The organism is Paenibacillus sp. 276b, from assembly GCF_900107875.1.
GTDB classification, from domain to species: domain Bacteria; phylum Bacillota; class Bacilli; order Paenibacillales; family Paenibacillaceae; genus Paenibacillus; species Paenibacillus marchantiae.
The window spans coordinates 1,326,445-1,441,787 of sequence record NZ_FNRR01000001.1; the positions used below are offsets into that span (position 1 = coordinate 1,326,445).

Here is a 115,343-nt window from a genome sequence, read left to right on the forward strand (position 1 = left end):
TCTCGTCAAGGAGGTACTCGGAGCCTGCGGATTGTCATCTTATCATATTGATCGTTTTCCCCATGAGTTCTCTGGTGGTCAGCGACAACGGATTGGGATTGCGCGAGCTTTGATCTTAAATCCGAAACTGATTATCGCAGATGAACCGGTATCAGCACTGGACGTGTCTATTCAGGCTCAGATTATCAACCTGTTCAGACGACTTCAGCAAGAGCGTGGCCTTGCTTACTTGTTTATTTCGCATGATCTGAGTGTGGTGGAACATCTGTGTGACCGCATTGGAGTGATGTATCTGGGCTCCATGGTCGAGACGGCCTCCAGAGATGAGTTATTCGGCAATCCACTGCATCCGTATACGAAAGCGCTGCTATCAGCTGTACCTGTGCCGATTCCCAAATTGAAACGGGAACGAATTGTGCTTAAAGGGGATATCCCCAGTCCGGTGAATCCGCCAACTGGATGCAAGTTCCATACACGTTGTCCATGGGCAGAAGATATCTGCAAGCAGCAAATTCCAGCGTATCGGAACTTTGGAGCGGATCATTTTGTAGCCTGTCATTTGGTCTGAGGCATGTGAGAATAATTTCATATCAACGTTATCTTATGGATACGGAATGGAATTATTTAGGTTTCATCCATTCAGTATGTATTTACCCGATGATGCATCAGAGAACCAAAAGACGCTGCCGACATGTAAGTCGGAGCGTCTTTTATTTTTTTGAAACCTTCTAACCACTACATCCGTTTAATACTTACACAAAATCAAATTTGGAAAATGAAGGGTGGATACATATGCGGAAAATAAGAATAACGTCCATGTTGAAAGTCATGATTGTTGCAGCACTATCGGCACCCATAATTCTTGCTATACCAACCGCCGGGGTAGCTGTCGCCAGTCCAAGTATCCAGCCTCACGCGCTTACTCCACCACCACCGCCCTTGGAACCAAGTGTTAATATGTTGTCTTCCCCAAATTATATTTATCAGGCAGAGGGGACGGTTACACCTGGAGGGGGGCTGACTGCGGTTGTAAATACAACAACAACGACCTTCTCGGAAATGAAATCGCTGCAAGTCGATTATCGACTTGAGCGCTGGACGGGATCGGCCTGGATACTCTATCAATCCGGTTCCAAGAAGAAATCGCAAACGCAGACCCTGAATGCCCAATCGAACTGGACCGTTATAACCGGATATTACTATCGGGTTGTCAGTCTTCATACGGCCAACGATGGGGTCAAACCTGAGACGACAACACATATTTCAAACAACGTATTATTTTAATTTATTTTTGAGTACTACCTGGAAATTTTTGTTCCTGCAGGTCATTGGCAATGGCAATCATCTCTTCTTCCGAGACGGTTCCGAATAAGCTCATGTTGACAGAACCCATCATCCATTGAAAGGTATTATAGGGGGGACCGAGGTACATAAATGCATCGCTGCCATCAGCCAATTTGACGATACTTGTTTCGCGAAGCATGGGCCCCTCAATGACCTGACCAGGCGAAACATAGGCATAATCAAACTGAATGACTTCTTCTTCACCATTTTTGCCTTCGCCGCTATAACGAACCCTCATTCGTTGAGATTCGTAATAATCTTCCGGATTGACGGGATTAAGGGTATCCAGCATGAGCTCAAATTTGATCTTTGTAAACCGCTCGGGAATCGCTTTTGATAACAAAAAATCACCCATAAATCCCGAGCGTGCTATTTCCTTGGTTACAACAACAGCTTCAAGTAAATGTGATGTCTCATAGAAGGGGAGAACAATATCTTCATCCTCTTCTGGATCGTCTCCAGAATAGAATTTGGGAGCTTCATTAACTCCTCGTTCAGGAGGTGGAGGCGTCTTGGCAGTCGACGGATCGGCGCCTAGTTGGGTGGTACGATCCTCAATAACAATGGATTTCATCCCATTGCCCCAGTCCTTGATTGATTGTACAAAAGGGGAGACGGCTTGCGTCCCGGTTGGCATACTGAAGATGACGGCGCCGATGGTCACGGACGCAGCAACAATGACGGACAAACGTATGGTGCGCATTCTTTTCTTGCGTACGCCAACCCGGTCAATCTCCTTTTGAACTTGGAGCCAGGATTGGCGCATGGATTCGGTGTTGGAAGCAGGGGTGGCAGATACAGCCTGATGGAAGGCTTCGTCAAAAGCCATATCAAACGCGGCATCGAAAAAATCGTCTTCCAGCTCTGAATCGAATGAATCAATATGCTTATCGGACTTGCCTTTGCTCAATGCTTCCACCCCATTCCTTATGTAATTTCTTCTTGATACTTCCGCGGGCTCTGAACAAACGTTGCTTCACAATTTCTTCGGATGTATCAAGCAGATCGGCCATTTCCCGATAGGAAAGACCCTCTTTCCAGCGCAGCTCCACGAGTACACGGTATTCCGGCTTAAGCTGTTCCAGATAGAACTCGATGGATTCCTGCATCATTTGAGTCTCCACCGTGCTCTCCACGGAAGCTGCCGTCTGATTAATTGTCTCCATATCTATAAAAACACTATCCGTATCCAGTTGGTTACGGTTATTTTTATTTTTTCTCAGATAATTAATGGCGGTATTCCGTGTGACAACCTTCAGCCAGGCTTTCAGCTTGACTTCGTTGTCAAAGAGAGGTTTGTTTTTAATGATTTTGATAAAAGCTTCCTGAATGATATCTTCTGCTGCAGCACGTTCTTTGATGATGTAAACGATGAGACCATGTACCATATTATAGTATTCGTAGTACACTTCTTCTTGAAGCTGAGGGCCCAAATTATGGAAATCTGAGGCTAAGAGTAATTGGAGCCGATTGGCCATGATGTTCTCCTTTCTGGTGAACAATCCACAAACATTGGTATCATTTCATTTTACAACATTATATGGAAGCGATACAATGGGAGGTTAGTCCGACAGAAGCAGAAAAAGTATAGCCGAAATAGAGAGAGGCCACCTCACTAACCAGTAAATTATGGTCAGTAGGGCAGCCTCTATGTGATATTTAATAATCGTAGAATAACAGATACAAATGACTTAGAAAGCCCAATCGCCGTTCAGGAAGATGGCTTCACGCTCGCCATTCGCTGTAACACCGTAAATGTTCGTTTCCGGCGATCCCATCATGAAGTCCACATGTGTAATACTGGAGTTCATGCCGCGAGCTGCAAGCTCTTCGGTTGACATGGTTTTGCCACCATCGATATTGAAAGCATATGAACTGCCGATAGCGAGGTGACATGATGCATTCTCATCATATAGCGTTGTGTAATAGAGAATACCACTTTCCGAGATTGGAGAATGGAAGGGCACCAAAGCGACTTCACCGAGATAATGCGAACCTTCATCCATTTTAATGAGTCTTTCAAGGGTATCTTGACCTTCTTCGGCGTGGAAATCAATGATGCGTCCGTTCTCAAATGTAAGGGAGAAGCGATCAATGATACTTCCGCCATAACTGAGTGGTTTGGTACTGGACACTTTGCCGTTTACCCCATATTTAGCCGGCGCGGTGAATACTTCCTCTGTCGGAATGTTGGCGACAAAACGTGTACCTTGTTCGTTAATGCTGCCAGCCTGCGCCCAAATGTGCCCTTCAGGAAGATCAACGGTAAGGTCGGTTCCCTGAGAAACAAAATGCAGAGTTTTATATTTTTTGCTGTTCAGGGCAACTGCTTTGTGCTCCAAACGCTCAATATGCTGCTCCCAAGCCGCTACAGGATCTTCGAGATCAGCTCTTACAGCAGCAAAAATGGCTTCCCAGAGCTGTTTCATCTGCTCGGCAGGGGGAAGGTCAGGGAAGACTTTGGCGGCCCAATCCGGCGAAGGACAGGCTACTCCTGTCCAGCTCATTTTGTCCGCCTGCTGATACTGACGGTATTTGGACATCGCCTGTCCGTATGTACGCTGATGGGTGGAAATGCGTTCTGGATCGATGCCTTTTAGCAGGTCTGGGCTGGATGACAATATGGTCAAGAACGCAGCATTGTTCGCTGCCAGCTCCTCAAGTTCAGCGGCATGCCATTTCGGTGCATCTTGGAAAGAGTCCTCAGGCGCCATTTCAAAGCGCAGCCGATTGACAGTTTCGTCTCCATATTTGACGATGACTTTCTTTGCTCCGGCCTCGTAGCCTTTACGCACCAACAAACGCACGAATTCAGCTGTATCAATCATCGCGCTGATAACGAAGATTTGTCCGGGCTGAACGTTGGCTCCAACTTTTACAGCCAGTTCAGCATAACGATCCAGTTTTTGTTCAAAACTCAACATATCAAGTTCCTCCATATCATGAATGCCCCGCATACGCAGGAAAAGAGAGGAGTGACCCTCTCTCTCATTTACATCGTCTAAATTAGAAAGCCCAGTTGCCTTGCAGGAAGATTGGCTCTTCGCTGCCTTCGGAAGTGACACCGTGAATGTTCATTTCTCCTGATCCAATCATGAAATCCACATGAGTGAGACTGGAGTTCATGCCATGGCTGATCAATTCATCCTTGGACATCGTTTTGCCGCCTTCCAGACAGAAGGCATAGGCGTTACCGATAGCCAGATGGTTGGATGCATTTTCATCAAAGAGGGTGTTGTAGAACAAAATATTCGTATCCGAAATTGGTGATTGATGTGGAACGAGAGCTACCTCGCCCAGATAATGTGCGCCTTCATCCATTTCAATCAAGCTTTTCAATGAATCAAGTCCTTGTTCAGCAGTATAATCGACAATTCGACCATTTTCGAAAGTGATGGAGAAGCCGTCGATCAGATTGCCACCATAACTCAGTGGCTTAGTGCTGCGAACTGTACCGTTAACTCCGGTTTTCAGTGGAGCGGTGAACACTTCCTCTGTAGGCATATTGGCAACGAAGACGTGTCCCTGCTCATTAATGCTTCCACCGGATACCCACAGATGACCTTCAGGAAGCTCGATCGTCAAGTCTGTGCCAGGGGCAGTATAGTGAAGTTTTTTGTATTTCTTCTCGTTAAGCAGATCAGCACGGGAGTCGAGATTCAGCAAATGTGTTTTCCATTCAGCGACAGCATCCTGCTCACCAATGCGAACGGTTTTGAAGATGACATCCCACAACTTATCAATTTGCTGCTCAGCCGGAAGATCAGGGAATACTTTGGCTGCCCACTCAGGGGAAGGAACTGCCACAATGGACCAGCTGAATTTGTCTGCCATCTGATAGGAACGATATTTCTCCATCGCTTTACCGCGAACTTTCTGACTAGTCACGATGCGTTCTTGAGGAACACCGGCAAGCAGGTCCGGATTTTCTGCAATAACATGCAGAATGGCGGCACCTTCTTCTACGAGTTCAGTCATTTCCCCTGCAAACCATTTTGGTTCAATGGAGAAGGATTCCTCTGGTGCGAGATCATAGTGAAGACGTGTAATTACCTCATCACTCCAGTTTACTTTGACCAACTTGGCACCTGTGCCATAAGCGGCTTTGACGATCAGGCGCACAAAATGTGCTGCGGAAATGGGTGCGTTTACGACGAGCGTCTGCCCAGGATGGACATTGACACCCACTTTGACTGCCAGTTCGGCATATTGTTGTAAATTCGTTTCAAAATTGTTCATGCTATTTGTTCCTCCTGTTTGGTATAATGTCGTAGCTGTTTGTTATTATAGTCCTCATTACAGGTATGTAAGGAGTCAGTAAGTTTCCCTCATTGAATAAGGTATACGTTGCTACGATATATATTGTACAATTAACCAATAATAATTACCAAACTAGGTTTACCATAAATTGTGGAGACCTGCAACTGAAGAGAGATTAAAGGAGAGAACGATTGTGAATATTGAGATTATTCGTGCAGAGATGCGTCGTGAAGATGAGAAGAATTATGTAGGAAATACGGTTTTTCGTGCAGAAGGCGAAAAGTCAGTTTATGAGATTACGTTTATGAGCAAGAACGGCAAGGATTGGGACTATAGTCTGCATTTCACTGAACAATCCGGTGATGAAGATGAATTGCTGCGTATGGACGAGCTGCTTGAAAACGATGATGATATGTACAATCAACTGCTTGATGCGGCACTGGATGCTTACCCGGCATAATAGGACCGAGAGGTTCTTGTTCTAATATGGAATGTAGCTGATTATACTAGACGGTGTATGCCTGAAACAGGGCGTCCACCGTCTATTTTATTGGGAATAAGGAATAGTTACTCCAGAAAAGGGAAGTCTATGACAGATGAATGGAACCAGAGAGACAATCCGCCTGAATGGGAGGTAACCGTGAATGGCATCTGACAATCTGATTACATCAGGAATGACGGGACTTGAAGAAGTCGCGCACGATATCCTCAGTCTGCGTACACTGTTCGTTAATGTTGTGTTCATCGGGGAGCCTGGAAGCAGGAACTGGGTGCTCGTGGACACTGGAATGGCCAGTTTCACTGATCAGATTCTTCATGTTGCAACTGAACGCTTTCCTGGTCCACCGTCTGCGATTATTTTGACACATGGTCATTTTGATCATGTAGGGACCGTCATCGAACTCGAACAATTCTGGGGTGTCCCGGTGTATGCACACCCACTGGAACTGCCTTATTTGACAGGTGTGAAAGATTACCCTCCGGCGGACCCTACTGTAGGTGGCGGTTTGATGGCACGGCTGTCATTTGCTTATCCTAATGAAGCTATTAATCTCGATGATCGGATATTCAGTCTGCCGGATGATCATTCAATCCCAGGTGTTTCTGGATGGGAATGGCAGCATACTCCCGGTCACACACCGGGCCATGTATCGCTATTTCGAAAAGAAGACCGTATCCTGATTGCGGGAGACGCGATCGTCACTGTAAAACAGGAATCGCTCTGGAGTGTGCTGCTTCAGGACAAACAGTTGCACGGTCCACCTGCCTATTTCACGACGGATTGGCAAGCGGCTCATCGATCAGTTCAGCTTATTCGACGACTGGAGCCCATAGTTGCTGTTACCGGGCATGGTCATTCCTTAACCGGAGAAATGCTGAGAGATTCGCTGGAGCGACTCGATCTTGATTTTGAACAGACCGCCGTTCCGGATCACGGCAAATATGTGGATTAATAGAGCCGATGCCATACATGGGTATTCCATTGAAATCAGGAATGATTTCAGTACGGCAACATAAGGGGATGGAGACAGCCACGGAGCATCGTAGCTGTCTTTTTTGTCGTTCTATCATGAATTTGTTCTCTATCATAGATTGGTATTTTGTGCGCGGTCATGATATAGTCGAGCCGTATAATATAACCTTAGTATGCAGGAGGTACATATAACGATGACACAGCAAAATGCAGCTTTCGAAGAACAATTTGGAGGTATACCAGCCGTCTGGCTTCGTTTTAATCAATTCGAAGCAGCTGTTATTCCGAGCGTGGGTGCCAACCTTGTTGCTTTCCGTGATACAGAGCAGGGATTCCGTTATTTGCGTGAGCCAGACCAGGAACATATGGACGAGTTTATGGCTGCACCTGCCGTTTACGGTATACCGATTCTTTCTCCACCAAATCGCTATGAGGATGGTCGATTCCCTTGGAACGGCGAAGTCTATCAACTACCTATAAACGAACCAGCTACAGGCAACCATCTGCATGGATTTCTGCATGATGCCGAGTGGAAGGTTGAGGGCTACGGATCTAACGAGCTAGAGAGTTATGTTTTGCTTAGTCAGGAAGTGAAAGAAGGACATGTGTTCTACAAATACCTGCCATTCACCTTTACAGTGACACTCCGTTATTCGCTGAGTAGTCTGGGACTTCAGCAGCAATTGAATGTCCGCAATAACGGGAAGGAACGTATGCCGAATTTGTTCGCATTCCATACAGCCATTAGCGTACCTTTTGCACCTGAAAGCCATGCATCCGATTACACGGCCAAAATAACGATTGGTCAGCGTCGTGAATTAAATGAACGTTCTTTGCCTACGGGACAATTTCAACCGCTTACACCAGAGGAAGAGCAATTAAAGGGTGAGGGTGTTAGTCCGTTTTTTGCAGCCATGGACAACCATTACACTGCAGAACCGCAGAATGGGCGAAACTATATGGTGCTTACCGATCATCGTACCGGTGACAAGTTGCTATACGATGTAGGCACGTCATACAAGCACTGGATGATCTGGAATAACAATATGACTGGCGGATTCTTCTGTCCTGAGCCACAGATGAACCTGGTTAATGCCCCGAATGTACAAGGCATTCCTGCTGAAGAGATCGGTCTGATTGGTCTTGAGCCGGGCGAATTATTTGAGCAAACCAGCCGTCTTTATCCGATTAAACCGCAAAAATAAATACTCGGACATTTTGCGTCACGCTTACATTTTTGTCGAAAAGGTGAAAACCGGTCAGGCAATCATGTATAATATGACAAGATACACAAGCTTTGCTCATAAAAGCATTTTGCATAAAGCCCAAAGTTAATTTTGGAATCAACAGATGCAAGATGCTGTGAAGAAAAGAATGTATACGTATTTTTGTAGAGACCCAAACCATCTTTTTGGAGGAGGAAAAGCAAGTGGAATACCGCATTGAGAGAGATACGTTAGGTGAAATGAAAGTACCAGCCGACAGGCTGTGGGGAGCTCAAACGCAGCGCAGCAAGGAGAACTTTCCGATTGGTCGCGAGCATATGCCGATGGAAGTTGTACGTGCTCTTGCCATATTGAAAAAAAGCGCTGCTGCCAGTAACCATAAATTAGGTAAATTGTCCGCTGCCAAATCGGATGCAATCGCTTATGCCGCTGATGAAATTATTGCAGGCCGAATTGATGATCATTTCCCGCTCGTGGTATGGCAGACGGGTAGCGGAACACAGTCCAACATGAACGTAAACGAGGTCATTGCCAATCTGGGTAACCAGCTGCTGGAACAAAAGGGCAAGGAAGAACGTCTGCATCCGAATGATGATGTGAACATGTCCCAGAGCTCCAATGATACATTCCCAACGGCTCTGCATGTTGCAGGTGTACTTGCTGTTGAAGATCAGCTCTTGCCGGCAATCGCGGTGCTGAAAGCCACTTTTGCAGACAAATCGGAAAAATTCAAAGATATTATCAAAATTGGACGTACTCATCTTCAGGATGCAACGCCAATTACACTCGGTCAGGAGATCAGCGGCTGGGAAGCGATGCTCGATAAGAGTGAACGCATGATCCGGGATAGTGTTAATTATATGAAAGAACTCGCAATTGGTGGTACAGCTGTGGGAACCGGAATTAATGCACATCCTGACTTTGGTGATTATACAGCCAAGGAAATTGGCAAGCATACCGGCAAGGATTTTGTATCCGCGCCAAACAAATTCCACGCGCTTACAAGTCATGATGAAGTGGTCTACGCTCACGGTGCAGTTAAAGCGCTTGCAGCTGACCTGATGAAAATTGCCAATGATGTTCGCTGGCTGGCTAGTGGCCCACGAAGTGGTCTGGGAGAGATTCGTATTCCAGAGAACGAACCGGGCAGTTCCATTATGCCGGGTAAAGTGAATCCAACCCAGAGCGAAGCGATGACTATGGTGGTTACGCAAGTGATGGGGAACGATGCGGCGATTGGCTTCGCGGCAAGTCAGGGTAACTTCGAGTTGAATGTGTTCAAACCGGTTATTATCTATAACTTCCTGCAATCTGTTCAGCTTCTTGCTGATTCCATCGTTGCATTCAATGATAAATGTGCGGTGGGTATTGAGCCTAACCTCAGTCAGATTGAACATAATCTGAATAACTCGCTTATGCTGGTTACCGCTCTAAATCCGTACATCGGTTATGAGAATGCAGCCAAAATTGCCAAGCTTGCACATAAGGAAGGACTGTCTCTGAAAGAAGCAACATTGCAGACAGGTCTACTTACAGAAGAGCAATTCGATCAGTATGTTGATCCAGCGAAAATGATTGCTCCGAAAGCCTAATCAATCATTATCATGCGAACTTCATTCTAATAAACAAGCGACCTGCATCCGCAGGTCGTTTTTTAGCTCATGAGGTTTCGTGAACTAATACTTGTCAGTCTATACGTATACATATAAACTACATATGCGACTGTTTTTTTAATCGATCGGAATTGTTTATTTCATTGGAGGTTTCTGCGTTGTCGAAAAAGAGAAGATTCACGATACGCTCCAAAATTCTATTGGGCTATCTAGTGGTTGTGTTGTTATTTGGTGCTGTGTTGCTGGTGTTATCTGCCCAAATTGATGCATCGCAGAAGGAAATCGATTTTATCAGCCACCACGACCTGGAAGTGCATAACCTGACCAACGCAATTGAGAAAAATGTTCTGAATATGGAAACAGGACAGCGGGGATTCATGATTACTGGGGAAGAAAGTTATTTGGAGCCATACACCCAAGCGATGACCCAATGGAACTCCAATTATGCCCAACTGTATGAGCTGGTTAGCGATAACCCATCCCAGCAGAAGAGCCTGGAGAACATCAAATCACATATTGTCCGCTGGATTGATGTTGCCGGAACAGCCTCGGTAGCCCTAAAAAGACAAGGGGATCAGGAGAAAGTTATTGATTTTTTCCATTCCGATCCGGGTAAAAGCGAAATTGATCTGTTACGGTCCCAGTTTGAAACCTTCCGCAACACAGAGATGGGCCTCACGGAGAGTCGGGTGACCGAGCTCGCCGAACGAAGCTCCACACTGCTTACAATTATGTACACCTTATGGGCTGTCGTTGCTGGACTATCTGTTGCCGCAGCGCTTGTCATTTCGGGTAATATCGTCAAAACCCTGCGTGAAGTCAAACAAACCATCACCGACATATCCCAAGGCGGCAATCTTACACAGCGTATTGTTGTCCGAACACATGATGAAGTCGGTGATTTGGGCCAAGAGACCAATATATTGCTGGACACGGTACAGGAACAGAATCGACTTAAGGATCAGGTTGCCAACATCGCCACGCTCCTGCAGAACCCTACGAGCCTGGAGGGACTGTCACGCTTGTTCTTAAACCAGGTCGCTATCCTGTTGGAAGCCCCTTATGGCGTGTTATATGCGATGAAAGAGAATCGTCTCATTCGTGTAGCTGCGTATGCAGCAGATGGCGAGAAAGAGCGTTCCCTCGGTAAAGTATCCGTTGCACCGGGTGAGGGATTAGTTGGTCAGAGTGCGATTGAGAAGCGGGTTCTGCAAATGAACGACTTGCCTCAAAATTATATTCGCATCTCATCGGGACTTGGTGATGCGTCAGCTGCATCACTCACGGTAGCCCCTGTGGTATTTGAAGGTAAAACGATAGCTGTAATCGAACTGGCTTCCATGAAGCCAATCGAACCTAAGGAAACAAAGCTGCTAACCGAACTGATCGAAATCTTCGGGGTGTCGCTTCATTCCACCGTCACACGCATGGAATTACAGCATTTGTATGATGAATCCCAGGTACTGAATGAAGAATTGCAGACACAATCAGAGAAATTGCAGGCACAGACCGAAGAGATGGTGTCTCAGACGGAAGAGTTACATATGCAGACAGAAGAACTGCACATGTTGAACGAGCGTCTGGAACTGCAGAAAAATGCGGCTGAGACCTCTGCCAGTGAACTTGCAGAAGTAGCGGATCAGTTACGGACAAGCTCTGGTTACAAATCTGAGTTCCTGGCGAATATGTCGCATGAACTGCGTACTCCGCTGAACAGTATGCTGATTCTGTCCGAGATTTTGGCTGAGAACAAGCATCAGCACTTAAACAGTGAAGAACAGAAATATGCTTCGGTGATCCATGCATCAGGCAAGGACCTGTTGAATCTGATTAACGATATTCTCGATCTTTCCAAAGTGGAGGCCGGGGAGATGGAAGTGGACTTGGATGATGTCTATCTTGGAAGCCTGCCCGAAGCGATGAATCAATATTTCCTGAAAACGGCTGAGCAAAAAGGAATTGATTTCCGTATTCAGCTTCAAAGCCCTCTGCCGGAAACGATTTTTTCCGACGAGATGCGGTTACATCAGATTCTGAGAAATTTGCTTTCCAACGCATTCAAATTCACCAATGAAGGAGAAGTGGCCTTAACTATTTCCAGAGTGAGTCTGTCCAATCCTGAAGGGAACGGAGCAGAGACGGATGTTATAGCTTTCTCGGTTAGTGATACCGGAATTGGTATTTCGGAGAACAAACTGCTGCAGATCTTTGATGCGTTCAAACAGGCCGATGGAGCCACAGCTCGAAAATACGGTGGAACCGGACTGGGACTGTCGATCTCTCAATCCCTTGCCAATCTGTTGGGAGGATCAATCTCGGCAACGAGCCGCGAAGGACAAGGAAGTGTCTTTACCCTATTCCTTCCGCTTAGAAGGGAAGAGCCTGAGGTTATGCAGAACTCCAGATTGTTCTTGAATGAGGTTGCTGTGACTGCTCCTGAAATAAACAGTGCTTCAGGAATGAATTCAACCAAAATCGAGATGTTGCTGACTCCACTTGAAGAATCATTATTGAATGGTCGTCAGGTTCTCGTTGTCGATGATGATATTCGAAATGTTTATGCCTTGGCAAATGCCCTTGAGCAGTATGACATGAAAGTGATAACAGCTCAGAATGGTTACGAGTGTCTGGAGATGTTAGAGAGCGGAGAAGCGAATCCGGATATTATCTTGATGGATATCATGATGCCAGAGTTGGATGGGTATGAGACCACTCGCCAGATCCGTGATAGATTGAATCTCAAGAAGCTCCCTATTATTGCTTTGACTGCCAAAGCCATGAAAGAAGATCGTGATAAATGTATCGCGGCAGGAGCTTCGGATTATATTAGCAAACCGCTCAATATGAAAGAGGTACTCTCCCGCATGAAATTATGGCTGAGTCATGAAACATTGGGAATCTGATCTTTTCCGTTTGAAATTCAACAGTATTAACTCAAAAATAAAACCTATGCCAGTTGCGCAACGATTGCTGCAATTGTGTCATGGGTTTTATTTTTTTCTCATGTAAGCTATTAAAATAAAAATGATGTTATAATACTTAACAACAATAAAGGTCTATTTCAATAAAATGGTTAAAACCAAGTGCTCAATCTTTGTTCAATTCCAAATCAAGGATATATACGGCTTCATGCGTTATATATATGGGAGGTAATGTCCATGCAGCTCACGGTTAAAGAGGCTTTACAGGTATACCCGTTGTCTGAGGCCAGACTGGTTGCAGGTGGGGAAGGGACTTCGCGGATGATGAAATCCGTTAACGTCATGGACGCTCCAGATATAGCGGATTGGATCAAATCCGGAGAACTGCTGTTCACAACCGCGTTTATTATGAAAGACAATGAGACGGATGCACTTCGTTTGATGCGCCGCCTGAACGAACGTGGTTGTGCTGGGCTTGGCATTAAATTGGGCCGCTTCTGGCAGGCCATTCCGCAAGGAATTATCGAGGAAGCAGATCGACTGCGGTTACCGCTACTGGAACTGCCGTTTCAGTTTACATTTTCAGACCAGATGAATGCGTTATTCAAGGCTGAACATGAACGCAGCAATCGTTTACTGCACGAGGTGGTGCAAAAACAGAAAAAATTGATGCAGTTTGCATTGCAGCAGCAACAGCATCGGAATGTATTTGCCGAACTAGCTACCGTGTTGAATTATCCACTTGCGGTTATTGGCTCCCGCGGACATGTGCTCTATGGTAGCGAAGGTATTGCGGGAGATGCTGTAGTACAAGGTTGGCCTTGGAAATCCGTCATGCACCGAGTGAAATGGAATCAGGGAAGCTGCCACCGGGTACCCATCAAGCAGAATGATGAAGAATACGGATTTTTGCTTGTCTTCACAGACTCGGCGCTGTCACTTAGAGCGGAGGAAGAATTGTTTCAGCAGGCTGCGGATGTCTTGGCATTCTATATGGATATGACCTATCGAGAACACATTAACCCCACCGTTCAGGATGAGATGCGTACGCTGTTAACCCAATATCTAGATAACAAAATGACGGTAGATGAACTCACCAAGCTCAGCGAGAATAAAGGCGTTCATCTGTTCCAGGCGACCTACCAATGCGTGTTGATTACGCTGGAACCGTCTGTTTTTGCAGAAGGAAAACTGCTGAAGCAGATCCACCGCGAGTTGCAGTACAATCCGCTTATGCAATTCACGGCCTCACAGCATTTTCAGATCGAAGATGGCATATTATCCATCTATACCTGTCCAACGGGGCGGGATTATGGAGAGGAATTATCAGCATTCCTGCTTAATCGATTCGGGGATGTTCTTGCAGCACAGGAAGCCAAGGGAGCATCTTCACCGCGTTTCTGGATCAGCAAAATGAAGCATGAGCCGAAGTCGCTACGCGAAGCCTATCAGGAATGTCTGGATACTCGCCAACTGGCTCGCCGATTCGGTATGAAGGATCGGGCTCTCCAGTTTGAGATGCTGGAATTCGCCTATGTGTTCCAACATGTTCCAGATAACATCATGGAGAATTACTGCAATAAAGTACTTGAGCCTTTACTGGCCAGGGACGGCGATCCCAATCAGGTACTGATGAATACGTTGGAATCTTTTATCGAGAATGACGGACTCATTAACGAAGCTGCGAAGCAACTATTTGTGCATCGGAATACCGTTACCTATCGGATGGAGAAAGTCGGAAGTTTGCTGCAAATGGACTTTAAGAAGACTAATGATTTGCTGAAATTAAAGCTCGTGTTCACCTTCCGTAAGTTTGTGCGGGACAAAACTACGGCTAGGCCGTATTCGCAGCATTATTAACTGAAGAGTGGACCTACTTAATACGTAAATACTTTTATGATCATAATCATTATCCAGAACAAGTGTTGTGCAGCATGACAATGAAACAGGCATGTCAGATAAAACCGTATTTCCCTTGAGGAAGTGCGGTTTTTTAGCTTTTCATTACATTTGAACAACCAAATCCCGTGCATTGCTAACAAATCACATAACTGATGTTATGTTATATTACAAAATTAAGTAAATATTGTTGTCGCAGTATCGAGAGACACTTAAAATGAAAAACAACAATCCACAGAAGACCGGAGGTTCTAACATGGGCGACTTCATTAAACTCGTTAACAACTGGTCTATCACACAGTTCGTGCATACGTTTGGCGGACTATTCGAAGAATCGCCTTGGGTGGCGGAGCGTTCCTGGCCTTCACGGCCATTTGACTCTTTTGAACACATGATGAATGTCATGAAGAACACAGTTCAGACATCCGATGAGAAGGTCAAGTTGCAGTTGCTTTGCAATCACCCGGATCTCGGTGCGCGGATCAGCATGAGCAGCAATTCTGTTCAAGAACAGGCTGGTGCAGGGCTTAATTCACTTTCGCCGGAGCAATATCACGAACTTAGTAAACTAAACAAAGAATATACAAGCCAATTCGGCTTTCCTTTTATATTGGCCGTGAAAGGTCACACAGCTCAGTCCATCCTGGAGTCCATGCGGAAGCGCAATCGGAGAGGAAGAGAGGAGGAATTCCAGACCGCCCTGAAGGAAGTGTTCAAGATTGCTTCCATTCGATTGGAACAGTGGCTGGTGCAGATTGGTCATGAACATGAGTTTGAATTTAAGCCATCCGAAGTAAAGCAACGGACCATGTATTACGGCAAAGGAGATGTATGGATATACCGCTCATACGCCAAACCGTTGACGGGTATTCAGCCCATCCCGGAATCTCCATTCACCGGACGGAATAATATCCTGTTCGGATTAAACATTAAAGTAGCCGTGCAAGGCGACGAATTTCTGCCTTCTTTTATCGAAGGAGATAACTCTCGCGTCGTTGCAACGGATTCAATGAAGAATTTCATCCTGAAACATGCTGCGGATTACTACGGAGCTACGGTGGAGGGTTTTCTCGCTTACGTTAGCCGACGTTTTCTGGAGACATATCCGCAGATGACCAAAGTGCAAATGACGGCAGATCAGATTCCTTTTGAAGATGTGCCTGTTCGCAGAGAAGGAAGCCTTCGTGCAAGCGAGCTGGTATTCCGTTATTCCCAGAATGATCGCGCGACGGCTGCAATTGAAGCGCAGCGAAAAGGAAATCAGGTTGAACTGAGCAATCATTTCAGTGGTGTCGCAGATATCAGGCTGATTAAGGTCAAAGGCAGTGAATTTGCCGGTTTCGTCAAGGATGAGCACACCACCTTACCCGAGACATGGGACCGTCCACTGTTCATTTTCCTGAATATCAATTGGCGTTACGAAGACCCGAGAGATGGCATGGACGATCAGCGCGGACGTTATGTAGCGGCGGAGCAGGTAATAGATGTAGCTGCAGCCGTGTTCCATGCGTGTCGTTCGGCATCCATTCAGCATCTAATTTATCAGATTGGACTAAGGCTATTGCGACGATTTGGACAGCTCAGTGAGGTTTCATTTGAATCCAACAATCGGACATGGGAAACGGTGCTGGAGGAAGTAAAAGAAGGAGAAGGCAGAGTATTCACCGAGGCCAGGCCTCCTTATGGGTTTCAGGGTTTCTCAATGACAAGGGATGATCTAGAGGCTGACCAGAGGGGCTCGAAGAGAGAAGGTGAGGCATGATGTCGGTAGCTGGAGGACGGATTACTACGCATGTGCTGGATACTTCCAAGGGCGTTCCGGCCGCAGGCGTGCGGGTTGAACTTTTTGTATTACACAGGAATGGCGAGAAGGAAAGCAAAATGAAAGTTGCTGAATCGTTGACCAATGCCGATGGGCGTCTGGATGCACCTTTGCTTGAAGGCGGGAAGCTTGAGCAAGCGGTCTACGAGCTTCATTTCAACGTTGAGGGATATTACGCACAGCGATCTCTTGAAGAATTAGGGCAGGTATTATGGACGGTTGTGCCGATCCGGTTTGCCGTATCCGATGCTTCAAGTCACTACCACATTCCTCTGTTGATTGCGCCTGGAGGTTACAGTACATACCGGGGAAGCTGAAATATACGAATCCGGTTCTGATCAGAGGAGGGTCATCCATATGACAAGATTAGATACGATCATCCGGGGGGCCCGGGTTGTGTTGAGAGATAGCGTGGAAGAACTGGATATTGGGATTACTGGTGAACAAATATCAGCTTTGTCCTCACACCTGGTGGGTGATGAAGATACTGAAATAATAGAAGCAATTGGCCTCACAGTGATGCCGGGGGCTGTGGACATCCATGTTCACTTTAATGAACCTGGACTCGCGAGCTGGGAGGGTTTCAAATCGGGATCCGCATCACTGGCTGCTGGTGGAATTACGACGTATGTCGATATGCCGCTTAATGGTGTCCCTCCAACGATTAGACCGGAGGCTTGGGAGTCGAAAATGAAAGCAGCCGACGGTCAATCCTATGTTGATTATGCGTTCTGGGGAGGACTTGTTCCCGGCAATCGGGCCGAGCTTGCACCTTTGGCCGATATGGGTGCGGCCGGATTCAAGGCATTTATGTCCGAACCTGGCGGAGAAGGGGAAGACATCTTCGCCAGAGCGGATGACGATACACTTTTGAATGGCATGTACGAGATTGCAAAGCTAAACCATGTACTGGCGCTTCATGCGGAAGACGAAGCGATGGTTGCTGAACTTGGGGCAAGGAGTATTGCAGATGGACGAATCGGCCCGATGGATTACGTGCAATCTCGCCCAGCAGAAGCAGAGGTTCGGGCGGTGTCACGAGCGCTGCAATATGGGGAGCAAACCGGATGTGCACTTCATTTTGTTCATATCAGTACACGGGAAGCGCTTGATCTGATTACAGAGGCAAAACAGCGCGGGCTGGATGTAACTTCTGAAACATGTCCACATTACCTGACTCTGACAGATGAGGATGTTGTCCGGTTGGGAGCTGTAGCGAAGTGTGCGCCGCCATTGCGGAGTCAGGTTGAGCAAGATCAGTTATGGGATGCGCTGGCAGCAGGTCTGATTGATGTTATTGCATCCGACCACTCACCCTGTCCGCCATCGATGAAACAATCTGATAATTTCTTTGAAATCTGGGGTGGCATCTCGGGTGCGCAAAGTACGCTGCTGCTCATGTTGGAGGAAGGACATCTTCAGCGAAATGTAGCCCTTCCTTTGCTGGGAAGAGTCCTGGCCCTGCAACCTGCCAGAAGGCTTGGATTGGAGAACAAAGGTGAGATCGCCATCGGCAAGGACGCGGATCTGGTACTGATTGATTGGGAGAAGAGTACCACCTTAAATACGGATGATCTGCACTACACACATAAACAGAGTCCTTATGTGGGACGCACGTTTTTCTCCAGCATTGTAGATGTGTTCTGCCGGGGCACACGAGTATACAGTTCAAAAACAGGATTATCGGATGAACCTTTAGGACGGTTTATCCGTGCTAACTCATCTGTTCCGGTTGGTGTTGAAGGAACGGAGGGGTATCATGACGGACTTTGAAGTACACACGTCTTCCGGTACGGAACGTCCCACCCAGGCTTTGCCGCAATTGGAGCAGGTGCAGCTGCAAGGCATGCTTGACTGGTTGTCTACATATGGCGCTGATCCCCAGGGAGGTGTGACACGTCTTTTGTACGACCAAGCATGGTGTAAGGCACAGCATGCGCTAGCGGCAAAAATGCAGGAGAAAGGGTTGGCTCCTGAATTTGATCAATCGGGCAACCTGTATGGAACTCTGCACGGTACGGGTTCAGGAACAGGAATGGAAGAGGCGCCGATTGTTACGGGTTCCCATATCGATACCGTGGTACATGGTGGGAAGTATGACGGTGCATATGGCGTAGTTGCAGGAGTGCTCGCGCTAGAGTATCTGCAGAAAAATTTTGGGGCACCCAAAAGAACGCTTCAAGTCGTATCCTTATGCGAGGAAGAAGGTAGTCGATTCCCCTTCGCTTATTGGGGATCACGAAGTATAACGGGGGTAAGCGTGCTGGAAGAAGTTCAGCATTTGAAGGATCAAGAAGGCATTACCTTTGCACAGGCAATACATGATGCAGGCTTTGGACCAGATAGTAGCTATAGAATGGCTTCACACACATACGGTGCATTTATCGAACTTCATATCGAGCAAGGTCAGGTCCTTGATCGATTGGGCCATTCGATTGGTATTGTATCGGATATTGTAGGCCAGAAACGCTTTAACATTACAGTAAGTGGCGAAGCCAATCATGCCGGAACTACACCGATGGCCTGGCGCAAGGATGCACTTGCAGGTGCAGCCGAGATGATCACAGCCGTAAGACGCATTGCGCTTGAAGCGGGAGAACCACTTGTAGCCACTGTGGGTCGAATAACAGCTGATCCGGGTGTGGGTAACGTCGTTGCATCCCGGGCCGTATTCTCGCTCGATATCCGGCATATCAGGCAAGAGAGCATTGATCTATGCTGGCACAATATGCTACAGGAATTTAGCAGAATCGCAGCCGAGCAACAGCTCGGACTGAACTGGGAGGAGCACTTGTCTGTCACACCTATTCCGATGAACGAACAGATTACGTCAGACATTCGTGATATTTGTGAAGTGGAGCAATTATCCTATATGCACTTGCCAAGCGGCGCAGGACATGATTCGCAGATCTTTCAGCCGGCTTGTCCTACAGCGATGATCTTTGTACCAAGCCAAGATGGCATTAGCCATAATCCCCTTGAATATACAGCTGAAGAGGACCTGATGAAAGGTTTCCGGGTTCTGGTTCAGTTACTCTATAAATACGGTTACGGGAGTTGAGTGAAGATGTCCAACTATAAAGAATTGTCCCCGTCCTTGCGGACGATCATGACACCGGGGCCAGTTGAAGTCGACCCAAGAGTTCTGAGGGCATTATCCTTCCCGATCCTGGGGCAGTTTGATCCGGAGTTCACTTCCCTGATGAATGAGACGATGGCCATGCTGCGTGAACTATACATGACAGACAATGAGTGGTGTTATCCGGTAGATGGTACATCCCGCTCAGGGATTGAAGCCGTGCTGGTCAGTCTGATTCAGCCAGGGGACAAGGTGCTCGTCCCCATCTATGGACGTTTCGGACATCTGTTGGTTGAAATTTCGGAGCGATGTGGTGCCGAGGTTATCTTTTTTGAAACAGAGTGGGGAACGGTATTTGATCCCGAAGAAGTTATTAAGGCGATCCATGCACATAAGCCGAATTTGGTTGCGATGGTTCACGGTGAGACATCAACCGGGCAAATGCAGCCTCTCGCCGAGATTGGCAAAGCCTGCCGTGAACTCGATATTTTACTTGTCGTCGATGCGGTTGCCACAATTGGCGGGACACCTGTCGAGACGGATGCCTGGCATCTGGATGCAGTCATGGGAGGAACGCAGAAGTGTTTGTCCGTTCCATCCGGGATGGCGCCATTAACGTATAACAGCCGTGTGGAGAAGAAACTGATGAGCCGCAAAACCGTCGAACGGGGCCTCCGCGATGCAACAAGTGCTCGGGCTGAAGGGCGCACAATTGCCAGTAATTATTTTGACCTGAGCCAATTGCAGGACTACTGGAGTTCGGCACGGTTAAACCATCATACAGAGGCTACTTCGATGCTCTACGGTCTTCACGAGGGACTACGAATTTTGCTTCAGGAAGGTCTGGATGCCCGTTTCCAGAGACATCGGATCAATGAACGTGCGTTAGTCGCGGGAATTCAGGGTATGGGGCTCAAACTGTATGGAGAGATGTCCAGTAAACTTCCAATGGTCACCTGTATCGAAATTCCGGAAGGCATAGACGGAGAGTCGGTACGCAGCATGCTTCTGAACGATTTCAGTATTGAAATTGCCAGTTCGTTTGGACCATTGAAAGGCAAGATTTGGCGTATTGGTACGATGGGATTCAGCTGCCAGCGCAAAAATGTACTCCATGTGCTGGGCGCACTGGAAGCTGTACTGTTGCGTCATCGTCACGCCTTGCCAGCAGGCGAGGCCGTACAGGCAGCGTTGGATGTGTATGCCGGGAAGGAGGGCGCCTTATGTTGAACCAGATGCCGATATCCAGGGAGGTGATGGTTACCTCCCCACATTATTTGGCGAGTACGGTTGGCAGCTCAATGCTCCAGCAGGGTGGTAACGCTTATGATGCTGCTGTCGCTGTAAGTGCCGCGCTGGGCGTAGTCTACCCGCATATGACTGGACTTGGCGGAGATGCTTTCTTTCTGATTCACGACGGTGCAAGTGGTGACATAACGGCCTACAACGGTAGCGGTCGTTCAGCAGCAGGCATTCATGCCGACACGTTCAAAGCGATGGGGATGAGCGCCATTCCTCAGCGAGGTGTGCTTAGTGCAATTACCGTTCCTGGAATGGTAGATACATGGTGGGAAGTCTGGTCCCGCTATGGGAAGTTAAAGTGGGAACAGTTGCTTGAACCAGCTGCGCTATATGCGGAAAAGGGATGTCCTGTATCTCGAAATCTGCGCCTGTGGCTGGAACGTGATGAGGATTTCATTATGGGGCATTCACCGCTGCGAGCGGTATTTGCCCCTTTTGGTACACTTTTGCAGGAAGGGGATCTGCTCTTGCAGCCTGATCTTGCCTCTTCCATTCGCCTGATTCAGGCAGGTGGACGCGATGTTTTTTATACCGGGGAACTGGCGGAGCAGCTAACTTCGGCTATTCGTGAGGATGGCGGCATGCTTGCCCCAGCAGATTTCGCGGCTCACAAGGGAGAGTGGGTGAAGCCGATCACTACCGATTACCGTGGCTATCAAGTTCACCAGATGCCGCCGAATTCACAGGGCTTCTCGATGCTGATGATGTTGAATATGCTGGAACATATTGATCTATCTTCCGTGGCGCGCACGTCCCCCGAGTTTTATCATCTGATGGCTGAAGTGGTCAAAAAGGCATTTCGTGACCGTGATCGTTATCTCACAGATCCGGATTTCAGGGATATTCCGCTGGAAAATTTGTTGTCCAAGGTTTATGGAAATGAATTATGGAACGAGATTCAGTCCGCTCCACCTGCTGTGGCACAGCCTTTTCTGTCCAAAATGATGGGTCAGGATACGGCTTATGCGGCGGTTGTGGACAATGAAGGCAATGCCGTCTCGTTTATCCAGAGCCTGTACTTTGATTTTGGCGCTGCTTATGTGCCCGGGGATACGGGTGTGATCATGCAGAACCGAGGTTCCTTTTTCTCACTTGATCCGAAGGACGCTAACGTATTAGAACCAAATAAACGCTCATTCCACACCCTAATGCCGGGTCTTGTCACTCGTAACGGGAAACCTTATATGCTCGTAGGCACGCAGGGTGGTGAAGGCCAACCTCAGACACAGTTATCAGTTCTTACGGGTGTACTGGACTACGGTCTGAACATTCAGGAAGCCATTGGGTTACCGCGTTGGGTGTATGGGCGTACCTGGGGCGAGGAAGGCGACACGATGAGAGTGGAGAACCGCTATCATGACGACGTATGTGACACGCTTACCCGATGGGGACATAACGTCGAAGCCAGAGCGCCGTGGGACGGGATTATGGGGCAGTCACAAGGGATTGTCATCCGTGAAGATGGCATGATTAGTGGGGCAGCAGATCCCAGGGGAGATGGCATGGCTATCGGGTGGTAGCGTGATTTGTGTAAAGCATCATGGATAGATCCAAAGAAGATCATCCTTAAAATGCAGGATCAGAATAAGTAAATTTACGCAGATAGATACGGATAGGGGAGATTATCATGGGAACGATCCTGCTAAAAGGTGCACAACTCGTCACAATGAATGCAGAAGAGGATGTATTTACGGGAGATTTGCTGATCGAGGACAATAAAATTAAAGAAATTGCAGAGCATATCGATGTTCAGGCAGATCAGGTCATTGATGCTCGAGGCAAAGTACTGCTTCCGGGTTTTATCCAAACGCATATTCATCTATGTCAGACCTTGTTCCGTGGACGTGCGGACGATCTGGAGCTGATGGATTGGCTTCGTCAACGCATCTGGCCGCTTGAGGCAGCGCATGATGAAGAGTCTGTCTATTACTCGGCGATGCTCGGCTTGGGCGAATTGATTTCCAGCGGGACAACAACCATTTTGGATATGGAGACCGTGCATCATACCGATTCGGCTTTTCAGGCGATGGCACAGAGCGGCATTCGGGTGATTTCCGGTAAAGTGATGATGGATCACGGGGATGAAGTTCCTGAACCGCTGCGTGAAAATACGGCTACCTCGCTGCAACAAAGTGTCGATTTGCTGGAGAAATGGAATGGATTCGGCGGTGGCCGTATTCAGTATGCGTTTTGTCCACGCTTCGTCGTCTCGTGCACCGAAGAATTATTGGTTGAGGTGCGTGACCTGTCGAATAAGTACCATGTGAAAGTGCACACCCATGCCTCCGAAAATCGTGGCGAGATCGAACTGGTAGAACACGAGCGTGGCATGCGCAACATTGTCTATCTGGATCATATCGGTCTAGCTACCCCAAGACTGGTGCTTGCCCACTGTGTGTGGCTGAGTGAGGAAGAGAAGGAGATTATTCGCAAACGCGGGGTAAAAGTCACCCACTGCCCTGGATCGAATATGAAACTGTCCTCAGGTATAGCGGATATTCCTGATCTGCTGAATCGCCAGATTGCGGTAGGGATTGGTGCCGATGGTGCGCCGTGCAACAACAATCTGGATATGTTCCAGGAAATGCGTCTGACCGCGCTCATTCAAAAGGTACCTCATGGTCCAACAGTGATGGACGCCCGTACGGTGCTTCGTATGGCGACGATGGGTGGAGCAGAAGTGCTCGGAATGTCCAAGGAAATCGGCAGTCTGGAAGTGGGTAAAAAAGCAGATATGTTGCTGCTGGATCTGGATGATTTTCATACGTACCCTTCCTATGAGACCGATGTGTACTCTCGTGTGGTCTATTCCGCAACGCGTAGCTGTGTGGATACCGTTATTATCGATGGAAGCATCGTGCTCCAAAACCGGAAGATTCAAACGATTGATCGTGGCATTGTGCTTCGTGAATCGGATAAAAGTATTGCAAGATTGATGAAACGTATCTAATCGAATGCAGCCGTATGAAACTCAGCCAATGAACTATCTGAGCAAAAGTTGGACATTCAATCTTCGCTAAAAAGCTCAAGATTCACTTCTTCGGATTCGAATTCAAATCCCTGAAAGGATGGAGACACGATGGAAATGCATGATCTGTGTGCAATTGCAGCGCGGGAACCGCGCTGTGTTCTCGCAACAGCGGTTAAGGTAGAAGGTCATGCTTACCGTAAGCAAGGAGTCTCTATGCTTTTGACCGAAGAAGGTGTGGTGTATGGCAGTATCAGTCCAGGTTGTCTGGAGAGTGATCTGCAGGCCAGGGTGGACCGTGTGCTGGATACACAGCAGTTGGAATTCGTGGAGTATGATATGCGTCCCGAAGATGATCTGTCCTGGGGAGAAACGATTGGCTGCGGCGGGTTAATTATAGTGCTGCTAGAGCCGGTATGTGGTGAACTCAGGTCGATCATGTCCCATATGCATGCGTATTTTCAATCTGGATCAGCTGTGGAGCTAACCCGTTCATTCTACGATCAATACACCCGGATTCATTATGTGATTCAGCTCGCTGAGGGTGCAGAAAGGCAGACATCATTATACCCTTCTCCAGCTGTCAAGGGAGCTTCTCTAAATCCAATAAATACAATGATTACTGACGACACACCGCGACTATCATTGGTCGTTATTCATTCGTCTGAAGCTGATGATCTCACATCTAATTCTGGAGAGAGTGATCTTCAGAGGGATGGATTGACTGAGGTGGAGAAGTGGGATATCCCTTTACAGATCTCCGCAAAATATGTGCCCAAACCCCGTCTGATTATCCTTGGAGCCGGAAATGATGTGATCCCCGTCGCCCGTCTGGGCAAATCAGCAGGATTTCGTGTGGTTGTAGCGGATTGGAGAGAAACCTTGTGCACCGCTGAACGCTTTCCTGGTGTTGAGTTTGTTCGCGGTTTCCCAAGTGAGATCATACCTGTACTGGATATCCAAAGCGGGGATTATATCGTATTGATGAGTCATCAATTTCCGAGAGAACGGGAGTTTCTTGAATTACTTGAGGATCGGAATTATGCATACCTTGGTATTATGGGCTCCAGAACGCGAACAGCACGTTTGCTGAACGATCTCCCTCCACTAAAACAGTTGCATTCACCCGTCGGCTTGACCATTGGTGCCGATGGACCGGAAGAGATCGCAATCAGCATCGCAGCAGAACTTATTGCCTGTAAAAGAGCAGCTGTTGCCGCAGAGCGTCGCAAAGTACAGAGGGGGATTGCACATGCGACTGACGGGCATCGTGCTAGCGGCAGGTAAGAGCAGCCGAATGGGGCGGGATAAACTGTCTATCGTCATGCCTGATGGAAGATGTTTGGCCGCATGGACATTGGAAGCTGCCTTGAAATCCGATTTGGAGAAAGTTATCTGTGTGGTCAAACCCGAGGATTCATTAGCGTGGATCCCCTCCATGTGGCTCAATGCAGCATCATATGGTTGTACTCCAGATACGAGCACGAGGCTTCAGATTGCAATCTGTACCGACTATGCATACGGTATCGCCATGTCCCTTCACTGTGGCATTCTGTCTGCTATAGCATACAAGCCAGAAGGTGTGATGATAATTTTGGCAGATCAGCCGCTATTGCAGGCACAAGATATTAACAGGGTTGCTGAGTCGTTAGCCTCCAACAAACTGTGTGATTATGCAGCAGCTACCAATGGCGGTGGAGGCAAGCCTCCGGTCGCCTTTCGTGAACATATGCTGGGGCCTCTTTTGTCGCTTAGCGGAGATGAGGGAGCGCGAAAAATCATGCGCAATCCCAAATATGCAGGCAAGCATGTATCTTTGTCTGAATTTAGCTTTTGGGATGCGGATACCGAACCAGAGCTGGAACGTATTTTGGATTATGTGAATGGCATAAGATGAATGAAAATCGAGGCAGAAGGAGCGATTCCTTGTGTATTATTTCTCGCAGTGATGAGGTCAGCCAGACCATCTGGTTGGCCTCTTTATTGTTTTGATCTAATTGGTTATGAAATGGCTTGTGTTAGCTTTTGAGAGTTAATAATGCATCAGGCACAAATCAAAGAGTCTATTTATACATTTATCCAAAATGATGTGAAGATAATTGACCTTATTGTTGCAGTCCCATATGATTTGAAGAATTATTTGGATCATTCGTTCATATCCAACGTCCCGAAGACAGATTCCAGGTAGAGAAGGGAGATGGAAGGATGGTTATGTCTGCATATGGGTCTGGAGCGCAACCAACGGTTTGGCAGCCCGTTAATCTAGATGAGCTTCAAGCTTTAAAGAGTGAACTGTCCGGGAAGTATTGTTTTGCAGCAGGGGCAACATTATTGCGTACTCAGTGGGAGGGCGGCCTTGTTCCTGTACCTGAGCATATGATTAGCCTTGCCCGTATTCCAGGTGCAAGCGGCGTATATGTGGGTGGAGATGAGCTGGTCATTGGAGCACTGACGCGATTAAGTCATTGTGCCACAGACGTTCATCTGCAACAGCTGCCCTTATTACAGTCTGCAATGAATGCTATCGCTGCTCCTTCTATCCGGAATGTGGCGACAATTGGCGGAAACATTGTATCGGGAGTCGGTGACTCGATCCCTGCACTCCTTGTCTACGATGCACAGCTGTACTGGATGACGGACAACGGCATGGAGATGCGAAGTCTTTCGTCTTGGCTGAACGGTGGTCGTGACGGCAGTCGCAATCCGAATGATGTGTTAATTTCCATTCATATTCCGATGAAACATACGCCTTTCCCTGATGTCACCAGCGAGCAGGCATCTGCGACGCGTGAAATTTCATTTTACCGCAAGCTGGGTCGGCGGGAGACCTTTACAGCATCGCTGGTGACGATTGCATTTCACGGAGAAGTGGATGCAGATGGCCGCTGGAATAAAATAGCGATCGCTGCAGGTGGAGGTTCAGGCATGGCCATGCGACTTACGGAGTCGGAAAAGTTGCTTCTTGGCGTGGAGGCTTCTGTTATGCAAGCTTTATCGCTAGCTGCCTCGGCAGCTTCGGAATTCGTGACTTATAGCGATGCATTTGCTACAGAACAGTACCGTAAGCAAACGGCAGGTAATATGCTCGGAGCCGGACTCTGGGAAGCACTTCGATCATAGAAGAAAACCATTTTGGAGAAGCAAAGTGTGAGACCAACAGCTTCTGAAGGGAGAAAGGAGAGAGAACATGCTGTTAAGTCGGGATAGTAGTGGGAAACGCTGGCATCTGCGGCCAGATGGTATAGGCAAAGTAACAGGACAGCTTCAATATCTGACAGACATGAAGCTGCCCAATATGATCCACGGAAGGGTCCTTCGAAGCTCTTACCCTTATGCCCGCATATTGTCTATCGATACTACCAAAGCGGAAGCTATGAAAGGTGTATTTGCTGTACTCACCGCCAAAGATGTACCCGGTTTGAACCTGTTTGGCATCACAACTCCGGATCAGCCTGTATTTTGCGAGCATGTCGTTCGTTATGTCGGTGATGCCATAGCCGCAGTTGCTGCGGACTCCCCGGAACGTGCAGCGCTCGCTCTGGATTCCATCCGGGTTGAGTATGAAGAATGGACTCCGCTGGACAGCCCAGAGGCTGCACTGGCACCCGGTGCACCTGAGCTCCATGAACATGGTCCCGGCAATGTGCTGCACCGTACCGAAATCAAACGAGGCAATGTAGATGAGGGCTTTGCTGCATGCGAACATATTGTGAGTGAGACGTATTATACCCCTCGCCAGATGCATGCCTATATGGAGACGGAAGGCGGGTTATTTGTTCCTGATGAAAGTGGGAGACTCCATGTCTACGCGGCGACACAGCATGGTTACAAGGACAGGATGCAGCTTGCCCGAATCATTGGCTGTTCCGAAGAAGATATTCGGGTGGTCTCGTCTCCGATAGGCGGTTCTTTTGGGGGGAAAGATGAGCTGAATGTACAGCCTTATGGGGCACTGCTTGCTTTAAGGTCCGGACGTCCTGTGAAAATGCATAATTCACGCAAAGAATCCGTACGTGCAGGATTAAAGCGTCATCCGATGAAAATTGAAATGCAGACCGGAATCAGCCGTGAAGGCATGATCCAGGCTCACCGAGTCCGCATTACCGCAGACACCGGAGCATATGCGACGCTAGGGGCACCTGTCCTAAATTTTTGCACAGAACACTGTCTCGGGCCATATTCTATTCCCCACGTAGATGTGGAGGGCGTCTCGGTGTATACGAATAATGGGGTGTCGGGAGAGTTTCGTGGATTTGGCGGGAATCAGGCAATCTTTGCAATGGAGGGTCAGATGGATCGACTCGCCGAGATTATGGATATGGACCCCTGGGAGTTTCGGAGACGCAACATGAGGGGAAAGACCGATCCTGGGCCATTGAATCAACAGATTCTGGTCACGGATGGACTGTCGCAAGTATGGGAGGCGATGGATCGTTCGGAGTTATGGCAAAAGCATCAGTATCCCTCGGCAGATCTTGCTCTACCTCCCTGGATTAAACGTGGAGTAGGTGCAGCCATCGCGATGCACGGAGCAGGGCTTGGTTATGGCATTCCCGATCCGGCGGGCGGGCGTCTATCTCTGAATGCCGAAGGTAAGATTGAAGTGGCATTCAGCTACGAAGAATTCGGTCAGGGACTTATTGCTACGCTGGAAATGATGCTCTGCGATCTGTTCTACTGCTCAACATCCGATCTAAGCATAATCATTGGGGATACGGATCGAGTGCCACACAGTGGTTCAAGCACCGCTTCGCGTTCAACGACGATGGCCTGGATGGCTCTTCAGCGATTACAGACACCATTCCGCTCCAAAATCTTGTCAGTAGCTTCTGCTTTGTCAGGAATTCCGGCTGCCGAACTGATTACTGGAATTGAGGGAGTATGGCACAAGGGACAGCTTTCTCCAGAAGTTACAGCGAATGAACCGGCGATGAATTCCAGAGTTGTTGTTTCTTACGTTGATCTGGCGAAGCATGGAAAAGAGGAAGAATGGATTTTTGATACTCAATTTGAATATCCGACCACGCCGGACAATGTTGTGGGTGGGCATTATCTATATACGTATGCGGCAGTAGCGGCAGAAGTGGAGGTAAACACGCTAACCGGAGAAGCCAAATTGCTAGATACGAGGCATGTGGTTGCTGCTGGCCCTGTCATCAATCCAATGGGATTCATCGGACAGATCGAAGGCGGAAGTGTAATGGCTCTGGGTTTTACATTGACCGAGGATGCCGTGATGCAAGACAGTCGCTATATGACAACCAATTTGGACACCTACCTGATTCCGACGATTCGCGACATTCACACCAACCTGGAGGTGGAGGCAATTGAAGATCTGCCAGAAGGCGATCCGTTTGGACCACGGGGGATTGGCGAGATTGGTTCGGTGGCGCTTGCTCCAGCCATCACCGCTGCGATTCACCAGGCTACAGGGGTGTGGGTTAATCGTTTGCCGATTCCGCGCGATCAACTGATCAAACCACTGTGCGTCTCGCTTCAGAAAGGAGTGGGTTCATCATGACTGAACCTTTGAGCAATTTCTGGACAGCCGTTGTGAATGGCGAGGAGAAACAATTGCACATCACCCAGACAACCCGTCTTGTGGATGTACTGCGCTCGCATTTGAATCTAACCGGAACGAAAGTTTCCTGCGAAGTTGGCCGATGTGGTGCTTGTATGATACTGATGGATGGAGAGCCGGTCAATTCCTGTCTCATTATGGCTTATCAATGTGTTAGAAGCGAGATAACAACAATAGAAGGGTTGTATGGTGAAGAGGAAGGGAAGTTGCACCCAATTCAGCAGGCTTTTGTGGAAGAAGGCGGCTTCCAATGCGGGTATTGTACACCCGGGATGGTGATTTCCACCAAGGCATTGCTAGATCGCTATCCGCAGCCTAGCCAAGAACAGATCGAAATGGGATTATGCGGTAATCTGTGCCGCTGCACTGGATATGGAGGGATTCTTCGTGCAGTAAGGAAGGTAGTCGATGAGCACGATAGGATGGGCTCTACCCAATGATCATGGAAGTAGGGATATCCGAGCTTTATTTCAATAGAATTTTTATAGACCAACCTATGCTCTGCGGGTTGGTCTTTGTTGTTTAATGAAACACCTTACGAAAATGGGTCGACGCGGCCATAATTAAGACTTGTTAATCAGTATGCTTTTCAATTGTCCATATGTTACTTATAATAGATGTCCAATGAAGATGAATGTAATTAGTATTACACACAAGGAGGTGTGTTCTTGAACAAATCGGATCGTATGCTCGCCATCGTACTTGAACTGCAACGAGGGAAGGTTCAACGTGCGGAAGATTTAGCCCTCTTGTTTGAAACAAGTGTCCGAACCATATACAGAGACATTCAGGCGTTATGTGAGGCAGGAGTTCCTGTGGTGGGAGAACCCGGAGTAGGATATTCACTTATGGAAGGATACTTTTTGCCTCCGATCAGCTTGACAGCTGAAGAAGCGGTTACACTTCTAATCGGGCTTGATTTTGTCGAACAGCGCTTCGATAACTACTATAAAAGTACATCCTTTACGTCCCGTTCGAAAATTGAAGCAATCCTGCCTGTGCCTCTTCGGGAAGAGGTGGGACAGATACAACAGGGTATCCGTTTACTTCGTTCACCGGACAGTGATACACACGAGCGAGAGATCGAACATATGGGAATCATCCGAAAGGCAATGCAGAATAAACTCAAAATCCGGTTTCATTACCATAAGCCTGGTTCGGTTAATGAAACCGTACAAAAGACCGTTCGTATGTCGTCCCCTTACGGGATGCTTTGGATGCAAGGCTCATGGATGCTGATTGCCCGATGTGATTTGCGACAGGAGATTCGTCATTTTCGTATATCCCGCATGAGTGATCTGGAGATTAGCACAGACCCATTCGATCTTCCTCCAGGTTTTAATATTCACAGCTACTCACCACCTGACAACCGTGATGTGCATGTCCGTGTTTGGTTTCATGGTCGAATTGCAAATAGAGTGATTGAAGCGAATAATTACTACATGGAGAAAGCAGAACTGCAAACAGATGGATTATACGCAGATTTTCGTGTAAGGCATCCAGAAGACGTATTGCATTGGATACTTGGATGGGGAGCCTCGGCTCTGGTCTTGGAGCCCGAATCATTAAGAATTCGAATTCGCGAGGAAGCAAGCAATCTCCTTAAACACTACTGACATAACGCTGTCAGTAGTGTTTGTGTATGATCGGTTTATAACCGATTGAAGGAGTTGTGTATTTGTATGGAAACGATAATAACAAGGAACAACGAAGAGATTCGACGTGATTTTGAACTGACTCTGGAACGTTATTTGCAGGAACTGGATCTGATGAGCGATGCTCAGTTAAGCTACAAACCCAGTGAGATTGAGTGGTCGATAGGCCAGATGTACCAGCATTTAATTCAGTCTGCGATGAAAATGCATTTAGCCAATGTTCAACTTTGTATAAGCGCAGACGAGGACTCGGGCAAGAAGAGAAACCAGGGCAAAACAGAAACAGGTGAAGCTGTTTTTGCGCAAGCAAGTTTTCCTCCGATACGTATCCACGTTCCTGATTCTCCTGAGTATACTCCACTACAATCGGATGGAAGAGAATCAATAATTCAAGGATTTAATGAGGTAAGGGATGAAATGCGGAGATTGGAAGTGCTGTTGGAAGAAACAACACAGGAATGTACGTTGGCACATCCAAGCTTTGGTGGTTTGAATGCAGAGGAATGGTTTGCATTGGTCGAAATGCATTATCGTCATCATTTCTTGCAGCTTGAGCGTCTGAAGAAGGCATGGGAAGAACAGGTGCAGAGATGAATGAACAGGAAAAGGAAAAGCATGATTTGATGGCTACCAGCAAAGGAATTATGCAGATTCATACGAGTGAACTCCTGGCTTCACAGTTAGAAGTTGAGGCTGAATCTGAAAAAGGAAACCGATACTGGATCGGCGTTGTGTCTGCATCACATGTGGAAAAAGGGGTGGAAGGGGGCTTCGCCCAGCTCTGTCACGGCAAGGTAGCTTCTCTGCGCAAAATGAATGCAGGAGACTGGCTGATCTATTATTCGCCGCGAACAAGCATGAAAGGAGGCAAGGTACTTCAAGCATTCACCGCCATAGGGCGCATAATAGACGATCAGGTGTACACGTACCATGTGTCAGATTCCTTTGTCCCGTATCGGAGGAATGTTCAGTATTATCCTTGTCAGCAGGTGAAGATCGCTGATCTGCTGGACCAACTGATCCTTACTCGGGGACAGACACGTTGGGGATATCATTTTAGATATGGTCATTTGCAGATTCAAAAAGAGGATTTTCTGAAAATTGCACTTGCCATGTTGGGGGCTGAGGCAGAAACCTGCTAACCTACATAGTTTGAGCAAAGAGTCAGATCTTATTTATGTGACACAAAGCTGAGGAAAAAATAGACCTTTTGAGGGGAAATAAAAATAATCGAATTTTCAACAACGTAATAATTATTATGTAAACTTATTATTTTCGATGACCTCCATAAGCTGTATCTATATTGCTAACCATGTTTAAGGGGCGGATACAGCTGGATTTAGGTCAATTTCCAGTTCAAATCTTTGAATAAAAAACCTCATTTAAATGGTCTTCAATATTGTTCCTTTAAGAGTACAGGACGGTTGTAGGGGTCTTATTATAAATCGTTTTCGAAGAACTTGAGAACGGATGAGATTCCTCTCTATAATTGCAACTTATATGTTCATAAACCATTGTTATACGAAATTTTAACTCTGATTTATTCCTGAAAAACACTCAACGCAATGAATATAGAATATCGAAAAATATAAGATAAAATATACTGCTTCAAACCAGATATAATCCGGTGGATAAGACTCGTAAAATGGCATGTTCAAAGCTGTGTAAATGTGTTCGTTTATCGATGAGGGACAGAATGGGGTGATTTCTCAAAATTGGGTTATTACTCCCGTTTTAGATCAATTTCATATGGATTTGCGATGGATTTAGTACCGCTTTCAATGTATGCTTTTGGAAACTGGAAAGGAAGTGGGAAAAATGGAACGCGAACTGGCGTTGGAAATTGTCCGAGTAACAGAATTGGCTGCGTTAGCTTCAGCACCCTGGATGGGGCGGGGCGACAAGAATAGTGCAGATGAGGCGGCTACTTTGGCTATGCGCGCCATGTTCGATTCCGTGTCTATTCGCGGCACGGTGGTAATCGGTGAAGGAGAAATGGATGAAGCACCCATGTTGTATATCGGCGAGGAAGTCGGCAACGCTGAGGGCCCCGAGGTTGATGTGGCTGTAGATCCTTTGGAAGGTACAGAGATCGTAGCCAAGGGCCTGAACAACGCTTTATCGGTTATTGCAGTGGCGGGAAAAAGCAAACTGCTCCACGCACCGGATATGTACATGGAGAAGCTGGCTGTAGGGCCTGCTCTGGTGGGCAAGGTCAGTATCGAAGATCCGGTTGAGGTGACATTGGAGAAAGCCGCTGAAGCATTGAACAAAAACATCTCAGATCTGACAGTCATCATTCTGGACCGTGTACGACATGAAAGTACGATCAAGACATTGCGCAAGGTTGGTGTGCGGATCAAGTTCCTAAGCGATGGTGATGTTGCAGGCGCGATGGCACCTGCGTTCCCAGAGGCAGGTATTGATCTGTATGTCGGATCAGGAGGAGCACCGGAAGGTGTGCTTGCTGCAGCCGCCTTATCCTGCCTGGGAGGCGAGATTCAAGGTCGTCTGATGCCTGCGAACGCAGACGAGTTCCAGCGCTGCTTGCAAATGGGAATCGACAATCCTTACAAAGTATTAACGATGCAGGATATGATCGGCACGGAAGATGTTATTTTTGCAGCAACTGGTGTTACCCCTGGTGAGATTCTTGGGGGAGTGCGTTACCTCGCAGATGATCGGGCAGAGACCGATTCCATCGTCATGCGTGCCAAAACCAAAACGATTCGTTTCATCCGTTCTCAGCATTTCCTTCCGAATAAGGAAGTGCTGCACAAAGTGCGGCAGCTTCAATCTACACCTGAGTCTTCAGATCGTATTCAAAGTCATGTCACCATTTTGGAACAGGCTGAGTTCAGTCAATCATCTGTTGGTAACGGTGTGACGACCTAATGTAGGTCTGCACTGTAGTTGGTCTGCGCCAACATGAATCCATGTGAAAGCATGTGAAGAAGAAGGTTATATAGGACAAGTTACAAGAGAATATAGTAAGCAAGAGGTGGGGAATTTGTTTACACAAATCCTCATCTTTTTTTGTGTTAAAAGCATTGACAACGGTTACAACACATGAGAAGATGTACGCGCGTACATAATCATTTGATACACTGCATCGGTTTGGCAGGTGTTCAGGAAACATGAAGGAGGTGAGATCCATGGCATCCCGTAAAGAAGTGGCTGATCTTGCCGGTGTTTCGGAAGCTACAGTATCCCGAGTTCTTAATGGCGTTGGTCCTATTAAAGAGGAAACCCGTCGTAAGGTTATTGAAGCTTCCGAGCAGTTGGGTTACGTCCCCAGCGCACTGGCCCGCAGCTTTGCGAGAAGTAAAAGCGGTAACCTTGGCGTGGTGTTGCCCTACGTCCCGAAAGCACACTTGTTCTCGGCGTATTTCTTCTCGGAAATGCTGAGTGGCATTGGGAGCAAAGCCAGGGACAACGGCATGGACCTGCTGGTCATGTTCAGGACACCGGGTGAAGTGATGAACTATACGGATCTGTTCCGCCGTCAGAAAGTGGATGCTTGCATTATTCTCGGCGCACGAGATGAACATGGGGAACTGGCAGCCATGCAGAGGCTTCAGCAGGAAGGACACCCCTTTTGCATTATGAGCCAGCACTTTGCAGGTGAATCATTCATGGAAGTGGATGCCGACCATGTGGAGGGCAGCAGGCTGGCAATCCGTCACCTTACCGATCAGGGCTACCGGAATATCGCCTTTCTTAATGGTCCGGATAGTTATTCCAACAGTCAGGAGCGGCTTCAGGGCGTTCATATCGGACTGAATGAAGCCGGAATGAATATGGATTCCAGTCTGTTGCTGGAGGGGAACTATGGCAGACGAAGCGGGGTGGAGGCAGCTGCCACCATTGCAGCCCGGCTTAACGAGATTGACGCTGTATTTGCTGCGAATGACCGGATGGCAATCGGTGTTATGCATGGTTTGCGTGAGCGTGGGATCAAGGTTCAGGATTTCCCTGCGTTTGTAGGTTATGATGACTCCGATGCGGCCGAGATGGCGGTTCCGCCGCTGAGCAGCGTCAGGGTTCCCTTTTATGAAATGGGAGAACTGGCCGCATCCAAACTTATTCATGGATCACTGGGAACAACAGCTTCATCAGTGAATTCCGAAGTTCCCTTAGAAACAGCAAGGCAGTTGTTGCCTACAGAGCTGATCATCCGTGCCTCTTCAATCCGTAATTAATACATTGCTAGTTATATTCCAAAGGAGGAAGTGACCATGTCAAAGCGTCTTCGTGTCGGAATGGTTGGATACAAATTTATGGGGAAAGCCCACAGCAACGCTTATCGCAGTCTGCCGATGTTTTTCCCGTCTGCCCCGCTGCAGCCTGAGATGTCTGTAATCTGTGGACGGAACGAGCAAGGAGTTCAGGAGGCTGCCAGTCAGTTCGGCTGGTCTGAAAGTATAACGGACTGGCGCGAGCTGGTGCGGCGTGATGATATCGATCTGATCGATATTAACGCTCCAAGTGATGCCCATAAGGAAATCGCACTGGAAGCCGCTCGTCAGGGTAAACATCTGTTCTGTGAAAAGCCGCTGGCTTTGTCGCTAGCTGATTCGCGTGAAATGCTCCAGGCTGCTGAAGAAGCAGGAGTTGCGCACATGGTCGGATTCAACTACCGTTTCTCTCCAGCGGTGCAGCTGGCTAAAGAGTTGGTGCAAAGCGGACGCCTAGGCAAAATCTATCATTTCCGTGCGTTTTTCCTTCAGGATTGGATCATGGACCCTTCGTTCCCGCTGGTATGGCGTCTGCAAAAGGAAGTAGCCGGTTCCGGCTCACATGGCGATCTCGGCGCACACCTAATTGATCTTGCACGTTTCCTGGTGGGTGAATTCAAGGAAGTAATCGGGATGAGCGAAACGTTCATTAAAGAGCGGCCGCTGGCTTCGGAAATGACCGGACTTAGTGCCAAAGGCAGTTCGAACGCAGATGCTCCGAAGGGCGAAGTAACGGTAGATGATGCCACGTTGTTCCTCGCACGGTTTGCAGATGGTGCACTAGGAAGCTTCGAGGCTACGCGCTTTGCAGCAGGTCATCGCAGTACCAACTCGTTTGAAATCAATGGCAGTCTCGGTAGCGTCCGGTTTGATTTTGAACGGATGAATGAACTGGAAGTGTATTTTACGAAGGACGATGAAGATGTGCAGGGCTTCCGCCGTGTTCTGGCGACTGATCCGGCACACAAATATGCTGAGGCGTGGTGGCCTGCGGGACATACGATTGGATTCGAGCACACGTTCACACATGAAATGCTGGAACTGGTGACCGCGATCTCCGAAGGACGGCAGCCTGAACCAAGTTTCCACGATGGGGTTGCCTGTCAAGCGGTATTAGAAGCTGTTGAACGTTCCGTTACAGAGCGTCGCTGGGTGTCGCTAGAAGAAATGTAAGCATTAAACCACTGAATTGTGAAGTGGACATCATGTTGGCACTCATTTGAAATAAATAAGCTAGATTTAAGCTAGGATGTTGACCTCGGAGAGGTCTTGAGTTTGCATAAGGTCCGATAGAGAATGACAATAACTTAACTTCCGGAAAGCGAGTGATGGGTGATGAGCAAAGCACTAATCGTATGGGGCGGCTGGGATGGACATGAACCAGAGCAGGTAGCAGCGATTTTTGAACGCATTTTGAAGGAAGAACAATTCGAGGTTGAAGTCTCAGATACACTGGAAGCTTATGCGGATGCAGAGAAACTGCTGGGCCTGGATCTGATCGTTCCGTTGTGGACAATGGGACAGATTGAACAGGAACTGGTCAATAACGTATCTGCGGCTGTTCAGAGCGGCGTGGGTCTTGCGGGTCTTCACGGCGGGATGTGTGATGCGTTCCGTAACAACGTCGACTGGCAGTTCATGACGGGTGGGCAGTGGGTTGCGCATCCAGGGAACGACGGCGTGGAGTACACGGTAAACATGAAACGTGGTTCCAGTCCGCTCTTGGATCATATTGAAGATTTCCAGGTGAAAAGTGAACAGTATTACCTGCACGTGGATCCTGCAGTAGAAGTGCTGGCAACGACACGCTTCCCAATTGTTAACGGTCCGCATGCAGCGAATGGCCCAGTAGATATGCCAGTCGTTTGGACCAAACGCTGGGGTGCAGGCCGCGTGTTCTACAACTCGCTCGGACACCATGCAGATATCGTGGAGATGAAACAAGTTACTGAAATGATGCGTAGTGGTTTCAAATGGACTGCCGCAGGCAAAGCACTTGCGCAAAGCCGCAAGGACGCAGTGGCTGAAGTTTACACAGGAATGGCTGATAACCAAAATCACTAATTTAATTTAAACCTAATTCATATCCGTTGAGATAAATATATTGACCCACATAAAGCGGTGTTGAGTAGTTTTGGAAGCGCTATATCAATTAGGAACACGAAGGGAGTCCACGCATGAAAACAATGAAAGTAGGCATTATTGGCTGCGGTAAAATCAGTGGTATTTATATGGAGAACTGTCACCGATTTGAGGTGCTTGATCTTGTAGCGGTTGCAGATCTAGATCGGAACAGGGCAGAGGAGCAGGCGGCTGCTTATCATGTTCCTAACGTATACACGGTAGATGAAATTTTGGCAGACCCTGAGATCGACTTGATTATCAATCTGACAATCCCTGCCGTTCATGCGGATGTATGCTTGAGAGCGCTCGAAGCAGGCAAACATGTCTACGTGGAAAAACCACTCGCAGTCACACGTGAAGAGGGTCAGGCAGTCCTGGAAACGGCTAAGCGCAAAGGGCTGCTGGTAGGCTGTGCGCCAGAGACGTTCTTTGGTTCAGGCATTCAGACGGCACTCAAAGTGGTAGAGGATGGTGTCATTGGCAAACCTGTGGCCGCTACCGCATTCATGATGAGCCGTGGGCATGAGCATTGGCATCCAGATCCGGAGTTCTACTATGCAGCCGGTGGCGGGCCGATGTTTGATATGGGGCCCTATTACTTGACTGCGCTCGTACAATTGCTGGGACCAATCAAGTCCATTGCTGGCATGACGGGCAAAGCGATGGAACAGCGGACGATCACGAGTGAGAAAAAGCGGGGTCAGAGCATCCCTGTTGAAATTCCGACGCATGTAGCCGGATTGTTGCAATTTGAGCAGGGAGCTATCGGCACGCTGATTACGAGTTTTGACGTATTTGGCGGAAGTGTGTTGCCACCGATTGAAGTATACGGCACGCATGGAACACTACAGGTTCCTGATCCAAACACATTCGGTGGTCCAGTTCGTTACCGCTTGCTAGGTGATGAGGAATGGACTGAGGTACAGCTTCTGCCAGGATATCAGGAAAATACACGTGGCATCGGTGTTGCAGATATGGCTTATGCCGTGGGCAGCGGACGTGCTCATAGAGCAAGTGGAGAGCTGGCCTACCATGTGCTTGAAGCGATGTGGGCGTTCCATGATTCTTCGGATGAGCAGACTTTTTATAAAATGGATAGCACATGTCAGCGCCCAGCTGCACTGCCGGCAGATCTTCCATTATACACACTTGATCAATAATCGATTAAGTTAGAAGTATAGCCCTGACTCCCGATACGTGGGAAGCAGGGCTATTTTCAATTTATATCAAGCATGATTAGGGTTCGAATCCTGCCTGGCTAATCCATATTTCATGTTCCTCAAAATGCGCCTTCATTCGCTCGACTACCATTTTGTATGCCTCAGGACTGAACCAATCTTCCTTGCCCACTTGTTCGTAAAGTGGCTTCATGCCAAGTCTCCGGGTTCGCTTGCCCTCACTGCCATCTCCCATAAAGTAATCATCAATGCATATACGATCAACAAGCGGCCTCAGAATGGCTGCAAAGCTTTCGCTGCTGGGCAATACTGGCGCAATAGCAGCTTGTGTGGGGATACCGGCATCTTGCAGTTGTTCCAGGGCACGCAATCTGCCCGCGATTGGCGGAGCTGAAGGACTGAACTGCTTGCGGATATCATCCAGATCCGTTTCCACGGTCATGCTAACCCGGACCCGGTCACCCAACTTTTTCAGCAGATCGATATCTCGGGTCACCAATGGGCCTCGGGTTTGAACCAATATAAAATCGGGTTGATGCTCAGCCATGACTTCTAGCAAAGACCGCGTGATTTGCTCCTTATATTCAACGGGCTGATACGGGTCTGTACTAGATGACATAAAAATAGTGACTTTACCTTTCGATTTCGCACGCTTCAGCTCCTTGGCAAACACATTGGCGGCTTCCTGTTTCACATCAACCCAGCTCCCCCATGGCTCTTTGCGAAATAAAGATACGGGCATTTGCCTGACATAACAGTAGGAACAGCCAAAAGCGCAGCCTGTGTAGGGATTCAGCGTATGCGTATAACCATTAAGGAAGCCGGTTCCTTTGTTCAGCAACGTTTTGGGTACTTTGTATACTAAGCTGGTCTTCATAATTGATCACGCCTTTGTTCACGATAATTGGCAGGTGTGCATCCTGTATGTTTTCGAAATACTGTAATAAAATACGCCGGATTGGCTATGCCAACCTGTCGACCGATATCTGTGACGGTAAGCCGGGTGCTTTCAAGCAATTTCCGGGCTTCGGTGACTCGTTTTTCCTGAATATATTCCACCGGAGTTAGGCCGGTAATCCGTTTGAACACCCGATGCAGATGATACGGACTACCGTGACTCACATTTGCTAGAATATCAAGTGTAAGGGGCTCGGCATAATGATGTTCAATATAGTCTGTTACAACGGAAATCCATTCCTGATCGGGAACTCGCTCGCCCGTTGGCTTGCACCGTTTGCATGGACGGAAATGTCGCGCCAAAGCTTCTTCAGGATTGTTAAATATAGAGACATTCTCATATTTGGGTGCTTTCGACTTGCAGGAAGGTCGGCAAAAGATGCCTGTTGTTTTGACACCGTAATAGAATTTTCCATCAAAGCTGCTATCGTTGTGGATAATGGCATTCCATTGTTTTTCATCTATAGGAACTGAATCTGATTGATAGGAATTGTGACTTTCCAAAAGAATCACCTCAAGTCTCATTATACCCCTGATTTATGGGAATCGACGAAGTTTCAAACAAAAAAGCAAGATATCAATATGTTGGAAATGGACATCCCTTCAATCTGGTTGAAATATAGGCTACAATGTACAGGATGGCAAGCTGTTTAATTGTGAAATTTATTTACGAAAGAGGTAGATTGAATGGTTCGTTTTGGAGTGGTAGGTACCAACTGGATTACAGAGAGACTTCTTGAGGCCGCTGCACAAGTCGAAGGATTCGAATTGACCGCCGTGTACTCAAGAACTGAAGATAAAGCTAATGCATTTGCAGATCAATATCACGCTGCACTTCGATTTACTAGCCTCGAAGAGATGGCTGCGAGTGATGGGCTCGATGCCGTGTACATTGCTACACCGAATACCTTTCATGCGGAGCAGGCAGAGTTGTTTCTGAGAAACGGCAAACATGTACTGTGCGAGAAGCCTTTGGCCGCCAATGGAGCAGAGGTCCGTCGTATGATTGATACAGCGCAAGAACATGGAGTTCTGCTCATGGAGGCCATGAAATCGACCCTTGTTCCCTCGTTCAAAATGGTACAATCTCACCTACATAAAATTGGCCCGGTACGTAAATATGTGGCGAGCTATTGCCAGTACTCTTCCCGGTACGACAAGTATAAGGAAGGAATCGTCCTGAATGCGTTCAAACCCGATCTTGCTAATGGAGCGTTAATGGATCTTGGTGTGTATTGTCTCTATCCATTGATTACGTTGTTTGGCGAGCCTAAACAAGTTCAGTCCCAGGCATTGATGCTGGAATCAGGGGTAGATGGACAAGGCAGTGTTATTCTGAATTATGATGAGATGGAAGCGGTAGTGACGTACTCCAAAATCTCCAATTCTCACGTTCCAAGTGAAATTATGGGCGAACGCGGCAGCATCCTCATTGACAAAATTGGTTCACCCGAACATGCGGAGATACGCTACAATGATGGTACGGTGGAAAAACTCACTGCCGAGCAAATTTACCCGTCGATGTATTATGAGCTGGAGGAGTTTGTCAATCTGATTCAGCAGGGCAAAAAGGAATCGGATATGAACACGTATGAACGTTCCTATGTTACCATGCAGGTGATGGATCAGATCCGGCAGCAGATTGGTCTTGTTTTTCCTAATGATTAATTCTGGAAAGTGAGCTGAGACGAGATGAGCAGAGATGAGCAGAAGAGCAGAGTAGCCGGCCTGGAGCTGGCACAGATTATTTTTATCGGGCGAACCTTCGAGGAATATATGAAGATGTTCAACCTGACCGTGGAAGAGATTAAAGGTAAGTCCATTCTCGATTGTCCGGGTGGGGCTTGTTCATTCAGTAGCCATGCGCGAGAGTGGGGTGCAGATCCCATGGCAGCGGATATCGCCTATGAACATGAGATCAGCCAACTGGAAGTGAAGGGACTTCAGGATATTGAACATACGATGAAACAAATGGAACACGTACAAGACAAATATAGATGGGATGATTTCGGTTCGATCCATGGCTTGAAAGAAGAACGTAGACGTGCAATCACAGACTGTGTAGCGGATATGAGACGTTTTCCTGACCGTTATGTGGCCTCTGTACTGCCGGAGTTACCTTTTGCCGATGAACAATTCGACCTAACATTGTCAGCACATTTCCTGTTTACGTATGCAGATCGCCTGAATGCCGAATTCCATCTACAGACGATCCTTGAGCTGTTGCGAGTAACCAAGCGGGAGCTGCGTATCTTCCCTACAGTAGACTTGTCTGGCAAACGTTATGAGCACATGGATGAACTAAAGGCTATACTGGAAGAACGCGGATATATTACTTCTGAAGAGAAAACTTCATACGAATTCCAGCGGGGAGCACATACGATGCTCCATATTGTGAAATCCCGGTAAACATACCTGAATTGCAACAGCACAGACAGCACTTCATTCATATGAAGGTTTTAATAAGATACGCATGACCAGAACAGGTTAGGAGGTTTTATCGGATGAAAAAAGTACTTATACTTGGTGGGACACGGTTCTTCGGCAAACGTCTGGTTGATCATTTGCTGTGGGAAGGAAAGTCTCAGATCACAGTCGCAACTCGCGGCAAAACGGATGTAGACTTTGGGCCTGAGGTCAACAGGATTAAAATGGATCGTGAAGACCCCAAATCTCTTGCCGAGGTTGCGCAGACCGACATGTGGGATATTGTCTATGACAACATCTGTTACTCGCCGGATGCGGCGAAGTCGGCTTGCGAAGCTTTTGCTGGACGTACCCAAAGATACATTTTGACATCAACGCTCTCGGTATATGGAGATCCCAAACCTGGATTTACCGAAGCCGATTTCGATCCGTACACCTACCCGGTGCAATACGGAAGCCACGAAGATTTCTCCTATGGCGAGGGTAAACGTCTAGCGGAAGCTGTATTTTTCCAGGAAGCGGATTTCCCGGTTGCAGCGATGCGCATACCAATTGTACTCGGGATTGATGATTACACGCGAAGACTTCATTTTCATATTGAACATGTGCAAAAAGGAAAACCTATCGGCATGCCCAATCCGAACGCCGAAATTGGATTTATCAATTCCACCGAAGCCGCGAGATTTCTCGCTTGGCTCGGACATTCATCCATTACAGGACCTGTGAATGCAGCGTCCAAAGGGACGATAACACTTTCCGCCATGATGCATCTGATCGAAACGGTAACAGGCATGCAATCACAGGTATTGACCGAAACGATCAAAGAAGACATGTCACCCTTTGGAATTTCGGAATCCTGGACAATGGATACATCCAAAGCAGAGCAGGCGGGATATACATTCGAAGCATTAATGGATTGGTTCCCGGGTCTAGTTCGAGAAGTCGCTCTGGCACTTCAATCTGAAGGCTAGAATCCATATATATAAGAGGTACATTTCATAAAAAAACAGGACGCAATTCAGAGAGACATTCTCCGATGCGTCCTGTTTGTATTTGCTTCAACAAAACAGTTTCTCTCAAGTTAGGGTTGGTCTACGACTGATTTTCCTTTTATTCGCAAGGTACAGAGGCCGAAGCGCGGATACGCAGCTCCGATGGCATAATGACGGTCTGTGGTTCCTCAGGAGCCTTGCCTTCAATTCGGTCAATCAGCATTTGCATGCCGATGGCACCAAAATCATAGGCAGGCTGTGCAGCAACCGTGAGAAAGGGATCAAAGGCAGAAGCCAAATCCAGGTCATCAAAACAGACGACCGAGATGTCTTCAGGCACACGCAGCCCCCGTTTACGTAAAAGTCGAATGACGCCTATGGCGAGCATGTTGTTTGCTGCAAATATGGCTGTAGGTTTTTGCTGATGTGCAAGCAAACTGTCGATACCCACTTCATCGCTGAAATCCCGGTAGCCTGTTCGAAGGATTAATCCTTCATCAAAGGGCAGCTGGGCTTCCCGGAGTCCCTCCATGTATCCTTCTTCTCGCAGCCGCGCAGTCGAAACTTCGGAAGAACCATTAACCAGAGCAATGCTGCGATGTCCGAGATTCGTCAGATAACGAATCAATTGAAGCGCACCATCTCGGCTGTCCCCAGCGATAACATCAGATGTAATTCCCGGGACAGTACGGTCCAAAATAACAAACGGAATGCTACGTTCCTGCAGCTGCTTCAAGTGATTCAGCGAGCGGTCCCCTGCAGGTGCAAATAGCACACCATCGACGCGAGTCGACAGAATGGTTTCCACATAATTTTTCTCCTTGTCGTAATCCTCGTCGCTATTACTGAACAAGAGGCGATAACCACGCAGATTTGCAGCGTCCTCAGCCCCCCGGGCCAGCGTTGTATAGAAGGGGTTCGTAATATCCGTAATCAGCAGTGACAGCATATGAGTCCGTTGCAGCACAAGACTCCGTGCATTCGAGTTGGGTATGTAACCAAGTTCTTCGATGACCTGTTGTACACGCTCGCGTGTAGCCGGACTAATACGACCTGTTTGATTAATGACTTTGGAGACGGTCATGGCGGAGACGTTGGCTTTTTTGGCAATATCATAAATGGTAATCAATAGGATCTAACCTTTCCGCAACATAGTCCTTCCATTCTATAGGATAATGCCGATTGACAGCAACATAGGCTCATGCTATCTTAGGGTTACCGATAACCCTAATCATAAAAAAAGTTGATTTATTTCAGTCTCACCGCTCTTCATTTTGCTCACATCGCTTCCTTCACACTCCATAATAGGACAGCATAACGGAGTCAATAATATAGAGCGGTTTATTAAACTAATTATTTGTAAACGCATTCATAATGAGAAAAAGAACTGACCGTTGGCATGCAATGCTATTGTGTTACCTCGGGTATCGGTGAAGAGAAGGAACAGAATCCATAATTTGCCCCAACAAAATACACACGGACAAGTCACAAGTAATTCGTACCTATTCTATGAAACCATTGAAGGAGGACGTTTTAGTATGACACATCAGGATTATCGTTATAAACAGGCATTTCCCAAGATTGGTATTCGTCCCACGATTGACGGAAGACGCAAGGGTGTTCGTGAATCATTGGAAGAGCAGACGATGCGCATGGCGACGTCCGTTGCCGAGCTGCTCGCAACAGAACTTCGGTATCCCGATGGTTCGCCGGTAGAATGCGTCGTTGCCGAGTCCTGTATTGGCGGTGTGAACGAGGCAGCGGCAGCAGCGGAACTATTCAGTCGCTCCAACGTGGGCGTGACCATTACCGTTACACCATGCTGGTGTTATGGAACAGAAACGATGGATATGTCTCCTTCTATTCCTACAGCTATCTGGGGCTTTAATGGAACCGAACGTCCGGGTGCAGTATATCTGGCAGCAGTGCTCTCTGCCCATGCACAGAAGGGGATTCCGGCTTTTGGTATCTATGGCGAGGATGTGCAGGATGGAGGAGATACGACGATTCCTGATGACGTTCGTGAGAAATTGCTTCGCTTCAGCCGTGCGGGTCTTGCCGCTGCAACCTTGAAGGGACGTGCTTATCTGTCTATCGGCTCGGTATCCATGGGTATTGCCGGCTCCATCGTGAACGATTCTTTTTTCCAGGAGTATCTGGGCATGCGGAACGAATATGTGGATATGAGTGAACTGACTCGTCGTATAGAAGAAGAAATCTACGATCCTGAGGAGTATAAGCTGGCGCTAGCATGGGTGAAGGAGAACTGTAGTGAAGGACCGGACAACAATCCTGCCCATCTGCAGACAGACCGCAAACGCAAAGAGTATGAATGGGAAACGGTTGTGAAAATGACGCAGATCGTACGTGACCTGATGGCTGGCAATCCGAAGCTTGCGGAGCTGGGATTCACTGAAGAATCTATGGGCCACCACGCGATTGTCTCCGGATTTCAGGGACAACGACAGTGGACGGATCATTCACCCAACGGAGATTTTCTGGAATCCATCCTGAATTCTTCCTTTGACTGGAATGGCAAACGCTCGCCTTATCTGGTGGCAACAGAGAACGACAGCCTGAATGGTGTGTCGATGTTATTTGGTTCCCTGCTTACACATACCGCGCAGATCTTCGCAGATGTACGCACCTATTGGAGCCCGGATTCGGTAAAACGCGTGACAGGGCACCAGCTGGAAGGAAACGCAAAGGACGGTATTTTGCATCTGATCAACTCCGGTTCTGCGGCATTGGATGGTACAGGGCAACAATCAAGAGCGGGTGAGCCTGTGCTCAAGCCTTTCTGGGAAATTACAGACGAAGAGGTTCAGGACTGCCTGAAAGCCACCTCATGGCGGCCGGCATCCGTGGAATATTTCCGGGGCGGCGGCTATTCGGCTGATTTCCTGACCAAGGGCGGCATGCCTGTTACGATGACGCGTCTCAATTTGGTTAAAGGACTAGGGCCAGTACTGCAAGTGGCTCAAGGTTACACCGTCGACCTGCCTGAGGATGTGCACGATACGCTGGATCAGCGGACAGATCCGACTTGGCCTTCCACCTGGTTTGCACCTGTTCTGACGGGCTCAGGGGCTTTTACTTCGGTCTATGAAGTAATGAATCAATGGGGCGCGAACCATGGCTCCATCTCTTATGGACATATCGGAGGGGATTTGCTAACACTGGCCTCCATGCTTCGTATCCCAGTGAGTATGCATAATGTACCGGAATCCGAGATTTTCCGTCCACGTGCCTGGGGACTGTTCGGCACAAGTGAACCGGAAAGTGCCGATTACCGGGCATGCAGCGTCTTTGGACCGTTGTATCGTTAACATCCAAACGGCTTGTCGCGGAAGCGAAGGAGGCATTAGAGATGGGAACTCAGGCAACACATGTGCTTGCTGCCGATTACGGCGCCGGAAGCGGCCGGGTGGTCCGTGGGTCCTTTGACGGGAGTAAGCTCTCGTTAGAGGAAGTGCATCGATTCAGTAACGATCCTGTACACCTGGGAGATGGATTGTACTGGGATTTCCTGCGACTTTTCCACGAACTGAAACAAGGGATTGTAAAGGGCATACAAGGCATCTCCCAACCGGTCCGTTCCATCGCTGTGGATACGTGGGGAGTCGACTATGGATTAGTGGACGGGGAGGGAAGATTATGCTTCAACCCCCGCCATTACCGGGAATCGCGTAATGCAAAGTGGATGGAAGAAGCACTGCGCATGGTGAATGAAGAAGAGCTTTATTCCATGTCCGGTGTCCTGCCACAACAGATAAATACCGTATTTCAACTGCTTGGAAGTGTGCGCGAGCACTCGGAAGGTCTGCGGCCAGATGTGCGAATGTTATTGATGCCGGATTTATTTAACTATTACCTATCTGGTCAGCAGGCCTGCGAGTACACAATTGCCAGTACAAGCGGACTATTGCATGCCGGAGATGCTCGATGGAATGAACAATTGATTGGCCGACTGGGTATCCCTGAGACGTTATTCCCACCTCTCGTACAGCCAGGCACGGTGCTGGGGCAATTAACGGATGACTTGTGTGCAGAGTTGAAGATTGAACCGATGCAAGTGATATCTGTAGGTTCACATGATACAGCATCTGCATTAGCAGCCATTCCTGCGACAGATTCGGAATTTGCCTTTATTAGCTGTGGCACCTGGTCTCTCATGGGCGTGGAACGTGACATTCCTGTATTGGATAATCGTAGTCGTCAACTAGGGTTCACCAATGAGGGCACGGTAAATGGCAAAGTGCGAACTTTGAAGAATCGCTCAGGCCTGTGGTTATTGCAGGAGTGCAAACGGCAGTGGGAACGGGAGAATCAACGTTTTACCCATGAGGAACTGGTCCAGCTCGCTGCTTCGGCAACCGCTCACCAATGTTATGTATCGCCCGGAGACGGGGTGTATTTGGCACCAGGCGATATGCCAGAGCGAATCCGGCAACAGTGCAGTGCCAGCGGGCAAGCAATACCCGAATCGACCGGAGCCATTGTGCGTTGTATTCTCGAAAGTTTGGCACTGGAGTTCAGACAGACTCTGGATGAACTGGAGCTAATTACAGGCACTCGGCCATGGGTGATTCATATGGTCGGTGGCGGTGTGCATAATCGCTTATTGTGTCAATTTACGGCGAATGCAGCAGGGATTCCGGTGATAGCGGGTCCTGCCGAGGCAACTTCAGCCGGAAATTGCATGCTGCAATTCCTGGCACATGGCGAAGTGAGCAGCTTGTCCGAGGTCCGAGAAGTTATGGCTTCTTCCTTTTCTCCCGAAACCTATGAGCCAGAAGACACCGCAAGATGGCAGGAAGCCTACGTAAGATACCAAAACCTGAATCAAACATTGGCGAGCAAATCCAATTAGATGAGCATTTTGTAAAATGCTTAAAAAGAAAAGTCAAAGGAGTGGAGCAGAACATGTCTGAACAACAGGTAAGGGAAGAATTGACCAAATATGCCCGCAGAGCGGTCGCTCAGGGACTGGTGGTTGGACCTGGGGGGAATCTGAGCGCCCGTTTCGAAGGAACGATGCTTCTTTCGCCGAGTGGTTACGCACTAGAGGATCTGGAACCTGACGAATGGATCGCGATTGATATTGCGACAGGAGAGACACGTGCCGGATCAACACGCCCTTCCTCCGAGGTGTTGATGCATCTGTATAGCTATCGGGTCAACCCTGACATTCAAGCCATTGTGCATACACATCCGGCATACACCATCGCCCTGAGTCTCGTTTTCGATGAATTGCCTCATTTGTTCCCTGATCAGTCGGCACTGGTAGGCGATATTGGCTTTGTCCCTTATGTTCTGCCCACAACCAAACTTCTTGCTGATGCGGTGGCTGCCAAGGTTGAAGAGCACACAGCGCTTATTCTGGTTAACCACGGATTGGTCACGACAGGTAAAAACCTGCGCGAAGCCTACTACCGCACCCAGGTGGTGGAGGAAAGCGCCAAGGTGTACATGATCGCCAAGGCAGCAGGGGAGCCTAAAGTGCTTACTGCGGAAGAATACAAGGAGATCCAATCTCTTGAAAGTGAAACCTACCGCGTACAGCTGCTGCAACAACTTAAGTCGTAAATGAATATTTATAATTAAACGAAATTTAAAGGTTATCTCAACAAAGAGCAGATTACGTCCTCCAGAAAAAAATCTGGAATACAGGATGTGAATTGCTCTTTTTTTATTTTGGATCAAACGGGGAGTACATGGTGAGAAAAATAATACATAGTAATTGGGTAAGAATTATTGAAATTATTGTCGATTGAAGGTATACTGTCGTTAATCATCAGTGAGTAACAACAAAAAAACTACAATTATTTATATATGAGGAGTGAATTTAGTGGGTCCTGAGCTAAACGAATTGGAGTTGGAATACGAACTGCTGAAGCAGCTTCGGGACGCGAGCGCTCCCATCGGGGCCAGCACGTTGGTTCATACCCTGGGCAAAACGTACGGTCTAAGTCAGGCTACAATCGGAAGAAGACTTATGGAGATGGACGTTGAAGGTTTCACGATACTGGAGGGCCGGAGGGGAAGGGTTCTGACCGAACAGGGGATGGAACGAATCAAGATTCTGGAGAAGGATTTACAGCAAAAAAGTGTAAATTCTCAGCTCATTCAGATGCTGAACCATTCCGGTGAAAAGGCTCTGCTTGATGTCCTTGTAGCCAGAAGGGCTCTGGAACGGGAAATTGCTTCCCTTGCAGCACAACGAGCCTCCAAAGAATACATAGTGCTACTGGAAGCCTCTATTGCTACCCAGCATCAATTGCTTTCCCAGAATATTATTCCTTACGAGGAGGACCGGGAATTTCACAGGCTGCTGGCTTATGCGGCTCAAAACCAGATTCTGCTGCATGCGGTTGAACTCGTCTGGGAGACAAGCCGTGATTTCCTGGAAACAGCTTATATTAGGCAAAGAGTAGGTAGTGAACTGGTCGTGGACCACCAGCGGATTCTTGAGGCAGTAGCAGCAGGCTCCCCGGAACAGGCTGAAGCTGCAATGGTGAATCATATTAACCAGATGATTGAGGATGTCAAACGATATTTTGCCATGCAGAACCTTAATATAACTTCGGATGAGACCCGGTGATAAAGGAGTTGAACTTGTGAAAACAATTTATCGATTAGGTATAGATATCGGAGGCACATTCACGGATGCCCTGGTTATGGACAATCATGGCAGGGTGATTGCGGCACTGAAAACGCCATCGATTGCAGCAGCTCCGGAACAGGCGATTTTTAATGCACTTGATCAGCTCAAGGAAAGCGGAGTCGATCTTCATGAGATCGATCTGTTTGTGCACGGAACAACACTTGGGGTTAACACCCTAATTGAGCGTAACGGCGCAGTTACAGGTCTGTTGGTCACCAAAGGGTTCCGGGATATTCTCGAGATTCGGAGGCTACGACTCGAGGATACAACCAATCTGTATGGTGACAAGACCGATGCGCTTGTTCCGAGACATCTCGTTAAGGAAGTGGATGAGCGAGCACTTGCGAGCGGTAGCATACTTCAACCACTGGATCAGAAGCAACTCCTTCAAGCGGTAGACGAGCTGGTGGAAGAGGGGGTTACTGCCTTGGCGATCAGTTTTTTGCACGCTTATGTCAATCCTGCTCATGAGCAGCTTGCGGAAGAGTTAATCAGGGAACGTCATCCGCACCTGTTTCTCTGCAGAAGCAGTGCCATTTGGCCGCAGCAGCGTGAATTCGAACGTACACTCGCCACAGCCATGAATGCATATGTTGGGGAACGCATGGGATCATACTTTCTTCGTCTGCAAGAAGGAATTGGCGCTTACGGTCTGAAAGCCAATCTGCTGTCCACAATGTCCAATGGTGGAATCATGACGGCGGCCAGAGCGGCCAAAGAGCCTGTACGTACTCTTCTGTCTGGACCTGCTTCCGGCGTAATCGCAGCAACCCATATTGCCGAGCAGGCCGGCATTCATCAAGTCATCACGTTTGACATGGGCGGGACAAGCGTTGATGTTGCCCTCATCGATAAAGAGCCTGCCTATTCTACCGAGAATAAGGTTGGGGATTTTCCAGTCATCATTCCCGCTGTGGATGTAACCGCGATCGGAGCGGGTGGGGGCTCAATTGCCTGGCTCGATTCCGTAGGGGTACTCAAGGTGGGACCACGAAGTGCAGGAGCCAATCCAGGTCCAGCCTCCTATCATCGTGGGGGAGAAGAGCCAACAACAACGGATGCTTATCTGCAACTGGGCATTTTGCAGGCTGATCGATTCCTTGGCGGACAGATGAATCTTTACCCCGAGCTTGCAGAACGTGCTCTGGGCAATCTTGGCGAACGGCTTGGACTAAGTCCCACGCAAACTGCACAGGCCATTCTTGATGTGGCCACCGCCAATATGTATGCCCAGTTCTCTCCGCTCATGGCACGCAAGGGGGTTGATCCCCGGGACTTTACGCTGCTCGCCTATGGTGGAGCTGGGCCAATGCATGCTTTTCTCATGGCGCGTGAAGTGGGCATCCGCCGAGTGCTGATCCCACCATCTCCAGGAACACTTTGTGCCATGGGCTGCACGGTTGCCAACCTTCGCAATGATTTCGTTCATACCTTGCACAAAAGCAGTCAGACGCTTGAGCCTGGTGAGTTATCGACTCTTTACACCAGACTGGAGAATCAAGGTCGTAGTTGGGTTGAAGAGGAAGCCCGCGGCGGAGTGAAACTGGAACATATCTATTGCTTATACAGCGCCGACATGCGTTACGAAGGTCAGGCCTTTGATTTGGAGGTTACGCTCACATCCGAAGAAATCGCCGATCCTGAGAAAGCAAGGATCAAATTCCATATGTACTACCAAAATGTGTTTGGCATCAGCCAGCCGGAAGCTGATGTGATGTTCGTTAGTCTGAGAGCGACCATTGTTGGCATTCTGCCCACCCAAAGCACAGCATCTCCGGCAGAGTTGCCATTCGATGAGAGTGAAGTAGAAGAACGGATCATCACTTTTGACCACGAACAGCGAATAGCAAAAGTTCTAAAGAGGGGACAGATCCCACTGGATATGCCCATTCTTGGGCCCGTTATTGTGGAGGAATATGATACAACCATTTTCATCCCGCCTGGGTTTACGGTATACCGGGATGGTAACGGTAATGTGATTGGGGAGGTGGAGCAATGATTGGCGACAAGGTTTTTCTTGAAATTTTCAACAACCGGATTCAGGCTGCGGTGGAGGAAATGGCCAATGTCGTGCTGCGCACGGGATTCACCGCTTTTGTTAAAGAAACGGGCGATTTTGGAACCTACCTCTTGTCACCATCCGGGGAAACGTTTGGGTCGCCATTGGAGACGGGTTACAATCTATCCCTTGGCATCCCTGCTGCGGCGACCATAAACAGCATTACAGACTGGAAGGAAGGCGATCTGGTCATCTGCAATGATCCTTATTCCACCAAAGGCATGGTGACACATCTACCGGATGTTCATCTGATCAAGCCCTATTTTCACAAAGGGGAAATCATCGCATACGGCATGTGCTTCGTTCATTCTTCCGATGTAGGTGGTAAGGTACCGGGGAGCGTATCTCCAAGCGCCTACGATATTCATATGGAAGGCATTCGAATTGCGCCAGTCAAGCTGTATGAAGCAGGCGTTCTTAATGAGCAGATACTGCGCATGTTTCTGGACAATAGCCGCATTCCGGAGCAAAACCTCGGTGATCTCAAGGCACTGATGGCAGCCTTGAATCGGGGGGAGCAGCGACTAGAGGAGCTTATCGGCCGCTACGGTGTAGAGAGGATTCAACAGGGTATTAAGCAATTGCTGGAATACGCTGAGTTGAAGGCCCGCGCCATCGTACAGGAGATCCCGGATGGTTCGTATGAGTTCTGGGACTATCTGGAGAAAGGTCCTGGCGGTTATCCCATCCGATTGCGCTGCAAAATGACAATCGCGGGCAGTGATATTCATCTGGACTTTAGCGGAACCGACCCTCAGGTCAGAGCTTCGTTCAATATTCCTACCCACAATCAACAGGGGCATTACATGTTGGTTCCCGCACTCATTCGTTATTTCCGTACGCTCGATCCAACAATTCCATGGAATTCGGGCATGATTCGCATGGTTCGAAATTATGCACCACCGGCTTCAGTTCTCAACCCGGAGCCGATGGCAGCGGTTGGCGCACGAGCAGCTACCTTTATTCGGCTAATGGATGTCATCACAGGTGCTCTTGGAAAAGCTCAGGCAAGTAAGGTTCCCGCCGCAGGAGCCGGACAGGCATGCATCGTTATGATGGCGATGACAGATGCGTCAGATGGCAAAAAAAAGGTTGGCGTGATCCAGCCGATATGTGGCGGTTCAGGAGCAAGACCGATGAAGGACGGAATTGATGGCATGGATTTTGCCGTGGGTCATCTTCGAAACATTCCTGCGGAAACAGTAGAATCCGAAATGCCTGTGCTCATAGAGCATTATGGCCTTCGTGCTGATTCTGCTGGTGCTGGAACCTTCCGTGGTGGAAGCGGAATCGACCTGTGTGTCAAAATTCTTACACCAGATACCGTAATGACCGCCAGAAATATGGAGCGTATGGAGTTTCATCCGTGGGGCAGGCTTGGCGGAGGTGTTGGTACCCATGGGGAAGCGATTCTCAATGCTGGACGTGCAAGTGAACACCATCTGGGAAGAATTGATGAGTTGCTGCTCCAACCCGGAGAGACGGTGACGTTCCTGTCACAGGGCGGAGGTGGATATGGCGATCCATTTGATCGGGATCCAATGCTGGTTCTGGAGGATGTTAGAAGAGGACTGGTATCGACGGAAAAAGCTCTTGAACTGTATGGTGTCGTCATAGAAGGCCGGAACCTGAACGTGAGTGAGACCAGACAGTTGCGGGCCAAGCGGGAACGGCAGCAGGAAGAATTCGATTATGGCTGGACAAGGAAACAGTTCGAGGCCATATGGACTGACGAGATGCAAGTATCGCTGAATCAGGCGCTGCTGAATGTTCCGCTGGCACTCAGAGACTACCTGAAGCGTCAGACCATGGGAGCCGTGGAGGAGAAGCAAACTGCGACCGTATCCGTATCTCCACATGAGATATCAGGCATTATGGAAGGATTGCGTCAGAAAATAGGATTGCATTGATAAGGTACATGAAGGAAAAACGAATTAATTTTTGTCAAATTCATAAAACCAACTAAATCGATGGGGGAAAATCTCATGTTTAAATCAAACAAGAAACGCTTTCTCAGTCTCGCCTCACTGACACTGGCCGGTACACTGGTTCTCTCTGCATGCGGTGGAGCAAGTAGCTCCAGCAATACAGCAGGAGGATCCGATTCTTCTGGAGGAAGCGGAGACAAGGTTAAACTGACCATGTTTATCTGGGCTGGCTCCAATCAGGATGTCGTTCCAAAAGAAGTGGTTGCAAATTACGTCAAAGAGCATCCAAATGTTGAAGTTACTTTTGAAGAATCATCCAATGCAGTCATGTATCCGAAAATGGTCGCTGGCAAGCAGGCTGATCCCAACAATCCAGTTGTCAACTTTGGTTACTTCAACGCAGATGCGACGGCAAAAGGCTTGAACGATGATATGTGGGAGCCACTGGATACAAGCATCGTGACCAATATCAAGGATATCCCGGAGCAATTCCACAATCCTGACAACAAGGGTGTCGTGTGGGGAGTTTCGAGCTTCGCGCTTGTCTATAACAAAGACCTTGTAAAAACACCGCCAACAAGCTGGAATGATCTGTGGGATAACGAGGAATTCAAAGGGAAAACGGCACTTTGGGACTACATGTTCTATTCCTATATCTCTCCACTTCTTGCAGTCAAAGGACAGGAGCTTGGCGCATCGTATGAGAATCCGGAGCCAGCATTCCAGTTCTGGGCAGATCACAGTGACCAGATCGGCACATTGGTTACATCCAATGACCAGTTGAAGGCTCTTCTGGAGTCGGGAGATGCTCTGATTGCTCCTTTCAGTGCACAGGTTGCACAGACATGGATTGACGGCGGTTCTCCACTCGCTGTAGCGTATCCGAGCGAAGGAGCCATTTCCTTCCCGTACACACTTCAGGTTGTGAAGGGGTCAACACCTGAGCAGACACGTGTAGCCAACGAAATTATCAACGAGCTGCTGAGCGCAGAGGCGCTGTCACAATATGCAGAAGCAACAGGTACACCGGTAACCAGCACGACTGCTGCCGTTCCGGACAAATACAAGGACGATCCTTCCTTCTCCGTGGAAACACAGAGCAACGGGATTAGTCCTGACTGGGATGTTCTTGCTCAAAACAGCTCTTCCTGGAAGGATCTATGGGACCGACTCGTCAAAACCAAACTTCAATAAATGATGGTTTTCAGACAAACCACGATAACGGGTTCTATTTCGAACCCGTTATGGACGGGAGGGAAACAGAGATGAGCAGTGAACAAGAACTCATTTCCATTGAAACAAGAGAAGTCACAAAGACCTACGGAGAGCGAGCAGCGGTTAACCATGTGTCACTACAGGTGAAGAAGGGAGAATTCGTTTCCCTGTTAGGTCCGAGTGGCTGTGGCAAAACAACACTGCTGCGGATGCTTGGCGGACTTGAGCAGCCGGATCAGGGGTGCATTATGCTGGGAGGTCGGGATGTAACCGGCATCCCGGCCTACGGACGCAACAGCAACATGATTTTTCAGCAGCTTGCGCTATTCCCACATATGGACGTATTCAACAACATCGCCTATGGGCTAAAGGTGAAGAAGTTACCGAAAGCCGATATCAGGAAGCAGGTACACGAAATGCTTGAGCTGGTACAGCTCGGAGATTATGGCAGACGAGCTGTTTCCCAGTTATCCGGGGGGCAGGCTCAACGCGTAGCCATTGCTCGCGCGTTAATCAACAGACCCGAAGTTTTGCTGCTCGATGAGCCACTTTCCGCACTGGATATGCAGCTGCGTCTGGATATGCAGCGCGAACTGAAACGCATACAACGAGAGTTCGGCGGTACGTTCATCTTTGTAACGCATGATCAGAATGAAGCCATGAACATGTCAGATCGGATCGGCGTCATGCGCGCTGGCAAGCTGCTGCAATATGCTACGCCTGATGAAATCTATGAAAGACCGGCAGACAGCTTCGTGGCCAAGTTCATCGGCGATACCAATCTTCTGGCAACAACGGTGCTTGGACAGGATACGAATGGAATCCGGGTTGAATGCTTCGGGTATTCGCTGCTGGTGAAGACAAATGAGAACACCCCGGTTGCCCTAATAGGTGACCGGCACTCGTTGTCCATTCGCAACGAATATATTCGACTTGGAGAGGATGCGAACCCTTGCCTGAACAAGCTGGATGGACGTGTCATAGAAGCAGTGTATGGCGGGGCAAATATTCGTTACACGATCCAGATTGCTGAGGGGTTTCTGGTTCAGGCCAGTGTACTGCATCAGCGAGGAGCCTCACGTTTTAGCCCGGGGGAGCCAATCCAGATTGGCTTTGATCCGGAGGACGCGCTCTTGTTATCCGAACCTTTGCTGCTTAATCCGGTACAGGAGGAAGGGATATGAATCGGGTTACGGATCGGATCGTGAATCTGTATTCATCCAAAAACCGCCGGTGGATTACCCAGTTGCTTCTTCTGCTACCCGCTCTGACCCTGATGGGCATCGTGTATCTGGGTGGTCTGCTCATCTTTGGCAGGTACAGCTTTGATATCTATGAAAATGGCAAGCTCATCCGGGGCTGGGAGTGGGATGCCTATCATGCTTTTCTGTCCGATCCGTACTATTGGAAGCTGATAGGCACCACATTTCGCGTTGCCTTCAAGGTCACGCTATGGAGCCTGCTGCTTGCATACCCGCTAGCTTATTGTATTGCCGGCCTGAAGAAACCGGGCATGAAGCAATTGTTGCTGCTGCTTACGTTTCTTCCGCTGCTGGTCAGCGCGGTTGTTCGATCCTATGGCTGGCAGCTGCTGCTATCCAAACAGGGGTTCATGAACTGGCTGTTCATACGGCTGGGAATCACGGATGAAGGCTTCAGTATGATATATAACGAGACTGGTGTGGTTGTCGCTCTTGTTCATATTTTTCTGCCGTTCATGGTCTTTCCGATCCTGAATGTATTGTCGCAAAGTGACGCTTCGCTAAAAGCGGCTGCACAGGATCTGGGAGCAGGAAGCTGGCGGACATTCCTCACGATTACCCTGCCTTTATCAGCGAGAGGTATTGCTAGCGGGGTACAGATTGTATTCACGCTATGCCTCACGGCCTTTACAACGCCCCAACTGATTGGCGGAGGCAGAGTCATGACACTGCCGGTATTTATTTACCAGCGAACACTGGATACCAACTGGCCGATGGCTGCGGTAGCAAGTATATTCTTGCTCGTTTCTTCCATCATCGTTTCACTTTTGGTCAATAAAGGAGCCGAAATGCTGATGTTCCGTCGTTCCCGGAAGGGAGAGCAGGCTTATGGTTAAGTCGAAAAGGTTCACTAAATTGCTGCTCTATATATTTGCAGGGGCTGTAGCAGTTTATTTGCTGTTGCCACTGCTCATGATCCTATTGACATCAGTAGGTTCCGGATCGGCCAGTAAATTCCCGCCGGAAGGTCTTACCCTGAAGTGGTATGCGAATCTGGGAGAGCAGACTCAATTTCTCGTTGCATTCAAGAACAGTCTGATTGCCTCCACTGGAGCGGTATTGCTGGCGCTGATTACCGGAACACTTGCGGCGCTGGCTATCGTACATTACCCTTTCCCGGGTGCTGGCATCTTAAGAGCCTTTTTTGTATCCCCAATGGTTATGCCGAAAATTACGCTTGGTATTGCGTATCTAATTTTGTTCTCCAAAATGCATATTGCAGGCGGATTGTTCGCTCTTATTTTGGGTGAAGCGGTCATCGTGCTTCCCTTCGTGCTAACGCTTGTAGGCAGTGCATTGGCCAACCTGCAGCCCGCACACCGAGAGGCGGCAGCAGACCTTGGAGCAGGGCCACTGCGTATCTTTTTTACAATCACATTGCCACAACTTAGACTATCTCTGCTCCTTTCAGGGTCAATCGCATTTGTCTTCACTTTTGACCAGGTAGAGGCTGCACTACTGCTGCTTCGTCAGGACAGCTACACTCTGCCGATACAACTGTTTCTTTATATGGAAAAGTGGCAGGACCCGACGATCGCTGTTGTATCTGTCGTACTTATCGCTTTTGCACTGGCCTTGTTCATGATCATCAAGCTGGTATTGCGCTCCGTACCTGGACTTGAGAGTTTGTTTGGGGGCAGGAAAAACAAAAGGAGGTCTGAATCATGAACAATTCAAATCATATATCCCACAGCTCGGGTCTCAACCGGGACCGGGCGGAAGACGTAATGAAAACTCAGGGACTTCGTGCCCTGATCGCAACAACTCCGGAAAATATTCACTATGTCATCGGCTCCCAGCTACGCGCAAGCAACTGGACCATGCAGATCTACGCCATTCTACCTGCCGACCGATCCGCTCGACCATGTATCGTCATTCCGACGAATCGTTTGGGCGTTGTGGCCCAATTCGGTATCACTGGAGTAGATATATTTGCCTACAGTGACTTCTTCGTGGAAGGTTCGATCGAAGGCAAACCTTCTACGGATGACATTGATCTGTTCTACTCTCTGCTACAAACGACAGTCATTCATCCAGGGCCGATAGAAGCGCTTAAAGCTGCACTGAAACAACTCGACATCGAGAATCAACCGATTGGAATCGATGAGATGCGAATCGCTCCTGAACTTTTGGCACGGATCACGGAGGATGCGCCTCAAGGAGCAGTTGTTCACGCGTACAAGCTATTTCGCCAAATCCGCTTGGTTAAGACGCCTTTCGAAATCGAGCAGCTCCGACAGGCTGCCCAAGTCAATGAACGGATTGAGCAAGAGCTGATTGATCTGATCGCAGCCGGTGTTCATGAGAAGCAGCTTGCCGACCATTATCGGCTATCTGTGATGAAAGCAGGTGGGACTCCTGCAATGACTGCGGTAGGAGCGGGTCCGCGCAGTGCGCTGCCGCTCATCGAAAATTATTTTCATACCATCGAGTCAGGCGATCAGATCCGCTTTGATCTGTGCTTGCAACTGGAAGGATACTGGGGAGATACAGGGCGTACCGTTGTGGCAGGAGAGCCAACTCCCTGGATGAAAAAACATTTTAATGCAGTAAAAAGTGGATGGGAGACGGCACTTGAAACCGTACGCCCTGGCGTCAAGGCTTCCGACGTCTTTCATGCGGCTGTGTCTCGCGTGCAACGTGAGGGAATTCCGCATTACCGACGTCAGCATGTTGGTCATGCCATTGGCTTGGAACTGTATGACGACATGACCCTCTCTTCCGGCGACCAGCGCATACTGGAGCCCGGCATGGTGCTGTGTGTAGAGGTACCTTATTATGAGCTCGGCGCTGGTGGCTTCCAAATCGAGGACACGGTTGTTGTAACTCCAGATGGATATGAGTTTTTGACTCATATGGAGCGTAAACTGTTCATCAAATAACGATTAATGGAAGGCTTCAGCCAAGCGATCAGTCAGCAGCCGATCATGGAGCTTTCCTACCGAGAAAGTTGGAATATCATGATTCAGCAGGGAACTAAGACGTTTCGTAACATTAGCCTTGCGCTGTTTGCCGGAGGTTTTGTAACTTTTGCGTTACTTTACAGCCTCCAGCCCCTGATGCCCGAGATTAGCGAGGCATTTGCGATCTCGCCTGCACATTCCAGTCTTACCCTCTCAGTTACGACGATTGCCATGGCACTGACCATGTTGTTTATCGGTTCCTTATCTGATTCATTGGGAAGACGATTTATTATGACAGCAGCTTTAGTTGTTTCATCTATTATTGCTATGATTAGCGCGTTTAGCCCTGGATTTACCGAGTTGCTTCTACTTCGAATTCTCCAGGGAGTTGCACTTGCCGGGCTGCCCGCGACAGCCATGACATATCTGTCTGAAGAGATTGAGCCTGCCAGTCTAGGGTATGCCATGGGCCTCTATATCAGCGGAAATTCGATCGGGGGTATGGCTGGTCGTTTTATCAGCGGCGTGATCACAGACTGGTTCAGTTGGCGTGCTGCAATTGGTTTTATCGGTATTCTTGGCCTATGTGCGGCTGTTATTTTCTGGCTTGTCATCCCGCCATCCCGCCATTTTGTCAAAGCGACTCCTGGATTCAAAAAGATCATTCCGCTTTTGTGGTCACAGTGTCGGAATCCACGTCTACTTTGCCTATATGGATTGGGATTTCTTCTGATGGGGGGCTTCGTGACGTTATTCAACTACATTGGATTTGAATTGACAGGAGAACCTTATCATCTTAGCCAGTCCATCGTCGGTAGCCTTTTTGTCGTGTACCTTATGGGTACGTTGAGCAGTACCTGGATGGGCAGGCTTGCAGATCGGTATGGAAGATCGAATGTCCTTGGAATCGCGCTAGGTATTATACTGGCCGGTGCAGTCTGTACCATTCACCCCGAACTTTGGGTCAAAATAATTGGACTTGCCCTGTTTGCCTTTGGTTTCTTTGGCGGACATTCCATCGCCAGCAGCTGGGTTGGACTCGTGGCGGATCAGCATAAATCCCAGGCCAATGCCTTGTATTTGTTTTTCTACTACGTGGGATCAAGTGTCAGCGGAACTGGAGGGGGACTACTTTACAGCCATCTGGGTTGGATTGGCATTGTGGGCATGATTGGTCTGTATGTGGTAATCGGCTTTATATTGTGTCGGTTGCTTATAGAAAGGGTACAAGAACATAAGCTTACTTTTTAGCTAAACATAGATCGAAAGTTCGGTAATAAGAAGCACTCATTTTGACCCATAATCACCCAATAGTCCCTAATACAATAACTAACTTTTTTCGACAAGTATTGCATATCCCGAAATACCGAGTATAATACTGGGTAAATAGATGCAAAGGGGATGCAATAAACGATGAAAACACATGCTGAACTGAACTCACTTCTTGTTGACGATTATCTGGATCTCCTGAACATAGCGAAACAGCTAGGTGATGAGGAGTGGAAAGAGGCCATTCTGCAAGCATTGAAAGAAGAAGTGGATGCTAATCATCATCTGGATTCAACCGAGGTTAGACAGGATCTTTGGAGTCAATTTGAAGGTATTAACGAACAGATGCATGATCTGTTAATGCAACTAAAAAATGCCGAGGGTCCCGAAGAGAAAGAACAGATTATTGAAGCCATTTGGGGACTGAAAGTGGACCGCCATGCCATTACTCGCAAACTTGAAACCATGAGCCGTGCCAGCGCTGGACATCAATAAAGCTCTAACGTTTATTATAAAATAATAAAAACCCGCATGCCGCCCTATGGAATTAATAATTCATGGGTTGGCATGCGGGTTTTGTGTTTGTTGCTGTATTTGTTTAGTAAGGGTTAAAACTGTTTAGCGAGTGTACGTGCCTCTTCAATGGCTTGCTGTTTGATCTCATCTGCCCGTTCCTTATATTGGTTATGTCCTTCCACAAAAATGCCTTCAAGCTTCGGAACACCCAGGAAAGACATGATAATGCTCAGGTAACGATGACCAGATTCCATCTGAGCCGCAGGCCCTTCGGAATAAATGCCGCCACGAGCCTGAATATGCAGTGCCTTTTTGTTGGAAAGCAATCCAACCGGGCCTTGTTCCGTATAACGGAACGTTTTACCAGCCACGCAGATGGAGTCGATATAAGCCTTCATAATTGGAGGAAAAGAGAAGTTCCACATCGGTGTCACAAAAACATATTTGTCAGCAGAGGCGAATTGATCCGATAATTCATTCAAACGTTGAACCTTAGCCTTTTCTTCAGAAGTCAATTCGCTGCCGGATTGAAGTTTCCCCCAACCACTGAATACATCTGCATCAATATGAGGAATATCCGAGCGATACAAATCCAGATGAATAACCTCATCCGAGGAATGGCTTTCACGATATGCATCCACAAACGCTTTACCTGCAGCCATGCTGAAGGAAGTTTCATGATCATGAGGATGGGCAGTAATATACAATAATGTAGACATACGGTTCTTCCTCTCTATGATGTTTTTTTCCAAAAAGGGCCCACATTAATAAGCGACCGATGTAGTATGCATCGTTTATAACGTTTTATACCTGGATAGTGACCTGGTACTCAATCATGTATAATACAATGGTGTAAGGTGAATCGAACGATAATAGGAATGAGTGAGATGAGCGCATATGGGAATGGATCTGGAGAAGCAACGATTAAGCATTGAAGCAGCGAAATTGTATTATCAGTCGGATTACAGCCAGCAGGATATTGCGGTCAGGCTGGGCGTGTCACGTCCAACGGTATCTCGGTTACTTCAGTATGCGAAAGATCGCGGTTACGTTCGCATTGAAATTATGGACCCACTGGAGGATATCGACATTATCGCCGGGGAACTCAAGGCCAAGTATAATCTGGATACTGCGCTTGTATGTTTTGCCCCGTTGAAGAGTGATGAAGAAATTTTGAAACATATTAGCAAAAGAGCAGCAGATTACTTACAAGATACGGTGCAAGATGCGGACATTATTGGGGTAACCTGGGGGACAACCATGAACGCCGTAGCCCGTCAGCTTCGTCCCAAGCAAGTCAAAGGCGTGGAAGTGGTTCAACTTAAGGGAGGCGTAAGTCATTCCCACGTGAATACGTATGCGGCAGAAATTGTTCATTTATTTGCGGAAGCTTTCCATACGGTTCCCCGATATTTGCCTTTGCCCGTGATCTTCGATAACATTGAAGTCAAAAAAATGGTAGAAGCAGACCGACATATTGGCAGGATCGTGGAACTTGGCCGACAGGCGAATATTGCCATGTTTACCGTAGGTACAGTGAAGGAAGATGCACTTTTGTTCAGACTGGGGTACTTTAATGATGAAGAACAGCAATTGCTGATGCATTCAGGTGCAGGTGACATTTGTTCACGTTTTTTTGACGCCGAGGGCCGCTTGATCAGTGATGAGATTAACAACAGAACCGTCGGAATTGACCTGGCCGAGCTGCGAAATAAGGAAAAATCGATTCTCGTGGCCGGGGGAAAACGTAAAATAGAAGCCATTCATGCTGCGCTCAAAGGTCATTACGCCAACATTTTGGTAACAGATCAATACACAGCTCAGGCTTTGCTCCGATTATAATTCAATGGATGACAACATCTGCCACGCGACATGGGCGGATGTTTTGCTTTCTTAGACAGAAGCTATACTGTACGATTTCATCTTGGTGAGGGAATCCTTTTGTTTAATGAAGTTGCCATGGAATGTGTTAAGATTTCAATGATGAACAAAAGTTCATATTGATTTTTACATATGTTCATGTTAGGGTAGGGATATAGAAAATAACTAGTTCAGATAAGGGGAGATTTAATTGACTACACCACAATTAGCCAAAATGATAGATCATACCTTGCTTCGTGCAGATGCAACACAAAGTGAAATGGCCAAATTGACCGAAGAAGCGAAACAATATCAATTTGCTTCTGTATGTGTTAACCCAGGCTGGGTTGCTTATGCTGCTGAACAGCTTCAAGGTACTGGCGTAGATATTTGTACCGTTATTGGTTTCCCTCTGGGAGCTTCCACTTCCGAGACCAAAGCATTTGAAACTAAAGACGCGATTGCTAAAGGTGCTACTGAGGTGGACATGGTCATCAACATTAGTGCTTTGAAAGACGGCAAAGATGAGTTTGTGGAACAGGATATTCGTGCAGTTGTTGAAGCAGCAGCGGGTAAAGCTTTGGTGAAAGTCATTATCGAAACTTGTCTGTTGACGGATGAAGAGAAAGTACGTGCATGTCAGGCAGCAGTAAAAGCTGGAGCTGATTTTGTCAAAACGTCCACAGGTTTCTCTACGGGTGGAGCAACACCAGAAGACATCGCTTTGATGCGTCGTACCGTAGGTCCAGATGTAGGCGTTAAAGCTTCCGGCGGCGTGCGTAGTCTGGAAGACATGCAAAAAATGATCGATGCAGGAGCAACTCGGATTGGCGCAAGTTCCGGTGTGAAAATCATGCAAGGCGAACAATCTACATCTAATTATTAAATCGTGAGTAACTTAGCTCGATAAATTCCACTAGATGGAATGCTTGGATGCTTTAAAAGGGTTTAACTTGTTCTTCATATCTATAAATGGATGTGGAGAACAAGTTTAAAGCTGATCCAAATTTTCTATATTTTTAATTAAAACAGAATCATAAAAAACCGAATTTATTGTAAGCGCTTCAACCGTTTTCTGAAAGGTTAATTCATCACATATATGGGAAACCTTTGAGCTGAATGATCATCCGGCTTAACTACCTTCAAAGGAGAGATAGAATGAAATTCCTAATTGCCCTTCTTGGTATACTTGTTGTCTTTGGACTAGCTTATCTGGTCAGCAACGGTAAGAAGAAGATCCGATATCGTCCACTAATTATCATGATTGTTTTGCAAGTTATATTGGGATACGCATTGTTGAACACAGAAATCGGTACGTTTTTGATTGGCGGTTTCGCGACTGTATTTGAAAGTTTGCTTGGCTATGCAAATGACGGTATCTCATTTGTATTTGGTGGCTTGACTACCGTTGGTGCAGATAGTGGGGGCGCGCCGTTCTTCCTCAGTGTATTGATGCCGATCGTCGTCATCTCAGCGCTCATTGGGATATTGCAGTATATCCGAATCTTACCTTTTGTTATAAAATATATTGGTCTGGTATTAAGCAAAGTCAACGGAATGGGCAAACTGGAATCATATAACGCGGTTGCTTCGGCTGTATTGGGGCAATCTGAAGTGTTCATTTCTGTGAAAAAACAAATTGGGTTGCTGCCAAAACATCGGCTGTACACCTTGTGTGCCTCGGCGATGTCCACGGTATCGATGTCGATTGTCGGTGCCTATATGTCCATGATTGATCCGAAATATGTGGTTACGGCACTTGTGCTGAATCTGTTTGGCGGTTTTATCATTGCTTCCATCGTGAATCCTTATGAGGTTTCCGAGGAAGAAGATATATTGGAAGTACAGGAAGAGGAAAAACAATCCTTCTTCGAAATGTTGGGCGAGTACATTTTGGATGGTTTCAAAGTTGCCATCGTCGTAGCAGCAATGTTAATCGGTTTTGTTGCTTTGATCGCACTGGTTAACGGGATCTTCAGTGCAGTGCTCGGCATTTCGTTCCAGGAACTGCTTGGTTATGTGTTTGCACCATTTGCCTTCATTATGGGTGTTCCGTGGAAAGAAGCGATTCAAGCGGGAAGTATTATGGCTACCAAAATGGTATCCAACGAATTCGTTGCCATGCTTGATCTGACCAAACAGACTACATTGTCTGCCAGAACAACAGGTATCGTATCCGTCTTCCTCGTATCGTTCGCCAACTTCTCCTCGATCGGTATTATTGCCGGTGCGGTGAAGGGACTTCATGAGAAACAAGGTAATGTGGTGGCCCGCTTCGGTCTGAAACTGCTTTACGGTGCATCGCTTGTCAGCGTGCTGTCTGCGATCATCGCCGGACTGTTCTTGTAAAAGCCGGATTATTGGAAGGAGTGCTTAAGTTATGTCAACATTCAAAAGAGTACATCTGATCGTTATGGATTCAGTGGGAATTGGTGAAGCGCCGGATGCAGCGGAATTCGATGATTTCGATGTCGATACCTTTGGTCACATTGCACGTGAACGCGGAGGATTGAAGATGCCGCATATGGCCAGTCTTGGACTGTCCAATATTAAGGAAATTGAAGGTGTGCCTGTAGCGGATGCACCAAAAGCCTTTTACACCAAGATGCAGGAAGCATCCAGAGGAAAAGACACCATGACGGGTCACTGGGAACTGATGGGCCTGTACATTGATACGCCATTCCGCGTGTTCGCAGACGGATTCCCGGATGAGTTGATTCAACGCATTGAGGAAAAAACAGGCCGTAAAGTGATCGGTAACAAACCGGCCAGCGGCACGGAAATTCTGGATGAGCTGGGTGCAGAGCATGTTGAAACTGGCGCGCTCATCGTATACACATCCGCGGATTCGGTTTTGCAAATTGCGGCACATGAGGACGTTGTACCATTGAAGGAACTGTATGAGATCTGTGAGTTCTGCCGTGAAATTACACTTGAAGATCCGTATATGCTGGGCCGCATTATTGCTCGTCCATTTGTAGGTGAAGCGGGTGACTGGAAGCGTACAGCTAACCGTCATGATTACGCGCTCAAACCTTTTGGCCGTACCGTGATGAATGAACTTAAAGATGGTGGATTTGACGTGATTGCTTTGGGTAAAATCGCAGATATCTACGATGGCGAAGGTGTAACCAAGTCTGTACGTACCGTCTCCAACATGGATGGCATGGACAAACTGTCCGAAACGATGGATGAGGCGTTCACTGGACTCAGCTTCCTGAACCTGGTTGACTTCGATGCCCTGTTCGGTCACCGTCGTGATCCACAAGGTTATGCTCAAGCACTTGAAGAGTATGATGCTCGTCTGCCAGAGATCTTCAGCAAAATGACAGACGATGATCTGCTGCTCATTACAGCTGACCATGGTAATGACCCAACTTACCGCGGAACGGACCATACACGTGAGTATGTGCCACTGCTTGTGTATTCTCCACGCTTCAGTGGGGGCAAAAAGCTTGAACTGCGCAGTACGTTTGCGGATGTTGGAGCAACAGTAGCTGAGAACTTCGGAGTGAAACTGCCTGAATATGGCACAAGCTTCCTGAAGGATTTGAAATAGTCAACATTTTTATCTTTAACTGAACTTGGGGAAAGCTGTTATTTTCTTGAAGCATAAAGTTGGACAGGATAACCACGGGGACAGCTTCGGCTGTTCCGGTTCCTGGCCTTCATTCAATCATATGGATAACTGGAGGAGATTTAATCATGAGTACACATATTGGAGCTAAACCCGGAGATATCGCAGAAACAATCCTTTTGCCAGGAGATCCATTGCGTGCAAAATTTATTGCAGATACGTACCTTGAAGATGTCGTTTGTTACAACGAAGTTCGAGGAATGCTCGGATTCACGGGTACATATCAAGGACACCGTATCTCGGTGCAAGGCTCGGGCATGGGGATTCCATCGTTCAGCATCTATGCCAACGAACTGATCAGCGAATACGGTGTAAAAAACCTGATTCGTGTTGGAACTTGCGGAGGTATGCAAGAACATGTACGTGTTCGTGATGTTATCCTTGCTCAAGCTTCATGTACCGATTCCAGCATGAACAAACTCGTATTTGGTGGATATGACTTCTCCCCGATCGCGTCGTTCTCACTGCTGAAAGAAGCCTATGACCGCGCAACTGCCAAAGGCATGAAAATTCACGTCGGTAACGTATTCAGCTCGGATTCCTTCTATCGTGACGATCGTTCCGTGACTGAGAAATTGATGCAGCACGGCGTACTGGGCGTTGAGATGGAAACAACTGCACTGTACACACTCGCAGCCAAATTTGGCGTAAATGCACTCACGATCCTGACTGTAAGTGACCACTTGCTGACAGGTGAAGAGACTTCCGCCGAAGAGCGCCAAAAAACGTTCAACGACATGATGGTAGTAGCACTGGATACAGCAATTACGCTGTAAAAATCACTTAATTTATCAATATCAATTGATTTTAATTGAAACTTTTGTTTTAAGCACGTAGTGGAGGAACCGGAATCGATTCTGTAGAAGCGAAGCGTTCGCCTTTGTCTCCGAGTTTTCTCCATTTGTAAATGGATCAAAAAAACTTGGAGACAACAGCGATCGAAGGAACGATCCGGAGCCGTAACGGTCTAACAACAAAGTGTTCTATACAAATCACCCACAACGAAGGAGAGATCATCATGAGAATGGTAGACATTATTGCTAAGAAACGCGACGGAAAAGAACTGACAACAGCTGAGATTGATTTTGTTGTTCAAGGATACACACAAGGCGAAATCCCTGATTATCAAGTCAGCGCTTGGGCGATGGCTGTATTCTTCAAGGATATGACTGATAAGGAACGCGCAGATTTGACCATGTCCATGGTGAACTCGGGCGAGACCATTGATCTATCCGCAATCGAAGGTATCAAGGTAGACAAGCACTCCACAGGAGGCGTTGGCGATACTACAACGCTGGTACTGGCACCGCTTGTTGCTGCTCTGGATGTTCCAGTTGCCAAAATGTCCGGACGTGGATTGGGTCACACTGGTGGTACAACAGACAAACTGGAATCTGTTGCAGGTTTCCACGTCGAGTTGGAGAAAGAAGAGTTCATCCGCCTCGTTAACGAACATAAAGTTGCCGTTATCGGTCAAAGTGGCAACCTCACGCCGGCAGACAAAAAGCTCTATGCATTGCGTGACGTTACAGCTACCGTTAACTCCATCCCACTGATCGCAAGCTCTATCATGAGTAAGAAAATTGCAGCAGGTGCCGATGCGATCGTATTGGATGTCAAAACGGGTGCTGGTGCATTCATGAAGACAACAGAAGATGCAAAAGAACTGGCACATGCCATGGTAAGCATCGGTAACAATGTAGGACGTAAAACAATGGCTGTCATTTCCGATATGTCTCAACCACTGGGCCTCGCTATCGGTAACGCGCTTGAAGTGAAAGAAGCCATTCTTACGCTGCAAGGTAAAGGACCGAAAGATCTGGAAGAACTCTGTCTGGCGCTTGGACGTCAAATGGTATTCCTTGCTGGTAAAGCAGACTCCCTGGAGCATGCTGAGGAGAAATTGAAAGAAGTGATCCAGAACGGTAAAGCGCTGGAGAAATTCAAGGACTTCCTGGCAAATCAAGGCGGAGACGCTTCAGTTGTAGATCACCCGGATCGCTTGCCACAAGCGAAATATCTGGTTGAAGTACCAGCGGATAAAGACGGATATGTAGCTGGTATCGTCGCTGACGAAATCGGTACTGCAGCAATGCTGCTCGGCGCAGGCCGTGCAACAAAAGAGTCCGAGATCGATCTTGCTGTGGGCTTGATGCTCAACAAAAAAGTGGGTGACCAGGTTAAAGCTGGTGAATCACTCGTAACCATCCATGCGAATCGTGAAGACGTAGCAGACGTAATCGCGAAGATCAAAGAGAACATTACTATTGCAGATCATGCAGATGCTCCTGTATTGGTTCATGATATCGTAACTGAATAATATATCAGGTAAACAAGGTTAACCTGATGCCGGAATAAAATTTAAAGCCCCGAAGTTATGCATTCCATAGCTTCGGGGCTTTTCTTATTTATTTTGCAATTCATCATACGTCACAACTGAATTTGCACTGGTATAAATGTATGGGGTAGATGGCTGATCGACCGGAGTTACCTTCGTCGCCCGAATCTCAATGGTGTCCTCACCATTCACTTGAGCAGAACCAATGGTGCCATCGATTTGTACCCAGCTGTCTGTAGGATAGCTGTCTGCATTCGGGACATGAATCATCACGCCAAAGGGTGCCGCGTCTGCTGGGCAGCACATCACGAGAAATCGCCCTAATGCAAAATGAGATTCATGCTCCATACTTTTGTCTCGATATACAAACCCGGTAAGGCTGATAGCCTTGCCTGCAAATTGTCGTTGGAACATATCGATCGAACCTAATGTCTCGGAGAAGATTTCAGGATATACCTTTATGACTGATTCCGCATATAACTTCTCTGCCAGTTTGGCAAATTCACGACTGTACTCATCCGGGGGAACGAATTGTACTTTCGTGGCAGGCACAGATGATTCAACATTTGCAGTTTTTTTGGATAGATCTTTAATGTCCAGTTCTACTGTATCAGATAAGGGTTCTTTTCGACGAATTTCCGGAGGTCCATAGGTTCGGGACATGCCTTTTTGACTGGCCATAGAACTGCCTAGTGCCTGATCCGGCAAAAGAAAACCAAGTACTAATGGAATGGCAATCAATCCATACATCAGCGAGCTGCGTCCCCATCCTGAAGGAGGCGGATGCTCACAGTCGCAATGGAGCTGGCTATTACCGAATAGTCCGTGCCAGGCCATGATGGCGGCAATAAACAAAAAGGGAACAGGGCAGCAGAGTAGCAATCGCTGCATCGTCGGCGCCAAGTAATAATGAAGAGAATCCGTTGTATTCAAATGAATGATGTATACGGCGAGCCCGCCGATCCACAGCGCACGAATCAGGTTATGCCACTGGATAGGGTGAGATTTGGTAACCGGAGCTTTGGTCACTGTATAACCAGGATGGTTCATGTAATCACCTCTTTTGATCAGATCAGATAATACATTCATACATGCTCATGCCAAAAGGTTAATCAACCACGATCCCGCGAAAACCAACGCAATAATCACCAGGCTCAAGCCAATAACAAACCGGGTGCGGAAGGTGGAGAGCAGCATCAATGTGCTTTTGAAATCAAGCATTGGACCGAGAACGAGAAAGGATAATAGCGGCCCTAACGCAAACGTGTGAGAGAAGGCTGAGGCTACGAACGCATCGGATGTCGAACAGAGAGACAATACATACGCAAAACCCATCATGAAAGCATAGGAGGCAACAGGCCCGTTACCCAGAGAAATGAGATCACTGCGGCTGATAAAGGTTTGAATGCAGGCTGTTATTAGAGCACCAATCACCAAATATTTGCTCATATCAACAAATTCGTCACCCGCATGGATGAAAAAGCTGCGCCAGTTTTTATCGTGCACGTGATCATGATCGGTAGAATGGGAATGAGGCTGTGCCATTTTAAATCCGGGATGTGTCTTGACCTCCGTCACTGTAGCCTTCGGTTTACGCAATGGATTCTGGCGGACGAACATATACACCAGACCACCGATCGCAGCTGCTACAGCAAAGGCCAGTCCCATACGGGCGATCGTAATTTCGGGATGGGAAGGAAAAGCGAGCAGGGTCGCGGTAAAGACAATTGGATTTACTACAGGGCCGCTAAGAATAAAGGTCACCGCGATATAGGGGGGCATGCCTTTATGCATCAACCGTCGAACGACCGGAATCATGCCACATTCGCAGATGGGGAAAACGATTCCCAGCAGACCCGCTACCAGCACGCCTCCGACGGGGTTCTTAGGCGTTAGTTTGCGAATCATTTCCTCAGATACAAACCATTGCATTAGCGAAGATAACAGCACCCCTATGAGCAGAAATGGAGCGGCTTCGAGGAAAATGCTGATGAATACTGTTTTCATATTTTGTAAGGCTTCACTGTTCCATGCTCCTTTCAGATTGGGAGCCATCGTGATCAACACGGGAACAAGAAATGCACAGGGAATCAGGAATGACAGGAGCTTAAGATTGGCTGCCATTTTCATGGGATAAACCTCCAGAACCGGGACTTTGGTAAAATATATGCTTGTACCGTCCCCATCATACTCGTTCGCAGTAATTAATCAACATTTTTACGATTTACATATCTGGACCTTGAAAACTTCTAATGTTGACAAAAGAAACGATGTTCAGTTATAGTTTATTTTGTTAATCGTAATAATTACAATTAAGTAATGGTTATTTTTCAGCCCATCGGTCGAGTGTAAGCTACATAGCATTCCGATTTTTTTAGTTTTAAGAGGATAAATGGAAGGGAGTAATTAAAATGACAGAACAACAACAAGTACTACCCCGAGTTCCGGTTACGGTTTTAAGTGGATATCTGGGCGCAGGCAAAACGACATTGCTTAACCATGTGCTTCATAATCGAGAGGGTATGCGAGTCGCTGTCATTGTGAATGACCTGAGTGAAGTTAATATTGACGCTGGTTTAATCCGGGATGGTGGTGGATTGTCATGTATTGATGAGAAGCTGGTAGAGATGTCCAATGGCTGCATCTGCTGCACGCTGCGTGAGGATTTGCTGAAAGAGGTGGAACGGCTTGCGCTGGACGGTTCTTTTGACTATATATTGATTGAATCGACAGGTATTGGAGAGCCAGTCCCCGTTGCCCAGACATTTACGTATATCGATGAAGAGCTGGGGATCGATTTAACGAAATTTACGCGGCTCGATACGATGGTGACGGTAGTGGATGCTGCCCAGTTCTGGCGTGACTTCAATTCCAAAGAAACGTTGAAGGATCGGGGGCAGGAAGCCGGGGATGATGATGTACGGGGGATCGTTCATCTGCTGACGGATCAGGTTGAATTCTGTGATGTGCTGATTTTGAACAAGTGTGATCTGGTATCGGAAGATGAATTACTCAAACTTGAGAAAGCACTACACGCGATGCAGCCGGAAGCCCGACTTATTCGCACCACACATGGACAGATTGACCCAAGGGAGATATTGAATACCGGACGGTTTGATTTTGAAAAAGCAAGCCAGTCTGCGGGCTGGATCCGCGAATTAATGAAGGAAGAGCACACACCTGAGACAGAGGAGTATGGCATTCACTCATTTGTGTACCACCGGAAACGTCCGTTTCATCCGGAGCGTTTGCTGCGTTGGATTGCGAAATGGCCTGATAGTATTGTGCGTTCCAAAGGCTTAATGTGGCTGGCTACACGTAACCATATGGCGGTGTCGTTCAGTCATGCGGGAACATCCAAGCAGTTGGGACCAGCCGGGTTGTGGGTAGGCGCGATGAGTGACGAAGAGCGACAAATGCATTTTGGTGATACTCTTCCGCCTATTCCGGATTGGGATGAGCAGTGGGGCGATCGGGTTACGAAACTGGTGTTTATCGGGATAGACATGGACCGAGCGGAGATCGAACGGACGTTAGATGAGACGCTCCTTACAGAAGAAGAGATGCAAATGAACTGGCGAGAACTGAAAGATCCATTTCCAGCGTGGAGTTGACAAACATAAAAGCATGGGCTAAACTCATTAAATAGTAATTATTACGATTAAATAGATCAAAGGAGGCCATATCCATGAGAGTCATTGTAACCTTAGCCTGCACCGAGTGCGGAGATCGCAACTATACAACAACCAAGAACAAGCGTAACCATCCGGAACGGATCGAATTGAAGAAGTATTCACCACGATTAAAGAGAATGACCATTCACCGGGAAACAAGATAATTTTTTTTGTCATTTTTAAATCGTAATATTTACGAAAAGAGGAAAAGCCATGATTCTATCTTCCATGCGTGATGTGGTATTCGGATACGGCAAAGAGCCAGTCATTGACCAACTGTCGCTGGATATCCATGTGGGGGAGTTTGTCGGCATTACAGGACCGAATGGTTCTGCGAAGACAACCATGCTGAAATTGCTGCTGGGGCTGTTACAGCCCTGGAGCGGCACGGTACATATGAATGTGCAGTCCGTACGTGGCAGTAAGCTGAACATCGGATATGTACCTCAACAGGTAGCATCATTCAACAGTGGATTTCCCAGTACGGTGATCGAACTGGTGCGATCCGGATGTTACCGCAAACTCGGCTTGTTCCGCAGATTCACATCCGAGCAGGAAGCCATTGTGGAACGCAGCTTGCGGGAAGTCGGCATGTGGGAATATCGCAACGCCCGGGTTGGAGAACTATCTGGTGGACAAAAGCAGCGAATCTGCATTGCCAGAGCCTTGGCAGGCCAGCCGCAGGTACTCGTGCTGGATGAGCCGACTACAGGCATGGACCGGCGCAGCCGTGAAGGATTCTATGATCTGATGCGCCATTATGCAGACGTTCATGCACTGACCATTATTATGGTCACCCACGGATTAGAAGAGATGGGCAACCGGTTGGACCGGACGATTACCCTGGAGCGGCAAGAAAGTGAGGAATGGCAGTGTTTGAATACGAATTCATGCAGCGTGCTTTCTGGGCAGGCGGACTGATCGGAGTCATTGCTCCAATTTTAGGAGTCTATCTGATGCTGCGACGGCAGGTGCTAATGGCGGATACGTTGTCCCATGTTTCATTGGCAGGGGTTGCCCTGGGTTCTGTGATGAACCTAGATCCGGTGATCTGTGGATTTGCGATTGCGATTATCGGCGCATTGCTGGTGGAACAACTCCGGCGAAATTACCTGACATATAGCGAGGTGCCTGTAGCGATCATTATGACGTCGGGTCTGGCCCTTGCTGTGGTGCTCATGAGTCTGAAAACCAATCTGTCCAAGACATTCAGCTCTTACCTGTTCGGTTCCATCGTTGCCGTTAGTGATATGCAGTTATGGATTATGGCGGCTGTGTGCGTCATCGGACTGATTTTTTTCATCGTGCTCAGAAGGCCACTGTACAATTTGACGTTTGATGAAGAGACAGCTTCCATTGGAGGCATTCAGGTTAAAGGTTTATCCTTTGCATTTGCCGTTCTGACAGGAATGACCGTTGCTTCAGCCATGCCGATTGTCGGCGTATTGCTTGTGTCTGCTTTAATTGTACTACCCGCTGCCCTGGCAATGAGATTGTCACGCAGCTTTGCGGCCGCGATCCTTATTGCTGTCGTCACTGGATTAATTGGTATTTTTAGCGGACTGACAACCTCTTACCATCTAAAAACACCACCGGGAGGAACGATTGCTCTCATCCTGTTGGTCTTTCTATTGATTGGCATATCAGCACAAAAGCTGATTGGACGATATAACCGTAAACGTCATCGTAAAGAGAGAAAACAACAACGTGCAACTCTATTCATACATTCAAGGGAGAATACGCCACATGAAATTCAATAAAAAATCAGCTCTTGCACTATTATTCAGTCTTACACTTATCGTAGCCGGTTGTGGACAAAATCAATCCGCTTCCGATTCCAGTACCAGCTCGGCCAGCACGCCGGTACCATCAGAGACCGAGGAAGCCAAACTGAACGTTGAAGTCAGCTTTTATCCGATGTACGAATTCACGAAAAATGTAGCGGGCGATCTGGCTAATGTTCATACACTCGTTCCTGCGGGTATGGAGCCACATGATTGGGAGCCGACACCACAGGATATTGCGAGCATCGAAAAAGCGGATGTGCTTGTTTATAATGGGGCGGGAATGGAATCCTGGATCGATCAAGTTACGGATAGTCTGAGCAATGCCAAACTCATTCAAGTGGAAGCGAGTCATGGGATCGATCTGCTGGAAGGATCGGAAGAAGAGGAGCATGATCACGAACATGCCGATACAACCGACACGCATGACCATGCGGATGAAGCGACAACAGAGGAGCATAATCACGATCATGACGCCGAAGCAGAAGAAGGACATACACATACACATGATCATGATCACGGTGGACTTGATCCCCACGTTTGGCTGTCACCTGCACTTGCCGTGAAGGAAGTACGGAATATCGAGGCTGGACTCGCACAGGCTGCGCCTGAACATGCGGAGCAATTCAAGCAAAATGCCGACGCCTATGTTGCCAAACTGGAGGCACTGGATCAGGATTTCAAGGCAGCTGTAGCAGACAGCAAACGTAAAGATTTCATCACACAGCATGCTGCGTTCGGTTATCTTGCAAAGGAATACGGTCTGCAGCAAGTACCGATTGCCGGTCTGTCTCCTGAACAAGAGCCTTCCGCAGCTCAAATGGCATCCGTTATTGATTTTGCCAAGGAGCATCAGGTGAAGACGATTTTCTTCGAAACGTTGGTTTCATCCAAAGTATCAGAGACTATCGCCAACGAAGTAGGAGCCAAAACAGCTGTATTGAACCCGATTGAAGGGTTGACGGAAGAGGAGATCGCTACAGGAATGGATTACATCGGCGTAATGCGGCAGAATTTGGAGGCCCTGAAACTGGCACTGAATGAATAGCGGTTTTGCTACTTTAACAAGTTGAATTTACGAAAAAAGAGAGCCCATTTGATGCCCGTCATCGAAAAAGGTACAATAATACAACATGCTGAGGAATGGCACAGCCATTCCTTTGCCTTTGGCCACGCAGAGAGCACAGGGATGTGCTCTTTTCGTTGTTCAAGGTGACGGAGATCATGCGGGGAACGGGAGGAAACGCCTTATGGATTTACATGAAGAACAGGAAATGCTGTTAAGCCAGCAGCCTGCCCATCTATGGAGAAGACGCAAGCTGGAGTTAATGCAGTGGACGGAACGCGAGAAGCAGACCATGGCTGCAAAGAGAACGGAGATTTGGAACGATGTCGAAGTGGATGCTGAGTTAGTTGATGCCTTGACTTTGCTTCACAGAGCGGGCGTACGTACCGAGTTTTCTTGTGCTGGTGTGAGCCCGCTCGATGAGCCGATAGATCATTCCCTTTATGCCTATGTTACACTTATACAAAATGAGGCAGCCGATCGATTTGTGACTTATGCGCTGTCGCAGATGCGCAATAGATTGCTTGCCACACTGGAGACAGGAACGGGTCGATATGATCTGTCGTCTTTTTTCATAGGTCATAACCGGAGTTTCTGCTGGTGGATGCAATATTGCGCCGCGCATTTCATGGATCGAAACGATTTAAGTGTAGCCACGTAGTATAGTGATAGGTATTTTTACTCGGAGGCAAGGGAGGTAGGACCGGATTGAATAAATGGCTCAAAACCATACTGTTTCTGGTGGGTTCAGCGCTACTGACCCGCTTTATACCATTTTCTTCATTGTTCCGTAACCTGGATACGATGATACACGAATTTGGCCATGCACTGGTAACACTGTTGTTATCCGGCAAAGTATTGCGCATTGAGTTATACGCTGATCACAGTGGCGTTACATATTCATCCATGCTGACACCAGGCAGATCTATATTGGTTTCCTTAGCGGGGTATGTCACGGCGTCTCTCTTTGCCTGGCTGTTATTCTATCTTTACCGGAAAGGACGGCACATGTGGGGGCTCGGCATTATGACGGGTGTAGCTCTTGTGTCGCTTCTCTTCTATGTAAGGGGAGAATTCGGCATGCTCTGGCTTACAGGCTTTAGTGCGCTGAATGTTGTGATTATGATCTTTGGTGCCAAAATCGCGAAATTCTATTATTTGTTGCTGGCTTTCCTCACACTGGAAGAGTCCGTAGTTAGTGCCATGTATGTTGGGCTAATGTCCTGGACACAGCCGTCCCGGGCAGGGGATGCAGCCAATCTGGCTCAGCAGACATTTCTCCCGGCACTGTTCTGGGGAACGTTATTTGCACTGTTTGCACTGTGGTGTGCGAAGGGAGCACTGACGCTCTTTTTCCGAAAAGAAAGCACGGTCCGCACGTCAAAATCCCGTGGATTACGCGGGCGTAATGTTTAAAAAACAGAGAAGGCACTTCCTTTTTTATTAAAGGAGAGTGCCTTTTTGCGTGTCTTCGTGTCAATCTCCAAGATTGTCCCATAACACATAAAAGTAATAAATTTCTTCCATGATCGCCTTATCATCCTCAGCGGCAATACCGCCCTTCATCCTTGCAAGGGTACCCAGAATATCGTAAATCGTCTCACGCTCCACACTGAACTGTATGCGATTGACGATCTTGTCCCAGGCTTTCATCGCGTAATCGATTTGGGACTTGGCTTCAGTCCATTTTTTGCCCTCAACCTGTTTCTGCAATGTTTGTACAGATTCAAGCAAGCGATCATCAGCACCAAAGGGCTTTTTGAGAAGGGCTCCGCTTGCCATTATCGCAACGAACACAAGAATGAGGCAGATCGGAAGCACATACAGCAACCAGAAACGCGATTTCATTCAATCGCCTCCTTCATGTAAATTTAGAAAGGCCCCTCATAATCGCCCATATCGATTTTTTCGGTGATCTTATCTTTGAATAGATCAATATACAATTTATCGTTAGGCAATATGGCGGCAAAAGCAATATCCTGTATCGTCACTTTTTGCTTTTTAAGCTGCTCGCTGAGCCAGTTCGTATCTTTGTTTCGTTCCTCCAGATTTTGCTTAATCAGCACGCCATCAATGATAATCTCGGTCATCAGCTTGCTCTTGGCAGGATGCATATGCATGTCCTTCGCGGTTACCGGTTGATTCTCTGGTTTCAACACAACAGAGAGACTGCCGTCCGGTTCAAGAATGGCATAATCCAGCGTAGTGATGTCAAATACATCCTTTTGCCGCAGCATCATGGTCAATTCGTCAAATTTCACACGCATTTTACTCAGGTTTTGTTCGAGAATTTTACCATTCTGGATGATCAGTGTGGGGTCAGAGTCCATCAGTTTGGAGATGGTACGATTTTTCAGCGTAATATACTGAAAAATAATCGTGATAATGGTGAAAATGGTCAAGGCCACAAAATGAATCCACGCCTTGGAAGATAGATCGGTCGCAAATGTACCTGCGATGGAACCGATCGTAATACCGTTAATGTAATCAAAATACGTCAAGTTGCCCATTTGTTGTTTGCCCAGCACCCGGGTATAGATGATCAGGGTCAGAAAGGCGATAATCGATCGCACAGCAACAACCCATGTTTCTTCCATCATGTATGTATCACCTTCCTTCGCTTCATCTTACAGATTGAAAATGGGAATGCTTGAAGCCATTCTTTAATTCCACCCAGCATATTTGTGGGCTATAACAAGCTTTTCCTAGGCTGGATAATCTTATTCTTGAACGCAAAAAACCGAAACCCGGCTAAGTGCTCCAGGCTTCGGTTAATCATTCGTTACATATCTTTAATTCGGTAAATCCATGGAATAGTAAATAGAATAGAGGTCATACACCCGAGTAAGCCATAAACCCTCCATCTACAGGAATAACCGTACCTGTAACAAAACCGGACTGACGTTCATCTGCCAGCCACATCAGCGTGCCTAGAAGATCTTCCGGTTTGCCGAAGCGGCGCATTGGCGTGTGCGCAATGATTTTACTTGAACGTTCGGTCGGCGAGCCATCCGGCTTAAGCAGCAGATTACGGTTTTGTTCAGTCAGGAAGAATCCTGGTGCAATGGCGTTTACTCGGATTCCCGATTCGGCCAGATGTACCGCAAGCCATTGCGTGAAATTGTTAATCGCCGCTTTGGCTGCACTGTACGCAGGAACTTTGGTCATGGGCGAAGGGGCACTCATGGACGAAATATTAATGACGGTAGCTGGAACATCACGTTCTATCATTTGTCTTGCGAAGATTTGGGTAGGGATGAGGGACCCAACAAAGTTCAGATCCATCACCTGACGGAATCCCTCGACACTTACATCAAAAAAAGTAGTGATATCCGCCTTCTCCAAATCTTCCTGTCTGAAAATTTCATTCGTGGTATTGGCACTGGCATGGTTGCCACCCGCTCCGTTAATAAGGATATCGCAAGGTCCTAGCTTCTCCTGAACAACAGCTGCTACCGCTATTACACTATCGGCCTGGGTCACATCACAAGCTACAGCGATCGCTTTTCCACCCGCAGACTCGATTGCCGCAACAACTTCTTTCCCTTTGGATACGGTACGGTTCAGAATGGCTACACTTGCGCCATGTCGCGCGAGCTCTTCAGCCATAGAACGACATAGAACACCTGCCCCGCCAGTAATTACAGCTGTTCTGCCTTCCAGACGAGTTGATCTTTCTTTGGTAAATTCACTCATGCTTTTGACCTCCTTTGCAGAGAGTCCCAGACGCCCCACAGATACATAATTCCCAGAGCCCGATCATAGAGTCCATATCCCGGTCTGCATTGTTCTCCCCAGAGATGACGTCCATGGTCCGGTCGTGCATAACCTTCAAATCCAATATCGTGGTAGGCTTCCACAACACCGGCAATATCGACATTTCCATCCTGACTGCGGTGGGATGTCTCGATAAAGTCTCCATTATCATAGATTTTTACATTACGGATATGAGCAAAAGGAATACGGTCCTTGAACTCGTGGATCATACCGATAATATCATTGTTTGGATTAGCTCCAAGAGAGCCACTGCACAACGTTACACTATTGTAAGGGCTATCATACAAGTTCAGATATTTGCGAACATTGTCTTGACTCGTAATAATTTTCGGCAGACCAAAGATCGGCCAAGGCGGATCATCCGGATGAATGGCCATTCGAATACCTAACCGTTCAGCAGTAGGAATGATCTCCTGCAGGAAATAAAGAGCGTGTTCCCACATATCTTCCTCTGTTACATCCTTATAGGCTTCGAACAGACCTGTTAAATACTGCAATCGTTCCGGTTCCCAGCCGGGCATCGTCAATGCGGAATTTTCGGTAATGCGTCGAACCAATTCCAGCGGTTCAATATCGGCAATTTTGCTATTCTCGTAGAAGAGGGCGGTAGAGCCATCTTCCATCTCCTTATGCAAATCGGTACGCAGCCAATCAAAGATCGGCATGAAGTTGTAACAGATCACTTTAACGCCTACCTGGGCGAGTTTTTCCATCGTTTTTTTGTAATTCTCAATATATTGATCACGTGTAGGCAGACCGAGCTTGATGTCTTCATGAATGTTAACACTCTCAACGACATCCAGATGTAACCCGGCCTGATCTGCAGCAGCTTTGACTGCCAGAATTTTGTCCATGGGCCATTCCTCACCTGCCGGAACATCATGCAGCGCCCATACAATGCCTTCGACTCCGGGAATCTGCCGGATGTGGTTAAGTGTCACGGTATCATTGCCTTCTCCAAACCAGCGAAAAACCATTCTCATCACATTCACCTCATCAAGATTAGTTTAAAGAACAGGTAGATCCATCATCATTGAAAATAGGAAGGGTATGTATCCCGCAGGACAGCCAGATCCGTAACGGTCAAATGCAGATGTTCCTGCATCATGTGCTCTGCCGTTTGGGCATCGTGCTGTTGTATCGCCTGAACCATGGATCGATGCTGTTCGAGCAAATGATCCCAATGATGATCCGAAGACAGACGGAGCATTCGGCTCCGGTTCAGATGCACGTTCATATGCTGGATCACGGACCAGGTGTTTTTTTTGTTACAGCCTGCAAAGAGAGTACTATGGAATTCCTCATCCAATCCGAACATTCGTTCATCATCCGGTTCAAGTATGCATTCCTGCTGCTGCGCAAGGTTCTGCTCCAATATTTTCATGTGTTCATCTGGAAATTGGACACACGCGAGCCGTATGACGGCACGCTCAAGCTGCTCACGCATGAAACGTGCTTCCTCCACGAGATCAACCTGAATCAGAGAAACATAGGTACCTCGCTGCGGATAGACTTCCAGCAGACCTTCCTGCGCTAATCGGACAAAGCTTTCTCGAACAGGGGTCCGACTTACATTGAACTCAAGCGAGATCTCTTTCTCCGAGATGGCGGTACCGGGAGGCAGCTTCAAACTCAGAATCAACTGCTTCAACGTCGTATAGACCGCCTCACGAGAAGAGAATGCCTGTTTGTTCAGAGAAGACGGGTTAATTAAGGATGATAATAATTCGGCTTTGGATGAAGACCTAGGGGGATATTCCATAATCTCAACTCCTTCAAGAACATACTACCATACTTGTATGGTAGTATGGAAGCGCTTTATATAAGTTAGTCTAAAATTTATCGCACAAGGCTTGCTGTTAGCGGGATGCTGGAGTAAACTATAGTCATTAGGTTCAAATGTTTAAACCAACAGACATGACAATTGTGATATCTGTAGACATATAATAGAGGTGAAACCATGGGACAAAAAGCGATATCTATTTTTCAAACCTGCATCCCCTTATTCCAGGTACTTAGCGACAATCATCGTCAGGCGATATTACTTGCTCTTAGTGAGAAGGGCAGCATGACAGTGAATGAAATTACAGAGCAGTTCAGCCTATCCCGGCCTGCTATATCTCATCATCTCAAGTTATTGCTTGAAAAAGGGCTCATCTCCGTAGAACAGAAGGGCACACAACGATATTATTCCGCTTCATTAAGGTCCTCGGTAGAGCTGTTGAAGGAACTGGTTGGCGCGTTGGAAGAAGAGTGCTTATAAGCAAGAGTTGTTAACATGCCTAGGCATGTGGGCTAAATGTTCGTATGTTTAAACGAATCATCATTAACTCGAAGAGGAGTTGTATTATATGAGTGTCATGCAGGAATTAAGCGCACATGAAGTCGAAGAAATTTTACTGCAGCAACGGCATTTTTTTCGCTCAGGGGCTACTCGTTCGGCCGAGTCTCGCATTACACATTTAACCCGGTTGAAACAGGCGATTCAGAAGTATGAGTCCCGTCTTACTGAGGCGCTCTATCAGGATTTGGGCAAGAGTGAGTTCGAATCGTATACTACAGAGATTGGATTCATGCTGGATAGTATCACGCACACCATTCGGCAAGTGAAGAAATGGGTCAAGCCGGTCAAAGTCAAAACCCAATTCACGCTGATCGGGTCGAAAAGTTATATCATTCCTGAGCCTTATGGTGCGGTATTGATTATTGGACCTTTTAACTATCCATTCCAGCTGTTAATTGAACCCCTGGTTGGTGCGTTGGCAGCAGGCAATACGGCAGTCCTCAAAGCATCAGAGAACACACCAGCCGTCTCAGCTGTTATTCGCGAGATGATTAGCTCGGTATTCGAACCAGCATACGTTCACGTGGTCGAAGGAGCCAAAGACACCACCACGGCGCTTATTAATTCGCCTTTTGACTATATCTTTTTTACAGGAAGTGTACCCGTTGGCAAAATTGTCATGGAGGCCGCTGCCAAAAATCTCGTTCCAGTGACGCTGGAGCTTGGCGGTAAAAGTCCAGTCATCGTGGATAAGCATGCAGATATCAAAGTGGCTGCACAGCGTATTATATGGGGAAAGCTGCTCAATACGGGTCAGACCTGCATCGCTCCGGATTATCTGCTTGTGCATGAACAGGTGAAAGATTCGTTGATCTCCGAAATGAAAGCAGCAGTGGAAATGTTCTTTGGCACAGATATTCAGCATAATCGAGATTATGGGCGAATCGTCAACAAGGCGCATTTCAAACGTCTCACTACCCTTATTGAACGCGATCAAGCCCTCGTCATCTATGGTGGTCAATCCGATGAGGAAGACCGCTTTATTGAACCGACATTTATTGATGCTGAATCGTGGGAAGCGGCAACGATGGAAGACGAAATTTTTGGTCCGATTCTGCCGATTATCAGTTATTCCCATATTGATGAGGCGATTGCAGGAATTGAGAAGCGGCCGAAACCGCTGGCGCTATATCTCTTTACATCAGATACACAACTACAAGATAAAGTGATGCGCGAGGTTTCTTTTGGGGGAGGATGCATTAACGATACGATTACCCATGTAGCCAACCCACGTCTGCCTTTTGGAGGGGTAGGACATTCCGGTCTTGGTTCATATCACGGGCGTTATAGCCTGGAGACCTTCTCTCATATGAAAAGTGTGCTCAAAAAGAGCACCAGATTGAACTTGTCGATTTTATATCCGCCATACGATAACAAGCTGAAGACGATTAAACGTCTTTTGAAATAAAAGAACCGGCGTTTAATCATATACAACGTAGAGGCCATACTGGAATGATCTTCAATGGATGAAGCTCATTCCGGAACAGGCTGTTCCTGTCTGTAGCGTGTGGGTGAAATCCCTGACCAGCGCTTGAATTGACGACTGAAATGGGCAATATCCTTGTAACCTAGCATGGCAGCGATGTTCTGAACCGACAACTTAGGGTTGCCCAGCAGAACTTTGGCTTCATGCAGAACCATTTCAGATAAATATACACGCGGAGACTGACCATATACCTGCCGAAATACACGGTTACAATGTGAGGAACTGATGCCCAGCTCTGCTGCAATATCATCAATGCCATAATGGCTGTCGGACTCACGTCCCTGCTTGAACTGCTGACTTACCAGTCCTTGCAGCCTATTACGAATTTGATGGGCAAGTTCGATCTGTTCATATCCGTCCGTAAACATTTGAGCTGCTTCCTGAGAGACAGCCTCCCATAAATGGCCGAACAACTCAAATACCGCCGATTGCAGCTGCATGCGCTGCACCATCGTACTCGCCGCCCGGTTATCCGCAGAAGACATTAATTTGCGAAGTACAGGCTCGATCTGGTGGGTAACCGGACTGTCTGCATCGAACAAAACCTGCTTGATTCGTGCAAGCAAAGAGAGAAATAACTGATCATCAATATCAAAATGCATGCAAAAATACGTAAACCCCTTGCCGTTATGGCTCAGGCTGGAATGAGTGCTTCCTGGAGGAATCAGGAGCAATTCGCCAGCCTTTTGAATATACAGTTTGCCGTTCACGGTCATATATTGTTCGCCTTCTGTTACATAATTCAGCTCATATTGTGGATGTTCGTGAGCTGGATAATCCCAATCCGCGCCGACACTTCGCAAATGTATAGCGAACAAATTCACCGTTGTTTGTACATCTGGGTAAAACACCTCATGCATACTCTCTCCCAGAGCGGGAGGCAAATAGGTGGAAGACATGGAAGACCCCCTTAATAAAAATAGAAACAGATGTAACCGCTTTATTTATATTATAGTCTATTAGCTTGATTTGGGTAAATATCCGATTGATTTGACCATGGTCTACGGTGGAATGCCCATGGTAGGATGGGGCTAATGAAAACGTATGCAAACCATTTTGAGAGGGGTCATCGTTCATGAGCACATCCAAGTCCATCTTTTATAATGCCCATCACTCACCGATCGGGGCTTTTGCCAGCTTTACGCTTGGATACAAAGGAGCCAAAGGCGGACTAGGCCTGGAGCTTGGCAAGCCAGCAGATCAGAATATATATATCGGTTTACAATCTCGCGACAGTGAGAACTACGAAGCTTTACCATTTTTCGAAGCCGTTGAAGATGCAAGCGTTCGATATGATGTAGAGAAAGTGGACAATTCGGATTCAGATCAGGTGTCTTCGGCCTCGACAGAAAATGGATTGAGCACACCAGCGGCTGCACAGGGAACACGCCCGCTAATTTCAGCGTTCCGCGATGAAGAGATTACGCGCGAGTTTACTTCGGGAATAGATACGTGGACGGCGGGTGATCTGACTTTCCGTATTTACTCACCTGTGCGTCCTGTACCCGAACCGCTGAGTGGCGATCATGAAGCAATAATGGATGCGCTTGTGCCTGCGGTGCTGGTGGAGATAACAATTGATAACACGCAAGGACGCCAGTCGCGTAAAGCATATTTTGGCTACCAGGGAAATGATCCTTACTCAGCCATGCGTATCATCGGAGGACCTGAGGGTGGGGCATTAACCGGGGTTGGACAAGGTCGCCTAACTGCCATTTTATCTGCGGATGAGGGTCTATGGCCTGCTCGAGGATTTACATTGGAGAAGATATTGCAGGAGAAACATCGTGAGAATCTGGCCTTCGGTCTAGGTGAAACAGCTGCGTTGTTGATGGACGTTCCCGCCGGAGAGAAGCGTACGTACCAATTTGCCGTCTGTTTTTATCGCGGCGGGATCGTTACTTCGGGTATGGACACGACCTATTGGTATACACGTTATTTTGCAGATATCCAGGAAGCCGGGAAATATGCGCTTAACCGTTTCAACGAGCTGACTGCTTCCTGTAAGGAAATTGAGCAACGTCTCGGAGTAGCTGCTTTGAGTGAAGATCAGTCATTTATGCTTGCCCATTCCATTCACAGCTATTATGCAAGTACACAACTGCTGGATGCGGATGGAGAGCCGTTCTGGATCGTAAATGAAGGTGAATACCGGATGATGAATACACTCGATCTGACCGCAGACCAGTTGTATTTTGAACTTGCCTTGAATCCTTGGACTGTACGTAACGAGTTAGAGTGGTTTGTGAAACGCTACAGTTATACAGATCAAGTGCGGTTCCCGGGCGAAGAGAAAGAATATCCGGGCGGCATTACTTTCACGCATGATATCGGCGTAGCCAATGTATTCTCACGTCCAGGGCACTCGGCGTATGAGCTCGTGGGCATTGATGACTGCTTCTCGCAAATGAGTCACGAGGAACTGGTCAACTGGCTCTGCTGTGCAACTGTATATATTGAACAGACGCAGGATCGGGAATTTGTTAAGGAGATGCTGCCCGTCATTCGGGATTGCTTCGAAAGCATGTTAAACCGGGATCATCCAGATGAACAACAACGCAATGGCCTAATGGGACTGGATAGCAGTCGTACCAAAGGTGGAGCTGAGATTACCACATACGACAGCCTGGATGTGTCACTTGGACAATCCCGCAACAACATCTATCTGGCAGGCAAATGCTGGGCCGTCTATGTTGCACTGGAGAAGCTGTTCGCTGCAGAGAAGCTGGCTGAACTGTCTCATCACGCAGGACGTCAGGCGGATCGCTGTGCAGCCAGTATCGAAGCCCAGTTAACCGATGGTGGCTACATTCCGGCAGTTATCGCCGAAAATAATGATTCCCGTATCATTCCGGCCATTGAAGGCTTAGTGTTCCCATACTTCACCGGCTGTGAAGGCGCGCTGGATGTAAATGGCCGTTTCGGCCCTTACCTTCAAGCGCTTCGAACCCACTTTAAAACGGTTCTTGTCCCTGGTACATGCCTGTTTGAAGATGGAGGCTGGAAGCTGTCCTCTACGAGCAATAACTCATGGCTCAGCAAAATATATCTGTCCCAGTTCATCGCACGAGAACTGCTGGGCGTGGAATGGGATGAAATAGGGAAGGCTTCTGACGCTGCTCATGTAAACTGGCTGTTGCATCCAGAGGAATCCTACTGGTGTTGGAGTGACCAGATCCTGGCCGGTGTGGCGGTCGGAAGCAAGTATTACCCGCGCGGTGTAACATCGATTCTATGGCTGCTCGAAGGCAAAGGTAATCGTCTGGAACAGATCTATGCCAGCAAGGAGGCTGTACAATGAGTAATACAACCGTTCAATCCATTATCTCCGGCCCGCAATATGATGCGTGGCTTGGATATCTTCAAAGTCAATCCGCAGTGAAAGGGGCCGCCAAAAAGACAGCCCCCGTCTGGAGCCATACCGTGACTGTGGCGGAAGATCAGGAAATCATATCAACAGCATCAGCCGAGCTGACTCAGGGACTGGATAAGCTGTTTGGCATCAAACCGAAAGTTAATCAGGAAACTGTCAGTCAAGTGAGCAAGTCGGATTCAGCCCACCAGGAGGCACAAGGGATCTGGCTTGGCACATGGACAGGTTCAGAAGCCGTGGCTCAGGCCTTCAGCGACACGGAACGCTCTACTGTGCAGGGAGAAGGTTATATTATCCGCGAAGATAAAGAGCAGGGTAGGCTGTTTATTGGTTCTGAAACCCCTCAAGGTGTTCTATACGGTACTTTTCATCTGTTAAAGGAGCTTGTTCTGGAGCAAGAAAATTCAAACGATGTGCATCCTGCTATGGGAAGATTAAGCTATATCTCTGAGCAGCCCGTTAATGCATTACGCATGATTAATCAGTGGGATAATGTAGACGGCAGCATCGAGCGTGGTTATGCTGGAAAATCCATTTTCTATGACAATGGAGAATTCACTCGTGATCTTGCACGTATTCGAGATTATGCCAGATTGCTTGCTTCTACAGGCATTAACGCTATTTCAATCAACAACGTAAACGTGCATCAGCGTGAGAGCCTGTTCCTGACGGAACGTTTCCTGGGTGATGTTGCGAAGGTTGCTGCCCAATTCAGAGCGTACGGCATCCGATTGTTCCTTAGCGCCAACTATGCTAGTCCAATAGAGATTGGTGGATTGCTTACGGCAGATCCGCTGGATGAACAGGTCCGTGAATGGTGGAACATTCAGACAGCCAAGGTGTATGCGGCAATCCCGGATTTTGGCGGCTATCTGATCAAAGCGGATTCGGAAAATCGGCCTGGACCCTTCACATATAACCGTGATCATGCTGATGGAGCGAACATGCTGGCCGAGGCACTGCGCCCGTTTGGTGGACTAGTAATATGGCGCTGCTTCGTCTATAACTGCAAACAAGACTGGCGTGACCGCTCAACGGATCGCGCACGGGCAGCATATGACCACTTCAAACCACTGGATGGCCGATTTGCGGATAACGTCATTTTGCAGATCAAGAATGGGCCGATGGACTTTCAAGTTCGCGAGGCCGTATCTCCGCTGTTCGGTGCAATGGAGAACACAAATCAGGTATTGGAATTCCAGATTACGCAGGAGTATACGGGCCAGCAGAGGCATCTCTGTTATCTGATTCCACAGTGGAAAGAAGTATTGGATTTTGATACGTTTGCCAAGGGACCGGGTTCTGAAATCAAACGCATTGCTGACGGTTCTCTGTACAATAGACCCTACAGCGGCTTTGCTGCAGTATCCAATATCGGTGCAGATGCTTGCTGGACAGGACATCCGCTCGCTCAGGCGAATCTATATGGATATGGAAGACTTGCCTGGAATCCGGAACTGTCATCGAAAGAGATCGCGGAGGAGTGGGTCAGACTTACATTCGGACATGACGAAGAGGTCGTTCGTCTAATCTCTGGCATGCTTTTGAATTCACTCCATATCTATGAAAGTTATACAGCACCACTCGGTGTAGGCTGGATGGTTAATCCGGAGCACCATTACGGGCCTAATGTGGATGGCTATGAATATTCCAAGTGGGGTACGTATCATTTTGCCGATTGTGATGGCATTGGTGTGGACCGGACTGTGAGAAGTGGAACCGGATATACATCGCAATACCACCGCGAAAATGCCGAAAGATATGAATCCGTAGACTCCTGTCCGGACGAGCTGTTATTATTTTTCCACCATGTCCCGTATACGCATGTTCTGCATTCTGGCAAAACGGTCATTCAGCACATTTATGATACACATTTTGAAGGAGCAGAGCAGGCGGAAGCCTTAGCACAGACCTGGAGACAGTTGGAAGGCAAGATTGATTCGACTGTATTTGATAAGGTGTCTGCGTTACAGGCAGGGCAGGCGGAGCACGCCAAGGAATGGCGAGACATGATCAATACGTACTTCTATCGCAAAAGTGGTATTGCCGATGAACAAGGAAGAACGATATATTAATCTGGATACGAAAACTAGAACAGTCGAATCTTCTTCAGAGGAAAGAACAACGTTGGCATACACGAGAAGGAGGGAACATATGGGATATCATCAATTACCCGAAACTATGAAGGCTGCTGTCATGACAGAGCCGGGGCACATCATCATTGAAGAACAGGCTGTACCACAGCCGGCTGAAGACGAAGTGCTCATTCAGGTGATGGCCGTTGGCGTCTGCGGATCGGATGTGCATTATTTTGAACATGGTAGAATTGGCCGATTTGTAGTTGAGAAACCGATTATACTTGGACATGAATGTGCAGGTATCGTAGCGGCTGTAGGCTCAAAAGTATCACGGCTGAAAGAAGGAGATCGGGTAGCTATTGAGCCTGGGGTAACCTGCGGACGATGCACGGCATGCAAAGAAGGTCGTTATAATCTGTGTCCCGATGTGCAATTTCTGGCGACGCCTCCGGTGGATGGGGCATTTGTACAGTACATGACCATTCGGGAGGATATGGTTTTCCCGATCCCGGATCATCTGTCTTTTGAAGAAGCAGCCATGAATGAACCTTTCTCGGTTGGCATTCATGCTGCAAGACGCAGTAAACTGGCTCCGGGCACTACACTTGCCATTATGGGCATGGGGCCTGTTGGATTGATGGCCGTTGCAGCTGCCAAATCGTTTGGCGTAGAACGCATCATCGTCACCGATCTGGAGGAAGTGCGGTTAGAGGCTGCTCGTCGTATGGGCGCAACCCATACCATTAATGTACGAAACGAGGATGCACAGGCGGTGATCCGTGATTTAACGAACGGCGTCGGAGTAGATACGGCTTGGGAAACTGCGGGGAATCCGAAGGCGCTTCAGTCGGCATTATATTCGCTCCGGCGAGGAGGCAAGCTTGCTATTGTAGGACTGCCTGCACAGGACGAAATTGCCTTGAATGTTCCTTTTATCGCGGACAACGAGGTGGATATATACGGAATCTTCCGTTACGCCAATACGTATCCGGCGGGAATTGAATTTCTGAGTTCAGGCCAGCATGATGTAATGTCCCTGATTACTGACCGTTATTCGCTTGAGGAGACGCAGCAGGCCATGGAACGGGCATTGCACAACAAAAGTGGCAGTCTGAAAGTAATGGTGTATCCGAACGGCAAATGAATCTAGTTCAAAGGAGCCCTGATATTTAGGGCTTCTTTTTTTGTATTTTTCGCCATAAAAGGATTAAACAAGCTTCCATAACGTGGTATAATGCTTGAAGATTTTAATATATAAAATGATACACACCAAATGGGTTAATCAGCATCTAGCGAAAGGAACTGAAGGTTGTGAGAACACATGAATTTATGATTCACTCTGATTTCCACCGAGATGATCTGATGTCTGTATCTTCGCAAGCGTCGCGTTTTGCCTCGGATATTTCATTGTCATTTATGGATGCGAATCATGAGCATCGTGTAGATGTCAAAAGCCTGCTCGGAATGGCGCTTCTCCCCATTCGACATGGCAGTGTGGTGAGATTGCAGACACGGGGAAGAGATGAACTTGAAGCTTTGGAATATATGCTAAATGTGCTGGAGAAGGGCTTAACTTGAACTCTCAAACCTGTGCAAATCACAGTGAATTGTAAAATATTTATCGTTTCTTCAATTCCGACTGGTACTTCGTCCAAAAAAAGAGTATAATAAAATTTAGTTCTATTCTAAGAAGTACCCATATTAAAGGAGTGTAAATAGATTATGCCAAAAGCTGATATCCATCCAAAGACACAAACAGTAATTTTCTTCGATGCAAGTGCTGATTACAAATTCCTGAGTTCTTCGACTAAATTCTCGAACGAAACAATGGAATGGGAAGATGGTAACTCTTACCCAGTAATCCGTGTGGACACTAGCTCCGCATCCCACCCATTCTTCACTGGTAAACAAAGAAACGTGGACATCGGTGGTCGTGTTGATAAATTTAACCGTAAATACAACATCAAATAGGTTGTCCAACCATTACAAAAAAACCTCAGGATTAGTCCTGAGGTTTTTTTGTATACATGCCGATAGGTAAACTCATGTAATTTAGAGTAAAGTAATTTTAATACCCATATATATTCAATTCCTCTAAAATTAATTCAACCAATTATTGCGCTTACAATAGTTTCGGATGTACACTAGGAAACAGAGTCAGACATATTGGAGGAGGAAATAGAGATGAGCAACATCAATCATATGGTAACGTTTACACTTTACGCAGGTAAAGATACACCAGAAGCAGAGGCATTTTTGAAAGAAAGTGCGGATGCACTGGCGAATATTCCCGGTGTAGAGCAATTCCAGGTCCTGCGTCAGGTGAGCGAAAAGAACGAGTTTGATTACAGTTTTTCGATGGTATTCGCCAATCAGGCTGCATATGATGCATATAATGATCACCCGGTTCACCGCAAATATGTGGAAGAACGGTGGGAAAAAGAAGTTAGCCGCTTCCAGGAAATCGATCTCATTCAGCACGGAAATTAATAAAATGATGAGTCTCATTGAACCAAACCGAAAATAGCATGAATTTCGAAAGCGTTTTCCAGTTTGATTAATGAAAATTAATGAGGGTTAAATCATTATTAAATCCTTCTTTTTTCATCACTAAATTTCGTGATTACACATGTGGCTCAAAGGAGGGGACTGTCCTTATGAAATTGGATCTTACAGGTAAAACGGCACTGGTGACAGGCGCAACCGGTCAATTGGGAAGGGTCATCGCTCGTACGTTGGCAGACTGTGGTGCTGATCTCGCGCTGCATTACATAAATAATGATACGAAGGCTAGAGAACTTCAGGTTGAGATTGAAGCCATCGGTCGGAAAACGGTCATTGTTCAGGGCGATATCACGAAGCAGGATACGGCATTTCGGTTGCGGGATGAAATTCAGTCCAGCCTCGGCGATGTCGATATCGTTGTTGCCAATGCAGTCATCCAATATGCCTGGACAACGGTGCTGGAACAATCACCGGATGATTATATAAGCCAGTTCGAATCATGTGTGATGCAGAGTGTGTATCTTGCCAAAGCATTCATCCCATATATGAAAGAAGCCAGAGCTGGTCGATTCATTGGTATCAATACGGAATGTGCGATGCAAAATTTTGCTACTCAATCTGCATATACAGCAGGAAAACGCGGCATGGACGGTTTGTACCGTGTGTTGGCGAAAGAGGTAGGCGAATATCAGATTACGGTCAACCAGGTTGCACCTGGATGGACGATCAGTGAGCGCGATCGCAACAACGAGTCGGGGCATGATGAGGGTTATATTCAAACTGTTCCGTTGAAACGTAGGGGAGAAGATCAGGAAATTGCCAATGCCGTAGCATTTCTGGCATCCGACCTGTCCTCTTTTATTACAGGAGCTTATATCCCAGTCAGTGGAGGCAACGTGATGCCTGCCATTTAATATTGATTTATGGATGTGAATGAATTACTAAACATGCAATGAACCGCTTTTTGAACCATAACAACCCATGATCCGTTTGTCAGTCCATGACAAGCGGATTTTTGTATATATCCATAAATACATATGATTTTGTTTCTAATTTCAAAAGATTGGGGTAAAAGAATAGGTAGTTTAACGCGGTGGAAACATAACTCAAAATAAGCGAATAAAGGAGACCGACTTGTCATGAAAAAAACAATTGCAGACGTTCTGGTCGAAGCACTATTGAACGCAGGCGTCAAACGCATCTATGGTATCGTTGGAGACTCCTTGAATGCGGTACTCGATTCCATCCGTCGTTCGGGTAAAATTGAATGGATTCATGTCCGCCATGAGGAAGTTGCTGCTTTTGCGGCAGGGGCAGATGCCCAAGTGAGCGGAAGTATCGCCGTATGTGCAGGCAGTAGCGGACCGGGAAACATGCACTTGATTAACGGTCTGTACGACTGTCATCGGAACCGTGTACCGGTACTTGCCATCGCTGCTCATATTCCGAGTGATGAGATTGGGAGTGAGTATTTTCAGGCGACTCATCCAGAGTATTTGTTTCAGGAATGCAGTCATTATTGCGAAGTCATCACAACAGCCAAGCAGATGCCACGTTCCTTTACGATGGCAATGCAGACCGCAGTAGCGCGTTCAGGCGTTTCCGTCATTATACTGCCGGGGGATGTAGCAGCTTTAGAAGCGGCTGACCTGCCTGTGCCGGAGCATGTATATCATGCGACACAGCCTGTTGTACACCCTTCCGAACCTGAACTGCGGAAACTGGCGGAATTCCTGAATCAAGGCAAAAAAATTACGTTGCTGTGTGGTGCAGGCTGCGCCGGTGCACGTGAACCTCTGATGCAGCTCTGTGATCGCTTGAAATCCCCTATGGTTATTGCTTTGCGAGGCAAGGAATACCTGGAATACGATAACCCGTATTCGGTGGGCCTCACAGGATTAATCGGATATTCGTCTGGTTATCATGCCATGATGGACTGTGATGTGCTACTGATGCTGGGAACCGATTTTCCGTACCGTCAATTCTTCCCGGAAGATGCGGTTGTACTCCAAGTGGATATTCAGTCTTCACACCTTGGTCGCCGTACAAAGCTCGATTATGGAGTGTGCGGAGACATAAAGGCCACCATTGAAACATTATTACCTTATCTGACGGAAGAGCATAGCGACAAACATTTGCATAAAAGTGTGGAACGTTACGAGAAAGTGCGTAAAGAATTGGATGAGCTTGCCGTAGGTAAACCTGGAAAAACGCCAATTCATCCACAGTATCTAACCAAGGTTATCAGCGATGCTGCAGCGGAAAATGCGATCTTCACCTGCGATGTAGGTACACCTACGGTATGGGCGGCTCGCTATATTGAAATGAGCCGTAATCGTCGATTGTTAGGTTCATTCAGTCATGGCACTATGGCGAATGCTCTTCCACAGGCAATTGGAGCACAGGTGTCTGATCCGGGAAGACAAGTGATTTCTTTGTCCGGTGATGGCGGCATTGCCATGCTGATGGGTGACCTTCTGACGCTTAAACAGCATAATCTCCCGATTAAAGTTGTCGTGTTTAACAACGGTGCACTCAGTTTTGTTGAACTGGAGATGAAAGCTGCCGGATTGCTTGAATCCGGTACCGAGCTCGTAAATCCCAACTTTGCCATGGTAGCTCAAGCGATGGGTCTCGAGGGGATACGGGTTGAAGATCCGGCTGATCTGGAAGAGGCTGTAGAGCGTGCATTGCAGCATGATGGCCCTGTTCTGATTGATGTTGTGGTGAACCGTCAGGAGCTATCCCTGCCTCCGAAGATTAATATAAAACAGGCCGAAGGCTTCACCTTATGGATGATGAAGGCGGTGCTGAATGGGCGTGGCGATGAGCTGATCGAGCTGGCCAAAACCAATTTGCTAAGATAAGTATTAGGTTTTCCTTAGCATTATCGCACTGTGTTCAAGTGTCGATCTGACAAGATAAATACATGAAATTAAACTGTACATCTCACCAAAAAGAAGGGGAATGTTACACGCTTTTATTAAGGAGTTCTCCTTCTTGAGATGTGTGGAATGTGATGAATATTATAGTATGTATTCATATTATATGGTTTGTTTTTAAATTGAAACTCCTTTAAAATAGGTAAAGTCAGGCAGGATTCAAGGCTTTTCACCCTACATATGTTGCATTCCGATGCAAGAACGCTTCATATCGAATTAATAGATCCGATGACAGATGACGAACACACATGGAGGAGATCCAAATGAGTCACAAAGGAAAAGTAGCAATTATCACTGGAGCAGGAAGTGGATTGGGCCAAGCGACTGCACTAAAACTGGCAGAGAAGGGCGCATCTATTGTGGTCGTTGATCTCGTGGCAGAGACGGGTCAGGAAACTGTAAAACAGATTGAGAAGCTGGGCGGTAAAGCCATTTTTGTACAAACGGATGTAAGCAAGGCGAACGAGGTAGAGAATTATGTTAACAAAACGATCGAGGAATTCGGCCGAATCGACATGTTCTTCAATAATGCCGGGATCGCTGGTCCTGGTATCAAACTAATTGAGCATACTATCGAGCAGTTTGACCAAATCATTGATATTAACCTGAGAAGTGTATTTTACGGATTGAAGTATGTGATTACCGAAATGCTCAAAACTGGTGGTGGTTCCATCGTCAATACGGCATCTACAGCAGGTATTGTGGGTGTTCAAGCAGTTGCACCATATGCAGCGACGAAGCATGGCGTAGTTGGACTAACACGTACAGCGGCCATTGAGTATGGTAAAGAAAACATTCGCGTGAATGCCATTGCCCCAGGTACGATTGAAACTCCAATGGTGGTTCAGTTCGGGAAGGATAATCCTGAAGTATTCAAAGCGACCCTTGACAGCATTCCGTCCGGTCGTCTCGGTAAGCCTGAAGAGATTGCCAATCTGGTATCCTTCCTGCTAGGAGACGAAGCTCCGTATATTAATGGCGCTGTTTATCCGATTGATGGTGCTGTAACTGCACAATAAGTCTTCAATTAGACTGAATAAGAAAGAGAGGCAACTGTAATGTTACAGCGCCTCTCTTTTTGCGTGTTATCATTTTTATTCTTGAGCTTAAGCTTAAGCTCCATCATGCCACATTGGAAGATTCGCTCTGTGCTGTTGTGGCCATTGCCGGACGATAGGCAAGAATGATGATGATCATTGCAATTAGCACTCCTGCAGCTCCAATCCAGGTGATGGATGACAATGATACTGAGCTGACGGCGATTCCCCCAATACCTGCACCAGCAGCCATGGCTAGTTGCATAACTGAACTGTTCAGACTTAACATAATCCCGGACGATTCTGGAGCCATTGTAACCAGATTATATTGCTGTGTTGGGCCGGAAGACCAGGCGGAGAAGGACCATAGAATCAACACAATGAAGATGGCCACACCTGAATGAGCCGTGATGTTCAGCATCAGCATACTTACGACATGCAAGGCCATTCCCAGGATAAGTGTTCGCTTTACTCCCATACGATCGGCGCTGTATCCTCCAGATTTGGAACCAATCAGACTTGCGATTCCAAAAGCCAGCAAAGCGGAACTTAACAACGTTTCGCTCATGCCTGCAACAGATACCAAGTAGGGTGAAATGTAGGTATACGCAATAGAATAGCCTCCTAACCAGAAAAAGCTGACAAGTAGCGCAAATCCAATACGAGGTTGTTTGAGGAGCGCTAATTGTTTTTTCAAAGGAACGGGTGCTTCGCCTTCAGATGGCGGGATCGTAGATGCAATAACAATCATGGCAATCACACCCAAAATCGCGATACCTGCAAAAATAAGTTTCCAATCCCAAGCTGCAGCAACCATTCTTCCCAATGGAACTCCCACGATCAGGGATGCGGTAAACCCCGTAATGACCGTTGCGATAGAGCTGGCCTGTTTGCCTGAGGGCGCTATTTTGGCAGCGACTGTCAAGGCTGTTACAACGACGACTCCGGCTCCCAGCGCCATGAGGACACGTGCAGCGATAAAGAGTCCATATCCAGGTAACAGGTAGGCCAAGACATTACCAACGACAAAAAGTCCCAGAAAGTAGAGCAGCAGCTTTCGTCGATCCATGCGGGATGTTAAAGCGATAATGATGGGCGTACCGAGTGCATAAATGAGTGAAAAGATTGTGATCAGCTGTCCCGCAGCAATCAACGATATATTCATGGTGTCCGAGATCCGATCCAGAATGCCCGCAATGACATATTCGGAGGTCCCTACAAGAAAGCTGACCAAGGCTAGGACATAGATTTTCCATGTGTTAGACATGAGTATATAACCTCTTTCTGATTATAATTATTATATTTTTAGAAATATAGAAATAAAGACGAGAGAACAGGATTAAGAAATAACTAATCTACCAATGAGGCAAAGCGAGTACTTAATCTATCAAATGTACCGGATGTTAAGGCAAAAGGGTATTTATACGACTACGATGAGGCTCAGCGGACAAGGTAGCATTACCAATATAATGATTTTATATTACTAGTATTATGGAAATATAAAACAAAAGTTTTACTTCTCCAACAGATATGGAACGAATCTCTGTACAGTGTCCGTATTCAGACTGTAGTAAATATACGTACCTTTCTTTTGTGAGGTCAACAAACCACAATCGGAAAGTTGTTTCAGGTGATGAGATAAAGTGGAGAGCGCCACGGTTACAAGCCGATTCTCTAAATCAGCTGGGCAGAGATTGCTTTCACCCGAAAGGATCTGAATGATTTTATATCGCGTTTGTTCTCCAAGAGCTTTGTGAATTTTCACAGCCTGTTCAGTATCAATCGGATTGGATTGCATCAAAATCGGTCCTTTCGTCTTTATTTCTTATTTCTATAAATATTGAAATAACTTTATCATGTCTTTTGAAAAAAGTAAACTCCCCGCAAAGATCGTTGTTTCCAGTTGAACATGAATCAACTGAAAGCAAAAACCTTTGCGGGGAGTTGGGAAGCCCATCTAAACTCACTTATTACAGGCGTTCAAGAGACTCAACATAATCTTTGGCATCTTTCAATGACAGGTTTCTCGCCTCACGAGCCTTTTTGATTGCAATTATTTTCTTGCCCTGTTGTGCAAGTGCCTGCAATTCTTTATCAAGTTCAGTCAGGTCAGCCTGTGCCGGTGGAAGTGGAGATACGTTCATTGCAGAATCGTTATAACTGAGAGGGGAGTGTGCGGTACTGCCTGAACCATTTTCCAGACGTTCAACATCCCTTTTCAATTCATTCAACTGGGTCTGCAAGCTGATGACGCGAACTAATAAGATAAGAATAAGAAATAAAAAAACGACTAAAACAATGGTGTTTATTTCCATGCAGTCAGGTGCCTCGCTTTCCTTGCTTCAAATACATAACTATTTAAGCTGTACCGGGATCTCCTTAACACCTCGAACAATCATGCCGGGTCTCCATTCAAGTTCATTAACATCCGTCTGCAGCTGCATATCAGGAAAGCGGCGAAGCAGCGTATTAATGGCAATCTCGCCTTCCAGTCGCGCGAGAGGGGCTCCCAGACAGAGGTGAATGCCTTTGCCAAAGGCCAAATGTGCGCTCTTCTCGCGAGTGATATCAAAAACATCGGCATCCTTAAATTTCGCTTCATCCCGATTGGCTGAATCCAGCGCTACAATAACAATTTCGCCTTCAGCGATGTGATGTCCATGAAATTCAATGTCCTCGGATGCCCAGCGGGATGTGCTGAACTCAACCGGTCCGTTATAACGCAGCATTTCTTCTACAGCATTATGGATTAACTCAGGCTGCTTGATCAGCAGGTCGCGTTGTTCCGGATGCTCCAAAAGGGCAAGTACACCATTACCGATCAGATTGACAGTTGTTTCGTGCCCGGCGATGATCAGCAGAGCGACAACACCAAGCAGTTCCTTTTCAGTGAGTTGTTCTCCTGATTCTTCTGCTACAACGAGCTGACTGATCAGATCGTCACCCGGCTGCTCACGTACTTTGGCAAACCAATTATTCAGGTAATCAATGAACTCCTGGGCATGCTTCTCAAACACTTCGGAATGCTCCGCACTTGTCGCATCGATAATGGAATTGGACCATAGACGGAATTTGTCCTGATCTTCAAGAGGTACGCCCAGGATCTCGCTGATCACAATGATCGGTAATGGAAAAGCAAACTCATCAATCAGATTCATCTTATCCTGAGAATTGAGATTATCCAGAAGATCGTCAGCAATATCTTGAATATGGCTTCTCATGCCCTCAATCAATCTGGGAGTAAAAGCCTTCTGTACGAGTCCACGTAACCGGCGATGATCAGGTGGATCGGAAAAAAGCATGTTATGCACGAATATATTTTGTTGATCGGGTCCATAACGTTTGACTACATCCTTACTGAAACGGTTGTCTTTTAATACTTCGACTGCATCCTCATATCGGCTAATAATCCAACCGAAATCACCATGAGGGAACAGGATTCTGTAAATGGGATCATTCTGTCTCAACTTTTCATATACGGGGTAAGGGTTCTGTGTAAATTCTCGGGTGAAGAACTCAGGCTGTGAAGTTTCATTAGTACTCAAATGGTTAATCTCCTCTCATCAAAAGCTCGTAATGTTACGCATCTTATCTAAGGGATCATATGTTAATTTCGGTGGCTTCATACGAAAAGCCTGCACCATCTATATATTCAATATTGGAGCGATTGAAACCTTGTTTTTGACTAACAATTGTGGTATGGAAGGCCTACTTATTTTAGATAGAATATCACATGGAATAAGGAATAAAATCAAAAAGAAATGAAGTAAAGACACAGATTACTTGGCTGTGTTTTTTTTTGTGCGATTGGACTTAAGCTGCTTGAACCATATTACGAGGTGTTTAATGAACTTTAGGGTCGTATGGCCTATAATATGAAGTTTTCTACTACAACAACGTGGATTCAACTTAGTTTTGAATGCAGTCGCCATAATGCAGCGATATAAGTAATTCACAATTATGCTACGAACTATGTCCATTGGCTCAGGAAGAATGCCGATAAGAAGGACGTTTCAACCATTTTTGGCGTTTTCTACGTTCGTTCAAAGGCTGCTGTGATAAGATAAAGCTTAATAAGAACATACGATCTGTTTATGCGAGAGGAGAAACCTTGACGATGGAGATGCTTAAGCCGCCCGCCGAGACACTATATGAGACAGAATTAAGGGCACTGCGAGAAGAAGATACGGGAAAACGCCCTCCAAACTGGCTGCTGTCCCCTACATATGTGCGTGATTTTATTATTGGCAGGGATAAGCCAGCCATATTGGATGGAGAAGAGATTACGATTACGAGAAAATTTTATGGCAACGATGTGCTCATTGAACGTGCAGTAGTGACACTGGCAGGCAATCGTGGCTTGATGCTGGTAGGGGAGCCTGGGACAGCCAAGACCATGCTCAGTGAATTGCTAACCGCAGCCATTTCAGGTACCAGCCTAAACACAATTCAGGGTACGGCAGGTACAACCGAAGACATGATTAAATATTCCTGGAATTATGCCATGCTGCTGGATAAGGGCCCGTCCGAAGCCGCACTTGTGCCCTCACCTTTGTATAACGGAATGAAGAAAGGAATTCTTACTCGTTTTGAGGAGATTACACGTTGCCCCGCTGAAGCACAGGACAGCCTGATCAGTATTCTTAGTGACAAGGTGATGAGTATACCTGAGCTGGATGGTGGTGTGCTGTTTGCCAAACCGGGGTTTAACGTGATCGCTACGGCGAACATTCGTGATAAGGGCGTCAATGAAATGAGTGGTGCGCTGAAGCGCCGTTTCAATTTTGAGACGATCAAACCGATTAGCAGTGTGAAAATGGAAGCCAAAATTATTGAATCCCAGGCGCGAAACCTATTACTACATAGCAAAATAGACACCGAGATTAATTCGGATGTGGTTGAATTGCTGGCCACGACATTTATGGAGCTTCGCACAGGAATGACGCGGGAAGGTTACAAGTTGGATACGCCCCAAGCGTCCATGAGTACGGCTGAAGCCGTATCTGTTTATGTACAGAGTGCAATGACTTCCTATTATTACGAAAACAAGGGAATCGCATTGGATCGGCTGGTGCAAAACATGTTGGGGACGATAGCGAAAGAAAGTGACAAGGATCTGTCCATCCTCAAAACCTACTTCTCCAAGGTCGTGAAGGAGCGGTCCAGAGAAGAGGGAATTTGGAAGGATTACTACGAGGAAAAGAAATGGATCGGTTAAGAGGAAAAGCGGATCTGGATGTTGCCCAGTTAAAGACGCTATTTGAGTCCCAGGTGTATAACCTGAACAACGGAACGCTTTATTTTCCCATACGCCATCATAGTCCAGCCTGTTCCTATCATTTGCTGCGATTGATTGAAGAATACAAGCCGGGCATCATTCTTATCGAAGGACCTGAGAGCGGCAATCCATTACTTCAAGTTCTGGCTGATGAGGCGACCATACCTCCTGTTAGTCTTTACTACACCTATGAGAGTGAAGAGGAGAGAGCGGCCTGTTATTATCCGATGCTTCGTTACTCTCCTGAATATGTAGCGCTGAAAGAAGCAGCTCGGCTGAGCATCCCTGCAACTTTTATTGACCTGGATTATCATCATTTCTCTAAGCCCAACAAGGCAGAACAGCGGGAGAGGTCCATTCAAGACGAGACTTTGCTCGCAGGGTCTGAGTTTATCCACCGTTTATGTCAGAAAACAAACTGCCGAAGTTTCGATGAATTGTGGGAGAACGTATTTGAGATTGGTGGTCTGGAGAAGTCAACACAGGCATTTGTACAGGATGTATTCACGTACTGTACCTTATCCCGGATGTGTTATTCAGCGGAGCGCTTGCACAGTACAGGTGATTTGGCAAGAGAAGCTCATATGAGAAGTCGTATTAAACAGGCTGGGCAAGAGCATGAACGTGTGCTTGTTATCACTGGCGGATTTCATACGTATGGACTGCTGATACCCGAGAATCATGGGACGGACTCAGAAGAGATGACGTTGCAAAAGCATACGAAGGCTCAGAATTCGGTGCATCAGCAGATGTATCCCATGGTCTACACGTTTGCCGAAGCGGATCGGCTGAATGGGTATGCAAGCGGCATGCCTTACGTGAATTATTACGAACAGATCTGGATCCAGCTGCTCCGGCAAAAGAGCTCCGTGTATAATTTGACCGCTTTGGACTTGTTATCACGACTAACCCGCAAGCTGAGGGAAGGACATGAACATGTATCAACCAGCGATGCTATTGAGGCGTACAGTATGGTTCAGGGCCTCGCAGGACTGAGAGGAAAAAGGGAAGGCGGAGTCTATGAGCTGATGGATGCAACACTTTCTTCCTTTGTTAAGGGTGAACTTACGTTAGCTTCAGACAAACCAATACAAGAACTGCACAGATTGCTAACCGGAGATGTCATCGGAAAAGTGGCTCCCAACCCATTCAGTATTCCGATCGTTGAGGATTTCAAAGAACGTTGTACAGAATCAAAACTTCAAATTCGTACTACAGGCCAACATAAGAAAATACTTGATTTATATGCCAAACCAGATCATCGTCGGCAAAGTCAATTGTTTCAATGTATGATCTATCTCGTTCCGGATTTCGCGAAGCGACAATCGGGCCCGGATTGGATTGCACAGCGCGACATGAACCTTGTTCGGGAGACGTGGGTATATACCTATTCATCCAGAATTGAGGCTCGATTAATCGAAAACTCGCTCTATGGAGGCACAATTCGGGAAGCCGCTACGCGCAAGATGGAAGAGGAAATGCAGGGAATACCGGATCATCACAGCGGTGACCTCGCCAAATCCATGCTTCAGGCTCTGCTCATGGGCCTGCAGGATACCGCAATGAAGCTGTATGAACAAGTGAAGTCAGCGCTCCGAAAGGATGGGAATTTCTTGTCGTTGTGCGGAAGTCTGCATATTTTGAATCGAATTCAGCAGCATCGCAGACTTCTTGGGTTGACTAAGGAACAGCAGCTCCTTAATCTCGTGTCCGAAGCCTATAACAATGCCGTGGACAAACTGATGCAGCTCTCAAGAACGAATCCGGATGAACATGAAGCGATTGTCCAGGGACTGAAGCTGCTTGCCATGCTGGCTGAATCGTCCGAAGAGCATTTCCAGGATGAACCATTCCGGGCACACCTGGATGAACTTCTGTCAGACAGCCAGCTTCCGGCACAGCTGGAGGGGGTATGTATTGCCATATCTTCAGGACTTGGCGACAGGTATAGAGAAGAGATCGTGGGTCGAGCACGTGCATACATCCGGGGATCGCAGGAACAGACCCGACAGACTGCACTTTATCTACAGGGCGTGTTCTCTGTAGCACGGGACGCATTTTTATATGAAGATCAGCTTTTATCAGAATTGAACTATATGATCGAGCAGCTTGATTATGAAGAGTTTATTCGTATGATCCCTGAACTTCGTTTGGCGTTTACTTACTTCACACCAATGGAGACAGGCCTGATTGCGGATCGGGTTGCGAGCTTGCATCAGGTAGAGAACGAAGAGATGTCATGGCCTTCCGTTGACGAGCGATTGCTGATCCAGACGAAAACATGGGATGAAGCCCTTCGGAAGGAGTTTGACGCATGGAAGCTGATCTGAATGAGCTCAATACAACCAAGGAAATGGTGAAAGACAATGCAGAGCTGAACCGGGCAGAAACCTTAAACCGTTGGCGCCTTATTCTAGGTGAATCCTCCGAAGAAGGACTGTCCAATGCAGATGACTACTCCCCTGATGATTTTAAATATACCGAAGTCGATGAGATTCTCGGATATCTGTATAATCGCGAATACGGTGAAGAGCAGGGTTACAGAAAAGGAGGAGGAAGGGGCCCCTCGGATCTAACCGTTCCCAAATGGTTGCATAAGGTCAGGGAACTGTTCCCGAAATCAACGGTAGAAATTCTGGAGAAACAGGCGCTTGACCGTTATGGCCTAACGGAATTGTTAACGGACAAAAAGCTGCTGGAATCCCTCGAACCCAATATGAACCTACTCAAGAACATTATGCAATTTAAAGGACGAATGAAAGGCGACGTATTAAAGAGCGCCAAGGAAATCGTACGAGTCGTGGTTGAAGATCTGCGACGCAAACTGGAATCTCAGACCAGAGCAAGCATTATGGGGAAACGCAGCCGTTATGCATCCAGTTCGGTGCGTTCCTTGCGCAATTTGAATTTCAAGCAGACGATTACCAAGAACTTGAAGAACTATGATAAAAACAATCGAAGATTTGTAATTGATCGTCTATATTTTGACGGGAATATCCAGTCTCACAACAAGTGGGACATCATCATTGGTGTGGATGAGAGCGGAAGCATGTTGGATTCAGTGATATACAGTTCGGTGATGGCCAGCATTTTCTATCGCCTGAATGCACTGCGAACGAAATTGTTCATTTTTGACACACAGGTTGTCGATTTGAGTGACAGGCTGGAAGATCCGGTAGATGTGCTTATGAATGTGCAACTTGGCGGGGGAACGCATATTACCAAGGCACTCCGTTATGGTGAAACGTTAATCGAAAATCCTGGGAAAACGATATACATTCTTGTTAGTGATTTAGAGGAAGGTTACCCGATCCAGCACATGTATAAAGCATGTAAGGATATTCTGGATACGGGCTGCAAATTGCTTGTGCTGACCGCACTCGATTTTAACGGAGATACCGTGTACAACAAACATGCTGCGCAGACGTTATCCAATATGGGTGCACATGTAGCTGCGATTACGCCCAATGAATTGGCAGACTGGATTGGCGAAATTATTACTTAATGGTTATATACAAGATCATTTATAAACTTATTCAAGGAGGAATGTGTAATGTTAACCGCAGACCGTGCAGTAGAAGCTTTGGTGGAGAAGTTTGCAGAGGTGTGTTCCAATGAATATTCGTTGAAAACGGACCGGAGTTCGGAAATCATTGATTATGTGATGGGAACGACGGATAAGTTTCCTGATATGATGGGAGGTTCCAGCCATTATGCGTACCAGACGATAGAAGTACTCATGAAAATTGCCAAAAAAGATGACGGAGACATCTTTTTTCGAGCGGGAGCCATTGTAATTCATATGGAATCCAATTATTCCAGAAGAAATTCGTGGAGAACCGATGGTTTTACGCTCTGCCTTGGAAACGACTCGGAAGCTTATGGACTGAGTGGAAAGAGCAAAACCAATGATCGGATGGGCGGTTTGCTGTCCCGTTTGGAGAAAATCAATCGCTATGCTGGAGAGAAGGAAATTTTGGATGAATTAAAGAGCAGACTGAAGGGGAATTTCCATGATGTAATCAATGGAATGATACTCCTTCGACTCTATTCAGATCTCAATGATAGCCCTTCTCATCTTGCCCAGGTACAACAGTTCACTCAATCTCTGCCTGCATTATTTCAACACGTGATGACCCATGATACAAGTAAGCTGCGGAACGAATTGCGTACATTGATTGAGCCACTGGTGGTTTGCAATTTTCAAACAAAACATAACAAATCTGCATATGAATTAAATGATGAATTTCTCCGGGAGAAGCATAATCAGGTTATAGCTGAGAACTATTCGAACACTTCTCTTTCCAAAAAGGAGCAACTGTCTTACAGTGAGTTCGACAAGACGATGATCCTTTTGAGTAATGCTTTGTTATATTTGGTTAACATCAGTGGCGGCAAACAACGTTTCCTTGAAAACAATAGTGAGACCGGTCTTATTTTGCTCGAAGCCATAAACCAATTACATGAGATCTATCCACTTGAAGTTCGGCGCTATTTGTTAAGTATGGATACAAGAACGAAAAATGCCAACGAATTGCTGTCAGGGCTGGTGCCCCTGGACGAGCCATATCAGCTCATCGAAATGTTGCGTAATGAACTCGAATCGTACACCATACCATGGCAATTTCTGCAATCAACGATTGTGAATGATCCGGAACAAGCAATTCGTGCATACCACATATTAAAACCCCCATTCCTCAAATTGTGTATTCAAAAAGTGCTGGAGGATCATGGAATCACAGTGCCAGATGTGGATGAAACGGTTGAACAAGCCGTATTCAGCGCTCTACGACATCCATTAGATGGAGGCAGACAGGGACTTGCGATTGCACGATATTTGAACGGTGAAAGCTCCTTTGAAGAATACTGGGAAGATCCGAATAGTCGAGGACTGTTTAATAACCTGAATCGTGACAAAAGGCGTGTTCATAACTTGATCAGTATTAGTTTCCTGCCTTTGAATTCGGAGGCGATGCGTCGGTTCGTGATTCTAACCACGTATCCCGAGTGGACACTGGATATCGTTTCTGATATGTATCAATCTTACGCGTTTAGCGGTGAGAAGCTGTTGGAACTTTACGGCCAAGATCCAGAGGTAAAACAAGAGAAATTGCTGTCCAGTCTGATTTCTCTCAACGGTATGACCGATTATAAGTACAAATCGATGCCTCAGGATGAATATCGACGGATCATTCAGCAAAATCTGGACTTTGCTCTGGGACAGTACAAGAAACTGCCCACGGACACGCGTATCTTAATTTTGGAAATCACCTTTGAACAACGTCACGAGCTATCGACTAAACAGGTAGCTGAAGCGATTCGTGCTGGATTGCAGGATTCATCCAAAAAGGCAAATGGCGTGGCGTTATCTGAATTCAATCGGATTCCTGACCAGGAGTTATATACGGCAATATACCGTTCGGAGAAAAAAACGGGTGTGAAAGAAATGGCTCTGAGCGCCATCCGCAGTTTGGATCATAGCAAGGATATATACCTTGAGCTTCTGAAGGGTGAGAAGTCTGCCGAATGGAAGAACCTGATTCAAATTCTGCTGGATACCGCGGATCAAAGCCCAGAGTATGCTCATGCGGCGCTTGCAGATCAGGCAGATGCCAAAAAGCTGACCAGACTAAGCTGGTTGTCCTTGAACGATCTTCCTTCTCTGATACGTTCAGAGGACAATCAACCATTAGATGATCGAATCAAGCAATATATCTTGGTGCAATCAATAGATCATACATCTGCGCCGAACGAAAGACTGAATGAACTACGTGAGTATGTAAGCCAGGAATCGCTCGCAAGGTTTGCGAGCGAGCTGCTACAGTTATGGATTCAGGAGAGTGCCTCTGCGAAGGAGAAGTGGGTAATGTACCTCTCGGCACTCTTTGGCGATACTCAAATTGTGAATATATTGGCTCCCCAAATTAAGGAATGGACAGAAAACAGCCGAGGCGCCATTGCAGCTGATGCTGTAAAAGTACTGGCCTATCTTAAGGAACCTTCTGCTCTTATGGCGATTGACAAGATTAAACGCAGTGTGAAAAACCGCCAGGTTAAGGGTGCGGCTGAAGAAGCGTTGCAGCTGGCAGCGGAAAATTTGGGACTCTCCTCGGAACAATTGGAAGATCGACTCGTCACCACACTTGGTTTTGATAAGAATGGAACGATGCAGCTGAGCTACGGGGAGCGTTCATTCCTGATTAAAGTGAATGGAGATCTGCAAGTCGTTGTTGTAAATGAAGAAACGGGTAAATCTGTGAAGAGTCTACCTGCTCCTGCACAGAAAGACGATGCTGAACTTGCAGCACAATCTAAGGCGCGTTTCACACAATTGAAGAAGGATCTCAAAACAATGGTTAACATCCAGGCGCAACGTCTGGAAGAATCTTTGTCTAAACAACGTCTGTGGTCTGCTGAGGAGTGGGAAACATTGTTTGTACAGAATGTAATTATGCAGAAATTTGCTGTAGGTCTGATATGGGGCACATATGAAGATGGTATGTTGGTCACAACGTTCCGTTATATGGAGGATGGCACGTTTAATACCGTCGATGAGGATGAATACGAGCTGCCTTCGGGATCTCTAGTGGGATTGATTCATCCACTCGAACTGGACCAATCTACACTCGAAGGATGGAAAACGCAGCTGGAAGATTATGAGATCAAGCAGCCGTTTGAACAGCTGAATCGTCAAATTCATGTGCCTGAGGATGAAGACAAAAACAAGGTTGAATATGACCGCTTGCCGGAGTCTGATTTCTCTCCCACCGCATTCCCCAAAGCACTGGAGAAATACGGATGGATCAAAGGTCCAGCACAGGATGGCGGCTGGTATCATGAATTTTACAAAGAGTATGGAGATCTTGTCGCAGAACTGCGCTTCAGTGGTACCAGCATTTCATATTATGAAGGATTGGAAGATATCACGCTGGAATCTCTGCACTTCTTTAAACCTGGCAGTCAGAAACACTATTATTATAGCGATCACAAGTCCATTGCTTTGGGTGAAATTGCAGGTCGTGTGTTCAGTGAGACGATCTATGATATTTTAAGAGCGTCAGGACGTTGATCACGTGAGTGGATTTGAACAGAAATTCCGGATATTTTCGAAGCTGTGTACAGAGGATTATTTGATTCGACATGCCAACAAAGGGTTGTACAAACGGTCTCTGAAAGAGTTGGATATTGGCGTGACTGTGCAATACACTTGGAACGAAGCCTCTGTGGGTTGTCAGTTGAGTGATGGTACACATTGTACACTTGAAAATACGCTGGATCATTGGGAGTGCTCCTGTCCGGCAGACAACATTTGCAAACATATACTGATTTCGATTTTGTATTATCAACGGGAACATCAGACAGAAGATACATTCAATCAGGGTGAAGCAGCGTCATCAGCAGAGTTGGAACCTGAGTCTGGTCTGGTAACGGAGTCCCGCTTCCGCTGGATGGTGGAATCGGATCTTGCTCCTTTGATTAAGTCGTATAGCTCTTCCTTAATTGAGGAGGTTCTGTTCCGATTAAGATATCCGGAGCAGATTGAAGTATTGGAAGATACTCTTCTAACGGTGCGTCTAGTGAAACAAGAAATAGAGGTTTCGTTTACAGAAGAAGCTAGTCTGGCTAAGGCCCTGTGCAAAGTAAAACAAACTGCCGGCAATATGGCCAAGCTTGAAGCATTATTACGGTATCGGATGCAACAAGGTTTGAATGATACGGAAGCCATAAGTGGAAGAGTCCATGATGCCACGTTTTCACTTCAAACGGTGCGGGAATGTCGTTCCATGCTGACAGGTCTGCTAAAGACGGGACTTGCTCGTCTACCACAATCGTATATGGCTCAATTGGAGACACTGGCGATTGCGGCCCATAGTGGTCATCTTCCTGACGTTGAGCGGAGTTTACGCGGGATTCAGGGGGAACTGCAATTGTTTTTTAACCGACACGTACGGTTTTCCATGCAATCGATGCTTGATCGGGTAAGCAAGTTGTATCTTGCATTACAGGTGCTTGAACAAGAGAAGGTATCTGCATTCAAACAAAGTCAGCTCATTGGCAGTTTCCGAAGTAAATACTATACGGTTCCAGAGCTGCATCTGTATGGATTGGGTGCTGATGCATGGGAGACACGCTCCGGTTACCGTGGAATCACTTATTATTTCTATTGCTTTGATGATGCGGAGATCTATACGTACAGCGATGTGCGGGCGGTATACTATGAAGATAATCAGTTCTCATATACAGAGCATTATGGTTCCTTCACTCCATGGCTGCCCAATCTGACTTTTCGTCAATTTTCCGGGGAAGAGGTGCAGTTTCGCTCGGTGAAAGTAAATGAAGAGTATAGACTCTCCTCCGGGGAAGGCGCAAAGCTTACACTGTTGCCACGAACATCAGTGGAAGAGGTGAATCTGGGCAAGTATATGCAAGATATACCCTCCGTACTCGCTGGGGATGCACGCTCATTTGAGTTGTTTTCCGTTCCGAAAGAACGACTGGCGATGATCAAGGTTGCCCGGGTTGTAGAGCATCGCTTCAATAAGCAATCACAGGACTTTATTCTAACGATGGAGAGTGACCATGGGGAGACGTTGGATCTGACTCTTCCTTATTCAACGGAATGGGAGACCATGATCAAAAGGTTGGAGTCGGGTTATGGAACAGGAACACTCGAAAACTTTTATGCTTTCGTGCGTATAGAGCAACAACGGATATACCCGATCAGCTTCCTGAAGGGTCCAACAGTGATCAGTCTGAAACTGGATACGGGTTATGGAAGGACGGGGAGAATTGGAAGACTATAGTCAGTTGATGCAGAAGATCAGCAGCTGGTCAGAAGAGCTGTTGCTTCGCGGGTTATCCCAATTCACACTGAAAGATATTGAAGTATTGGAACAGCTAATCGTGAAGACCTCGAGGTTCCAAATGACTTTCCTTCGTGAAATATTGGAACACATGATCGAAGAGGGACGAAAAACCGCTTTGGGGAGCGGCGATGAGGAGCTTATGTTGCTTCATTATTGCCGCCTCACACAGTATGTACAGCTCAGCACTCAGGAATCATCCTGAACGGATTTACACATAAAGAATTGCAGAAGCATGAGCCTCTGCAATTCTTTTTATTTCATTTGAGTAAATTAGGTTTTTGAACCTCCAAAGTTAACGGTTATATTCGCTGAGATGTCATATCCCCGCTTATGATGCATACCCATACCATTAGGCGAATGCTGTCTTAAGGAGGAAACAGGCATGTCCATGAGCGAACCTCTGTTAACGCAAATTGTCAATCAACATATCCCGGCTGACGCGACTGTCGTCACCATTGATAAACCGGTCAAACATCCGGCCATTTATGCTTCAGATTTAACCGGAGACGGAATGCCGGAAATTGCTGCTGTATATGAGCAGGGCGGAGAATTGATGCTGCTAGTTCTAAAATTTTACCAGGGTCACTGGATCAAGATGTCTTTGACGAAAGGCTTGGGTTATGGTGTTACCTTGCTGACAGCGGCATCGGTGACATCCACGGCGCGGAACAATCTCATTGTCGGATGGCAGATCGGTGCGATCTGGTCGAAGCTCGCTGTATACGATTGGACGGAATCAGGACTGACAGATCAGGCGCCAGAAGATTTGTATTACAGCCATGCGGAAATCATTGATATGCCGGGTCACCACGGCAGAGATGGCAAAGTAGAAATTGCACTCTGGATTCATGATACAGGTGAAGCTTATCGGGTCGAGATCATCCGCTGGCAGAATGGTAAATGGGTTCCCGCAACAGATGTATATCCGTATTACTTCCCTAAGGTCGTACAGTATTACGAACAATTGGCCGAACAACATCCAGATTATATTTTCTATTGGTATTATCTTGCGGACGCTCAGTATAAAGCCGGATTATTTCCTGCTGCACTCGTTTCGGTCCAAAAAGCGCTAAGTTTCAGTGACCCCTACCCTTCACGGGAAGTTCTGCTTGATCTGGAAAAGAAGATTAGGCAAGCCATGGGCACAGAGGGACCGCGTGAAACGACGTGGTTATTTCCGATATCGGTTAGAACAACAACTGGAACCCGGTGGGGTTATATGGACGCCCAAGGTCGTATTCGTCTTGAACCGATACTTGACGATGCCCAAGACTTTCAACGAAATGGCCTGGCTGTCGTCGTAAAAGACGGGAAGACTGGCATCATCAATCTTAACGGTCAATTTGTCGTTCAACCTGTATACGATTCCATTAATTCTTTTACAGAAGGTCGGGCCATTGTCATTGATTCCCAAGGGTTCAAGATGATTGATGAACAAGGCGCAGTATTGACCAAACGGGCATATCCGTTTATTGCCGATGTGAAGGACGGCCGAGCGCTATTTTACCTTTCAGACAGCAGTCAGGCAGGAGGGGAAGTCAGTCGTTACGGTTATTTGGACACCTCTGGAAATGAGGTCATTCGGGCGCAGTTCGCTTCAGCGAACGATTTTCATGATGGCAAGGCCGTTGTGCAGATCAAAGAAAATGAATATGCGTTAATTAATCGAAATGGTCAGCGGCTGGCGATGTATCCATATGCCTATGTAGGAACTCTGGGTGACGGATTACTTCCTTTTCAGAAAGAAGCATCGGGTAAATACGGTTATATCGACGAAAGTGGTCATGTCCGAATTCAGCCGAGCTTCACCTCGGCATTTCCGTTCAGTGGTGGATACGCTATTGTGAATACAGCGAAGGATTACAACTCCATCTATGGCGTTATTAATACACAGGGCATATTTACCATCCAACCCGCTTACAATGACATTCGAGACCTGGGTGAACATCGGCTGGCCCTGGGGCAAGCGATTGATCCGAAACAGTCTTTTATCGGATCGGTCTATGCAATTGCAGATGTCAATGGTAGGAAACTTTCGGATTTTGTATATACGGATGTATCGAATTACAAGGGAGGGCTGGCTTCAGCCACAAATGGAACACTAACGTTCTTTCTGGATCTAAATGGGCAACCCGCATCAGGATACCCCCGTGTTGAAGGCTCGGGCACACTCGAATTGGTAGCTCCCGATCTGATCAAGGCGTATGTGGACCAGCGCGTATCCTATGTAAACCGAAACGGGCAGATCATTTGGCGGCAAAATACAATCGTTCCGCTTCACCCGCCATATCGTGTACGGGAAGAGAAATATAAGCCAAACCCCGATTACCTCGTGTATTATCCGCAGGTGGAAGGGTTAACCGATCAAGCCGTTCAGCTTGCAGTAAACGCCAAGTTAAAGGCACTTTCCCAAGTGAAGCCAATCCCCGCGGATCAGAAGCTGGATTACACGTATACAGGGGATTTTGATATTACGTTCTACCAACAGCAATTGCTTCAACTCAAACTTACGGGTTATAACTACCCGGCTGGTGCAGCACACGGCATGCCAACGATGATCTATGCGATCATTAATCTGAGCAGTGGTCAGATGTATGAACTCAAGGATTTGTTTAAACCGAACAGTGATTATGTGAAGGTACTTAGCAAAATCGTAGGAGATCAGATCAAGAATGATCCGCAGTACTCTTATGTTTTTCCGGACACGTATGAGGGAATCAGCCCGGATCAGCCTTTTTTTGTCACAGCGGATGCACTGCATCTATATTTTATCCCTTATGAAATCGCTCCTTATGTCGCGGGATTTCCGACATTTACAATTCCTTTTACGCAGATCAAGGATATCATTAATACAGAGGGTTCATTCTGGAAAGCTTTTCACGAGCAGCCGTAACCAATCCATGTCACCCCGTAACCTAATGCCTACGAATGGTGTTTAGATAGGGGAGGGAATTTGGATTGTTGCTGAATGCGGTTCAACGTTTTCTGGTTTTAGGGATTGAGTTTGTTATCGTGATGCTGAGTGCTGTGGTCGCACTTGAATTTCTGGAAGGGTTCAAAATTGGAACGAGCGAGTATTATGGTTTGCGGAATGCGGGTCACATATTTTTTCTACTGATTTTTATCACCTTTAGTCCATATGTATTCGCATTTTATACTGTAGTTGTAAGTCCAATTTCATGGCTTCTGCGTAAATATGTTTCTTTTGTTATTGCCAGGGTGTTTGTATATAGTGCTGGTTGCGGGTTATTAGGTTCATGGGTATTTGAGCAGATGTTCAGTGACTACATGATAGAGTCGTATTATCTGAACCGAGCGACTTCCATCTGGCTATTTGCTCTTGCGGGGGTGATTTACGCAATAGTAGAAAATAGGGTTTTGCAAAGGAATAAGGTGCGAGCAGAGAACATTGAAATTTCGAATAAAGTATGAGAACTATAAGGGTGGTTAGGATCTTTCAAAGAGATCAATTTTCTGCCCCGGATTATTCCTCACGAAGTTAGCCATTCTTCATCGGTAAGAGGCCATATGTTCCATATGGTCTTTTTATGTTTGCCTGAATTTTCATTTGAAATAAATAAGAATGATCCATTTATTATCCGTATAGAGGTATTTTTGCTCCGTATTGAGGTAGTAGCTAATCAATGGGCTGTGAGATATTAATTGGGCGTATATAACACCGCGCGATATTGAGAATGATTATTAATGTCAGGAGGAGCGGAATGAACACCACATCTGAAGTATCCGGTTTAATGGAAGTAACCAAGGAGCGGAAAGGTTTGCTGATTACAGCAAGTATCTTCTCGATTTTATCGAGTCTGCTGCAAATAGTTCCATTTATCGGAGTGTATAAAATCGTCGAAGAACTGTTAATCCATGCTAAGGAGCCATCTGGCCTGGACAGGGATTTGCTGATGTATTGGGGATTCGTCTCTTTTGGAGCGCTGATCGCCGGACTTATTGCACTTTATATCGGAGGCATGTGCTCACATATTGCTGCGTTCAACATCCTGTACCAGCTCAGGGTAAAGCTTGCCGACCATGTGGCAAAAGTGCCGATGGGGTATCACACCCGAACTGCGACAGGTGAGCTGAAAAAAATCATTGAAGTTAGCGTTGAGAAAATAGAGAAGTTTATCGCGCATCAGCTTCCCGATCTCGTAAGTGCGATCGTCATTCCACTGGTGCTGCTATGCTATTTGTTCTGGCTAGATTACCGTATGGCACTGGTCTTGCTAGTTCCCATGATTATCGGGTTCTGGCTGCAAAGCAGCATCTTCCGAAATGAGCGGGGGCGTCAGGCATATCGTGATTTTCAGCATGCGATTGAAGAGATGAACTCAACAGGGGTTGAATACGTAAGAGGAATGCCGGCGGTAAAAGTATTCGGTATTACAGCGGACTCGTTTCTCACCTTTAAACAGGCAGTAACGAGATATCGCGATATCTCGTTGAGAATAACCGATTTATGTAAAACGTCGTATGGCATGTTTTTCATCATCATAATTTCGCTGGTTACCTTTATTGTTCCGATCGGCATTTTACTTTCCAGCGGAAACGCAGGCAATCAGTCATTCGCGATCACCTTTATTCTATTTCTGATCATTACACCAAGTTTGTCCGCGCCACTCTTGAAGCTGATGTATCTGGGCAGTGGCATGCGTGAGATCGTGGAAGGTCAGAATCGAATCAAGGCTGTATTGACCGAGTCGGTTGTACAGGAACCTCTCTCTCCGCAAGTGCCCGATACATATGAGGTGGCTTTTCGGCAGGTCTCCTTTGCTTATGAACAAAAGGATAGCGAAGCGTTCAAACCTGTACTTCAAGAAGTTGATTTTGTAGCTAAAGCAGGAGAAATGACCGCATTGGTTGGACCTTCGGGTGGCGGAAAATCTACCATTGCCAATCTGCTTCTGCGTTTCTGGGACGTGCAGCAAGGCGAAATTACAATTGGCGGGGTTCCTATTCAGGAAATGGGGACAGAGAAGTTAATGGAGACGGTATCGTTTGTATTCCAGGACGTACATCTGTTCTACGATACGATTGAGGAAAATATCCGCATGGGCAATACAGCTGCATCGCGGGATGATGTCATTGCTGCGGCTCGAACAGCTTGTTGTCATGAGTTTATTGAAAAGCTGGATGAGGGATATGACACCAAAATTGGAGAAGGTGGTACGTACCTGTCTGGTGGTGAAGCTCAACGGATTGCCATTGCGAGAGCTTTACTCAAGGATGCTCCCATTCTCGTTTTGGATGAAGCGACAGCATATGCGGATGCAGAGAATGAACATAAGATCCAGCAAGGACTGGCCCAACTCGTTCAAGGTAAAACGGTACTGATTATTGCTCATCGTCTAACAACGATTCGGGCAGCTGAACAGATCCTGGTCATTCGTCAGGGTACCATTGTTGAGCGAGGTACACATGATCAATTACGTGAGGCAGACGGTTTGTATGAGAAGATGTGGCAGGCCCATATTCATGCTGCTTCCTGGAAGCTTGGAGGTGCGAAGCAATGAGGAACTATTTATACAACATATCGGGTGGTAACCCCCGCAGTCTGCTTCCATCCATCATAGCCGCCATTCTGGACGGGATTGCGAAGATCATTCCGGCTGCGCTGCTCGTTGATATTTTCAATACGATATACAAATCCTTCGCTGAACCGGATAAGGGACTGGACATCCAGCGAATGTGGATGGTGTGCTGCATTCTGTTTGCATGGCTGTTGGTGGAGTATAGGGCTTACTCTTCTCTCTATGATAAAACTTATCGGGCAGCATACAGCCTCGCCGCAACGGGACGTTTGAAGCTGGCTGAACATATTCGTCATCTGTCATTGGGTTTCTTCGGCAAAAGGGACCCGGGAGATCTGACCAATCTGATTCTGAGTGATTATGGACAGGTAGAGCATACGATCTCTCACAATCTGTCACAGCTCATCAGCGCAATTGTGCTGCCGGTGTTGGCTTTTGCTGGACTGCTGTTTGTAGATTGGCGAATGGCAGTGGCGATGTTCATCGCTGTTCCACTGGGGGTGGCCTTGTTATGGATGACAGACTCCATTCAGGCTCGCTTAAGCGAGAATCATGTGAGAGCCAAGAACGAAGCGGCCAGTCGGCTGCAAGAGTATTTAACGGGGATTCGTGAGATCAAAGCCCACAATATGGGCGGAGAACGATTTGAACGACTGCGTCGTTCTTTTGACGAGTTGAAGTCGGCATCCATTCGGTTGGAAGGCATTATGGGTCCGATGATTATGGGCGCGATGTTGCTTGCGCGTTCCGGCATGACGTGGATGATTTTGGCGGGGAGTTATTTGCTTGCTGGCGGGGAATTGACATTGCCGATATTTCTGCTGTTTTTGCTAGTCGGTACCAAAGTGTTTGAACCTCTGACCGTTGCACTGATGAGT

At 47.1% G+C, this 115,343-nt stretch carries 98 protein-coding genes (2 of these 98 only partly in view); 78 read left to right on the forward strand and 20 right to left on the reverse strand.

Going from position 1 to position 115,343, the window contains the following annotated elements; genetic code table 11:
- Positions 1-568, forward strand: the 3' portion of a protein-coding gene (locus BLV50_RS05705) for an ABC transporter ATP-binding protein (protein ID WP_072732894.1). It extends 398 nt beyond the left edge of the window; 568 of the gene's 966 nt are visible here — the last part of the coding sequence; the start codon falls outside the window, past its left edge; it ends in the stop codon at positions 566-568.
- Positions 569-792: 224 nt separating this feature from the next.
- Positions 793-1,284, forward strand: coding sequence for a hypothetical protein (locus BLV50_RS05710; RefSeq protein ID WP_072732895.1), 492 nt, complete (start codon positions 793-795; stop codon positions 1,282-1,284).
- 1 nt (position 1,285) lies between these two features.
- Here BLV50_RS05710 and BLV50_RS05715 read toward each other — a convergent pair whose 3' ends face one another.
- From BLV50_RS05715 to BLV50_RS05730, 4 genes are all read right to left on the reverse strand, one after another.
- Positions 1,286-2,254: a hypothetical protein gene (locus BLV50_RS05715; protein WP_090806382.1), complete on the reverse strand. Its 969-nt coding sequence runs from the start codon at positions 2,252-2,254 to the stop codon at positions 1,286-1,288.
- Positions 2,232-2,822: an RNA polymerase sigma factor gene (locus BLV50_RS05720; protein WP_063563940.1), complete on the reverse strand. Its 591-nt coding sequence runs from the start codon at positions 2,820-2,822 to the stop codon at positions 2,232-2,234. Before BLV50_RS05720 ends, BLV50_RS05715 begins: the two co-directional genes overlap by 23 nt.
- 213 nt (positions 2,823-3,035) lie before the next feature.
- Entirely contained in the window at positions 3,036-4,268 is a 1,233-nt protein-coding gene (locus BLV50_RS05725; protein ID WP_090806383.1) for an aminopeptidase, read from the reverse strand.
- An 82-nt stretch (positions 4,269-4,350) separates the two neighbouring features.
- Entirely contained in the window at positions 4,351-5,583 is a 1,233-nt protein-coding gene (locus tag BLV50_RS05730; protein ID WP_063563938.1) for an aminopeptidase, read from the reverse strand.
- A 214-nt stretch (positions 5,584-5,797) separates the two neighbouring features.
- Between BLV50_RS05730 and BLV50_RS05735 the strand changes: the two genes are divergently transcribed.
- The 26 genes from BLV50_RS05735 (at position 5,798) to BLV50_RS05860 (ending at position 38,666) form a co-directional block, all read left to right on the forward strand.
- The gene (locus BLV50_RS05735) at positions 5,798-6,064 is read left to right on the forward strand and encodes a hypothetical protein (protein ID WP_079696002.1); all 267 of its coding nucleotides are present in this window, start codon (positions 5,798-5,800) and stop codon (positions 6,062-6,064) included.
- Between the two features lie 184 nt (positions 6,065-6,248).
- Entirely contained in the window at positions 6,249-7,058 is an 810-nt protein-coding gene (locus tag BLV50_RS05740) for an MBL fold metallo-hydrolase (RefSeq protein WP_090806384.1), read from the forward strand.
- Positions 7,059-7,272: 214 nt separating this feature from the next.
- The gene (locus BLV50_RS05745) at positions 7,273-8,283 is read left to right on the forward strand and encodes an aldose 1-epimerase (protein ID WP_090806386.1); all 1,011 of its coding nucleotides are present in this window, start codon (positions 7,273-7,275) and stop codon (positions 8,281-8,283) included.
- A 224-nt stretch (positions 8,284-8,507) separates the two neighbouring features.
- Entirely contained in the window at positions 8,508-9,896 is a 1,389-nt protein-coding gene (fumC, locus tag BLV50_RS05750; protein WP_090806388.1) for a class II fumarate hydratase, read from the forward strand.
- 179 nt (positions 9,897-10,075) lie between these two features.
- On the forward strand, positions 10,076-12,820 hold the full coding sequence (locus tag BLV50_RS05755; protein WP_090806390.1) for a CHASE3 domain-containing protein: 2,745 nt from the start codon (positions 10,076-10,078) through the stop codon (positions 12,818-12,820).
- Positions 12,821-13,075: 255 nt separating this feature from the next.
- Entirely contained in the window at positions 13,076-14,698 is a 1,623-nt protein-coding gene (locus tag BLV50_RS05760) for a PucR family transcriptional regulator (RefSeq protein WP_090806392.1), read from the forward strand.
- A 295-nt stretch (positions 14,699-14,993) separates the two neighbouring features.
- The gene (pucL, locus tag BLV50_RS05765) at positions 14,994-16,499 is read left to right on the forward strand and encodes a factor-independent urate hydroxylase (protein ID WP_090806394.1); all 1,506 of its coding nucleotides are present in this window, start codon (positions 14,994-14,996) and stop codon (positions 16,497-16,499) included.
- The gene (gene uraH, locus BLV50_RS05770; RefSeq protein WP_063563931.1) at positions 16,499-16,876 is read left to right on the forward strand and encodes a hydroxyisourate hydrolase; all 378 of its coding nucleotides are present in this window, start codon (positions 16,499-16,501) and stop codon (positions 16,874-16,876) included. The genes pucL and uraH overlap by 1 nt, the downstream gene beginning before the upstream one ends.
- 40 nt (positions 16,877-16,916) lie before the next feature.
- Positions 16,917-18,332 (forward strand): allantoinase AllB, encoded by a 1,416-nt coding sequence (gene allB, locus BLV50_RS05775; RefSeq protein WP_090806396.1) that lies wholly within the window; start codon positions 16,917-16,919, stop codon positions 18,330-18,332.
- Positions 18,319-19,620, forward strand: coding sequence for a Zn-dependent hydrolase (locus tag BLV50_RS05780; protein ID WP_090806397.1), 1,302 nt, complete (start codon positions 18,319-18,321; stop codon positions 19,618-19,620). Before allB ends, BLV50_RS05780 begins: the two co-directional genes overlap by 14 nt.
- Positions 19,621-19,626: 6 nt before the next feature.
- On the forward strand, positions 19,627-20,868 hold the full coding sequence (locus BLV50_RS05785; protein WP_090806399.1) for a pyridoxal-phosphate-dependent aminotransferase family protein: 1,242 nt from the start codon (positions 19,627-19,629) through the stop codon (positions 20,866-20,868).
- Positions 20,862-22,460 carry a gamma-glutamyltransferase gene (gene ggt, locus BLV50_RS05790; protein ID WP_090806401.1) on the forward strand — a complete coding sequence of 533 codons (1,599 nt, stop codon included), beginning with the start codon at positions 20,862-20,864 and terminating at the stop codon, positions 22,458-22,460. The genes BLV50_RS05785 and ggt overlap by 7 nt, the downstream gene beginning before the upstream one ends.
- Positions 22,461-22,567: 107 nt before the next feature.
- Positions 22,568-23,890, forward strand: a complete 1,323-nt coding sequence (locus tag BLV50_RS05795) for a 5'-deoxyadenosine deaminase (protein WP_090806403.1) — start codon at positions 22,568-22,570, stop codon at positions 23,888-23,890.
- Positions 23,891-24,019: 129 nt separating this feature from the next.
- Positions 24,020-25,195 carry an XdhC family protein gene (locus tag BLV50_RS05800; RefSeq protein WP_090806405.1) on the forward strand — a complete coding sequence of 392 codons (1,176 nt, stop codon included), beginning with the start codon at positions 24,020-24,022 and terminating at the stop codon, positions 25,193-25,195.
- Positions 25,161-25,805, forward strand: a complete 645-nt coding sequence (locus tag BLV50_RS05805) for a nucleotidyltransferase family protein (RefSeq protein ID WP_177031119.1) — start codon at positions 25,161-25,163, stop codon at positions 25,803-25,805. Before BLV50_RS05800 ends, BLV50_RS05805 begins: the two co-directional genes overlap by 35 nt.
- Before the next feature lie 308 nt (positions 25,806-26,113).
- Complete coding sequence (locus tag BLV50_RS05810) at positions 26,114-27,028, forward strand: FAD binding domain-containing protein (protein WP_090806407.1); 915 nt, start codon at positions 26,114-26,116, stop codon at positions 27,026-27,028.
- A gap of 67 nt (positions 27,029-27,095) precedes the next feature.
- The gene (gene pucD / locus BLV50_RS05815) at positions 27,096-29,429 is read left to right on the forward strand and encodes a xanthine dehydrogenase subunit D (protein ID WP_090806409.1); all 2,334 of its coding nucleotides are present in this window, start codon (positions 27,096-27,098) and stop codon (positions 29,427-29,429) included.
- Entirely contained in the window at positions 29,426-29,929 is a 504-nt protein-coding gene (locus tag BLV50_RS05820; protein WP_090806411.1) for a (2Fe-2S)-binding protein, read from the forward strand. The genes pucD and BLV50_RS05820 overlap by 4 nt, the downstream gene beginning before the upstream one ends.
- Positions 29,930-30,157: 228 nt before the next feature.
- Positions 30,158-31,105: a helix-turn-helix transcriptional regulator gene (locus BLV50_RS05825; protein WP_090806413.1), complete on the forward strand. Its 948-nt coding sequence runs from the start codon at positions 30,158-30,160 to the stop codon at positions 31,103-31,105.
- A 66-nt stretch (positions 31,106-31,171) separates the two neighbouring features.
- A complete protein-coding gene (locus BLV50_RS05830) occupies positions 31,172-31,738 on the forward strand; it encodes a DinB family protein (RefSeq protein ID WP_090806415.1) in 567 nt (188 codons plus the stop codon).
- A complete protein-coding gene (locus BLV50_RS05835; RefSeq protein ID WP_371129220.1) occupies positions 31,714-32,286 on the forward strand; it encodes an EVE domain-containing protein in 573 nt (190 codons plus the stop codon). The genes BLV50_RS05830 and BLV50_RS05835 overlap by 25 nt, the downstream gene beginning before the upstream one ends.
- A 676-nt stretch (positions 32,287-32,962) precedes the next feature.
- Complete coding sequence (gene glpX, locus BLV50_RS05840) at positions 32,963-34,039, forward strand: class II fructose-bisphosphatase (RefSeq protein ID WP_090806417.1); 1,077 nt, start codon at positions 32,963-32,965, stop codon at positions 34,037-34,039.
- Positions 34,040-34,299: 260 nt separating this feature from the next.
- Complete coding sequence (locus BLV50_RS05845) at positions 34,300-35,346, forward strand: LacI family DNA-binding transcriptional regulator (protein ID WP_090806419.1); 1,047 nt, start codon at positions 34,300-34,302, stop codon at positions 35,344-35,346.
- A gap of 36 nt (positions 35,347-35,382) precedes the next feature.
- Positions 35,383-36,555, forward strand: coding sequence for a Gfo/Idh/MocA family protein (locus tag BLV50_RS05850; protein ID WP_063563916.1), 1,173 nt, complete (start codon positions 35,383-35,385; stop codon positions 36,553-36,555).
- Between the two features lie 162 nt (positions 36,556-36,717).
- Positions 36,718-37,446 carry a ThuA domain-containing protein gene (locus tag BLV50_RS05855; RefSeq protein WP_063563915.1) on the forward strand — a complete coding sequence of 243 codons (729 nt, stop codon included), beginning with the start codon at positions 36,718-36,720 and terminating at the stop codon, positions 37,444-37,446.
- 113 nt (positions 37,447-37,559) lie between these two features.
- On the forward strand, positions 37,560-38,666 hold the full coding sequence (locus BLV50_RS05860; RefSeq protein ID WP_090806421.1) for a Gfo/Idh/MocA family protein: 1,107 nt from the start codon (positions 37,560-37,562) through the stop codon (positions 38,664-38,666).
- Positions 38,667-38,742: 76 nt separating this feature from the next.
- Here BLV50_RS05860 and BLV50_RS05865 read toward each other — a convergent pair whose 3' ends face one another.
- The gene (locus BLV50_RS05865; RefSeq protein WP_090806423.1) at positions 38,743-39,561 is read right to left on the reverse strand and encodes an SPL family radical SAM protein; all 819 of its coding nucleotides are present in this window, start codon (positions 39,559-39,561) and stop codon (positions 38,743-38,745) included.
- Positions 39,558-40,154 carry a bifunctional transcriptional activator/DNA repair enzyme AdaA gene (locus tag BLV50_RS05870; protein WP_371129221.1) on the reverse strand — a complete coding sequence of 199 codons (597 nt, stop codon included), beginning with the start codon at positions 40,152-40,154 and terminating at the stop codon, positions 39,558-39,560. Before BLV50_RS05870 ends, BLV50_RS05865 begins: the two co-directional genes overlap by 4 nt.
- 174 nt (positions 40,155-40,328) lie before the next feature.
- Here BLV50_RS05870 and BLV50_RS05875 point away from each other — a divergent pair, with 174 nt between their 5' ends.
- The 3 genes from BLV50_RS05875 (at position 40,329) to BLV50_RS05885 (ending at position 43,039) form a co-directional block, all read left to right on the forward strand.
- Entirely contained in the window at positions 40,329-41,309 is a 981-nt protein-coding gene (locus BLV50_RS05875) for a Gfo/Idh/MocA family protein (protein ID WP_090806427.1), read from the forward strand.
- A gap of 24 nt (positions 41,310-41,333) precedes the next feature.
- Positions 41,334-42,050 (forward strand): class I SAM-dependent methyltransferase, encoded by a 717-nt coding sequence (locus BLV50_RS05880; protein ID WP_090806429.1) that lies wholly within the window; start codon positions 41,334-41,336, stop codon positions 42,048-42,050.
- 95 nt (positions 42,051-42,145) lie between these two features.
- Positions 42,146-43,039, forward strand: a complete 894-nt coding sequence (locus BLV50_RS05885) for an NAD-dependent epimerase/dehydratase family protein (RefSeq protein WP_090806431.1) — start codon at positions 42,146-42,148, stop codon at positions 43,037-43,039.
- A 139-nt stretch (positions 43,040-43,178) separates the two neighbouring features.
- On the opposite strand, the gene BLV50_RS05890 is transcribed toward BLV50_RS05885, so the two are convergent.
- Complete coding sequence (locus tag BLV50_RS05890; protein WP_090806433.1) at positions 43,179-44,189, reverse strand: LacI family DNA-binding transcriptional regulator; 1,011 nt, start codon at positions 44,187-44,189, stop codon at positions 43,179-43,181.
- A gap of 409 nt (positions 44,190-44,598) precedes the next feature.
- Here BLV50_RS05890 and BLV50_RS05895 point away from each other — a divergent pair, with 409 nt between their 5' ends.
- The 13 genes from BLV50_RS05895 (at position 44,599) to BLV50_RS05955 (ending at position 60,858) form a co-directional block, all read left to right on the forward strand.
- Positions 44,599-46,389: an L-fucose isomerase gene (locus BLV50_RS05895; RefSeq protein WP_063563907.1), complete on the forward strand. Its 1,791-nt coding sequence runs from the start codon at positions 44,599-44,601 to the stop codon at positions 46,387-46,389.
- On the forward strand, positions 46,359-47,933 hold the full coding sequence (locus BLV50_RS05900) for a rhamnulokinase (protein WP_256337864.1): 1,575 nt from the start codon (positions 46,359-46,361) through the stop codon (positions 47,931-47,933). Before BLV50_RS05895 ends, BLV50_RS05900 begins: the two co-directional genes overlap by 31 nt.
- Positions 47,934-47,986: 53 nt before the next feature.
- Positions 47,987-48,649, forward strand: coding sequence for a class II aldolase/adducin family protein (locus BLV50_RS05905; protein ID WP_090806437.1), 663 nt, complete (start codon positions 47,987-47,989; stop codon positions 48,647-48,649).
- 262 nt (positions 48,650-48,911) lie between these two features.
- Positions 48,912-49,664, forward strand: coding sequence for a FadR/GntR family transcriptional regulator (locus BLV50_RS05910; RefSeq protein ID WP_090806439.1), 753 nt, complete (start codon positions 48,912-48,914; stop codon positions 49,662-49,664).
- A 16-nt stretch (positions 49,665-49,680) separates the two neighbouring features.
- The gene (locus BLV50_RS05915; RefSeq protein WP_090806441.1) at positions 49,681-51,726 is read left to right on the forward strand and encodes a hydantoinase/oxoprolinase family protein; all 2,046 of its coding nucleotides are present in this window, start codon (positions 49,681-49,683) and stop codon (positions 51,724-51,726) included.
- A complete protein-coding gene (locus BLV50_RS05920) occupies positions 51,723-53,696 on the forward strand; it encodes a hydantoinase B/oxoprolinase family protein (protein ID WP_072732930.1) in 1,974 nt (657 codons plus the stop codon). Before BLV50_RS05915 ends, BLV50_RS05920 begins: the two co-directional genes overlap by 4 nt.
- 75 nt (positions 53,697-53,771) lie before the next feature.
- The gene (locus BLV50_RS05925; RefSeq protein ID WP_090806443.1) at positions 53,772-54,908 is read left to right on the forward strand and encodes an ABC transporter substrate-binding protein; all 1,137 of its coding nucleotides are present in this window, start codon (positions 53,772-53,774) and stop codon (positions 54,906-54,908) included.
- A 71-nt stretch (positions 54,909-54,979) separates the two neighbouring features.
- Positions 54,980-56,113: an ABC transporter ATP-binding protein gene (locus tag BLV50_RS05930; protein ID WP_079695970.1), complete on the forward strand. Its 1,134-nt coding sequence runs from the start codon at positions 54,980-54,982 to the stop codon at positions 56,111-56,113.
- Entirely contained in the window at positions 56,110-57,027 is a 918-nt protein-coding gene (locus BLV50_RS05935) for an ABC transporter permease (RefSeq protein ID WP_063563900.1), read from the forward strand. The genes BLV50_RS05930 and BLV50_RS05935 overlap by 4 nt, the downstream gene beginning before the upstream one ends.
- Positions 57,020-57,859, forward strand: coding sequence for an ABC transporter permease (locus tag BLV50_RS05940; protein ID WP_064638110.1), 840 nt, complete (start codon positions 57,020-57,022; stop codon positions 57,857-57,859). Before BLV50_RS05935 ends, BLV50_RS05940 begins: the two co-directional genes overlap by 8 nt.
- Positions 57,856-59,073 carry a M24 family metallopeptidase gene (locus tag BLV50_RS05945; RefSeq protein WP_063563898.1) on the forward strand — a complete coding sequence of 406 codons (1,218 nt, stop codon included), beginning with the start codon at positions 57,856-57,858 and terminating at the stop codon, positions 59,071-59,073. Before BLV50_RS05940 ends, BLV50_RS05945 begins: the two co-directional genes overlap by 4 nt.
- 78 nt (positions 59,074-59,151) lie before the next feature.
- Positions 59,152-60,345: an MFS transporter gene (locus BLV50_RS05950; RefSeq protein WP_090807502.1), complete on the forward strand. Its 1,194-nt coding sequence runs from the start codon at positions 59,152-59,154 to the stop codon at positions 60,343-60,345.
- A 162-nt stretch (positions 60,346-60,507) separates the two neighbouring features.
- Positions 60,508-60,858, forward strand: a complete 351-nt coding sequence (locus tag BLV50_RS05955) for a hypothetical protein (RefSeq protein WP_063563897.1) — start codon at positions 60,508-60,510, stop codon at positions 60,856-60,858.
- A 113-nt stretch (positions 60,859-60,971) separates the two neighbouring features.
- On the opposite strand, the gene BLV50_RS05960 is transcribed toward BLV50_RS05955, so the two are convergent.
- Positions 60,972-61,598, reverse strand: a complete 627-nt coding sequence (locus BLV50_RS05960) for an FMN-dependent NADH-azoreductase (RefSeq protein WP_063563896.1) — start codon at positions 61,596-61,598, stop codon at positions 60,972-60,974.
- Positions 61,599-61,782: 184 nt separating this feature from the next.
- Between BLV50_RS05960 and BLV50_RS05965 the strand changes: the two genes are divergently transcribed.
- The 6 genes from BLV50_RS05965 (at position 61,783) to BLV50_RS05990 (ending at position 68,696) form a co-directional block, all read left to right on the forward strand.
- Complete coding sequence (locus BLV50_RS05965; protein ID WP_063563981.1) at positions 61,783-62,721, forward strand: sugar-binding transcriptional regulator; 939 nt, start codon at positions 61,783-61,785, stop codon at positions 62,719-62,721.
- Between the two features lie 253 nt (positions 62,722-62,974).
- Positions 62,975-63,625, forward strand: a complete 651-nt coding sequence (gene deoC / locus BLV50_RS05970; RefSeq protein ID WP_072733500.1) for a deoxyribose-phosphate aldolase — start codon at positions 62,975-62,977, stop codon at positions 63,623-63,625.
- A gap of 272 nt (positions 63,626-63,897) precedes the next feature.
- Entirely contained in the window at positions 63,898-65,088 is a 1,191-nt protein-coding gene (locus BLV50_RS05975) for a NupC/NupG family nucleoside CNT transporter (protein ID WP_053780590.1), read from the forward strand.
- 31 nt (positions 65,089-65,119) lie between these two features.
- Complete coding sequence (deoB, locus tag BLV50_RS05980; protein WP_072732935.1) at positions 65,120-66,298, forward strand: phosphopentomutase; 1,179 nt, start codon at positions 65,120-65,122, stop codon at positions 66,296-66,298.
- Positions 66,299-66,444: 146 nt separating this feature from the next.
- Entirely contained in the window at positions 66,445-67,152 is a 708-nt protein-coding gene (deoD, locus tag BLV50_RS05985) for a purine-nucleoside phosphorylase (RefSeq protein WP_063563894.1), read from the forward strand.
- A gap of 242 nt (positions 67,153-67,394) precedes the next feature.
- Positions 67,395-68,696: a pyrimidine-nucleoside phosphorylase gene (locus tag BLV50_RS05990; protein ID WP_064638097.1), complete on the forward strand. Its 1,302-nt coding sequence runs from the start codon at positions 67,395-67,397 to the stop codon at positions 68,694-68,696.
- 84 nt (positions 68,697-68,780) lie between these two features.
- Here BLV50_RS05990 and BLV50_RS05995 read toward each other — a convergent pair whose 3' ends face one another.
- Positions 68,781-69,803 carry a TIGR03943 family putative permease subunit gene (locus BLV50_RS05995; RefSeq protein WP_256337866.1) on the reverse strand — a complete coding sequence of 341 codons (1,023 nt, stop codon included), beginning with the start codon at positions 69,801-69,803 and terminating at the stop codon, positions 68,781-68,783.
- Between the two features lie 6 nt (positions 69,804-69,809).
- Positions 69,810-70,844, reverse strand: coding sequence for a permease (locus BLV50_RS06000; protein ID WP_072732936.1), 1,035 nt, complete (start codon positions 70,842-70,844; stop codon positions 69,810-69,812).
- 281 nt (positions 70,845-71,125) lie between these two features.
- Between BLV50_RS06000 and BLV50_RS06005 the strand changes: the two genes are divergently transcribed.
- From BLV50_RS06005 to BLV50_RS06035, 7 genes are all read left to right on the forward strand, one after another.
- On the forward strand, positions 71,126-72,328 hold the full coding sequence (locus tag BLV50_RS06005; protein ID WP_090806448.1) for a GTP-binding protein: 1,203 nt from the start codon (positions 71,126-71,128) through the stop codon (positions 72,326-72,328).
- 74 nt (positions 72,329-72,402) lie between these two features.
- Positions 72,403-72,552: a 50S ribosomal protein L33 gene (rpmG, locus tag BLV50_RS06010; RefSeq protein ID WP_090806450.1), complete on the forward strand. Its 150-nt coding sequence runs from the start codon at positions 72,403-72,405 to the stop codon at positions 72,550-72,552.
- 49 nt (positions 72,553-72,601) lie between these two features.
- A complete protein-coding gene (locus BLV50_RS06015; RefSeq protein ID WP_063563890.1) occupies positions 72,602-73,309 on the forward strand; it encodes a metal ABC transporter ATP-binding protein in 708 nt (235 codons plus the stop codon).
- Positions 73,255-74,148 (forward strand): metal ABC transporter permease, encoded by an 894-nt coding sequence (locus tag BLV50_RS06020; RefSeq protein ID WP_090806452.1) that lies wholly within the window; start codon positions 73,255-73,257, stop codon positions 74,146-74,148. The genes BLV50_RS06015 and BLV50_RS06020 overlap by 55 nt, the downstream gene beginning before the upstream one ends.
- A complete protein-coding gene (locus tag BLV50_RS06025) occupies positions 74,135-75,220 on the forward strand; it encodes a metal ABC transporter substrate-binding protein (protein WP_090806454.1) in 1,086 nt (361 codons plus the stop codon). Before BLV50_RS06020 ends, BLV50_RS06025 begins: the two co-directional genes overlap by 14 nt.
- A 202-nt stretch (positions 75,221-75,422) precedes the next feature.
- Entirely contained in the window at positions 75,423-75,899 is a 477-nt protein-coding gene (locus BLV50_RS06030) for a hypothetical protein (protein ID WP_090806456.1), read from the forward strand.
- Between the two features lie 47 nt (positions 75,900-75,946).
- Positions 75,947-76,654, forward strand: a complete 708-nt coding sequence (locus BLV50_RS06035) for a M50 family metallopeptidase (RefSeq protein ID WP_064638081.1) — start codon at positions 75,947-75,949, stop codon at positions 76,652-76,654.
- Positions 76,655-76,714: 60 nt separating this feature from the next.
- On the opposite strand, the gene BLV50_RS06040 is transcribed toward BLV50_RS06035, so the two are convergent.
- The 5 genes from BLV50_RS06040 to BLV50_RS06060 form a co-directional block, all read right to left on the reverse strand.
- Positions 76,715-77,086, reverse strand: a complete 372-nt coding sequence (locus BLV50_RS06040) for a DUF4363 family protein (RefSeq protein WP_063563885.1) — start codon at positions 77,084-77,086, stop codon at positions 76,715-76,717.
- Between the two features lie 23 nt (positions 77,087-77,109).
- On the reverse strand, positions 77,110-77,835 hold the full coding sequence (locus tag BLV50_RS06045) for a DUF421 domain-containing protein (RefSeq protein ID WP_063563978.1): 726 nt from the start codon (positions 77,833-77,835) through the stop codon (positions 77,110-77,112).
- A gap of 235 nt (positions 77,836-78,070) precedes the next feature.
- Positions 78,071-78,934, reverse strand: a complete 864-nt coding sequence (locus BLV50_RS06050; RefSeq protein ID WP_090806458.1) for an SDR family oxidoreductase — start codon at positions 78,932-78,934, stop codon at positions 78,071-78,073.
- Entirely contained in the window at positions 78,931-79,998 is a 1,068-nt protein-coding gene (gene uxuA / locus BLV50_RS06055) for a mannonate dehydratase (protein ID WP_072732943.1), read from the reverse strand. The genes BLV50_RS06050 and uxuA overlap by 4 nt, the downstream gene beginning before the upstream one ends.
- Before the next feature lie 47 nt (positions 79,999-80,045).
- Positions 80,046-80,777 (reverse strand): GntR family transcriptional regulator, encoded by a 732-nt coding sequence (locus BLV50_RS06060; protein WP_090806460.1) that lies wholly within the window; start codon positions 80,775-80,777, stop codon positions 80,046-80,048.
- 198 nt (positions 80,778-80,975) lie between these two features.
- Between BLV50_RS06060 and BLV50_RS06065 the strand changes: the two genes are divergently transcribed.
- A complete protein-coding gene (locus BLV50_RS06065) occupies positions 80,976-81,278 on the forward strand; it encodes an ArsR/SmtB family transcription factor (protein WP_063563882.1) in 303 nt (100 codons plus the stop codon).
- Positions 81,279-81,375: 97 nt separating this feature from the next.
- Complete coding sequence (locus BLV50_RS06070) at positions 81,376-82,767, forward strand: aldehyde dehydrogenase (RefSeq protein WP_090807504.1); 1,392 nt, start codon at positions 81,376-81,378, stop codon at positions 82,765-82,767.
- Positions 82,768-82,832: 65 nt separating this feature from the next.
- Here the strand turns inward: BLV50_RS06070 and BLV50_RS06075 are convergent, their stop codons facing one another.
- Positions 82,833-83,744, reverse strand: coding sequence for a helix-turn-helix domain-containing protein (locus BLV50_RS06075; protein ID WP_090806462.1), 912 nt, complete (start codon positions 83,742-83,744; stop codon positions 82,833-82,835).
- Between the two features lie 176 nt (positions 83,745-83,920).
- Between BLV50_RS06075 and BLV50_RS06080 the strand changes: the two genes are divergently transcribed.
- The 9 genes from BLV50_RS06080 (at position 83,921) to BLV50_RS06120 (ending at position 94,762) form a co-directional block, all read left to right on the forward strand.
- Positions 83,921-86,146 carry a glycoside hydrolase family 52 protein gene (locus BLV50_RS06080; RefSeq protein WP_090806464.1) on the forward strand — a complete coding sequence of 742 codons (2,226 nt, stop codon included), beginning with the start codon at positions 83,921-83,923 and terminating at the stop codon, positions 86,144-86,146.
- The gene (locus tag BLV50_RS06085) at positions 86,143-88,293 is read left to right on the forward strand and encodes an alpha-glucuronidase family glycosyl hydrolase (protein WP_090806465.1); all 2,151 of its coding nucleotides are present in this window, start codon (positions 86,143-86,145) and stop codon (positions 88,291-88,293) included. The genes BLV50_RS06080 and BLV50_RS06085 overlap by 4 nt, the downstream gene beginning before the upstream one ends.
- Before the next feature lie 79 nt (positions 88,294-88,372).
- A complete protein-coding gene (locus BLV50_RS06090; RefSeq protein ID WP_090806467.1) occupies positions 88,373-89,440 on the forward strand; it encodes an NAD(P)-dependent alcohol dehydrogenase in 1,068 nt (355 codons plus the stop codon).
- 185 nt (positions 89,441-89,625) lie between these two features.
- Positions 89,626-89,874, forward strand: a complete 249-nt coding sequence (locus BLV50_RS06095) for an HPr family phosphocarrier protein (RefSeq protein WP_079696156.1) — start codon at positions 89,626-89,628, stop codon at positions 89,872-89,874.
- 144 nt (positions 89,875-90,018) lie between these two features.
- On the forward strand, positions 90,019-90,267 hold the full coding sequence (locus BLV50_RS06100; RefSeq protein ID WP_063563876.1) for a type B 50S ribosomal protein L31: 249 nt from the start codon (positions 90,019-90,021) through the stop codon (positions 90,265-90,267).
- Between the two features lie 213 nt (positions 90,268-90,480).
- Positions 90,481-90,786 (forward strand): Dabb family protein, encoded by a 306-nt coding sequence (locus BLV50_RS06105; RefSeq protein WP_063563875.1) that lies wholly within the window; start codon positions 90,481-90,483, stop codon positions 90,784-90,786.
- 167 nt (positions 90,787-90,953) lie between these two features.
- The gene (locus tag BLV50_RS06110; protein WP_090806469.1) at positions 90,954-91,715 is read left to right on the forward strand and encodes an SDR family NAD(P)-dependent oxidoreductase; all 762 of its coding nucleotides are present in this window, start codon (positions 90,954-90,956) and stop codon (positions 91,713-91,715) included.
- A gap of 225 nt (positions 91,716-91,940) precedes the next feature.
- The gene (gene poxB / locus BLV50_RS06115; RefSeq protein ID WP_064638060.1) at positions 91,941-93,668 is read left to right on the forward strand and encodes a ubiquinone-dependent pyruvate dehydrogenase; all 1,728 of its coding nucleotides are present in this window, start codon (positions 91,941-91,943) and stop codon (positions 93,666-93,668) included.
- Positions 93,669-94,006: 338 nt separating this feature from the next.
- A complete protein-coding gene (locus BLV50_RS06120) occupies positions 94,007-94,762 on the forward strand; it encodes an SDR family NAD(P)-dependent oxidoreductase (RefSeq protein WP_063563872.1) in 756 nt (251 codons plus the stop codon).
- 103 nt (positions 94,763-94,865) lie between these two features.
- Here BLV50_RS06120 and BLV50_RS06125 read toward each other — a convergent pair whose 3' ends face one another.
- The 4 genes from BLV50_RS06125 to BLV50_RS06140 form a co-directional block, all read right to left on the reverse strand.
- Positions 94,866-96,047, reverse strand: coding sequence for an MFS transporter (locus tag BLV50_RS06125; protein ID WP_090806471.1), 1,182 nt, complete (start codon positions 96,045-96,047; stop codon positions 94,866-94,868).
- A gap of 246 nt (positions 96,048-96,293) precedes the next feature.
- Positions 96,294-96,578, reverse strand: a complete 285-nt coding sequence (locus BLV50_RS06130) for an ArsR/SmtB family transcription factor (RefSeq protein ID WP_063563870.1) — start codon at positions 96,576-96,578, stop codon at positions 96,294-96,296.
- 172 nt (positions 96,579-96,750) lie between these two features.
- The gene (locus tag BLV50_RS06135) at positions 96,751-97,095 is read right to left on the reverse strand and encodes a ribosomal L7/L12 family protein (RefSeq protein ID WP_063563869.1); all 345 of its coding nucleotides are present in this window, start codon (positions 97,093-97,095) and stop codon (positions 96,751-96,753) included.
- Between the two features lie 39 nt (positions 97,096-97,134).
- Complete coding sequence (locus tag BLV50_RS06140) at positions 97,135-98,325, reverse strand: cytochrome P450 family protein (protein WP_063563868.1); 1,191 nt, start codon at positions 98,323-98,325, stop codon at positions 97,135-97,137.
- A 572-nt stretch (positions 98,326-98,897) separates the two neighbouring features.
- On the opposite strand from BLV50_RS06140, the gene BLV50_RS06145 reads away from it, so the two are divergent.
- From BLV50_RS06145 to BLV50_RS06190, 10 genes are all read left to right on the forward strand, one after another.
- Positions 98,898-99,998 carry an ATP-binding protein gene (locus BLV50_RS06145; protein WP_090806473.1) on the forward strand — a complete coding sequence of 367 codons (1,101 nt, stop codon included), beginning with the start codon at positions 98,898-98,900 and terminating at the stop codon, positions 99,996-99,998.
- The gene (locus tag BLV50_RS06150) at positions 99,986-102,388 is read left to right on the forward strand and encodes a DUF5682 family protein (protein WP_090806475.1); all 2,403 of its coding nucleotides are present in this window, start codon (positions 99,986-99,988) and stop codon (positions 102,386-102,388) included. Before BLV50_RS06145 ends, BLV50_RS06150 begins: the two co-directional genes overlap by 13 nt.
- 23 nt (positions 102,389-102,411) lie before the next feature.
- On the forward strand, positions 102,412-103,563 hold the full coding sequence (locus BLV50_RS06155) for a VWA domain-containing protein (protein WP_256337929.1): 1,152 nt from the start codon (positions 102,412-102,414) through the stop codon (positions 103,561-103,563).
- 48 nt (positions 103,564-103,611) lie between these two features.
- Positions 103,612-107,127, forward strand: coding sequence for a DUF4132 domain-containing protein (locus tag BLV50_RS06160; RefSeq protein WP_090806479.1), 3,516 nt, complete (start codon positions 103,612-103,614; stop codon positions 107,125-107,127).
- Positions 107,128-107,131: 4 nt separating this feature from the next.
- Positions 107,132-108,862 (forward strand): hypothetical protein, encoded by a 1,731-nt coding sequence (locus tag BLV50_RS06165; protein WP_090806481.1) that lies wholly within the window; start codon positions 107,132-107,134, stop codon positions 108,860-108,862.
- Positions 108,849-109,127, forward strand: coding sequence for a hypothetical protein (locus BLV50_RS06170; protein WP_139295615.1), 279 nt, complete (start codon positions 108,849-108,851; stop codon positions 109,125-109,127). The genes BLV50_RS06165 and BLV50_RS06170 overlap by 14 nt, the downstream gene beginning before the upstream one ends.
- Before the next feature lie 180 nt (positions 109,128-109,307).
- A complete protein-coding gene (locus tag BLV50_RS06175) occupies positions 109,308-111,818 on the forward strand; it encodes a WG repeat-containing protein (protein WP_090806484.1) in 2,511 nt (836 codons plus the stop codon).
- 65 nt (positions 111,819-111,883) lie between these two features.
- Complete coding sequence (locus BLV50_RS06180; RefSeq protein ID WP_090806486.1) at positions 111,884-112,357, forward strand: hypothetical protein; 474 nt, start codon at positions 111,884-111,886, stop codon at positions 112,355-112,357.
- Positions 112,358-112,647: 290 nt separating this feature from the next.
- Positions 112,648-114,447 carry an ABC transporter ATP-binding protein gene (locus tag BLV50_RS06185; RefSeq protein ID WP_090806488.1) on the forward strand — a complete coding sequence of 600 codons (1,800 nt, stop codon included), beginning with the start codon at positions 112,648-112,650 and terminating at the stop codon, positions 114,445-114,447.
- Positions 114,444-115,343, forward strand: the 5' portion of a protein-coding gene (locus BLV50_RS06190) for an ABC transporter ATP-binding protein (RefSeq protein ID WP_090806490.1). The gene runs 849 nt beyond the window's last position; the window shows 900 of its 1,749 coding nt (coding positions 1-900); the start codon lies at positions 114,444-114,446; the stop codon falls past the right edge of the window. The genes BLV50_RS06185 and BLV50_RS06190 overlap by 4 nt, the downstream gene beginning before the upstream one ends.

Bases quoted from the DNA above. Each gene is read 5' to 3' on its own strand.
- BLV50_RS05710 (WP_072732895.1), top strand. From the start codon at position 793: ATGCGGAAAATAAGAATAACGTCCATGTTGAAAGTCATGATTGTTGCA.
- BLV50_RS05720 (WP_063563940.1), bottom strand. From the start codon at position 2,822: ATGGCCAATCGGCTCCAATTACTCTTAGCCTCAGATTTCCATAATTTG.
- BLV50_RS05725 (WP_090806383.1), bottom strand. From the start codon at position 4,268: ATGTTGAGTTTTGAACAAAAACTGGATCGTTATGCTGAACTGGCTGTA.
- BLV50_RS05730 (WP_063563938.1), bottom strand. From the start codon at position 5,583: ATGAACAATTTTGAAACGAATTTACAACAATATGCCGAACTGGCAGTC.
- BLV50_RS05740 (WP_090806384.1), top strand. From the start codon at position 6,249: ATGGCATCTGACAATCTGATTACATCAGGAATGACGGGACTTGAAGAA.
- BLV50_RS05745 (WP_090806386.1), top strand. From the start codon at position 7,273: ATGACACAGCAAAATGCAGCTTTCGAAGAACAATTTGGAGGTATACCA.
- BLV50_RS05760 (WP_090806392.1), top strand. From the start codon at position 13,076: ATGCAGCTCACGGTTAAAGAGGCTTTACAGGTATACCCGTTGTCTGAG.
- pucL (WP_090806394.1), top strand. From the start codon at position 14,994: ATGGGCGACTTCATTAAACTCGTTAACAACTGGTCTATCACACAGTTC.
- uraH (WP_063563931.1), top strand. From the start codon at position 16,499: ATGTCGGTAGCTGGAGGACGGATTACTACGCATGTGCTGGATACTTCC.
- allB (WP_090806396.1), top strand. From the start codon at position 16,917: ATGACAAGATTAGATACGATCATCCGGGGGGCCCGGGTTGTGTTGAGA.
- BLV50_RS05780 (WP_090806397.1), top strand. From the start codon at position 18,319: ATGACGGACTTTGAAGTACACACGTCTTCCGGTACGGAACGTCCCACC.
- BLV50_RS05785 (WP_090806399.1), top strand. From the start codon at position 19,627: ATGTCCAACTATAAAGAATTGTCCCCGTCCTTGCGGACGATCATGACA.
- ggt (WP_090806401.1), top strand. From the start codon at position 20,862: ATGTTGAACCAGATGCCGATATCCAGGGAGGTGATGGTTACCTCCCCA.
- BLV50_RS05795 (WP_090806403.1), top strand. From the start codon at position 22,568: ATGGGAACGATCCTGCTAAAAGGTGCACAACTCGTCACAATGAATGCA.
- BLV50_RS05800 (WP_090806405.1), top strand. From the start codon at position 24,020: ATGGAAATGCATGATCTGTGTGCAATTGCAGCGCGGGAACCGCGCTGT.
- BLV50_RS05805 (WP_177031119.1), top strand. From the start codon at position 25,161: ATGCGACTGACGGGCATCGTGCTAGCGGCAGGTAAGAGCAGCCGAATG.
- BLV50_RS05810 (WP_090806407.1), top strand. From the start codon at position 26,114: ATGGTTATGTCTGCATATGGGTCTGGAGCGCAACCAACGGTTTGGCAG.
- pucD (WP_090806409.1), top strand. From the start codon at position 27,096: ATGCTGTTAAGTCGGGATAGTAGTGGGAAACGCTGGCATCTGCGGCCA.
- BLV50_RS05820 (WP_090806411.1), top strand. From the start codon at position 29,426: ATGACTGAACCTTTGAGCAATTTCTGGACAGCCGTTGTGAATGGCGAG.
- BLV50_RS05830 (WP_090806415.1), top strand. From the start codon at position 31,172: ATGGAAACGATAATAACAAGGAACAACGAAGAGATTCGACGTGATTTT.
- BLV50_RS05835 (WP_371129220.1), top strand. From the start codon at position 31,714: ATGGGAAGAACAGGTGCAGAGATGAATGAACAGGAAAAGGAAAAGCAT.
- glpX (WP_090806417.1), top strand. From the start codon at position 32,963: ATGGAACGCGAACTGGCGTTGGAAATTGTCCGAGTAACAGAATTGGCT.
- BLV50_RS05845 (WP_090806419.1), top strand. From the start codon at position 34,300: ATGGCATCCCGTAAAGAAGTGGCTGATCTTGCCGGTGTTTCGGAAGCT.
- BLV50_RS05850 (WP_063563916.1), top strand. From the start codon at position 35,383: ATGTCAAAGCGTCTTCGTGTCGGAATGGTTGGATACAAATTTATGGGG.
- BLV50_RS05855 (WP_063563915.1), top strand. From the start codon at position 36,718: ATGAGCAAAGCACTAATCGTATGGGGCGGCTGGGATGGACATGAACCA.
- BLV50_RS05860 (WP_090806421.1), top strand. From the start codon at position 37,560: ATGAAAACAATGAAAGTAGGCATTATTGGCTGCGGTAAAATCAGTGGT.
- BLV50_RS05865 (WP_090806423.1), bottom strand. From the start codon at position 39,561: ATGAAGACCAGCTTAGTATACAAAGTACCCAAAACGTTGCTGAACAAA.
- BLV50_RS05875 (WP_090806427.1), top strand. From the start codon at position 40,329: ATGGTTCGTTTTGGAGTGGTAGGTACCAACTGGATTACAGAGAGACTT.
- BLV50_RS05880 (WP_090806429.1), top strand. From the start codon at position 41,334: ATGAGCAGAGATGAGCAGAAGAGCAGAGTAGCCGGCCTGGAGCTGGCA.
- BLV50_RS05885 (WP_090806431.1), top strand. From the start codon at position 42,146: ATGAAAAAAGTACTTATACTTGGTGGGACACGGTTCTTCGGCAAACGT.
- BLV50_RS05895 (WP_063563907.1), top strand. From the start codon at position 44,599: ATGACACATCAGGATTATCGTTATAAACAGGCATTTCCCAAGATTGGT.
- BLV50_RS05900 (WP_256337864.1), top strand. From the start codon at position 46,359: ATGCAGCGTCTTTGGACCGTTGTATCGTTAACATCCAAACGGCTTGTC.
- BLV50_RS05905 (WP_090806437.1), top strand. From the start codon at position 47,987: ATGTCTGAACAACAGGTAAGGGAAGAATTGACCAAATATGCCCGCAGA.
- BLV50_RS05920 (WP_072732930.1), top strand. From the start codon at position 51,723: ATGATTGGCGACAAGGTTTTTCTTGAAATTTTCAACAACCGGATTCAG.
- BLV50_RS05925 (WP_090806443.1), top strand. From the start codon at position 53,772: ATGTTTAAATCAAACAAGAAACGCTTTCTCAGTCTCGCCTCACTGACA.
- BLV50_RS05930 (WP_079695970.1), top strand. From the start codon at position 54,980: ATGAGCAGTGAACAAGAACTCATTTCCATTGAAACAAGAGAAGTCACA.
- BLV50_RS05935 (WP_063563900.1), top strand. From the start codon at position 56,110: ATGAATCGGGTTACGGATCGGATCGTGAATCTGTATTCATCCAAAAAC.
- BLV50_RS05940 (WP_064638110.1), top strand. From the start codon at position 57,020: ATGGTTAAGTCGAAAAGGTTCACTAAATTGCTGCTCTATATATTTGCA.
- BLV50_RS05945 (WP_063563898.1), top strand. From the start codon at position 57,856: ATGAACAATTCAAATCATATATCCCACAGCTCGGGTCTCAACCGGGAC.
- BLV50_RS05950 (WP_090807502.1), top strand. From the start codon at position 59,152: ATGATTCAGCAGGGAACTAAGACGTTTCGTAACATTAGCCTTGCGCTG.
- BLV50_RS05955 (WP_063563897.1), top strand. From the start codon at position 60,508: ATGAAAACACATGCTGAACTGAACTCACTTCTTGTTGACGATTATCTG.
- BLV50_RS05960 (WP_063563896.1), bottom strand. From the start codon at position 61,598: ATGTCTACATTATTGTATATTACTGCCCATCCTCATGATCATGAAACT.
- BLV50_RS05965 (WP_063563981.1), top strand. From the start codon at position 61,783: ATGGATCTGGAGAAGCAACGATTAAGCATTGAAGCAGCGAAATTGTAT.
- deoC (WP_072733500.1), top strand. From the start codon at position 62,975: ATGATAGATCATACCTTGCTTCGTGCAGATGCAACACAAAGTGAAATG.
- BLV50_RS05975 (WP_053780590.1), top strand. From the start codon at position 63,898: ATGAAATTCCTAATTGCCCTTCTTGGTATACTTGTTGTCTTTGGACTA.
- deoB (WP_072732935.1), top strand. From the start codon at position 65,120: ATGTCAACATTCAAAAGAGTACATCTGATCGTTATGGATTCAGTGGGA.
- deoD (WP_063563894.1), top strand. From the start codon at position 66,445: ATGAGTACACATATTGGAGCTAAACCCGGAGATATCGCAGAAACAATC.
- BLV50_RS05990 (WP_064638097.1), top strand. From the start codon at position 67,395: ATGAGAATGGTAGACATTATTGCTAAGAAACGCGACGGAAAAGAACTG.
- BLV50_RS05995 (WP_256337866.1), bottom strand. From the start codon at position 69,803: ATGAATGTATTATCTGATCTGATCAAAAGAGGTGATTACATGAACCAT.
- BLV50_RS06000 (WP_072732936.1), bottom strand. From the start codon at position 70,844: ATGAAAATGGCAGCCAATCTTAAGCTCCTGTCATTCCTGATTCCCTGT.
- BLV50_RS06005 (WP_090806448.1), top strand. From the start codon at position 71,126: ATGACAGAACAACAACAAGTACTACCCCGAGTTCCGGTTACGGTTTTA.
- rpmG (WP_090806450.1), top strand. From the start codon at position 72,403: ATGAGAGTCATTGTAACCTTAGCCTGCACCGAGTGCGGAGATCGCAAC.
- BLV50_RS06015 (WP_063563890.1), top strand. From the start codon at position 72,602: ATGATTCTATCTTCCATGCGTGATGTGGTATTCGGATACGGCAAAGAG.
- BLV50_RS06020 (WP_090806452.1), top strand. From the start codon at position 73,255: ATGGCAGTGTTTGAATACGAATTCATGCAGCGTGCTTTCTGGGCAGGC.
- BLV50_RS06025 (WP_090806454.1), top strand. From the start codon at position 74,135: ATGAAATTCAATAAAAAATCAGCTCTTGCACTATTATTCAGTCTTACA.
- BLV50_RS06030 (WP_090806456.1), top strand. From the start codon at position 75,423: ATGGATTTACATGAAGAACAGGAAATGCTGTTAAGCCAGCAGCCTGCC.
- BLV50_RS06040 (WP_063563885.1), bottom strand. From the start codon at position 77,086: ATGAAATCGCGTTTCTGGTTGCTGTATGTGCTTCCGATCTGCCTCATT.
- BLV50_RS06045 (WP_063563978.1), bottom strand. From the start codon at position 77,835: ATGGAAGAAACATGGGTTGTTGCTGTGCGATCGATTATCGCCTTTCTG.
- BLV50_RS06050 (WP_090806458.1), bottom strand. From the start codon at position 78,934: ATGAGTGAATTTACCAAAGAAAGATCAACTCGTCTGGAAGGCAGAACA.
- uxuA (WP_072732943.1), bottom strand. From the start codon at position 79,998: ATGAGAATGGTTTTTCGCTGGTTTGGAGAAGGCAATGATACCGTGACA.
- BLV50_RS06060 (WP_090806460.1), bottom strand. From the start codon at position 80,777: ATGGAATATCCCCCTAGGTCTTCATCCAAAGCCGAATTATTATCATCC.
- BLV50_RS06065 (WP_063563882.1), top strand. From the start codon at position 80,976: ATGGGACAAAAAGCGATATCTATTTTTCAAACCTGCATCCCCTTATTC.
- BLV50_RS06070 (WP_090807504.1), top strand. From the start codon at position 81,376: ATGCAGGAATTAAGCGCACATGAAGTCGAAGAAATTTTACTGCAGCAA.
- BLV50_RS06075 (WP_090806462.1), bottom strand. From the start codon at position 83,744: ATGTCTTCCACCTATTTGCCTCCCGCTCTGGGAGAGAGTATGCATGAG.
- BLV50_RS06080 (WP_090806464.1), top strand. From the start codon at position 83,921: ATGAGCACATCCAAGTCCATCTTTTATAATGCCCATCACTCACCGATC.
- BLV50_RS06085 (WP_090806465.1), top strand. From the start codon at position 86,143: ATGAGTAATACAACCGTTCAATCCATTATCTCCGGCCCGCAATATGAT.
- BLV50_RS06090 (WP_090806467.1), top strand. From the start codon at position 88,373: ATGGGATATCATCAATTACCCGAAACTATGAAGGCTGCTGTCATGACA.
- BLV50_RS06095 (WP_079696156.1), top strand. From the start codon at position 89,626: ATGATTCACTCTGATTTCCACCGAGATGATCTGATGTCTGTATCTTCG.
- BLV50_RS06100 (WP_063563876.1), top strand. From the start codon at position 90,019: ATGCCAAAAGCTGATATCCATCCAAAGACACAAACAGTAATTTTCTTC.
- BLV50_RS06105 (WP_063563875.1), top strand. From the start codon at position 90,481: ATGAGCAACATCAATCATATGGTAACGTTTACACTTTACGCAGGTAAA.
- BLV50_RS06110 (WP_090806469.1), top strand. From the start codon at position 90,954: ATGAAATTGGATCTTACAGGTAAAACGGCACTGGTGACAGGCGCAACC.
- poxB (WP_064638060.1), top strand. From the start codon at position 91,941: ATGAAAAAAACAATTGCAGACGTTCTGGTCGAAGCACTATTGAACGCA.
- BLV50_RS06120 (WP_063563872.1), top strand. From the start codon at position 94,007: ATGAGTCACAAAGGAAAAGTAGCAATTATCACTGGAGCAGGAAGTGGA.
- BLV50_RS06125 (WP_090806471.1), bottom strand. From the start codon at position 96,047: ATGTCTAACACATGGAAAATCTATGTCCTAGCCTTGGTCAGCTTTCTT.
- BLV50_RS06130 (WP_063563870.1), bottom strand. From the start codon at position 96,578: ATGCAATCCAATCCGATTGATACTGAACAGGCTGTGAAAATTCACAAA.
- BLV50_RS06135 (WP_063563869.1), bottom strand. From the start codon at position 97,095: ATGGAAATAAACACCATTGTTTTAGTCGTTTTTTTATTTCTTATTCTT.
- BLV50_RS06145 (WP_090806473.1), top strand. From the start codon at position 98,898: ATGGAGATGCTTAAGCCGCCCGCCGAGACACTATATGAGACAGAATTA.
- BLV50_RS06150 (WP_090806475.1), top strand. From the start codon at position 99,986: ATGGATCGGTTAAGAGGAAAAGCGGATCTGGATGTTGCCCAGTTAAAG.
- BLV50_RS06155 (WP_256337929.1), top strand. From the start codon at position 102,412: ATGGTGAAAGACAATGCAGAGCTGAACCGGGCAGAAACCTTAAACCGT.
- BLV50_RS06160 (WP_090806479.1), top strand. From the start codon at position 103,612: ATGTTAACCGCAGACCGTGCAGTAGAAGCTTTGGTGGAGAAGTTTGCA.
- BLV50_RS06175 (WP_090806484.1), top strand. From the start codon at position 109,308: ATGTCCATGAGCGAACCTCTGTTAACGCAAATTGTCAATCAACATATC.
- BLV50_RS06185 (WP_090806488.1), top strand. From the start codon at position 112,648: ATGAACACCACATCTGAAGTATCCGGTTTAATGGAAGTAACCAAGGAG.